This window comes from Bradyrhizobium sp. WBOS07, from assembly GCF_024585165.1.
Lineage (GTDB): Bacteria > Pseudomonadota > Alphaproteobacteria > Rhizobiales > Xanthobacteraceae > Bradyrhizobium > Bradyrhizobium japonicum_B.
Genome location: NZ_CP029008.1, coordinates 840741 through 954545, shown reverse-complemented (window position 1 = coordinate 954545; position 113805 = coordinate 840741). Strand labels below are relative to the sequence as shown.

At 65.3% G+C, this 113805-nt stretch carries 101 protein-coding genes, 1 tRNA gene and 1 pseudogene (2 of these 103 running past the window's edge); 56 read left to right on the top strand and 47 right to left on the bottom strand.

Features of this window, described 5'->3' with window-relative positions; all coding sequences use genetic code 11:
• Window positions 1-427: the 3' portion of a LuxR family transcriptional regulator gene (locus tag DCM79_RS04520; RefSeq protein ID WP_257178833.1), read on the top strand. The gene continues 197 nt to the left of window position 1, outside the view; the window shows 427 of its 624 coding nt (coding positions 198-624); its start codon lies beyond the left edge, outside the window; its stop codon occupies window positions 425-427.
• A gap of 45 nt (window positions 428-472) precedes the next feature.
• On the opposite strand, the gene DCM79_RS04515 is transcribed toward DCM79_RS04520, so the two are convergent.
• The 4 genes from DCM79_RS04515 to DCM79_RS04500 form a co-directional block, all read right to left on the bottom strand.
• Window positions 473-721, bottom strand: a complete 249-nt coding sequence (locus DCM79_RS04515) for a hypothetical protein (RefSeq protein WP_257178832.1) — start codon at window positions 719-721, stop codon at window positions 473-475.
• 100 nt (window positions 722-821) lie between these two features.
• Entirely contained in the window at window positions 822-1196 is a 375-nt protein-coding gene (locus tag DCM79_RS04510) for an Hpt domain-containing protein (RefSeq protein WP_257178831.1), read from the bottom strand.
• Window positions 1197-1348: 152 nt separating this feature from the next.
• Window positions 1349-2047: a Crp/Fnr family transcriptional regulator gene (locus tag DCM79_RS04505; RefSeq protein WP_257180693.1), complete on the bottom strand. Its 699-nt coding sequence runs from the start codon at window positions 2045-2047 to the stop codon at window positions 1349-1351.
• Between the two features lie 186 nt (window positions 2048-2233).
• Entirely contained in the window at window positions 2234-2944 is a 711-nt protein-coding gene (locus tag DCM79_RS04500; RefSeq protein ID WP_257178830.1) for a Crp/Fnr family transcriptional regulator, read from the bottom strand.
• Window positions 2945-3391: 447 nt separating this feature from the next.
• On the opposite strand from DCM79_RS04500, the gene DCM79_RS04495 reads away from it, so the two are divergent.
• The 6 genes and pseudogenes from DCM79_RS04495 (at window position 3392) to DCM79_RS04465 (ending at window position 8616) form a co-directional block, all read left to right on the top strand.
• A complete protein-coding gene (locus DCM79_RS04495) occupies window positions 3392-3853 on the top strand; it encodes a response regulator (RefSeq protein ID WP_257180692.1) in 462 nt (153 codons plus the stop codon).
• A gap of 441 nt (window positions 3854-4294) precedes the next feature.
• A pseudogene (locus tag DCM79_RS04490) lies at window positions 4295-6265 on the top strand (chemotaxis protein CheA); the annotation flags it as partial.
• Window positions 6266-6326: 61 nt separating this feature from the next.
• Window positions 6327-6713, top strand: coding sequence for a PleD family two-component system response regulator (locus DCM79_RS04480; RefSeq protein WP_028133211.1), 387 nt, complete (start codon window positions 6327-6329; stop codon window positions 6711-6713).
• A gap of 59 nt (window positions 6714-6772) precedes the next feature.
• Window positions 6773-7651, top strand: coding sequence for a protein-glutamate O-methyltransferase CheR (locus tag DCM79_RS04475; RefSeq protein ID WP_257178829.1), 879 nt, complete (start codon window positions 6773-6775; stop codon window positions 7649-7651).
• 2 nt (window positions 7652-7653) lie between these two features.
• Window positions 7654-7971: a hypothetical protein gene (locus DCM79_RS04470; RefSeq protein WP_027563592.1), complete on the top strand. Its 318-nt coding sequence runs from the start codon at window positions 7654-7656 to the stop codon at window positions 7969-7971.
• 141 nt (window positions 7972-8112) lie between these two features.
• Window positions 8113-8616, top strand: a complete 504-nt coding sequence (locus DCM79_RS04465) for a response regulator (RefSeq protein ID WP_126260585.1) — start codon at window positions 8113-8115, stop codon at window positions 8614-8616.
• 46 nt (window positions 8617-8662) lie between these two features.
• Here DCM79_RS04465 and DCM79_RS04460 read toward each other — a convergent pair whose 3' ends face one another.
• Window positions 8663-8953, bottom strand: coding sequence for a hypothetical protein (locus DCM79_RS04460; protein WP_257178828.1), 291 nt, complete (start codon window positions 8951-8953; stop codon window positions 8663-8665).
• A 149-nt stretch (window positions 8954-9102) separates the two neighbouring features.
• Between DCM79_RS04460 and DCM79_RS04455 the strand changes: the two genes are divergently transcribed.
• Window positions 9103-9738, top strand: a complete 636-nt coding sequence (locus DCM79_RS04455) for a response regulator transcription factor (protein WP_257178827.1) — start codon at window positions 9103-9105, stop codon at window positions 9736-9738.
• Window positions 9739-9920: 182 nt separating this feature from the next.
• On the opposite strand, the gene DCM79_RS04450 is transcribed toward DCM79_RS04455, so the two are convergent.
• Both DCM79_RS04450 and DCM79_RS04445 read right to left on the bottom strand, forming a co-directional pair.
• A complete protein-coding gene (locus tag DCM79_RS04450; RefSeq protein WP_257178826.1) occupies window positions 9921-13514 on the bottom strand; it encodes a PAS domain S-box protein in 3594 nt (1197 codons plus the stop codon).
• Window positions 13492-13911, bottom strand: a complete 420-nt coding sequence (locus DCM79_RS04445; RefSeq protein ID WP_257178825.1) for a response regulator — start codon at window positions 13909-13911, stop codon at window positions 13492-13494. The genes DCM79_RS04450 and DCM79_RS04445 overlap by 23 nt, the downstream gene beginning before the upstream one ends.
• Window positions 13912-14163: 252 nt before the next feature.
• On the opposite strand from DCM79_RS04445, the gene araD reads away from it, so the two are divergent.
• On the top strand, window positions 14164-15900 hold the full coding sequence (araD, locus tag DCM79_RS04440) for an L-arabinonate dehydratase (protein ID WP_257178824.1): 1737 nt from the start codon (window positions 14164-14166) through the stop codon (window positions 15898-15900).
• A 128-nt stretch (window positions 15901-16028) separates the two neighbouring features.
• A complete protein-coding gene (locus DCM79_RS04435; RefSeq protein ID WP_257178823.1) occupies window positions 16029-16748 on the top strand; it encodes a ribonuclease activity regulator RraA in 720 nt (239 codons plus the stop codon).
• Between the two features lie 161 nt (window positions 16749-16909).
• Here the strand turns inward: DCM79_RS04435 and DCM79_RS04430 are convergent, their stop codons facing one another.
• Window positions 16910-19015, bottom strand: coding sequence for a S9 family peptidase (locus DCM79_RS04430; protein ID WP_257178822.1), 2106 nt, complete (start codon window positions 19013-19015; stop codon window positions 16910-16912).
• Between the two features lie 364 nt (window positions 19016-19379).
• Here DCM79_RS04430 and DCM79_RS04425 point away from each other — a divergent pair, with 364 nt between their 5' ends.
• Together DCM79_RS04425 and DCM79_RS04420 are read left to right on the top strand one after the other, a co-directional pair.
• Complete coding sequence (locus tag DCM79_RS04425; RefSeq protein ID WP_306556721.1) at window positions 19380-20816, top strand: MBOAT family protein; 1437 nt, start codon at window positions 19380-19382, stop codon at window positions 20814-20816.
• Window positions 20816-21916 carry a hypothetical protein gene (locus DCM79_RS04420; protein WP_257178819.1) on the top strand — a complete coding sequence of 367 codons (1101 nt, stop codon included), beginning with the start codon at window positions 20816-20818 and terminating at the stop codon, window positions 21914-21916. The genes DCM79_RS04425 and DCM79_RS04420 overlap by 1 nt, the downstream gene beginning before the upstream one ends.
• A gap of 160 nt (window positions 21917-22076) precedes the next feature.
• On the opposite strand, the gene DCM79_RS04415 is transcribed toward DCM79_RS04420, so the two are convergent.
• The 3 genes from DCM79_RS04415 to DCM79_RS04405 all read right to left on the bottom strand — a co-directional run bounded on the left by DCM79_RS04415 (window position 22077) and on the right by DCM79_RS04405 (window position 26072).
• Entirely contained in the window at window positions 22077-23264 is a 1188-nt protein-coding gene (locus tag DCM79_RS04415) for an alanine--glyoxylate aminotransferase family protein (protein WP_257178818.1), read from the bottom strand.
• Between the two features lie 100 nt (window positions 23265-23364).
• A complete protein-coding gene (locus DCM79_RS04410) occupies window positions 23365-24084 on the bottom strand; it encodes a thermonuclease family protein (RefSeq protein WP_257178816.1) in 720 nt (239 codons plus the stop codon).
• A 260-nt stretch (window positions 24085-24344) separates the two neighbouring features.
• The gene (locus DCM79_RS04405) at window positions 24345-26072 is read right to left on the bottom strand and encodes a hypothetical protein (RefSeq protein WP_257178815.1); all 1728 of its coding nucleotides are present in this window, start codon (window positions 26070-26072) and stop codon (window positions 24345-24347) included.
• 432 nt (window positions 26073-26504) lie between these two features.
• Between DCM79_RS04405 and DCM79_RS04400 the strand changes: the two genes are divergently transcribed.
• Window positions 26505-27353 carry a caspase family protein gene (locus DCM79_RS04400; RefSeq protein ID WP_257178814.1) on the top strand — a complete coding sequence of 283 codons (849 nt, stop codon included), beginning with the start codon at window positions 26505-26507 and terminating at the stop codon, window positions 27351-27353.
• A 172-nt stretch (window positions 27354-27525) separates the two neighbouring features.
• Here the strand turns inward: DCM79_RS04400 and DCM79_RS04395 are convergent, their stop codons facing one another.
• The gene (locus DCM79_RS04395; RefSeq protein ID WP_257178813.1) at window positions 27526-28416 is read right to left on the bottom strand and encodes an efflux RND transporter periplasmic adaptor subunit; all 891 of its coding nucleotides are present in this window, start codon (window positions 28414-28416) and stop codon (window positions 27526-27528) included.
• A 287-nt stretch (window positions 28417-28703) separates the two neighbouring features.
• Here DCM79_RS04395 and DCM79_RS04390 point away from each other — a divergent pair, with 287 nt between their 5' ends.
• A complete protein-coding gene (locus DCM79_RS04390) occupies window positions 28704-29315 on the top strand; it encodes a PAS domain-containing protein (protein WP_257178812.1) in 612 nt (203 codons plus the stop codon).
• Between the two features lie 6 nt (window positions 29316-29321).
• Here the strand turns inward: DCM79_RS04390 and DCM79_RS04385 are convergent, their stop codons facing one another.
• Window positions 29322-29453: a hypothetical protein gene (locus DCM79_RS04385; protein ID WP_257180939.1), complete on the bottom strand. Its 132-nt coding sequence runs from the start codon at window positions 29451-29453 to the stop codon at window positions 29322-29324.
• A gap of 124 nt (window positions 29454-29577) precedes the next feature.
• Window positions 29578-30720, bottom strand: a complete 1143-nt coding sequence (locus DCM79_RS04380) for a lactonase family protein (RefSeq protein WP_257178811.1) — start codon at window positions 30718-30720, stop codon at window positions 29578-29580.
• A 237-nt stretch (window positions 30721-30957) separates the two neighbouring features.
• On the opposite strand from DCM79_RS04380, the gene DCM79_RS04375 reads away from it, so the two are divergent.
• The 6 genes from DCM79_RS04375 to DCM79_RS04350 all read left to right on the top strand — a co-directional run bounded on the left by DCM79_RS04375 (window position 30958) and on the right by DCM79_RS04350 (window position 35532).
• On the top strand, window positions 30958-31134 hold the full coding sequence (locus DCM79_RS04375; RefSeq protein WP_257178810.1) for a hypothetical protein: 177 nt from the start codon (window positions 30958-30960) through the stop codon (window positions 31132-31134).
• An 87-nt stretch (window positions 31135-31221) separates the two neighbouring features.
• Window positions 31222-31344, top strand: a complete 123-nt coding sequence (locus DCM79_RS04370) for a hypothetical protein (RefSeq protein WP_257178809.1) — start codon at window positions 31222-31224, stop codon at window positions 31342-31344.
• A 219-nt stretch (window positions 31345-31563) separates the two neighbouring features.
• Window positions 31564-32541, top strand: coding sequence for a phosphatase PAP2 family protein (locus tag DCM79_RS04365; protein ID WP_257178808.1), 978 nt, complete (start codon window positions 31564-31566; stop codon window positions 32539-32541).
• Window positions 32542-32601: 60 nt separating this feature from the next.
• Window positions 32602-32754, top strand: a complete 153-nt coding sequence (locus DCM79_RS04360) for a hypothetical protein (protein ID WP_257178807.1) — start codon at window positions 32602-32604, stop codon at window positions 32752-32754.
• Window positions 32755-32776: 22 nt separating this feature from the next.
• Entirely contained in the window at window positions 32777-33889 is a 1113-nt protein-coding gene (locus tag DCM79_RS04355) for a LysM peptidoglycan-binding domain-containing protein (RefSeq protein ID WP_257178806.1), read from the top strand.
• 314 nt (window positions 33890-34203) lie between these two features.
• Window positions 34204-35532, top strand: coding sequence for a Spy/CpxP family protein refolding chaperone (locus tag DCM79_RS04350; RefSeq protein WP_257180690.1), 1329 nt, complete (start codon window positions 34204-34206; stop codon window positions 35530-35532).
• Here DCM79_RS04350 and DCM79_RS04345 read toward each other — a convergent pair whose 3' ends face one another.
• Window positions 35533-36360, bottom strand: coding sequence for a hypothetical protein (locus DCM79_RS04345; protein WP_257178805.1), 828 nt, complete (start codon window positions 36358-36360; stop codon window positions 35533-35535).
• A gap of 273 nt (window positions 36361-36633) precedes the next feature.
• Between DCM79_RS04345 and DCM79_RS04340 the strand changes: the two genes are divergently transcribed.
• Complete coding sequence (locus tag DCM79_RS04340) at window positions 36634-36807, top strand: hypothetical protein (RefSeq protein ID WP_257178804.1); 174 nt, start codon at window positions 36634-36636, stop codon at window positions 36805-36807.
• 781 nt (window positions 36808-37588) lie between these two features.
• Here DCM79_RS04340 and DCM79_RS04335 read toward each other — a convergent pair.
• Both DCM79_RS04335 and DCM79_RS04330 read right to left on the bottom strand, forming a co-directional pair.
• Window positions 37589-40036, bottom strand: coding sequence for an adenylate/guanylate cyclase domain-containing protein (locus tag DCM79_RS04335; RefSeq protein ID WP_257178803.1), 2448 nt, complete (start codon window positions 40034-40036; stop codon window positions 37589-37591).
• 171 nt (window positions 40037-40207) lie between these two features.
• Entirely contained in the window at window positions 40208-42274 is a 2067-nt protein-coding gene (locus tag DCM79_RS04330) for an AsmA family protein (RefSeq protein WP_257178802.1), read from the bottom strand.
• Between the two features lie 236 nt (window positions 42275-42510).
• Here DCM79_RS04330 and DCM79_RS04325 point away from each other — a divergent pair, with 236 nt between their 5' ends.
• Window positions 42511-43185, top strand: a complete 675-nt coding sequence (locus tag DCM79_RS04325) for a Crp/Fnr family transcriptional regulator (protein ID WP_257178801.1) — start codon at window positions 42511-42513, stop codon at window positions 43183-43185.
• Window positions 43186-43194: 9 nt separating this feature from the next.
• Here the strand turns inward: DCM79_RS04325 and DCM79_RS04320 are convergent, their stop codons facing one another.
• The 6 genes from DCM79_RS04320 to DCM79_RS04300 form a co-directional block, all read right to left on the bottom strand.
• A complete protein-coding gene (locus DCM79_RS04320; protein ID WP_257178800.1) occupies window positions 43195-43428 on the bottom strand; it encodes a DUF4926 domain-containing protein in 234 nt (77 codons plus the stop codon).
• On the bottom strand, window positions 43425-43757 hold the full coding sequence (locus DCM79_RS31820; protein WP_373568121.1) for a DUF6883 domain-containing protein: 333 nt from the start codon (window positions 43755-43757) through the stop codon (window positions 43425-43427). Before DCM79_RS31820 ends, DCM79_RS04320 begins: the two co-directional genes overlap by 4 nt.
• 36 nt (window positions 43758-43793) lie before the next feature.
• On the bottom strand, window positions 43794-46943 hold the full coding sequence (locus DCM79_RS04315; protein WP_257178799.1) for an efflux RND transporter permease subunit: 3150 nt from the start codon (window positions 46941-46943) through the stop codon (window positions 43794-43796).
• Window positions 46943-47875, bottom strand: coding sequence for an efflux RND transporter periplasmic adaptor subunit (locus DCM79_RS04310; protein WP_257178797.1), 933 nt, complete (start codon window positions 47873-47875; stop codon window positions 46943-46945). Before DCM79_RS04310 ends, DCM79_RS04315 begins: the two co-directional genes overlap by 1 nt.
• A 158-nt stretch (window positions 47876-48033) precedes the next feature.
• Window positions 48034-48705: an OmpA family protein gene (locus tag DCM79_RS04305; RefSeq protein WP_257178796.1), complete on the bottom strand. Its 672-nt coding sequence runs from the start codon at window positions 48703-48705 to the stop codon at window positions 48034-48036.
• 142 nt (window positions 48706-48847) lie between these two features.
• Window positions 48848-50392, bottom strand: coding sequence for a caspase family protein (locus tag DCM79_RS04300; RefSeq protein ID WP_257178795.1), 1545 nt, complete (start codon window positions 50390-50392; stop codon window positions 48848-48850).
• 370 nt (window positions 50393-50762) lie between these two features.
• Here DCM79_RS04300 and DCM79_RS04295 point away from each other — a divergent pair, with 370 nt between their 5' ends.
• The gene (locus DCM79_RS04295) at window positions 50763-51569 is read left to right on the top strand and encodes an N-acyl homoserine lactonase family protein (protein ID WP_257178794.1); all 807 of its coding nucleotides are present in this window, start codon (window positions 50763-50765) and stop codon (window positions 51567-51569) included.
• Window positions 51570-51851: 282 nt separating this feature from the next.
• Here DCM79_RS04295 and DCM79_RS04290 read toward each other — a convergent pair whose 3' ends face one another.
• Window positions 51852-52076 carry a hypothetical protein gene (locus tag DCM79_RS04290; protein WP_257178793.1) on the bottom strand — a complete coding sequence of 75 codons (225 nt, stop codon included), beginning with the start codon at window positions 52074-52076 and terminating at the stop codon, window positions 51852-51854.
• Between the two features lie 315 nt (window positions 52077-52391).
• Between DCM79_RS04290 and DCM79_RS04285 the strand changes: the two genes are divergently transcribed.
• Window positions 52392-53120: an outer membrane protein gene (locus tag DCM79_RS04285; RefSeq protein ID WP_257178792.1), complete on the top strand. Its 729-nt coding sequence runs from the start codon at window positions 52392-52394 to the stop codon at window positions 53118-53120.
• A 263-nt stretch (window positions 53121-53383) separates the two neighbouring features.
• Here the strand turns inward: DCM79_RS04285 and DCM79_RS04280 are convergent, their stop codons facing one another.
• Window positions 53384-53926, bottom strand: a complete 543-nt coding sequence (locus tag DCM79_RS04280; protein WP_257178791.1) for a MarR family winged helix-turn-helix transcriptional regulator — start codon at window positions 53924-53926, stop codon at window positions 53384-53386.
• 109 nt (window positions 53927-54035) lie between these two features.
• Between DCM79_RS04280 and DCM79_RS04275 the strand changes: the two genes are divergently transcribed.
• The 5 genes from DCM79_RS04275 (at window position 54036) to fahA (ending at window position 59655) form a co-directional block, all read left to right on the top strand.
• A complete protein-coding gene (locus DCM79_RS04275) occupies window positions 54036-55667 on the top strand; it encodes an FAD-dependent oxidoreductase (protein WP_257178790.1) in 1632 nt (543 codons plus the stop codon).
• 20 nt (window positions 55668-55687) lie between these two features.
• A complete protein-coding gene (locus DCM79_RS04270; RefSeq protein ID WP_257178789.1) occupies window positions 55688-55912 on the top strand; it encodes a DUF2783 domain-containing protein in 225 nt (74 codons plus the stop codon).
• A 24-nt stretch (window positions 55913-55936) separates the two neighbouring features.
• Entirely contained in the window at window positions 55937-56893 is a 957-nt protein-coding gene (locus tag DCM79_RS04265; protein ID WP_257178788.1) for an MBL fold metallo-hydrolase, read from the top strand.
• 2 nt (window positions 56894-56895) lie between these two features.
• Window positions 56896-58242, top strand: a complete 1347-nt coding sequence (gene hmgA, locus DCM79_RS04260) for a homogentisate 1,2-dioxygenase (protein WP_257178787.1) — start codon at window positions 56896-56898, stop codon at window positions 58240-58242.
• 141 nt (window positions 58243-58383) lie between these two features.
• Window positions 58384-59655 (top strand): fumarylacetoacetase, encoded by a 1272-nt coding sequence (gene fahA / locus DCM79_RS04255; protein WP_257178786.1) that lies wholly within the window; start codon window positions 58384-58386, stop codon window positions 59653-59655.
• Between the two features lie 126 nt (window positions 59656-59781).
• On the opposite strand, the gene DCM79_RS04250 is transcribed toward fahA, so the two are convergent.
• The 5 genes from DCM79_RS04250 to DCM79_RS04230 all read right to left on the bottom strand — a co-directional run bounded on the left by DCM79_RS04250 (window position 59782) and on the right by DCM79_RS04230 (window position 65233).
• Window positions 59782-60093, bottom strand: coding sequence for a DUF1272 domain-containing protein (locus DCM79_RS04250; protein WP_257178785.1), 312 nt, complete (start codon window positions 60091-60093; stop codon window positions 59782-59784).
• Between the two features lie 84 nt (window positions 60094-60177).
• The gene (locus DCM79_RS04245) at window positions 60178-61293 is read right to left on the bottom strand and encodes a CaiB/BaiF CoA-transferase family protein (RefSeq protein WP_257178784.1); all 1116 of its coding nucleotides are present in this window, start codon (window positions 61291-61293) and stop codon (window positions 60178-60180) included.
• 210 nt (window positions 61294-61503) lie between these two features.
• Entirely contained in the window at window positions 61504-62304 is an 801-nt protein-coding gene (locus DCM79_RS04240; protein WP_257178783.1) for a xanthine dehydrogenase family protein subunit M, read from the bottom strand.
• Between the two features lie 15 nt (window positions 62305-62319).
• Window positions 62320-64662: a xanthine dehydrogenase family protein molybdopterin-binding subunit gene (locus tag DCM79_RS04235; protein WP_257178782.1), complete on the bottom strand. Its 2343-nt coding sequence runs from the start codon at window positions 64660-64662 to the stop codon at window positions 62320-62322.
• An 85-nt stretch (window positions 64663-64747) separates the two neighbouring features.
• Window positions 64748-65233 (bottom strand): (2Fe-2S)-binding protein, encoded by a 486-nt coding sequence (locus DCM79_RS04230; protein WP_028133164.1) that lies wholly within the window; start codon window positions 65231-65233, stop codon window positions 64748-64750.
• Window positions 65234-65741: 508 nt separating this feature from the next.
• Here DCM79_RS04230 and DCM79_RS04225 point away from each other — a divergent pair.
• From DCM79_RS04225 to DCM79_RS04205, 5 genes are all read left to right on the top strand, one after another.
• Window positions 65742-66191: a carbon monoxide dehydrogenase subunit G gene (locus tag DCM79_RS04225; protein ID WP_257178780.1), complete on the top strand. Its 450-nt coding sequence runs from the start codon at window positions 65742-65744 to the stop codon at window positions 66189-66191.
• Window positions 66192-66451: 260 nt separating this feature from the next.
• The gene (locus tag DCM79_RS04220; RefSeq protein ID WP_257178779.1) at window positions 66452-68167 is read left to right on the top strand and encodes a PQQ-dependent methanol/ethanol family dehydrogenase; all 1716 of its coding nucleotides are present in this window, start codon (window positions 66452-66454) and stop codon (window positions 68165-68167) included.
• A 140-nt stretch (window positions 68168-68307) separates the two neighbouring features.
• Window positions 68308-69498, top strand: a complete 1191-nt coding sequence (locus DCM79_RS04215; protein WP_257178778.1) for a c-type cytochrome — start codon at window positions 68308-68310, stop codon at window positions 69496-69498.
• A gap of 113 nt (window positions 69499-69611) precedes the next feature.
• Window positions 69612-70298, top strand: a complete 687-nt coding sequence (locus tag DCM79_RS04210; protein ID WP_135167195.1) for a response regulator transcription factor — start codon at window positions 69612-69614, stop codon at window positions 70296-70298.
• A 112-nt stretch (window positions 70299-70410) separates the two neighbouring features.
• A complete protein-coding gene (locus tag DCM79_RS04205; protein WP_257178777.1) occupies window positions 70411-71106 on the top strand; it encodes a response regulator transcription factor in 696 nt (231 codons plus the stop codon).
• Window positions 71107-71254: 148 nt separating this feature from the next.
• Here the strand turns inward: DCM79_RS04205 and DCM79_RS04200 are convergent, their stop codons facing one another.
• Together DCM79_RS04200 and DCM79_RS04195 are read right to left on the bottom strand one after the other, a co-directional pair.
• Window positions 71255-72613, bottom strand: a complete 1359-nt coding sequence (locus DCM79_RS04200) for a hybrid sensor histidine kinase/response regulator (RefSeq protein ID WP_257178776.1) — start codon at window positions 72611-72613, stop codon at window positions 71255-71257.
• Window positions 72610-73776 carry an FIST N-terminal domain-containing protein gene (locus DCM79_RS04195; protein WP_257178775.1) on the bottom strand — a complete coding sequence of 389 codons (1167 nt, stop codon included), beginning with the start codon at window positions 73774-73776 and terminating at the stop codon, window positions 72610-72612. The genes DCM79_RS04200 and DCM79_RS04195 overlap by 4 nt, the downstream gene beginning before the upstream one ends.
• A gap of 243 nt (window positions 73777-74019) precedes the next feature.
• Between DCM79_RS04195 and DCM79_RS04190 the strand changes: the two genes are divergently transcribed.
• Together DCM79_RS04190 and DCM79_RS04185 are read left to right on the top strand one after the other, a co-directional pair.
• The gene (locus DCM79_RS04190) at window positions 74020-76059 is read left to right on the top strand and encodes a methyl-accepting chemotaxis protein (protein ID WP_257178773.1); all 2040 of its coding nucleotides are present in this window, start codon (window positions 74020-74022) and stop codon (window positions 76057-76059) included.
• A gap of 411 nt (window positions 76060-76470) precedes the next feature.
• A complete protein-coding gene (locus DCM79_RS04185) occupies window positions 76471-78504 on the top strand; it encodes a methyl-accepting chemotaxis protein (RefSeq protein WP_257178772.1) in 2034 nt (677 codons plus the stop codon).
• Window positions 78505-78793: 289 nt separating this feature from the next.
• Here the strand turns inward: DCM79_RS04185 and DCM79_RS04180 are convergent, their stop codons facing one another.
• Window positions 78794-79180, bottom strand: coding sequence for a DUF3175 domain-containing protein (locus DCM79_RS04180; protein WP_257178771.1), 387 nt, complete (start codon window positions 79178-79180; stop codon window positions 78794-78796).
• Between the two features lie 178 nt (window positions 79181-79358).
• Here DCM79_RS04180 and DCM79_RS04175 point away from each other — a divergent pair, with 178 nt between their 5' ends.
• The 3 genes from DCM79_RS04175 to DCM79_RS04165 all read left to right on the top strand — a co-directional run bounded on the left by DCM79_RS04175 (window position 79359) and on the right by DCM79_RS04165 (window position 83359).
• A complete protein-coding gene (locus DCM79_RS04175; RefSeq protein WP_257180689.1) occupies window positions 79359-80843 on the top strand; it encodes an MFS transporter in 1485 nt (494 codons plus the stop codon).
• A 4-nt stretch (window positions 80844-80847) separates the two neighbouring features.
• The gene (otsB, locus tag DCM79_RS04170; protein WP_257178770.1) at window positions 80848-81666 is read left to right on the top strand and encodes a trehalose-phosphatase; all 819 of its coding nucleotides are present in this window, start codon (window positions 80848-80850) and stop codon (window positions 81664-81666) included.
• A 229-nt stretch (window positions 81667-81895) separates the two neighbouring features.
• Window positions 81896-83359 (top strand): trehalose-6-phosphate synthase, encoded by a 1464-nt coding sequence (locus DCM79_RS04165; RefSeq protein ID WP_257178769.1) that lies wholly within the window; start codon window positions 81896-81898, stop codon window positions 83357-83359.
• 50 nt (window positions 83360-83409) lie between these two features.
• Here DCM79_RS04165 and DCM79_RS04160 read toward each other — a convergent pair whose 3' ends face one another.
• The gene (locus DCM79_RS04160; protein ID WP_257178768.1) at window positions 83410-83751 is read right to left on the bottom strand and encodes a hypothetical protein; all 342 of its coding nucleotides are present in this window, start codon (window positions 83749-83751) and stop codon (window positions 83410-83412) included.
• 191 nt (window positions 83752-83942) lie between these two features.
• On the opposite strand from DCM79_RS04160, the gene DCM79_RS04155 reads away from it, so the two are divergent.
• From DCM79_RS04155 to recQ, 6 genes are all read left to right on the top strand, one after another.
• Window positions 83943-84032, top strand: a tRNA-Ser gene (locus tag DCM79_RS04155).
• Between the two features lie 172 nt (window positions 84033-84204).
• Window positions 84205-85761 (top strand): amidase family protein, encoded by a 1557-nt coding sequence (locus DCM79_RS04150; RefSeq protein ID WP_257178767.1) that lies wholly within the window; start codon window positions 84205-84207, stop codon window positions 85759-85761.
• Window positions 85762-86146: 385 nt separating this feature from the next.
• Entirely contained in the window at window positions 86147-87448 is a 1302-nt protein-coding gene (locus tag DCM79_RS04145; protein WP_257178766.1) for an O-acetylhomoserine aminocarboxypropyltransferase/cysteine synthase family protein, read from the top strand.
• Between the two features lie 12 nt (window positions 87449-87460).
• Window positions 87461-88459 (top strand): homoserine O-succinyltransferase, encoded by a 999-nt coding sequence (locus DCM79_RS04140; protein ID WP_257178765.1) that lies wholly within the window; start codon window positions 87461-87463, stop codon window positions 88457-88459.
• Window positions 88460-88565: 106 nt separating this feature from the next.
• Window positions 88566-89312 carry a polysaccharide deacetylase family protein gene (locus tag DCM79_RS04135; RefSeq protein ID WP_257182517.1) on the top strand — a complete coding sequence of 249 codons (747 nt, stop codon included), beginning with the start codon at window positions 88566-88568 and terminating at the stop codon, window positions 89310-89312.
• 286 nt (window positions 89313-89598) lie between these two features.
• Window positions 89599-91464: a DNA helicase RecQ gene (recQ, locus tag DCM79_RS04130; RefSeq protein WP_257178763.1), complete on the top strand. Its 1866-nt coding sequence runs from the start codon at window positions 89599-89601 to the stop codon at window positions 91462-91464.
• 204 nt (window positions 91465-91668) lie between these two features.
• Here recQ and DCM79_RS04125 read toward each other — a convergent pair whose 3' ends face one another.
• On the bottom strand, window positions 91669-92685 hold the full coding sequence (locus DCM79_RS04125) for a 1-aminocyclopropane-1-carboxylate deaminase (protein ID WP_257178762.1): 1017 nt from the start codon (window positions 92683-92685) through the stop codon (window positions 91669-91671).
• Window positions 92686-92843: 158 nt separating this feature from the next.
• On the opposite strand from DCM79_RS04125, the gene DCM79_RS04120 reads away from it, so the two are divergent.
• Together DCM79_RS04120 and DCM79_RS04115 are read left to right on the top strand one after the other, a co-directional pair.
• Window positions 92844-93308, top strand: a complete 465-nt coding sequence (locus DCM79_RS04120) for an Lrp/AsnC family transcriptional regulator (protein ID WP_257178761.1) — start codon at window positions 92844-92846, stop codon at window positions 93306-93308.
• Between the two features lie 65 nt (window positions 93309-93373).
• Window positions 93374-94537 carry a PLP-dependent cysteine synthase family protein gene (locus tag DCM79_RS04115; protein WP_257178760.1) on the top strand — a complete coding sequence of 388 codons (1164 nt, stop codon included), beginning with the start codon at window positions 93374-93376 and terminating at the stop codon, window positions 94535-94537.
• A gap of 81 nt (window positions 94538-94618) precedes the next feature.
• On the opposite strand, the gene DCM79_RS04110 is transcribed toward DCM79_RS04115, so the two are convergent.
• Window positions 94619-95491 (bottom strand): hypothetical protein, encoded by an 873-nt coding sequence (locus DCM79_RS04110; protein ID WP_257180688.1) that lies wholly within the window; start codon window positions 95489-95491, stop codon window positions 94619-94621.
• Between the two features lie 204 nt (window positions 95492-95695).
• On the opposite strand from DCM79_RS04110, the gene DCM79_RS04105 reads away from it, so the two are divergent.
• Window positions 95696-95941, top strand: coding sequence for a hypothetical protein (locus tag DCM79_RS04105; protein ID WP_257178759.1), 246 nt, complete (start codon window positions 95696-95698; stop codon window positions 95939-95941).
• Between the two features lies 1 nt (window position 95942).
• Here DCM79_RS04105 and DCM79_RS04100 read toward each other — a convergent pair whose 3' ends face one another.
• Window positions 95943-96878: an alpha/beta hydrolase gene (locus tag DCM79_RS04100; RefSeq protein ID WP_257178758.1), complete on the bottom strand. Its 936-nt coding sequence runs from the start codon at window positions 96876-96878 to the stop codon at window positions 95943-95945.
• 134 nt (window positions 96879-97012) lie between these two features.
• On the opposite strand from DCM79_RS04100, the gene DCM79_RS04095 reads away from it, so the two are divergent.
• Window positions 97013-97900: a branched-chain amino acid aminotransferase gene (locus DCM79_RS04095; protein ID WP_257178757.1), complete on the top strand. Its 888-nt coding sequence runs from the start codon at window positions 97013-97015 to the stop codon at window positions 97898-97900.
• A gap of 106 nt (window positions 97901-98006) precedes the next feature.
• Here the strand turns inward: DCM79_RS04095 and DCM79_RS04090 are convergent, their stop codons facing one another.
• Window positions 98007-98624: a trans-aconitate 2-methyltransferase gene (locus DCM79_RS04090; protein WP_257178756.1), complete on the bottom strand. Its 618-nt coding sequence runs from the start codon at window positions 98622-98624 to the stop codon at window positions 98007-98009.
• Between the two features lie 41 nt (window positions 98625-98665).
• Complete coding sequence (gene phaR, locus DCM79_RS04085) at window positions 98666-99256, bottom strand: polyhydroxyalkanoate synthesis repressor PhaR (protein ID WP_028139066.1); 591 nt, start codon at window positions 99254-99256, stop codon at window positions 98666-98668.
• A 318-nt stretch (window positions 99257-99574) separates the two neighbouring features.
• Between phaR and DCM79_RS04080 the strand changes: the two genes are divergently transcribed.
• The 3 genes from DCM79_RS04080 to DCM79_RS04070 all read left to right on the top strand — a co-directional run bounded on the left by DCM79_RS04080 (window position 99575) and on the right by DCM79_RS04070 (window position 102754).
• The gene (locus DCM79_RS04080) at window positions 99575-100753 is read left to right on the top strand and encodes an acetyl-CoA C-acetyltransferase (protein WP_257178755.1); all 1179 of its coding nucleotides are present in this window, start codon (window positions 99575-99577) and stop codon (window positions 100751-100753) included.
• Between the two features lie 264 nt (window positions 100754-101017).
• Window positions 101018-101743, top strand: a complete 726-nt coding sequence (gene phbB / locus DCM79_RS04075; protein ID WP_028139064.1) for an acetoacetyl-CoA reductase — start codon at window positions 101018-101020, stop codon at window positions 101741-101743.
• Window positions 101744-101884: 141 nt separating this feature from the next.
• Window positions 101885-102754, top strand: a complete 870-nt coding sequence (locus DCM79_RS04070; protein ID WP_257178753.1) for a DMT family transporter — start codon at window positions 101885-101887, stop codon at window positions 102752-102754.
• A gap of 77 nt (window positions 102755-102831) precedes the next feature.
• Here the strand turns inward: DCM79_RS04070 and DCM79_RS04065 are convergent, their stop codons facing one another.
• Together DCM79_RS04065 and gloB are read right to left on the bottom strand one after the other, a co-directional pair.
• The gene (locus tag DCM79_RS04065) at window positions 102832-103254 is read right to left on the bottom strand and encodes a cupin domain-containing protein (protein ID WP_257178752.1); all 423 of its coding nucleotides are present in this window, start codon (window positions 103252-103254) and stop codon (window positions 102832-102834) included.
• Window positions 103255-103276: 22 nt separating this feature from the next.
• Window positions 103277-104044, bottom strand: coding sequence for a hydroxyacylglutathione hydrolase (gene gloB / locus DCM79_RS04060; protein ID WP_257178751.1), 768 nt, complete (start codon window positions 104042-104044; stop codon window positions 103277-103279).
• Between the two features lie 108 nt (window positions 104045-104152).
• Between gloB and DCM79_RS04055 the strand changes: the two genes are divergently transcribed.
• Complete coding sequence (locus tag DCM79_RS04055; RefSeq protein WP_257178750.1) at window positions 104153-104896, top strand: class I SAM-dependent methyltransferase; 744 nt, start codon at window positions 104153-104155, stop codon at window positions 104894-104896.
• A gap of 55 nt (window positions 104897-104951) precedes the next feature.
• On the opposite strand, the gene DCM79_RS04050 is transcribed toward DCM79_RS04055, so the two are convergent.
• Both DCM79_RS04050 and prmC read right to left on the bottom strand, forming a co-directional pair.
• The gene (locus DCM79_RS04050) at window positions 104952-105734 is read right to left on the bottom strand and encodes a DUF4167 domain-containing protein (RefSeq protein ID WP_028139059.1); all 783 of its coding nucleotides are present in this window, start codon (window positions 105732-105734) and stop codon (window positions 104952-104954) included.
• A 462-nt stretch (window positions 105735-106196) separates the two neighbouring features.
• Window positions 106197-107093, bottom strand: coding sequence for a peptide chain release factor N(5)-glutamine methyltransferase (gene prmC / locus DCM79_RS04045; protein WP_257178749.1), 897 nt, complete (start codon window positions 107091-107093; stop codon window positions 106197-106199).
• Between the two features lie 90 nt (window positions 107094-107183).
• Here prmC and DCM79_RS04040 point away from each other — a divergent pair, with 90 nt between their 5' ends.
• Window positions 107184-107609 (top strand): HIT family protein, encoded by a 426-nt coding sequence (locus DCM79_RS04040; RefSeq protein WP_257178748.1) that lies wholly within the window; start codon window positions 107184-107186, stop codon window positions 107607-107609.
• A 29-nt stretch (window positions 107610-107638) separates the two neighbouring features.
• Here DCM79_RS04040 and DCM79_RS04035 read toward each other — a convergent pair whose 3' ends face one another.
• From DCM79_RS04035 to DCM79_RS04020, 4 genes are all read right to left on the bottom strand, one after another.
• Complete coding sequence (locus DCM79_RS04035) at window positions 107639-108337, bottom strand: ABC transporter ATP-binding protein (protein ID WP_257178747.1); 699 nt, start codon at window positions 108335-108337, stop codon at window positions 107639-107641.
• Window positions 108334-110181, bottom strand: coding sequence for a branched-chain amino acid ABC transporter ATP-binding protein/permease (locus tag DCM79_RS04030; RefSeq protein ID WP_257178746.1), 1848 nt, complete (start codon window positions 110179-110181; stop codon window positions 108334-108336). Before DCM79_RS04030 ends, DCM79_RS04035 begins: the two co-directional genes overlap by 4 nt.
• 12 nt (window positions 110182-110193) lie before the next feature.
• Window positions 110194-111069: a branched-chain amino acid ABC transporter permease gene (locus DCM79_RS04025; RefSeq protein ID WP_257178745.1), complete on the bottom strand. Its 876-nt coding sequence runs from the start codon at window positions 111067-111069 to the stop codon at window positions 110194-110196.
• A 100-nt stretch (window positions 111070-111169) separates the two neighbouring features.
• On the bottom strand, window positions 111170-112504 hold the full coding sequence (locus DCM79_RS04020) for a substrate-binding protein (protein WP_257178744.1): 1335 nt from the start codon (window positions 112502-112504) through the stop codon (window positions 111170-111172).
• A 456-nt stretch (window positions 112505-112960) separates the two neighbouring features.
• On the opposite strand from DCM79_RS04020, the gene DCM79_RS04015 reads away from it, so the two are divergent.
• Both DCM79_RS04015 and DCM79_RS04010 read left to right on the top strand, forming a co-directional pair.
• Complete coding sequence (locus DCM79_RS04015; RefSeq protein WP_257178743.1) at window positions 112961-113359, top strand: hypothetical protein; 399 nt, start codon at window positions 112961-112963, stop codon at window positions 113357-113359.
• A gap of 117 nt (window positions 113360-113476) precedes the next feature.
• Window positions 113477-113805, top strand: partial view of a MarR family winged helix-turn-helix transcriptional regulator gene (locus DCM79_RS04010; RefSeq protein ID WP_257178741.1) — the 5' portion only. It continues 142 nt past the right edge of the window; the window shows 329 of its 471 coding nt (coding positions 1-329); the start codon lies at window positions 113477-113479; the stop codon falls past the right edge of the window.

Genomic DNA, 113805 nt, shown 5'->3' with positions numbered 1-113805 from the left:
GCATCACAGCGATCAACTCGCGCCGGCGACCGGCGATCGAGCCTATTTGCAGCGGGTGGTCGAGAATGCGCTGGCACAGACCGAGCGCGTATGCGCCCTGGTCAAGCAGCTTGCCGGCCCCGACAAGGGGGGCCTGCCGGTCCCGTCCAGCGCCGCGGACACGGACACGAAGGCCCTGCGCGCACAGCAGAACCCGCGCGTGCCGAGCGCCGAGCTCCTCGGACTGTCGGGCCAGAAGCGCCTCACCAAGCGCGAGCGCGAGGTGCTGAGGCTGATCAGCGAAGGATATTCGAACAAGCAGGGTGCGCTTCGGATGCAGATCAGTCCGCGCACCTTCGAGAGCCATCGTGCCGAGGCGATGCGCAAGCTCGGTGCGCGCAACACCGCGGACCTGGTCCGCGCGGCCCTGCTGCATTCGATCGACTGAGGGGGCCGCCGGTGGCGGCCCGGGCTCGGCGAAATCCGGTCGCGCTCAGAAATAGTCTTCGGCGAAGGGGCGCGCGCGCGAGGCGGGGCGCAGCGGCTTGATCACTTCCTTCGGCCCGTTCGGAATGATCGTGATAGTCCAGCGGGGCGGCATGCTCGATTCCTGCTCCAGCACCGAACGCACGAACCCCGTCACCGTCGAGTCGCCAGCCTTCACCGTGGCCATCCGGCCGTTGAACTGTGCGATGCGGAAGCGGCGAACCTCTTTCTGGTCCGCAGTCTCAAAGGTGAACATGGACAACCCTCCTGGTTTGCCGCGACTATCGCCACCTATGATTAGCCATCTCTAAATATCCCAAGCCGTAGAAGTACGGCGGGAATGCACGCGCGGGTGGTCAGCGCGGCTCCTGCGCGCGCGCGGCGGCATAAGCCGCATCCATCAGGTCCAGGAGATCGCCGAATTCGACATCGCCGAGTCTCTCCGCGGTCTTCTCCAGCGTCAGCGCCAGCGCCGCCAGCCTGACGTAGCCGAACGTTCCGGCCGCGCTCTTGAGCGAATGCGCTTCGCGCGCGATCCTGCCATGGTGCTGGGCGAGCGCAAGCGTCCGGAATTGCTGCAGGCGCGCGGAGGTCTCGCTCCAGAACACCTCGCGCACCTCGCGGGCCCCGTCCTCGCCGATCTCGCGCACCAGCGCTTCGTATGCGCGCCCCTCGCGCGCAGGCTCGGCATCAAGCGCGTTATGCGCGGGCGCGACGGTGACGTCAAACATGGTCTTGCTGCCTTGATCACGGGTCGTTTGCCGCGCGGCACGTGCCGGCGCGAGCGGCCCCCGTGTCTACCGCACGCCGATTTCAGTTCCGGTAGCAGGACCTGAGGTGTTTGCAGGCCGGCATTAGCCGGCGGTTCACCATGCGGCCGCGGTCAGCGCGCGCCGAGCAGCCGGTCGTACTGCGCCTTCACGGTGGCGTAGCATTCGCAGGCCGTCTGGCGCAGGCCGTCCAGGTTGAGGATCTGGATGTGGCCGCGGCTGTAATGGATGAAATTGGCCTGCTGCAACGTGTTGGCCACCAGCGACACGCTGTTGCGACGCGCCCCGATCATCTGCGCCATGGCCTCCTGGGTCAGCAGCAGCCGGTAATCGGCGGACAGATCATGCGTGTGCAACAGGCAGCGCGCCAGCCGCGCCTCCACCGGATGGGCGGCGTTGCAGCCCGCGGTCTGCTGCACCTGGGCATAAACCGCCAGCCCGTGGCGCGTCAGCAGGGTGCGCAGGGTGCTGCTCTGGTCGGCGGCGATCCGCAGCCGGTCGAGATCCATCACCGACGCAAGGCCCGGCATCAGCACGATGGCGGTGTTCAACGCGCTCGCATCGCCCATGGTCGAGAGCGTCCCGAGCAAGCTGTCGCGGCCGATCATGGCGACTTGAACATGTTCGCCCCTGGCGAGATTCACCACCAGCGAGATGACGCCGCGGTGGGGAAAATAGGCGCGCTTCAGCGTCTCGCCGCTCTCGACCAGCACGGCGTCATGGGGCAGGTCGACTGTCCGCAGGTGCGGGCGGATCAACTCATAATCGTCTGGCGGAAGTGCGGACAGGAAACCGTTGGACGAGCGCACCATCGTTTCCAAAGCTGCCTCCCGTGTCCTGCCGATTGCACCGCGCGATGCCCAAAGTCACGTGCGGCGCCGCAGCTTCGATCATGTTCCCCTCGGGATATGTTGGCAATTGGGACAAGATGTCCGCCCCGGCGATCGTTCCTGGAGGCGAAGTTCATGCCGGTACACAATTGATGGGCCCAGCCGTCGTCACGGCACGGCTCCCACGAGGCGGAGATGGGAGACCTTCGCCATCGCATAGCACTCGCAAGACGTCGCTTGCAGCGCCCGCAGGTCGCGGATCTCGATGTGGCCCCGGCTGTAGTGGATGATGCCGGCGCGCTGGAGGTCATGCGCCACCAACGAGATGGCATTGCGCCGGACGCCGATCATCTGCGCCAGCGCCTCCTGGGTCAGCGGCAGGATTTCACCGGGGGAGAGGTCGCGGGCGCGCAAGAGCCAGCGCGCGAGCCGCGCCTCGACCGGGTGCAGCGTATTGCAGAGCAGCGACTGCTGCGCATGCGCGAGCAAGAACTGCTCGTGGCGCATGATCAGCTCGCGAAACGACGCGCTTGCGGCTGCGACGGCCCGGAAAGCTGCGATTTCCAGCACAGAAGCGGTCCCGGGAAACAGCACGGCCGCGTCCGACAGTGCGATGCCGTCGGCCAGCGCGGCGCCGCCGCCGACGACGCTGTCGCGGCCGAGCATCGCGATCTCGATCGTCTGACCGTCGGACAGGCCCACCGTGAGCGAGACCGAGCCGGCATGCGGGAAGTGGACATATCTCAGCGCGGCACCCGCTTCACCCAAGACAGACTTCCTGACCATTTCGATCGTCGCCAGATGCGGACGCAGCAGCTCGAAAGCCGGCGGGTCCAGCAATTGCAGCAGCTGATTGGGCGGAGTTCCGCTCGCGGTCATGCAAGTCAATCCGGCGGGGTTCGATGGAACAATTCCGCGGGCGTTCGTTGTTCAGTTGCGCGGCCAACACAAACTATTGTAAAGGTTGCATCGGCGTCCATATACCCGTTACAGGGCAGACAGGCCGTCCGATTTGCGGCCGAAATGAGAAGGGCGTCGATTCGCTGGTGAGCGATGGCGTCTCCTGCAAGGGCATGCAGGAAAAAGCGGTAAGGGGGGCCTCATGAGCCGGGAGCACTGCATCCGCGCCGCCATCGGGCGACTGATGACCTGCGCCCTCTCGTCCGCCGAACGCGTGACGATCGTCCAACATTGCTCTGGGTCCTGGCGCGCGATGGCCGCGCAGCTCGATTCCGTCGTCTCCGTTCTCCTCGGTCCGCCAACGACGTTTGCGGCCATTCCCTCTCTTGATCGAAAGCAAAGGAGAAAGGCGTGCCCCACGGTCCAATGATTGAAACGCCCAAGCCGGACGCTCACGAGAGGACCGAGGGTCGATACCATATTCTCGTCGTCGACGACGACCCGATGGTGTGCATGGCCATCGAGGTCTATCTTCAGCGCAACAACTTTCGAGTGACGATTGCCGATGGAGGTGAAGCCGGACTGCGCGCTCTCGAACATGGACAGGTCGACCTGATGATCGTCGATATCTTCATGCCGCACATGCGCGGGTTCGAATCGATCCGGCTCTTCCACGAGCGCGCGCCGGTCGTTCCGCTGATCGCGATGTCCGGCTACGCCTTCGCCGATCTGAATTCGCCTGCACCCGACTTCCTCCGGATGGCGCTGGAGCTCGGTGCCGCACGCTGTCTGCGCAAGCCATTCACGCCGCACGCGCTGCTCGCCGCCATCAACGATTGCCTGGCGGAGCATCGTCCCGACGACGGCATGGCCGCGCGATTGGGTTAGCGCGGCGCCGGCCGCCATGACAACGAGGTAATCGTTCGTTTACCTCAAACGCCGGATCTGCAGCGCGGGGCGACAACGCGAAACCGAGCCTGCGAGCGCATTGCCGCTCGCGCGCGGTCCGGTCCGACGTTCCGCACGCTGGCCCTATGGTCCTTCACGAGCAGGACTTTCGCGTGCGCTTCGCCCCGTCGTTGTCGTCGGTGCGTCACCGCATGCTTCCCGGCGCTGCGGCGCGCAGCCGGATTTGCCGAAAAGCGCTGCTGCGTTCCGCCGAACCCCAAACTTCTCATCAATATCCGTATTAGCACGGAGGATGAAATTAACGGGACTGTGAAAGGGGTTGTCTAACGATCCAAGAGGAGGGCTTCCGTCCGTGCCAAGGATGGCTCAGGCGTCGAAGTCCGGATTCAAGTCAGTGTTCAGGTCAGTAAGGCGTAGCTCATGGATGATCTGTTGCGGGAGTTTCTGACGGAGACCAGCGAGAGCCTGGACACCGTGGACAATCAATTGGTGAAGTTCGAGCAGGAGCCGAACAACGCCAAGATCCTGGATAACATCTTCCGCCTGGTCCACACCATCAAGGGCACTTGCGGCTTCCTCGGCCTGCCGCGGCTGGAAGCGCTGGCCCATGCCGGCGAGACCCTGATGGGCAAATTCCGTGACGGCATGCCGGTGACGGCCGAAGCCGTGACGGTGATCCTGTCCTCGATCGACCGCATCAAGGAGATCCTCGCAGGTCTCGAAGCCACCGAGGCCGAGCCCGAGGGCAACGACCGCGACCTCATCGACAAGCTGGAAGCCATGGTCGAGCAGGGCATGGCCGCCATGTCAGCGGGTGCAGTCGCTGCCGCTCCCGTCGCCGACGCCCCGCCGCTGGCGCCGGAAGCCCCGGTCGCCGCACCCGCCAAGGAGATGGCGACGGGCACGCTGATCGACCAGACCCTGGAGCGTCCGCTGCGTCCGGGCGAGGTTTCGCTCGACGAGCTCGAGCGCGCCTTCCGCGAGACCGCGATCGAAGCGCCGGTGCCCGCGCCGGTTGCCAAGCCCGAGGTGAAGGCCGAGGTGAAGGCCGAGGTTGCACCTGAAGCGCCGGCCGCCAAGGACGCAAAACCCGCCAAGGAGAAGGCCGCGCCGAAGAAGTCGATGGCCGACGAGGGCGCCGGCGAGGGCGCGTCCATCGCCAACCAGTCGATCCGCGTCAACGTGGATACGCTGGAGCACCTGATGACCATGGTCTCCGAGCTGGTCCTGACCCGCAACCAGCTCCTGGAGATCTCCCGCCGCAACGAGGACACCGAGTTCAAGGTGCCGTTGCAGCGCCTGTCCAACGTCACCGCCGAGCTGCAGGAAGGCGTCATGAAGACGCGCATGCAGCCGATCGGCAATGCCTGGCAGAAGCTGCCCCGCATCGTCCGCGATCTCTCATCCGAACTCGGCAAGCAGATCGAACTGGAGATGCACGGCGCCGACACCGAGCTCGACCGCCAGGTGCTCGACCTGATCAAGGACCCGCTCACCCACATGGTGCGCAACTCCGCCGATCATGGCCTGGAGACCCCCGCCGAGCGCCTCGCATCCGGCAAGGGCGAGCAGGGCACCATTCGCCTGTCCGCCTATCACGAGGGCGGCCACATCATCATCTGCATCGCCGACAACGGCCGCGGATTGAACACCGAGAAGATCAAGGCCAAGGCCATCTCTAGCGGTCTCGTCACCGAGGCCGAGCTCGAGAAGATGAGCGAGGCCCAGATCCACAAGTTCATCTTCGCGCCGGGCTTCTCCACCGCAGCCGCCATCACCTCGGTCTCCGGGCGCGGCGTCGGCATGGACGTGGTGCGCACCAATATCGACCAGATCGGCGGCACCATCGACATCAAGTCGGTGGCCGGCGAGGGAAGCTCGGTCACCATCAAGATCCCGCTGACGCTCGCCATCGTCTCCGCCTTGATCGTGGAAGCCGCCGGCGACCGCTTCGCCATCCCGCAGCTCTCGGTGGTCGAGCTGGTGCGGGCCCGCGCCAATTCCGAGCACCGCATCGAGCGCATCAAGGACACCGCGGTGCTGCGCCTGCGCAACAAGCTGCTGCCGCTGATCCACCTGAAGATGTCCTCGCGCGAGATCGCCGGCGTGCTCAATCTGCGCGGCCGCATCGTCACCGTGGTCGACATGCGCGCCCGTCTCGGCCTGCCGCAGCCCGAGGACGGCAAGGTGCCGATGGCGGTCGGCGTCGACCTGCGCGGCGAATCCTACGGCCTTCTGATCGACCAGATCGGCGAGGTGCTGCGCCTGCCCGAAGCCGGCATGGAAGAAAACCCCGTCAACCTCGATCCCCGCATGGCCAAGCTCGCCGGCGGCGTCCACCGCCTCGACGGACAGCTCATGGTCGTCCTCGACGTCGATCGCGTCCTCGAGCTCGAAACCAAAGCGCAGATGGCCGCGTGAGCCAACGAAACATCGGAGCCGGAGAACCGAAATGAAAACCTGCTTGGTGGTCGATGATTCCAGCGTGGTGCGGAAGATCGCGCGCCGGATCCTGGAGGGCCTGGAATTCGAAGTGACCGAGGCCGAGGACGGCTCGAAGGCACTCGAGATCTGCCAGCGGCAGCTGCCCGACGCGGTGCTGCTCGACTGGAACATGCCCGTGATGGACGGTTTCGAATTCATGGGCCACATGCGCCGCCTGCCCGGCGGCGACCAGCCCAAGGTGGTGTTCTGCACCACCGAGAACAATGTGGCTCATATCGCCCAGGCGCTCAGCGGCGGCGCCAACGAGTACATCATGAAGCCCTTCGACAAGGACATCATCGCCGACAAGTTTGCTGAAGTCGGCTTGCTCCCGGTCGGACAAGCCATGGCCTGAGCGAATCTGGCCCGCGCATCTGGTCAGAATGTTCCAGTACAGCTTCGAAGAGGCTACCAGTGACCCCGACCGAGTATGAGTACCTGCGTAAGTTCCTGAAGGACAATTCCGGTCTCGACCTGTCCGCAGACAAGCAATATCTGATCGAAAGCCGCCTGCTGCCTCTGGCCCGCAAGGCCGGTCTCTCCGGCATCGCCGAGCTCGTGCAGAAGCTGCAAGGCGGCTCGCGTCAGCTGATCACCGACGTGGTCGAAGCCATGACCACCAACGAGACCTTCTTCTTCCGCGACAAGGTCCCGTTCGATCATTTTCGCGACACCATCATGCCCGAGATCATCAAGGCGCGTGCCGGCAAGCGCAGCGTGCGGATCTGGTGCGCCGCCGGCTCGACCGGGCAGGAGCCCTATTCGCTGGCGATGTGCCTGAAGGAGATGGGCGCGGCCCTCACCGGCTGGCGCATCGAGATCATCGCGACCGATCTGTCGCAGGAGGTGCTGGAGAAGGCCAAGGCCGGAATCTACAGCCAGTTCGAGGTGCAGCGCGGCCTGCCGATCCAGATGCTGGTCAAATATTTCAAGCAGACCGGCGAGACCTGGCAGGTCAATCCCGAATTGCGGGCGATGATCCAGCATCGCCAGCTCAACCTGCTGCACGACTTCTCCCAGCTCGGCACGTTCGACATCATCTTCTGTCGCAACGTGCTGATCTATTTCGACCAGGACACCAAGATCAACATCTTCAACCGGCTGGCGCGCCAGATCGAGCCCGATGGCTTCCTGGTGCTGGGCGCGGCCGAGACCGTGGTCGGTCTGACCGATACGTTCCGCCCGATCGCGGACCGGCGCGGCCTCTACAAGCCGAACGATCCGCGTGCCGCGGCCGCCAAGCCGGTCCTCGCCGGCGCGTCGCCGCGCCTCGCGGTGATGGCAGGACGATAGACATGGCCGAGGATGGCAAGGGTACCGAACGCGTGACTTTCAGTCGCGGCTATGATGTCTGCATCATGGCCATCGACGGCACCTGGCGCCGCGACTGCAAGCTCAACGCGATCTCCGACACCGACGCCATTCTCACGGTGGAAGGCTCGATTCAGGGATTGAACCTGAAGGAGTTCTTCCTGCTGCTGTCGTCCACCGGCCTTGCCTATCGCCGCTGCGAGCTGGTCCGCGTCAACGGCGCCGAAATGGACATCCAGTTCCTGCGCGGCAAGAACAGGAAGAAGCGCGGCGCGGCCGGCGGCCATGACGCCGCGGCGTGATCCGCCCGCGTCCGTGACCGTCCTTTCCGATCTCTTGCTTCACACTTTCTGAAGATTTCGAAGCGAATTCGCGCCGGCAGTTTTACGTGGCCTCAGCGCGAACATTGTATCCGTTGACCGTCTCAATCTCAGGATACGGAAATGCCCAGAAGTCCTCTTTCGCCCATGACGTCAAACCTGCCCGACGGCGCCGAACGGCGTGCGCTTCAGCTTCTGGTGGTCGATGACGACGCCACGCAGCGCAGCCTGATCACCGTCGCCGCCAAGCAGGCCGGGCACGAAGTCACCGTGGCGCCGTCCGTGGCGAATGCGATCGAGAAGCTGCGCACCGCCCGCTTCGATTGCGTGACGCTGGATCTCGTGCTGGAGGATGGCGACGGCATCGACGTGCTGCGCGAGATGGCGGCGGCGAAGTTCGGCGGAGCCGTGATCGTCATCAGCGGCATGGACGGCAAGCGCCGCAGCGCCGCTCGCAGCTTCGCCCGGTCCGTCGGGATCGAGCTCCAGAGCCTGCCGAAGCCGCTCGACCTCGCGGCCCTGCGCATCAGCCTCGCCAATCTGGGCAAGATCGCCATGGGCCTTCCCGCGATCCACACCTGGGGCGGTGTCGCTACCGACGCGATCGTGGAACGGCACCGCGCTTAGGGCTCGCGGAGTTGCCATGCGGTCGGCGTTCAGCGCCGATCGCGCTCTATGTCGGGTTGCCGAATTCCGACAGCTGTCGCAGGGCTTGGCCGAGTTCAGCCCGGCAGGCGTTGAGGGCGGCGCTGGCCGTGGCATAACGGGGCGTCACGTCGTCGAGCACCACAATCTCGCTGGAACCCGAAACACCGCCGGCGTCTTCTTCCTCCATGGCCGCGTCGATCAGACGCATACTGAGGTCGATGCGCGCGATCAGAGAGCGAAGTTCGGCTGCAATCAGCTGACGGCTGTCGGTGTCAGCCATCGCGGCGAGCGGGGGTGTGCCAGCGTAATTTAGCATGGATATTCTCCGTCCCCCGCAATAAGGCACCTTGCCGCTACTTGTGCGTTAAGTCCATGTCCCGTACAAATACGGGTGGGCCGAATCCGCGCCGATTGCCATAACGGTTGGCGCGGACGCGAGTCCTTCATGCCAACCGGATGTGGCACATGGCCGAACAAAGCTCTCGCGGTGAAATCTTCGTGGTCGACGACGACCCTGCCGTTCGCGACACTCTGTCGATGGTGTTGAAGGCGGCGGGTTATGAGGTGATCTGTTTCGCGGACGGGGCAGCGCTGCTTTCCGTCGCGCGCAACCGCACGCCGGCTGCAATCCTGCTCGACGTGCACATTCCCGGAAAGTCGGGGCTCGACATTCTGAAGGAGCTGCAGGGCGAGGATTATCCGGCGCCGATCTTCATGATCTCCGGACAGGGCGACATCACGATGGCGGTGGGCGCGATCAAGAGCGGCGCGCTCGACTTCATCGAGAAGCCGTTCCGCGGCAGCGAGATCGTCGGCCGGCTCGATGAGGCGATCGGCGCCTATGCTCGCAGGCAGGCGGAGAACGCCTCGCCGAAATTCGGCTCGTTGCATTTCCCCGGACGCGAGCCGCTGACGCGCAGGGAGCGCGAGGTACTCGAGCAGTTTGCTTCCGGCGCGTCCAACAAGGAAGCCGGTCGCACGCTCGGCATCAGCCCGCGCACGATCGAGGATCACCGCGCCAACATCATGAAGAAGCTCGGCGCGCGCAACGCCGCCGATCTGATCCGCATCGTGATGACCGCGGCCCAGCGCGCGTCGTAGGCGTTGGTTCTCTTTCCTGCCCCGGACGCGGTGTATCATGACATGATGCGCCGCCGAGCCGGGGCCCATCTCTCCTGGCCGACGGTTTCGTAGCCCGGATGAAGCGCAAGCGTAATCCGGGATTTGCGCGCGCCGCACGACTTTCCCGGATTGCGCTGCGCTCCATCCGGGCTACGGAAGCCTCACCCGCTCAGAGCCTTGCGGATGATCCGCGCCAGATCCGATTTGCGATAGGGCTTGGCCAGCAGCATCACGCCGGAATCGAGCCGGCCGTGATGGATGATCGCGTTCTCGGTATAGCCCGAGGTGTAGACCACCTTGAGATCGGGCCGCGTCTTCATCAGCTCGTCGGCAAGCTGCCGTCCGTTCATCTTGCCGGGCATGATGACGTCGGTGAACAGAAGGTCGAACGGCTTTCCGGCGGCGACGATCGCGAGCGCCTCCGCGGCGTTCGCGGCCTGCAAGGTGACGTAGCCCAGCGAATGGAGCTGCGCCAGCACGTAGTCGCGCACCAGCCTGTCGTCCTCGACCACCAGGATCGTCTCGTGCCCGCCTTCGATGGCCGCCGGCGTCACGCCCTCGCCGGCCGCCGTCGGCGTCTTGCCGGGCGGCAGGTACATCTTGATCGTGGTGCCGTGGCTTTCCTCGCTGTAGATCTTGATGTGGCCCGCGGACTGCTTGATGAAGCCGTAGACCATCGACAGCCCGAGCCCGGTGCCCTTGCCCGGCCCCTTCGAGGTGAAGAAGGGATCGAACACCCTGGTCAGCAGGTTCGCGGGAATTCCGGTGCCGGTGTCGCTCACGGCGATCAACACGTAGTGCCCCGGCGACACGTCGTTTGCGTTGGCGTAGGCCTCGTCGAGATAGGCGGCGCCGGTCTCCAGGATCAGCTTGCCGCCGCCGGGCATGGCGTCGCGGGCATTGAGCGCGAGGTTGAGGATCGCGGTGGTGAGCTGGTTGGGATCGACGATCGCGACGCAGTTCTCGTCCTCGAACACGGATTCGATCTGGATCTGCTCGCCCAGCGTCGGCCGCAACAGCTTCGCGGTGTCGACCACCAGCGAGTTGATGTCGATCTCGCGCGGCTGGAGCGGCTGCTTGCGCGCGAAGGCGAGCAGGTGCTGGGTCAGGTCGGCGCCGCGCGCGGCCGCCTCGTCGATCATCTTCGTGATGGCCGCAAGCTCCGGCTCCTTCTCGACCGCCTCCGCGAGGATCTCGATCGTCCCCGTGATGACAGTGAGGATGTTGTTGAAATCGTGCGCCACGCCGCCGGTGAGCTGGCCGATCGCCTCCATCTTCTCGGCGTGACGGATGCGCTCCTCGGCGGCGATCTTGTCGGTGAGGTCGCGGTAGAAGATGTTGAACAGCAGGCCCTCGCGGCGCTTCAGCGCGGTGACGCTCAGCTCGGCCTTGAATTCCTTGCCGTCGCGGCGGCAGCACATCAACTCGCGGCGCCGGTTCAGCGTCCTGCCGCTCTCGCTCGCCAGGAACTGCGTCAGACCCGCCCTGACTCGCTCGCGCTGGCTCTCGGCGACGATGAGGTCGATCGTGCTCTTGCCGAGCACGTCCTCGCGGCGCCAGCCGAACAGCTGCTCGGCCTGCGAGTTCCAGTTCAGGATGCTGCCGGTCTCGTCGGTCTGGACGAAGGCGTCGAGCGAGGTCTCGATGATGTTGCGGGCGAGCCGCTCGCTCTCGCGCAGCGATTCCTGCGCGAGCCGCGCTTCCGTCATGTCGCGTCCCACGAAGAAGAAGCGATGCGCCTGCTCGGACCAGCTGCCGAGCCAGGACAGCCAGACCTCGTGTCCGCCCTTGTGGAAGCAGCGCGTGTCGTCGATCTTGGGACGCTCGCCGCGCCGCATCGCACGCATCTCGGTGCGGGATCGCTCCAGAAAGTCCGGATGAATGAAGTCGGCGCCGCTGCGGCCGATCATCTCCTCCGGCCGATAGCCGAGGATGGTCGCGCTGCTCGGACTGATCTGTGCGATATGGCCCCGCGCATCCATGATCATGATCAGGTCCTGCGAGGTGTCGAAGATCTGCCGGCGCTCCTCGAGCTGCTGCTGGAGCTGCCGCTCGGCCCGCCGCGCCTCGGTGAGGCTGTGCGCGGTCCCCGAGACGCCGATGATCTCGCCGGACGGACCTTTGATCGGCGACAGGCTGAGCGAGATTTCGACCGGCGTGCCGTCCTTGCGCAGGCGCACCGTCTCGAAGCGTTCGATCGGCTCGCCGCGCGCGATCCGCGCCAGATAGTCCTTGCCCTGCTCGCGGCGGTCCGCCGGCACGATGATCGACGTCGGCTTGCCGATCGCCTCGTCCGCCGAATAGCCGTACAGACGCTCGGCGGCCGGATTCCAGCCCGTGATGACGGCATCGAGCGTCTGCATCACGATCGCATCGTCGGAGGATTCGATCGCGGCGCTGAACAGGCGCTCGCGCGCCGCGTGATGGCTGCGCGCGGCCTCGGTGCGGCGATGCTCCTCGATCTCGCGTTCGAGCGCAGCGGTCTTAACCCGGGTTTCCTCGACCATCTGCGCGAAGGCCCGCGCCAGCACGCCCGTCTCGCCGCCAGCATCGACGGGAATGTCCGCCGGGCGCCCGCTGCCGATGGCCTGGACTGCTGCGGTCAAGCGGCCGATCGGACGCGTGAGCGAGCGCGCCAGCAGCACCGCCAGCACGGCCGCGGCGACGACGGCCAATATGCCGACCAGCAGGGACGTCTTCTGGATCGCTGCCGGTACGAGGCCGAACACGGGCGCGGGAATTGTCTCGATGACGGCGACCCATTCCTTGCCGGCAAGCAGCGCAGGGGCAATGGCCGCGCCGCTCGGCCGGCCCGACCCATCGGTCATGAGTCGCGTGGATACGTCCTGCGTGCCCGTCAGAGCCGCGAAGTAAGGGAAGTCCTTGCGCCAGTCGCCGGGACGGTCGCGCAATGTGCCCAATTCGCGCGCGCGATCGGGATGAACGAGATAGTCGCCGTGCGAATTCACGACGTAGATCTCTCCTCCCGAGGCCGCCGTCGCGCGGACCTGGTCGAGGGCCGGCCGCATGTCGATATTGGCGACGATGATGCCGAACGGCTTGCCGTCCGGTGCGAATAGCGGCGTCCCCACCCGGAGAGTCGGGATGTGAGGAGTCGTGGTGCCCCCTTGGCGGGTGGCGAGATCGACGGGTGACACATAGATCTCGCCAGACGGCAGCCGGATCGTTTGCTGAAAGTACGGTCGGTCGCTCTTGCTCTCCAGCTCGTTGTCCGGGGCGATCCGGGCGGTTCCGTTCGGTCCGGAGCGATCGACACGGACGAGTTCGCGCTGGTCGTTATCGATGCCGATGATCCGAAACTGCCCATAGATGGGTTTGGCCTCGATCTCGGCCGCGAGCCGCGTGGCGATACGCTCGCGCCAGGTTTGCTCCGAGACGCCGTCGGCAGGATCGGTGCCGCCGCCGGTGTGAGCGCGGATGAGGCCCTGGATGGCCGCCGCGGCGCGATAGCCGATCAGGTCGCCGCGCGCTCCGGAAACGTAGGATTCCAGATTGGCGGCCAGCAGGCGCGACTGGGCCTCGACCCGTTCCAGGACCCGCGGAATGACCGCTTGCGTGGTGTTGCGATAGCCCAGCCAGCCGACCGCGGCCACGGTGACCGCCACCAGCAGGATCATGGCGACGGCGAGCCGCGTGGCGAGTGTCATGGGAATGCTCGCGGGACTTCCCGGATGATCGCGGCCGATCCGGCCTGAAGCAGAGGAGGCCTCGTTATCGGCGGCCGGAGCTGACATCGGACCCCTCCGGCTCGCCCGCCTTCAGGCAGCCATCGACTGCGGCGAGCAGTGCGCCGGGCCGGAACGGCTTTTGCAGGCTTGCCACCGCGCCGAGCTTGGTCGCCATATTCAGGAAATCGGGTTCCGCATAGGCATCCGGCGCGGCCGAGCGGCCGGAAATGACGATGATGGGAATGGCCGGGGCCAACGCCCGGATGTGACGCATCGTCTCCAGCCCATCCATGCCAGGCATGAAGATGTCGAGGAACAGCAGATCGAACCGGCCGGCCTCGAACAGCGCCAGCGCCTTGCGGCCATCGCCGGCGAGGCTGACCTGATGACCGGCCCTCTCCAGGAGCAGCCGGATCGTGATCTGAACGGCCGGGTCGTCATCCACGATCAGGATGTTGGCCACGTCTAAATTCCTCCGCGCCGGACGGGACATTCCCATCGGCGCAAATCAAACCATTAAAGATGAAATTGTTGCGCGGATTCCGCCCGGCCTGCAAGCACTTCGCGCGATGACGCTCCCGGTCGGCGGCTGTTGCTTCGTATCGCAATATATGCACGTTTTCGTGCATAGCGGAAGGCTGGGCCTTGCGCATCCGACCACTTGCGAGGAGTGAACGGCGTGTGGGAAGAGCGGGCGAACTCGCAGAGGAAAAGAATGACCAAGAAGAAAACACCCGACCAGCTCCGTAGCGCGCGCTGGTTCGCGCCCGACGACCTGCGCTCGTTCGGCCACCGCTCCCGCGCCATGCAGATGGGATACGCGCCGGAGGAGTGGAAGGACCGCCCTGTTATCGCGATCCTCAATACCTGGTCGGACGCGCAGCCCTGCCACATGCATTTCAAGTCGCGGGTCGACGACGTCAAGCGCGGTATCCTGATGGCCGGCGGGCTGCCGCTGGAGCTGCCGGCGCTGTCGCTGTCGGAATCGCTGCTCAAGCCCACCACCATGCTCTACCGCAACCTGCTGGCGATGGATGCCGAGGAGCTGCTGCGCAGCCATCCCGTCGACGGCGTGGTGCTGATGGGCGGCTGCGACAAGACCACGCCGGCGCTGCTGCTGGGGGCCACCTCGATGAACATCCCGGCGATCTATCTGCCGGCGGGCCCGATGCTGCGCGGAACCTGGAAGGGCAAGACGCTCGGCTCCGGCTCGGACGGCTGGAAGTATTGGGACGAGCGCCGCGCCGGGAAAATCTCGGACAAGGATTGGCTCGACATCGAGGCCGGCATCGCCCGCAGCTACGGCACCTGCATGACCATGGGCACCGCCTCGACCATGACGGCGATTGCCGAGGCGATCGGCATGACCTTGCCCGGCGCCTCCTCGATCCCTGCTGCTGACGCCAACCATATCCGCATGGCCAGCGAATGCGGCCGCCGCATCGTCGAGATGGTGTGGGAGGACCTGACGCCGAAGACGATCCAGACCCGCAAGGCGTTCGAGAACGCGATCGCGGTCGCGATGGCGATGGGCTGCTCCACCAATGCCATCATCCATCTGATCGCCCAGGCCCGCCGCGCCGGCCAGGACATCGGCCTCGACGATTTCGAGATCGCAAGCCGCAAGGTGCCCGTCATCGCCAACGTGCGGCCGAGCGGCGACACCTACCTGATGGAGGACTTCTTCTATGCCGGCGGCCTGCCGGCGCTGATGGGCCAGATCAAGCCGCATCTGCATCTCGACTGCATCACGGTCACCGGCAAGACGCTGGGTGAGAACATCGAGGGCGCGGAGGTGCACAATGCCGACGTGATCCGCAGCGTCGACAATCCCATCTACAAGGAGGGCGCGCTCGCTGTGCTCAAGGGCAATCTCGCGCCCGACGGCTGCGTGATAAAACCCTCCGCCTGCGCGCCGCGCTTCCTCAAGCACACCGGCCCGGCGCTGGTGTTCGACGATTATCCGTCGATGAAGAAAGCGGTCGACGATCCCAATCTCGACGTTACCGAGGATCACATTCTCATCCTGCGCAATGCGGGACCGCAAGGCGGGCCGGGCATGCCGGAATGGGGCATGCTGCCGATCCCGACCAAGCTGGTGAAACAGGGCGTGCGCGACATGGTGCGCATCTCGGATGCGCGCATGAGCGGCACCAGCTATGGCGCCTGCATTCTGCACGTTTCGCCGGAATCCTATATCGGCGGCCCGCTCGCGCTGGTGCAGAACGGCGATCGCATCACGCTCGACGTCGCCGCGCGCACCATCAATCTCGACGTGAGCGAAGCCGAGCTCGAGAGGCGCCGCGCCGCCTGGAAGCAGCCCGAGCGCCGCTTCGAGCGCGGCTATGGCTGGATGTTCACAAAACACATCAAGCAGGCCAATGACGGCTGCGACTTCGATTTCCTCGAGACCGATTTCGGCGCGCCGATCGGCGAGCCGTCGATTTATTAGCAACCCGTCATTCCGGGGCGCCGCGAAGCGGCGAGCCCGGAATCCATACTCCCGATCGTGGTTATGGATTCCGGGCCTGCACCGCTATGCGGCGCATCCCGGAATGACGATCGGAGAGAGCGTACCAAATGACAAAACTCAGCGAAGCCACCCGCACAAAACTCAAATCCGTCTCTACCGCGACCGTCGCCACCGCCTTGTTCAAGCGCGGCCTGCGCATCCAGATGATCCAGGACGTCCATCCCGTCGGCCCCAACCAGCCGATCATGGTCGGCGAGGCCTTCACGCTGCGCTACATGCCGGCGCGCGAGGATCTCAACACCATCGACGTCTTCAGGGATCGCTCGCATCCGCAGCGCAAGGCGGTCGAGGATTGTCCGGCAGGCAGCGTGCTGGTGATGGACAGCCGCAAGGACGCGCGGGCGGCCTCGGCAGGCGCGATCCTGGTGACGCGCTTGATGAAGCGCGGCGTTGCCGGCGTCGTCACCGACGGCGGGTTTCGCGATTCCGCCGAGATCGCCAGGCTCGGCATCCCCGCCTATCACCATCGCCCGAGTGCGCCGACGAACTTGACGCTGCACCAGGCGATCGAGATCAACGTCCCCATCGGCTGCGGCGATGCCCCGGTGTTTCCCGGTGACGTCATCCTCGGCGATGCCGACGGCGTCATCGTCATCCCCGCGCATCTCGCCGACGAGATCGCGAACGAGACCTTCGAGATGACCGCGTTCGAGGATTTCGTCACCGAGGAGGTCGGCAAGGGCCGCGGCATCTTCGGCCTCTATCCCGCGACAGACCCGCAGACGCTCACCGACTTCGCGGAGTGGCGGAAGAAGAACGGGCGGTAATGCGGCCCGCGCAGAATAACTACGTCGAGGCGCAAGGGCGGAGACGGACAAAGCTGCCGTAGGGTGGGCAAAGCGAAGCGTGCCCACCTCGCTTTAGTTGTTGAGAGATGGTGGGCACGGCGCTAGGCGCCTTTGCCCACCCTACAAGGCTGCGGTGATGGCTACACCTCGGCCTCCGCCATCCCCGCCGCCCACAGCGCGAACGCATAGACGATCGCGACTTCGTCGAGCCGGTCGAATCGCCCCGACGCGCCGCCGTGGCCGGCGCCCATGTTGGTGCGGAGCAGAACCGGGCCGCCGCCGGTCATGGTGGCGCGCAGGCGCGCGATCCATTTGGCGGGCTCCCAATAGGTGACGCGCGGATCGGTCAGGCCGCCCATCGCCAGGATCGCCGGATAGTCCTTTGCGGCGACATTGTCGTAGGGCGAGTAGGACAGGATGGTGCGGAAATCCTCCTCGCTCTCGATCGGGTTGCCCCATTCCGGCCATTCCGGCGGCGTCAGCGGCAGCGTGTCGTCGAGCATGGTGTTGAGCACGTCGACGAACGGCACTTCGGCGACGATGCCGGCGAACAATTCGCCGGCGCGGTTGGCGACCGCGCCCATCAGCATGCCGCCCGCCGAGCCGCCATGGCCGACGATGCGCTTGGCGCTGGTGTATTTCGCATCGATCAGCGCACGGGCGCTGGCCGCGAAATCGTCAAAGCTGTTGGTCTTCTTCTCGCGCTTGCCGTCGAGGTACCAGCCCCAGCCCTTGTCGGCGCCGCCGCGGATATGGGCGATGGCATAGACGAAGCCGCGGTCGACCAGCGACAGGCGGTTGGCGTTGAACGAGGCCGGCATCGCCATGCCGTAGGAGCCGTAGCCGTAGAGCAGGAGCGGCGCCGTGCCGTCGAGCTTCAGCCCGCGGCGATGCAAGATCGAGACCGGCACCTCGGCGCCGTCATGCGCCTTCGCCATGATGCGCGTGGTGACGTAATCGGCCGCGTCGTGGCCGGACGGGATCTCCTGGCGCTTGCGCAAGACGCGCGTGCGCTTGACCATGTCGTAGTCGTACACCTCTGACGGCGTCGTCATCGACGAATAGGCAAAGCGCAGATTGGTCGTCTCGAACTCGTAGGAGCCCATCGTATCCAGCGAATAGGCGGCCTCGTCGAAGGCGATGGCGTGCTCCTCGCTCAAAGCGAGATCGCGGATCACGATCGACGGCAGCGCATTGGCGCGCTCCAGCCGCACCAGATGGCCGGCATAGAGATCGAGGTCGATGATGTAGATCCCGGGCCGATACGGGATCAGGTCGCGCCAGTTCTTGCGCTCGGGCGCGTGAAGCGGCGCGGTGACGATCTTGAAGTCGATGGCGTCATCGGCATTGGTGAGGATGAACAGCTCGTCGCCGCGGTCGGCCAGCGAATATTGCACGCCCTCCTCGCGCGCGGCGACCAGGCGCGGCGGCGCCTCGGGGTTCGCGAGATCGATCAGCCGTTGCTCGCTCGTTTCGTGGTCGCCGCCCGCGATCACGCAGAAACGGCCGCTGGTGCTCTCGTGCAGATGGGTGAACCAGCCGGCGTCCTGCTCCTCATAGACCAGAATGTCGTCGGCCTGCTTGGTGCCGAGCCTGTGGCGCCAGACCTGCATCGGCCGGTGATTGTCGTCGAGCCTCACGTAGAAGAAGCTTTTGCAGTCAGCGGTCCAGACCACGCCGCCGTCGGTCTCTTCAACAAGATCATCCAGATCGCTTCCGGTCGCCCAGTCGCGCACACGGATGGAGAAATATTCCGAGCCCTTGGTGTCCGCGCTCCAGGCCTGCAGCTTATGATCGTTCGAATGGCGGCTGCCGCCGAACTTGAAATAGGCGTGGTCCTTGGCGAGCGCGTCGCCGTCGAGCACGATCTCGCCGTCGCCGCCCTCGCGCGGCATGCGGCCGAACAGCTCGTGCTGCCCGCCCTCGCGAAACCGGCGGAAATAGGCGAACGGACCATCCGGCGACGGCACGCTGGAATCGTCCCCCTTGATCCGTCCGCGCATCTCGCGCACCAGCGTCTTCTGCAAGCCCGCGGTATGGCCGAGCAGGCTCTCGGTGTAGCCGTTCTCTTCAACCAGATAGTTGCGGATATCAGGGTCGAGCACCGCGGGATCGCGCAGCACCTCCTGCCATTTCGCGTCCTTCAACCAGGCATAGTCGTCGGTCACGGTGATCCCGTGCCGCGTGAAGGAATGCGGTCGGCGCGGCGCGACGGGGGGCTTCGAAGCTGCTTTGGCCTGGGTCACTCGGTCCTCGTTCAGATGCTATCCGCGGCGCGCCGCGTTCCCTTATATCGCCCCGATTCCACGAATTGCCAGCGCGTCTGCTAGAGCCGAATGGCTTTAGGTTGAGTGAATCGCCGCAGCCCGTTCACCTCTCCCGCTTGCGGGAGAGGTCGGCGCGAAGCGCCGGGTGAGGGTTCTCTCCTCTTGGGGAGTGTCCCGTTGCGGAGACACCCTCTCCCCAACCCTCTCCCGCAAGCGGGAGAGGGAGCGCACTTCCGTCCCGGGAGCCATCAAACCATATCCCACGACGCCATAGAGATCGCCGGGTTGTTGATCGGCCCCGTGTATGCTTTACGGACCCTATCCCCGCCGCCGGTCCAGCCTGATGCTGTTCAATTCCTACCCGTTCATCCTGCTGTTCCTGCCCCTCGTTCTGGCGGGCTATTTCTGGCTCGGGCGGCGCAGCAATCTCATGCCGGTGATCTGGCTGGCACTGGCCTCGCTCGCCTTCTACGCCATCGGCAGCTGGCAGTTCGTGGCGCTGCTGCTGCTGTCGATCGGCTTCAACTACGGCGTCGGCCATCTGCTGATCGTGTCGGAGCTCGACCCGTCGCGACGAAAGGCGGTGCTCGCGCTCGGCGTCGCCGGCGATCTCATCGTGCTCGGCATCTTCAAATATGCCGGTTTCGTCACCGAGAACGTCAACGCGCTGTTCGGCACGCATGTCGCGGTCCACATCCTGCTGCCGGTCGGCATCTCCTTCTACACGTTCACGCAGATCGCGTTCCTGGTCGATGCCTATCGCGGCCAGGTCGCGGCCTACGCGCTGCCGCATTACACGCTGTTCGTGACTTACTTCCCGCATCTGATCGCCGGGCCCATCCTCCACCACAAGGATATGATCCCGCAGTTCGAACGGGAGGAGACCAAGCGCCCGGACGGGCACCTCATGTTATGCGGAATCATCATCTTCGCGATCGGCCTGTTCAAGAAGACCTGTCTTGCCGACGGCATCCAGCCGCTGGTCGCGCTCGCCTTCGAGGCGCGCTCGCCGAGCTTCGACCAGGCCTGGCTGGGAGCGCTCGCCTACACGTTCCAGCTCTATTTCGACTTCTCCGGCTATTCCGACATGGCGATCGGGATCTCGCTGATGTTCGGCATCTTCCTGCCCGTGAACTTCAACTCGCCTTACAAGGCGACCAGCATCGTCGAGTTCTGGCGCCGCTGGCACATGACGCTGTCGCAATTTTTGCGCGACTATCTCTACATCCCGCTCGGCGGCAATCGCAGGGGACGCGTGTTGCGCTATGTCAACCTGATGATCACGATGCTGCTCGGCGGGCTCTGGCACGGCGCGGCCTGGACTTTTGTCATTTGGGGCGCGCTGCATGGGGCCTATCTCTGCATCAATCACGCCTTCAATGCGTTGGTGCCGCACGTTCCGCCGCTGCTTGCACGCCCAGCTCGCATCGCAGGCGCTGCGCTGACGTTCCTCGCTGTCGTGGTCGCCTGGGTGTTCTTCCGTGCCGCGGGTGTGGAATGGGCGCTGCGCGTGCTCCAGGCCATGGCCGATCCCTCGAATATCGTGTTCGGCCGCGAGGAGATCGCGGCGCTGGTGATGGTCGTCATCTACGCCGCGCTGGTGTGGCTGGCACCGAACACGCAAACGCTGATGGGATACGATCACGCGGGCCGCAGGGTCGGCGAAGCCTTGCGGGCAGGGCGGATGCGGCCGCTGGTCCTCTACGCGGCTTCGCTGGTGCTGGCGTTCGGGATCCTGGGCATCCAGAGCCACAGCGAATTCATCTATTTCCGGTTCTGATGCGCGGGGCTTTCACACATCTGGTGCATCTTCTGCTCGCGAGCCTCGTGTGCGTGCTGGGCGCCGCGCTGCTCACCTATGCCGTCGATCCCCTGCAGCTGTTCCGCCCTTCGCGTCTCGCTTTCTATTCCGACGACACCCGCGTGCAGAATGCCGGGCTGATCCGTAGCCAGTCGTTCGACACGGCCTTCATGGGCACTTCGCTCGCGATCCATTTCCGCCAGAGCGACATCGACCGCGCGCTCGGCGTGCATTCGCTCAAGCTGGCGATGACCGGCTCCAACTCGCGCCAGCAGGGTTTCGTGCTGGAGCAGGCGATCGGGCGCGGCGCCAGGCGCGTGATCTGGGCGATGGACGATTTCATCTTCATCGATGCCGCCGACATCGAATCCGATCCTTATCTCTCCGTCGATCTCTATCGAGGGTCGGCGAAAGGGATCGCGTCCTATCTGTTCAGTGCCGCGATGGCGAAGGAATCCCTGTTCGCGCTGCTGCGCTCGGTTCCGCCATTGCGGCCGCCGCTGACCCGGGCGGCGCCGTTCCTGCCCGTCAAATTCGCGCTGCCTGACGTGGACGACATCTACGCGCTGCCGCGGGATTTCGACGTCGCGCGCGAGTACAATGCGAAGAAGACGCTCGCGGCCTTCACCTACATCACCAATCCCACGCGCAGCCGTTTCCTCGGCGAAGGCTACGATGACGAGGTCATGGTCCGGCATTTCGAGCAGGATGCCCTCGGCCTGATCGCGCGTCACCCCGACGTCACTTTCGACGTCTACTTCCCGCCCTATTCGATCCTGCAATTCGTCGCGATGCGCGAGGCCTCGCCCGCCACGCTGAAGACCGTCACCGATCTCACCGCTGTCATCGCGCGGCGCCTGACGCAACTCCCCAATGTGCGTCTGCACGATTTCCGCGCGATCAAGGAGGTGACGCACGACCTCGACAATTACGGCGACGTCATCCACCATTCGCCGGTCGTGGACGCCATGGTGCTGAGATGGCTGGCGAACGGGACCTATCGCGTCGATGCGAAGGCGCCGCTGGCGTCACTGGAGCAGCTCAGGGCGCAGGTCGAGGCGTATCGCCTCGAGCGCTGATCTCCCTCTCCCCTTGTGGGAGAGGGTGGCTCGCCGCGTAGCGGCGAGACGGGTCAGGGGTATTTCTCCGCGAAACGTTCCAGCAGTTGAGTTCGCTGAGAGATACCCCTCATCCGGCGCTGCGCGCCACCTTCTCCCACAAGGGGAGAAGGAAGAAAACCTACGCCGCCACCTCGTCGCCGAGATACGACACCGCCGCCTCCATCCCGCCCTTGCCGTGCGGGATCTTCAGCGCGTTGAGGCCGACCTCGATCACGCCGAGCGTGCCGAGCAGCATCGGCGCATTCACGTGGCCCATATGGGCGATGCGGAACGCCTGGCCGGAGAGGTCGCCGATGCCGGTGCCGAGCACCACGCCGCACTTGTCCTTGCAATAGCGTTGCAGCACCGCGGGGTCATGGCCGTTGCTCATGGTCACCGTGGTCACGGTGTTGGAGCGCTCGCTCGCCTCGGCGACGTTGAAGCCGAGCACCTGGCCTTCCGCCCAGACGGCAACGGCGCGGCGCGCGGCTTCGCCGAGCAGGCTGTGGCGGCGGAAGGCGTTCTCGAGCCCTTCCTCGTGCAGCAGGTCGATCGCACGGCGCAAGGCGAACAACAGATGCACCGGCGCGGTGCCGGCATATTTGCGATAATTCTCGGTGCCCTCGCGCTCGCTCCAGCTCCAATAGGGCGTCGACATGTTGGCCTTCTTGTGCACCTCGAGCGCGCGTGCATTGGCGGCGACGAAGCCGAGGCCGGGCGGCGTCATCAGGCCCTTCTGCGAGCCGGACATCGCGACATCGATGCCCCATTTGTCCATCTCGAACGGCATGCAGCCGAGCGAGGCCACGGTGTCGACCATGTACAGCGCGGGATGGCCGCTCGCCTTGATCGCCTTGCCGATCGCCTCGATGTCGTTCTGCACGCCCGAGGCCGTGTCGACCTGGACCACGACGACGGCCTTGATGGTGTGCTCCCTGTCGCGGCGCAGGCGCTCCTCGACCTCGTGCGGCCGCACCGCGCGGCGCCAGTCGCCCTTGAGCACCTCGACCTCGGCGCCCATCAGCGCGGCGGCATTGCCCCAACCGATCGCAAAGCGCCCGCTCTCCAGAACCAGCACCTTGTCGCCGCGTGACAGCACGTTGCTGAGCGCCGCTTCCCAGGCGCCGTGACCGTTGGCGATGTAGATGTAGGACTTGCCCTTGGTCGCAAACAGCTTGGAGATGTCGCCGAGCAGGCTCTCGGTCAGGTCGAGCATCTCCTTGGAATAGATGTCGATCGCCGGACGGTGCATCGCCCGCAGCACCTCGTCGGGCATCGTGGTGGGCCCGGGGATGGCCAGAAACTCCCGGCCCGCGCGAACGGTCATTGCTGTCGGTCCTTGTTGCCAGAGAACAGGATGGTGGGTTGCTGAATTACATTTTACGCGCGGCCCGGGTTCGAGAAAAGCACGTAAAACGCAGGTCTGGTTATCGCTTGGTCTCGCGGCAGCCGGCGGCTTCGGCCTCCTCGACCGAGCAGAACCAGCGGGTGCCCTTGCTGATCTTCATCTTGATCTGGGTGTACCAGCGGCTGGTCGGCTGGTGGAAGATGCACTCGCCGGCGCTGTTGACGTTGCCCTTGATGGTGCAGTCCGGGGAGGGGGCGACCGGCCCCGAAGCCGAGGCGAGCAGCACCGCATGCGCCCCGTCGGGCGCCTTGGTGGCACCCAGTATCACGGTCTTCTTGTTGCGGACGCGCCAGTCCCAGGGCGCGATGAACGCGCCCTGCCACATCCCGGCCTTGGCCTCGCGCGCGGCCTTTTCGTCCGCTTCGTAATCATGGGACATGCGGGTGTAGGCCAGCGCCCAGCCGCTGCGCACCAGCCATTTCTGGATGTCCTCGCCGCCGACCTCGCAGCGCGCCACGGTGCGGCCGCGCCGGTCGATCGACCTCGTGTGGCAGGTCCAGGTCTTGCCGTCGGCATGCTTGGCGAGCTCGTCGCGCGCCGCGATCCCGCAGGTCCAGCGCTCGGTCCTGGTGTTGAGGCAGAGCTGGTCGATCGCAGGCGCGTCGATGCCGCCGAGCCGGATCCGCGTGTTGCCGATCACCACGGCATCGCCGGCGCGAACCTTCGCCGTGCCGGTGATGTCGGCGGCGTGCGCGAGCGAGGGGGCGAGGAAAGCCAGCGCAATCAATAATTTTCGCAACGTGCCGGTCCGCGTGTGATGAAAGTCTCGATAGAACGCGCAATTGTGGTCGGCTTTTGTCCGCTCGGCCAGCTTATGCTTCGCCGAGACGCTTTCAACTTCCCGTCATCGGATCTGATGCTCGTGTCCCGGACGCGGTGCGGCGTGTAACGCCGCTCCGCAGAGCCGGGACCCAGACAATCGCGGGTGCAGGTCTTGGTGATATGGGCCCCGGCTCAGCAGCGCATCACTGCGTGCTGCGCTGCGTCCGGGGCACGAGACTACCCCCGCGCCATCGCCCGCTTCGCCAACGCCAGCCCCATCAGCACGAAGGCCGACGTCACCTCCGGCCCGCCCACCAGGATCCGCGTCGGCGTCTTCATCTTGTTCCACTCATAGGCGCGGAACGGGCCGCGGCGGCCGCCTTCGCCGACGGCACCGACGATCACGTTCAGTGCCGGCGCGAAGTCGCGCGGGGCGGCGCCGAGATGGCCGAGCGCGATCAGCGCCAGCGCGGCGTCGAACGCGTTCATCTCCGCGGCCATCAGCTCGCTTTTGACGTAGGACAGCACGCGATGGCGGATGAAGTCGAAATCGCCGGCGGGATCGATCGCGGCCTGCGCCGCCGGCGGCAGCGCCAGGAAGGCCGCATAGCAGCGGCCGAAATAGGCGCTGTAGAGTTCCGGCAGGTAATAGATGTGGGAACGCGGATTGGCGAAGGCGCCACTCGCCGCCAGCCGCTTCTGGAAGCCGATGATGCGATGCACCGTGGCGAGCCGCGCCGGCGTCTCCAGGACTTTCCAGCGCGTCAGGTTGCGAAAGCTCACCTCGAGAATGTCGAGATTGAGCGTCGGATCGAGATCGTTGCCATAGGGCCGCTCGCCCGCGAGGTTGTCGATCCAGGTCGCGACCCCGCCCTCGTAATCGATGTTGTCGTTGAGCGGCACGGTCACGCGCGCTGCGTTGATTCCGGCGCGCACCTGGTAGCCGGAATAGAAGTCGAGCAGCGGCTGGTCGATGATCGGATCAAGACAGCCGGCCTGCGTCGCTGCCGAGATCGAGCACGCCGTGGTGTCGCAATCCGGCACGTAGATGCCGAAACCGAGATCCTGCTTGATCTGCGCGAAATAGCGCGAGAAGCGCGGATGCGGCGCCGGCGCCAGCGCGGTGACGACGTTGAAGCGCGCGCCGTCGATGCCCTCGACCTCCTCGCGGCTGATGTTGACGCAGAAATTCACCATGTCGGCGATGGCGCGTTCCGCCGCGATCTTGTCGGCCTGCGAGGCGAGGCCGCTCTCGCCGTAGCTCAGCAGCGCCTCGATGAAGAACGCATCGTAATAGGCCGAGCGGTGCCGGATCTGCACCGGCTCCCACATCGGCTCGGCGATTCCCCGCCAGGGCGGATTGACGACGGCCGCGGCCTTCGAGCGCGCGATGAAGACGCGGGCGAGGTTGAACAGCAGCGAGGAATTCTTGTAGCCGCGGGCATTGAGGCCGGTGAGCGCCATGATCAGCTCGCGGCCGCGGAAATCGGGATCGCCGATCAGGTTGAAGGCGGCATAGGTCGGCAGGAAGCCGTTCTTGCGGTAGGAGCCGAGCAGATGCTGCGCGCAGTCGCGGATCACGGCGTCGATCTGCGCTTGCGGCGGCGCGGCGCCGGTGAGCATTGCCGGCGGCGGCTTGGGATGGTCGAGCGCGATACTGTCGACGAGATCGGCGACCGGCTGGCCGACCGCCGCCCAGTCCGGCTCAGCCTCGTCGCGGGCGCGCGCCAGCGCCTCGCGCAGCGCCGTCAGCCTGGCCTCGTCGCGCAGCTCGGGCAGCCCGGCCCGCCGCAGCAGCACCCGCAGCGCGGGATTGCCGAGCGCGGTCTTGTAGAATTTGGCGAGATGCGGATCGCCGCCGGCCGGGCCCGAGAGGACGGGATCGCAGACGTCGTAAAGCGAGGGGCCGTCCTTCGGCGCCAGCAGCGCCCGGCAGGCGGCGCCGGCAAAATAATGAAAGCTCATGAAGTACTCGGTCGCGGGGACTTTGGCGGGGTTCGGCCAGGGGCCGGCCAGCGCGCTCCCAGCCGCGCGCCACCCCCTGCAAGTCGTTGAAAAGGCTACCCGGATTCGCAGGAAAAACAAATGTGATGAGAGTCACGGAAGAAGCCGGCACGAAGGCTGCATGATCGGACCCGGAAGGCTACGGGGAGAGCAGAAAATGCAGGCATTGAGGCAGTGGAATCATCAAGTATCTTCAGTGTCTTAGCTGAAATATTGAGCAATCTGTTGCCGGGCCCCCTATATCCGGTTAAAGGTTTGTTTGGTGCGGCGCCGCAAATTGCGCGCAATTCGGGGGCACATCCCCGGCCAATCCCTCAAACCTAAAGACGCTATCGCGCTACTCAAACAGTGTGCGCGCGCTTGGCTGGTCTTTGGCACAGGAAACGAACCGAGATGAATGTAAAGCAGCTCGACCTTTCCCGACGCACCATCGCGGTGGCCGCGGCCCTGATCGGCACGGTCTCGCTGGTGATCGGCGCCCATGCTGCTCTCAACATGCGTGCGATCGATGCCGCTAAGGCCGTCTCGACCGACCAGATCACCGGCTCGATCGGCCAATCCTCGCGCCTCGCGCTGGTCATCGGCAATGGACATTATCCCGACGCCAGCGCGCCGCTGACGCAGTCGATCAACGACGCCCGCGCGCTGTCCTCGTCCCTGCGCAAGGACGGCTTCGACGTCGACATGGTGGAAGATGCGACCCGGGACGACATGGTCCGCGCCGTGAACCGCCTCAAGTCCCGGATCAAGCGCGACAGCGTCGTCATGCTGTTCTTCGGCGGCTACGGCGTGCAGGCCGGCCGCGAGAGCTACATGCTGCCGGTCGACGCCGCGATCTGGAAGGAAAGCGACGTCCGCCGCCAGGGCGTCTCGATCGACGGCGTGCTCGAGATGATGAAGGAGCAGGGCGCCAAGGCCAAGCTCGTCGTCGTCGACGCCTCCCGCCGTAACCCTTACGAGCGCCGCTTCCGCTCCTACAGCCACGGTCTCGCGCCGATCAGCGCGTCCGACAACGCGCTGATCCTCTCCTCGGCCTCGCCCGGCAAGGTCGTCGACGACGGCAAGGGCGAGCACAGCGTGCTGGTCAGCGAGTTCCTTAGCAACCTCAATGCCAAGGGCAGCGCCGAAAGCGTCTTTAACAAGACCCGCCTCGCCATCTCCCGCGCCAGCGAAGGCGACCAGGTCCCGACCGTCTCCTCCTCGCTGCTCGAAGACGTCCGTTTCGGCGAAGCCGGCGGCTAGTTTTTTTAAGGGCTCGCGAGCTCTCGTAGGGTGGGCAAAGACGCGTAAGCGTCGTGCCCACCATTCTCTCCATCATCTCGACAGAAGACGCGGGCACGCTTCGCTTTGCCCACCCTGCGGCATGCGTGTGTGACGCACGTTTGCCTCTGCACCGCAATGACGGGCGTGGCTGCTACTTCGCCGCTTCCGCGGCCATCACCGGGCGGACCGGATCGCCTTCACGCAGCAGTGCGCCGGCGCGGGCGACGACGACATCGCCTTCGTTGAGGCCGTCGCGGATCTCGATATTGCCGCCCGACATCAAGCCGACCTCGACACGCTTGGTCTCGACGCGGTTGCGGCGGATCACCTGCACCACGGTGCCGGCGGAGGAATATTGCACTGATGTCAGCGGCACCGCAACGTTGCAGCTCTGCCCGGTCTTGATCAGCGCGCGCCCGCTCGCCTTCAGCAGCAGCCGCTTCTGCGATGAGATGCCGATATAGACCATGCCCTGCTGGATGTTGGGCTCGATGGTCGGGCCGATACGGCGCACCTTGCCGTCGATGTCGCCGCTGCCTGCGATCCGCACCGTCGCCGGCTGATTGACGGCGAGCTTGCGCACGTCGGAGGTCGCCACGAGGCCGACGAGATCGTATTCGCTGCGCGCCACGATCGTGAACAGCGCCTCGCCCTTGGCCGAGGCGAAATTTCCGATCTGGGCGGTCGATGTCGCGATCACGCCCGCCACGGGAGCGGTGACCTGCAGCGTGCCGCCCTCGGGCAGCGCCAGCCGCGCCAGCACCTGGCCGGCGGTGGTGGTGTCGCCGGCTTCCGCCAGCACGTCCGTGACCTTCAGGCCCGGACGCTCGGGCCGCACCGAGGTCTCCTCCCGCGCGATGATCGTGCCGGTGGCCTCGACGATGTCGGAGAAGCAGGATTTTGCGACTTTCAGCACCGTGACCGCCGGCCCCTTGGGCGCCTCGTCATCGGCGGCTCTGGCCGGACATGAACCAAGGGCAAGCACGCCGGCGACGGCTGCGGGACACAGGCTTCGAACAACGGCACGGGGCAAACGACGCATCGGAAATTCCACGGGTTCTATGGCTCCAATCGATAGCAGATGGCAGGGTCGCGGACTACGGCAGCGTTGTCTCCAAAAAGCAGGCCGTGCCGCCCGGGCCGTCGCAGCAAGTCCTTGATTAGTCGCAGGATTGGAGAACAGGTTCGCCTTTTTGCCGGGCGGGCGCGCGCTCGGCCCTACTTCCAAAGTGCGGCTATCACGGTCTTCTCACATGCGAGAGCCGCCTGTATGGGATTAGGATCAGGATGAGGCGGCATCGCCGCCGCACAGCTCATGGTTGAGGTGGAATGCAACGGTTCGTTTGCGAGCAGAATATCGCTCATTTCGAGCGGCTGCTCCATGAGGCGACCGATTCAACGGTCCAGAACACGGTGCGGGGGTTGCTGGCATCGGCCAAGCGCCAATTGGCGCTGCTGAGCTCGGCGGAGTCAGGCGCCGATGCGACGCCGCTTGAACAGCGGCGCCGGCAGCACGGTGACGCCGATACGATGCGGCGGCAATTCCAGCCCGAATTCGATGCCTCGCCGCATCCTTACATGCTGCTGGACCCGGGGCCGGGCCTGCTGATCGTCGACATCAACGATGCCTATGCCGCGGCGACCCTGACCGACCGGGCCGAAATCGTCGGCCGGTCGCTGTTCGAGATATTTCCTGACAATCCCGACGATCCGCTCGCCGATGGCGTCAGCAATCTCTACGGCAGCTTGAGGATCGTGGCCGAGACGGGGCAGGCGCACGCCATGGCGATCCAGCGCTACGACATCCGGAATCCCGGCGGCGTCTTCGTCGAGCGCCATTGGCAGCCGATCAACTCGCCGATCCACGACCCGGCGGGCCGTCTGCTCTACCTGCTGCACCACGTCGAGGACGTCACGGCGCAAGTCACGAGAGGGCGGTAACCGCCTTCAGCCGCGGCGCTCGCCCAGCGGCTTGCCGCTGGCCCGGTCGATCAGATGCAGCCGCGTGCAGGCCGGACAGGACACCGACTCATGCGTGCGGTCGGTCGGCTCGTTGCTGAGCCGATGCTGCACGTTCATGCCCGTCTGCGGGCATTTGAAGACAATGTGACGGTCCATGGCCGATGATATGACGGCAAGGCGCGCTCTCCGAAATTGCGGATGTTTACGTTACGGATGTTTACGTAGGCCGTGGGGCGCCCTCTCACGGCAGGGTCACGAACTCCACCCAGTTTGGCTTCTTGCCGGTGGAATAGGATTTCAGCTTGGCCAGCGCGCCGCTGCTCCGGTCGATCGCATAGACCGTCATGCTGTCGGAGAGCTCGCCGACCGCGGCGAGATAACGGCCGGAGGGATCGATCTGGAAGCCGCGCGGCTGCTTCTCGGTCGGCACGCTGCCGATCGTCGTCAGCCTGCCGCTGCTCGCGTCGATCTTGTAGGCGATGAGCGTGCTGGTGGTGCGCTCGGAGGCGTAGAGGAAGCGGCCGTCCGGCGTGATGTGGATGTCGGCGGCCCAGGGTTTCTTGTCAGGCTCTTTGCCGGAAAAACCCTCCGGCAGCGCGGTGGTGCGCTGGATCTCGTTCCAGGCGCCGCTCTCCGCCGCATAGGCGAACGCGGCGACGTCGCCGTTGAGCTCGTGGACGAGATAGACGAACTTGCCGTTGGGGTGGAATACGAAGTGCCGCGGTCCTGATTTGTCCGGCATCTTGTAGGCCGGCGGGTTGCCCGGCGTCAGCGTGCCGGTCGCGGCGTCGAACGCGAAGGCCAGCACCTGGTCGGAGCCGAGATTGGTCGCGAACACGAAGCGGTTGTCGGGCGAGGGCAGGAAGGCGTGCGCGTTCAGCCCGGTCGCGATCACCTGTTTCGGCTCGCCGGCGACGCCGCTTGCGTGCAATGGATTCAGCGCGACCTTGTTGCTGCCATAGGAGGCGCTGAACAGGAACTTGCCGCTGCGGTCGACGGCGATGTTGGCCATGCTGTCGGCGAGCGGCCCGCTGCCGACAGGGTTGAGCTGGCCCGTTCCAGGATCGATCGCGAAGCTCACGGCGACGTATGGCTGCGAGCGGACGCCGGCCAGCAGCACGCGGCGATCGGGCGTGATCGCAAGCGGTGTCGAGGAGCCGGGCTTGTCGACGCCCTTGAAGGCGGCCGTCTGCACCGCAATCATCTCGCCGCTCTCCGCCAGCTTGAACACGCTGATGTCGTTGCTGTCGGCGTTGCCGACATAAATGAACGTTTCGGCCATGCCGGGGCGGGCTCCAGAAAACAGGGTGAGGGACGCGAACAGAGTGACGGCAATCGCGGCGCGGAACGCCGTGGCTGCGCTGCCTCGGGGCAGTCTCGACATGGGCTCCTCCTGTGGCTGCGTCGCGGCCTTGTGCTCTTGCCCATGAGGATAGCGAGCGGCGCACCGCCGCACCAAATTCGAATGGGAATTGATCGATGCCGAAATCGTATCGGTAGCCGCGTGGACGTCCCCGGCATTCCGTCGTGCAACGCAAGGTGCGGCCATCCCATGCGATCGCGCGCAGCCAAAATGGCGGGCGCCATGCGAACCAAAGCCGCGCGAGCGCATTGAACCCGCATGCCCCGTGAAAACGATCTTGAAGGTAAGCCCGACATGGGCGGCAAGCATGGCGGCCAGGCCGGCCTCCCCAAGTCGCCGCCGCGCCCGAACCTGGGCGAGCGCGATGAGGACGTCGTGGCAAAGCGCCACAGCGGCCAAACCGATCGTGCCCCGCCGGCGACCAAGTCAAAATAGACCAAGTCAAAATAGCGCCGAGGATAGCGCCGACGGCCGTGTCGCGATCCTGATGCTGCGGACGGCGATCGAAATGGAGGCTGGCTCGTGTTTTGGATCTATTGGAACACTGCCTGGTCGCTGATCATCAGCGGCATCTGGGTCGCCACCATCGTCAGCCATCCCGACGCCGAGTTCGTCGAAATCACCGCGGCAAAACAGAAGCTCTGAGTCCGCGAGCTATCATCAAGCAGGATCCCGCATCTCCAGCGGTTTGACCCCATTTTTCGGACGGCGGCTCCGGTCGAGCACGGCCGGCTGAAGGCAATTGAAGGGTCCGGAGAACGACTCTCTTAATCTTCGTCCGATAAAGCTGGCCCATCTGGCGGGGGCATTGTCATACCTCATCCCGCCGGTCGTTCCTGTTGCCGCCCCGGACGATCGCCGCCCATGAGCCAGCCCATCGCCCCTGATCAGTCGAAGCACGCCGATCGCATCGCCTGGCTCGCGATCGGGTCCACGGCCGCTGTCGTGCTGATCGCGGCGATGCTGGGGCCGTTCCGGATCGAATGGATCTCGTTCTGGAAACCTGCCCTCGTCGGCGGCCTGCTCATATCGCTGAGCTGGTTCTACGCGACGGTCCGCAAGGACGCGGCTCTTGCCAGCGCGTTGATCGCGGCGGCCCAGCTCATTGCGTTCGCAGCCGTCGCCGCGCCCCTGTCCTATGTCGCGGCGAGCGCGGCATTGCCGCTGTGGGACAGCGAGTTCGCCGCGCTGGACCGGCGGCTCGGCTTCGACTGGATGTCGTGGCTCGATGCCATGAACGCCGCGCCGCTTCTGCATCGGACGCTGGCGCTCGCCTATGCGAGCTTTGCCGTGCAGGCGACCGCGATCGTCCTCGTCCTGGCCGCCGCGGGGCATGCCCTGCGGTTGCGCGTCTTCATGCTGAGCTTCGTACTGACGACGCTTCTGACCATCGGCGTGTCGACCTTGATGCCGGCGCAGGGCGTCTGGGGCTATCTGGATCTGTCGTCGGTCAACTCGCCGGCGATCGTGCCGGTCACGCGGGATCTGCCGCTGCCCGTGTTCTTTGGCTTGCGCGACGGAACCATCCGTCAGCTGGTCGCGGAGGGCGCCGACGGCATCATCAGCTTCCCGAGCCTGCATGCCGCACTCGGATTGCTGTTCCTGCTGGCGCTGTGGCCGGTGAGATATATCGGCGGCATCGCCGCCCTGCTCAACGTTGCGATGATCGCGGCGACGCCGGTGGATGGAAGCCATTATTTCTGCGACGTCATCGCTGGCCTGGCGATCGCGCTGTTGAGCTGGCTCGCCGTGCAACGCGCGCTCGCCCGCCTGGCGGATGAACGAATGCAGCCTGCCGGGCCTGTCGCAGCCGACGCCGTCTTCGCCCGCGTTCCGGAATGATCGCGTCCGCCAAAGCCTGATCCGGAAAAGTGAGTCGCTGGTGAAGCGGAAGCGCGTCGGGTGGGCAAAGGCGCGCTGTTCGCGCGCCTGGTTGCGCCGTCGGGCGAGGTGAAGGCGAGGTCGACGTCGTCGGTGACGGTAAAGCCGGGCGATCATCCCTTCGACCGGCTTGCTGCCGCGGCCAAATCGGCGCACCTTGCCGGCCTCGGTTGATTTGCCATCCAAGGTTTTTCCGATGATCACCGCATCCAAGGCCTTCATTGCTTTCTGCCTGCTCGCACTGGTCGGCACGGTGCTGGTGATCGGCCCGACCGAGCTGCGCCGCATGCTGCCGGACGGGGCCAAGACCGCAATCGCCGCCAAGCCGGAAGTTAAGCCGGAAGCCAAGCCGGAGACCAAGGTCGAACCCAAAGTCGAGGCCAAGGCCGAGTTCAAGGCCGAGCCGAAACCGGAACAGCCGAAACTGGATCAGGCCAAGCCGGATCAGCCAAAGCTGGCTGCCGTCGCGCCGCCCGCAGCTGAGCCAGCGCCGGCGGCGGTCCCGGTGCCGGCCCCCGAGCCGAAGCCGGCCCCGCTGGCCGAGATCCAAAAGCAGGTCGCGGCGCTGCCCGATCTCGCGCCGGTCAAGCCGCCGGCGGCGGCCGCCGATACCGGGCCCCGTTTCGACGTCGCCCGCGTCGACGATCACGGCGAGGCGGCGGTGATCGCGGGCCGGGCCGCGCCGGGAGCCAAGGTCGAGCTGCTGCGCGACGGCAAGCCGCTCGATACGGTGACCGCCGACGCCTCGGGCCAGTTCGTGATGACCCCGCCGCAGCTTCCCGCCGGCTCTTATGAATTGACGCTGCGGGCCAAGGCGCCGGATGGCACGGTCACGCAATCCGGCAAGACCATGCCGGTGACCATCGCCGAGGCGGCACCGCCGCCCGCGCGCCCGGCTCAGGTCGCGCGGCAAGAGACGAAGCCGGAGATCAAGCCGGAGCCGAAGCAGGCCGAGAAGGCCGATGACAAGTCGGACGTCGTGGCGGCCCTGCCGTCGGCCTCGCCGCGTCTGGCCTCAGCGCCCGACCGGCCAGCGCCCCGGCCGAAACCCCGGGCGATGGCGCGGGTGCCCGCCGCCACCACGACGGTGGCATCGGCCTCGCCGGCCGAGGTGCTTCACACGGTTCCGGCGGAGGCCGGCGCCAGCCGCGTGATCTCCCGCGGCGACAGCCTGTGGGCGCTCAGCCGGCTCGCCTACGGCGACGGCGCCCGCTACGCCGTCATCTTCAACGCCAACCGCGACAAGATCAGCAACCCCAATTTGATCTATCCCGGCCAGACTTTCGTGGTGCCGCAAAAGCCGGAGTGAGCGGGAGCTTTCCCGCGGCCATCCTTCGAGACGCCCGCCTTTGGCGGGCCCTCAGGATGAGGACTGAGTGTGTGGCGGCAAATTCGACGGTGGCTTAGCCTCATCCTGAGGAGCTTGCGCAGCAAGCGTCTCGAAGGACGAGGCGCGCGCGCAGGCCGCTGCCGAAGCGTCATTGTGCGGCCCGGCCATAGGTCGCCCGCGACGCTTTGCCCTGTGTCTCCCCGGAACAATTGGTTCCCTGGCGCGTCATGTCCCCTGTGACGCAGTGTGCGCGTGGCAGCTGGGAGGAGGCCGAGTTGGTCAGGTCGGCGGTCATGTCGGGACGCATGGGACTGGCGCTGACCGGCGCGACCCTCCTGATTGCGGCCGTGCTGCTGCCCGAGAGAGCCGAAGCGCAATTCGGAATCCGCGGCGGTCCGCTCGGCGTGGCGCGTTTCGCCGTCGGCCACATGCTCGGCATGTCGCGCCTGCGCCATTCCCGCATGGCGGTGCGGGGCAGCCGCTACCGCTCCGCGGCCTTGCGCTCGCAAGATCCGCGCGGCGCCGAGCGCGGCCAGCCTGCGAACCCTTATATGCTCCGCGCGGCGCTTACCGCGCAGGCCGCGCTTGCGGGCTGGCAGGGCGGCCGCCGCATGCAAGGCTGGTGGCGCCATCCCGACGGCAGCTATGGCTGGACCGGCCCGGTGTTCTGGCCGTTCGCGCACGACGACCTCACCAACGCCATCATCCTCGGCGATGCCACCAGCCTTTCGCTCTACGGCTATGGCGACGTCTATGCCGCGATCTTCGCGCCCTATGCGGCGACCGAGCTCGCGGCCTACACCGCCCCGCAAGGCCGCCGCGGCCGGCGCGTCCCCACCGCCGAGGCCCTGTGCGAGGCCAGCGACACCGGGGGCCTGCCGGTCGACCGCATCGCTGCGGCCGTCGCCCCCAACGAATTGCAGCGCACCGCGCTCGACGAGCTCGCCTCCGCCTGGAGCAATGCGCGCGACATCATTCGCGCCGCCTGCCCGGCGCAGGCGCCGACTGCTGCCGCCGAGCGCCTCGGCCTGATGCGCGAGCGCCTGGAGGCCATGATCGAGGCCATCGACGCCGTCGCGCCGCCGCTTGCGAAGTTCACGGATCTGCTCGACGACGAACAGAAGGCCCGGCTCAATGCGCTCGGGGGCGAGCGCCGCGCCGCGCTGGCCTCGATGCAACGCAAGGATTCGAACAAGGATTCGAACAAGGATTCGAGCAAGGAAGCGAGCAAGGATTCGAGCAGGGATGCGCCGGCGGCGGCCGCCTGCGATGCCGACAGCGATCCCCGCTACGATGAAAAGCTGCAGCGTCAATACGAGCAGCTGGTGCAGCAGCAATGGCCCGCGAACGACATCGCCGCCACGTTGCGCCTCGACGAGATCGCCCGCGCCCGCTTCGAGGTGCTGCAGGACACCGCCCTGCGCACCATGCAGACGCTCAGCGCCTGCCCGGCGGTGTCAGCCGCCACGCCCCAAGCCCGCCTCGCCGCCGCCAAGGCGCGGCTGGAAGCGATGCTTGCGGCCGTGAACGGCGTCACCGACGCGCTCGACGATTTCGAGGCGGATCTGAGCGACGAGCAGAAGGCGGGCTTCGAGGCGATCGGGCCGAAGCGGGGGGCGTGATCACCCGCACGCCCAGTCGAACTTCATGTCCCTGAAGTCGAGCTGCGCGTTGCCGCCGCCGAAATTGTAACCGCCGAAATATTCCTCGAACTCGATGTAGAACGGGCTCATCTCCGGCACCGCCTGGCACGGCCGCATGGTGCCGCCGAGATGATTGTGGGCGTGATCCTTGCTCCATTCGTGCAGGCGAAAATTGTCGCGGCTAGGGACGCCGCCCACATAGTAATAATACGGCTGATAGCCGGTCGGCGGATTGCTGCGGGTGTGCTCGTCCTGCGGTTCCTTGCCGGCGTTAGGGTCGTTTGCGCGCGGCGTCATGCCGATCGCGCGGGTCTCGCTGAGATCGGCGCGCGGCGGCGCCGCAAATAGCTTCCTGGCGTAGGGCGCTGCGGCCTCGAAGAAAGCGCTGGCGCCGCCGACATCGAGCCAGCGCGGCCGGTCGGCGGTCGCGAGCGCCAGCGGCTCCGGCGGCATCGCGAACGGGCCCTCGTATTCGGCTCGCGTCAGCAGCAGCGCGGCATATTCGTAGTCGAGAATGTCGGTCATGCGCGACAGCCGCGGATGCAAGGGGCGCGCCTTCATGGCTTCGCGGACTTCAGGATCATCGGGCGCGCCGCCGTCATTGTGGTCGGGCGCCGTGGCAAAGAACGACAGCGCGACGATATCCGCGCCATGCACGCGGTAATCCTCCGGCAGCTCCAGCGTGAAGCCGTGCATCAGCGGATATCCGGTGACGGGATCGAGCGGCCATTGCTCGCTTGCGATGCCCGGCGGCAGCCCAAACACCCAGCCCTGGTCGCGCGCGCGGTCGACCGGACGGTCCAGCATCTGCAGATCATACGCACGCGAAGGCAAGGCAAACGCCACAGACCGTCTCCCATCGAAATAGCCTCGCCGTTGAGGCGAGGGTTAGTCGCGCGGAACGGGGATGTGGTTCGGGGAAATCGAGAGACCCGCGGCGCGGCATGCCTCTGCTGCGCTATAACTCGTCCGGCAAGTGATTGCGGGGGCCGGAGCATCTGTTCGATGGAGCCAAGGCCATCCGTCTCCTCAGCACATTTGCGAGATGACGACAGCGCTGTGGTTTGAGAGGAGGCCGCGATGAAGGTGTTCAAATGGGATGACGATCTGGCTGGGGTTCTTCCCCAGGAGCTGATCGACGGACTTGCACTCAAAGACGGTGACGAAATCGAAATCGTCGCCAGGGATCGGAGTGCGACCACAGCCGAGATCAAGAACAAGGTTGACGGTCTGCGCGAAGATCCGCCGCGCTGACTTGTGAGTTCCGCCCCCCTCTCATAACCCCTTGATCCCGCTAGCCCCGTCTACTGTGCATGGGGTTGTTTTCGATACTTTTGAGAAGGCTCTCGTCGCTCCTCTTCGAATAATCAAAATTTCGCTTTACAAGAAAAACGACACACCCTATGATCCGCTTCAACTCATCCCATGGTAAGGGACGGATCGCGATCGTCAGGGTTCGTGGGGTGAGGAGCGGTGGACGCGGGCGGCGTCGGCGCCAGATGCGGTCGCAGGGCGGGGTAGTCCCCTGTGAGCGATCAGCGGGCGCGTGTACGACGACGTCGAACGCGTACGGCAAAATCGTGTGGTCGTGACGCCCGACATTCCGGCGTCAAGTCTTGCAGCGGTGCGCTGGTCCGACCGGACGGCGCATCCGATGAAAGCTGCAAGGCGACGGTGGCAACGGGAAATCGTCTCACCGGCGAGAGCGCGACATAAGCCGTTTCAACCATCGCGCAGGGAAGGCCGGGCATTCGGCCACACCTGTTTCTCCCCTGTGAGCGACTATCACGCACTCATGCACAGGGGTCTTGCGGGTGCCAGCCGGTGCCCGGCCTTCCCTGCGCCCTTCCATTTCGAAGGGCTCGACGAAGCAAAACCCGGGCGCATTCCGCCGCGGGATCGCGATAGGCTATCGGAATACAAAGGCCCGTAGCCCGGATGAAGCGAAGCGCAATCCGGGACCGCCGTCGCTTGTGCACGACCCGGATTTCGCTGCGCTCCATCCGGGCTACGGCACTAGAGGCAGTCGACGAAGCTACCCCCGCATCCGCAGCGCTGATGCATCCACCACGTTCTCCGCATCCTCGTTCCAGCTCAGGATCTCCATCGCCAGCACGGGATGGTTGAATCCCTTGAGCTGGAGATCGTCGAGGGCGCGGGCTTCGACGAAAGGTTCGACCATGCCGTAGACGCGGCGGCTGACCACGATCTGGTTGGGCTTGGCTTCGCCGCACAGGCGCGAGGCGAGGTTGGTGACGCTGCCGATCGCGGCATATTCCAGCCGCTGCTCGAAGCCGACCTGGCCAAGCGTGGCGTAGCCGAGCGCGATGCCGATGCCGAAGCCGAGGCTGTGCCCGCGGTTGCGCCAGCGCTCGGTGAGGGGGCCGATCGTGTCGCGCATCTCCACCGCCATCTTCACGGCGCGCTTGGTGTGGTCCTCGAACTGGATCGGCGCGTTGAACAGGATCATCACGCCGTCGCCGGCATATTTGTCGAGCGTGCCCTCGTATTTGAAGATCAGCCCGCCGAGCGCGGCGTGGTATTCGCGCAGCACGTTCATCGCCTCTTCCGGCTCGGTGGCTTCGGTGAACGCGGTGAAGCCGCGCAGGTCGCAGAACACCACCGTCACCTCGCGGCGCTGGCTGGTGAGCAGCCCTTCCGGGCTGTCGGAGGAGGCGATCAGCTGCGCCACCTGCGGCGCCAGGAAGCGCTCGAGCTTGCGGATGCGCTCGATCTCGCCGAGCTGGGTCTTGACGCGCTCCTCCAGCGACTTGTTCCAGTCCTTGAGCTGCTCGGTCTGTATCCGCAGCTTGTCGGCCTGGGCGCGAACGGTCGCGTTGGCGGCCTCGAGCTCGCGGCCCTTGTGGTCGACCTCGGTGAACAGGCGCGCATTGCGCATCGCCAGCACCGCCTGGTTGGCGAAGGTGCGCATCAGGCCGATCAGGCTGGGCGCGAACTCGCCGCCGGCGCGCCGCAGCACCACCAGCGAGCCGAGCGTGCCCTGCTGGTCGACCAGCGGCACCACCAGCACCGAGTGGAAGCCGGCCGCGAGCGCGGCCTCGCGCAGCGGCTGCTCGGCGGCGTGGTCGAGATCGGCCAGCGCGATCGGCTCGCCGCTTCTGGCGGCATCGCTCAGGATGTTGTCGCCTTCGTCGATGGTGACATGCGCGCCGTCGGCCGATCTGTCGATGCCGCCGGCCTCGACCAGGGTGAAGCGGCGCCGCTCGGCGTCGAAGCCGTAGATCAGCACGGCATCGGCATGGGTGATCTCGATCGCGCGCGCGGCGATGGTCGGCAGCACGGCGTCGAGATCGAGCGAGGCGGCGAGCGCGCGGCCGACCTCCTCCAGCACCTTCAGCTCGTTGATCGATTGCGCGAGATCGCGGGTGCGCTCCTCGACCTTGGTCTCCAGGTTCGAATAGGTCTCCTGGATCTGGTCGGCCATGCGGTTGAACTGGCTGGCGAGGTCCTCCAGCTCGTCCGAGGTGTGCACGTCGATGCGGTGGCTGAAATCGCCTTCGCCGAGCTTATGCGCGCCGTCGCGCAGCGCCGTGATCGGGATGATCATGCGGCGGGCGAGCAGCGTGCCGGCGAGGATCGCGACCATCAGGCCCATCCCGATCAAAAGCGCGATGCGCACCAGCTGGTCGCGGATCGGCATCAGGGCCTGCGTGGTCGGCTGCTCGAACAGCACGCTCCAGCCGAGCTTCGGCACGATGCTCGCGGCGCTCATCACCGCATGGCCGTTGAAGTCGGTGCCGGACGTCTCAGCGGCGTGGCCGGGCGCGATCGCCGCCGCGACTTGCGGCAGCTTCGACAGGTCCTTGCCGACCTCGGGCCCTTTCGACGACGTCGCCAGCACGCGGCCACGCGGATCGACCACATAGGCAAAGGCGGCCTTGCCGACCTGCGCATCGGACAGGAAGTCGGAGAGGAAGCCGAGATCGATCTCGGCCACGGTGACGCCGGCATTGAAGCCGGAATGCGCCACCGAGATCGACATCATGGGCGTGCCTTCGGCGAACCAGGCCGGCGCGTAGCTGACGCCGCGGGCGACGGTCTCGGTGAAGCGGATGTCGCGGGAGAGATCGGCGTTGCTGCCGATCGTGGTCGACTGGCGCGAGACCCGCAGCACCTCGCGGCCCTCGCCGTTGAGCTGGAACAGCTGGTTGACGACCGAAACCTGGTGCAGCAGCGAGGCGTAGTCGGCGCGGCGCTTCTCGAGCGTGTCCTGGCTCGCCCGCGTCACCCAGCTGATCTGGCGGTCGAGCTCCGAGATCGACTGCTCGATCCGCCGGGCGGCGCTTTGCGCCTTGTCCTCCAGGCCGTCGGTGAGCTGGGTCCTGGTGGCGCGGTAGGAGATCCAGGTCTCCATTGCGCCGTTGACCGCGAGGACGAACACGACGAGGCCGACGAGGGAGACGACGTACTTGGCGAACAGGCCCTCGCGCAGAAACCGTGTCTTGTCGTTCGCTCCTGCCATCCCGATCCTCTCGCGCCGCCATCGACGCCGGCGCCACGGGCCGCAAGGCCCTTGCGGGGTCGTTCTATCACAATTTGGGCCAAAGGACCGCGACGCGGCCCGGGGACGAGCCGGCGTGGTTACCCGCTGCGGACGCCGGGGCGGGTGGAAGGAGGGATGGTCGCAGCCCCATCAGCGGTTGAAGAGCTGCCGCAGCACGTCGTTCATTGGCTGACTGTCCTGCTGCGCGACCGGCGGGTCGTCCAGAGCAGGGGCTGCGGGCGAAGCCTGCGGCGCCGGCGTGGAGGGCGTGCCCGGCAAGCTGCGGCTGCGGCCGCTGCCTGGCGCGGCGCCGGTGCTGCTTCCCGCGCCACCGGACAACCCCTGCTGGATCAAATTGCCGAGCGCCTCGCCCAGCGGGCCGCCGAGCAGATTGTTCTGCCCGGGCTGCTGCGCCTGCGGATTGGCGTTGCCGGCCGCATTGCCGCCGCCCGGCGCATTGGCCCCGCCAAGACCGAGACCGCCCAGAATGTTGCCGAGCCCGGCGCCGTCAGGGCCGAACAGGCCCTTGCCCATCTCGCGCAGCTTGGCATAGGCGGCATCCGGATTGTCCAGCATGCCGGCCATGTCAGGGTAGATCCGCGGCTGCGACCAGGAGCCCTGGATCATCACGGGAATGCCGAAGCCGACCGGCTCATTGGTGCGGCCCTGGCCTTCGGTGGTCATCACCAGCTTCGGCTCCACCCGAAAGCCCATCATCTTGGTGTCGAGCGCGATGGTCCCGGCGCCGGTGACGCGCACCAGCGGCCCGATCAGATTGAGGTCGGTCGTCACCGCCTGCCCCTTGTCGATGCGGAACGAGGCGGAGAGCTGCGACAGGTCCGTGCTCTGCTCCTGGCTGGCGCTCGGGCTGTCCTGCCAGCCCGACAGCGTGCCCGACGTCAGCGAGCGGATCATCTGCGCGACGTTGATGCCGCGGATGGCGCCGTCCTGGAAATTGACGAAGGCGGTGCCCTGCATGTTCGCCATCAGGGCGCGCTGGCTGGTGCCGGCGCTGCGCAACGCGAGCTTGGCCTGCAGCTTGCCGTCGATGCGGTCGAACTCGGCAAGGCCCTGAAGCAGCGGCAGCGCGCGCACGCCGACGAGATCGGAATGCATGGCAAAGCTGGGCGCGCCCGTGGTCGCATCCAGGATCACCTCGCCCGAGACCTGGCCGCCATAGGCGCCGAGATTGGCGGTGCCGGCCTTCAACACGCCGCCGGCGAGCTTGCCATCGAGCGCCAGCGGCGCGATGCGCGCATCGCCGATCACGGCCTCGTTAGCGGAAATCCTCACCTGCGCATCGACATAATTGAGCCCGGAGACGTCGATCGGCGCATTGCTCCAGGGCTGCCCGGATGCACCCTGCGGCGATTTGGCCAGCGGAATCGCCAGCCGCTGGAAGTCGAGATCGACCTTTACCAACGGCTTGCTCGCGATGTCGACCGACGCCCAGCCATTGAACGCGCCGTCGCCGAGCCGGCCGTTGACGCCGTTGATCATCACGACGTCGCCGTTCATCCGCATCTCGGCGTGACCGGTGAGTTGCGACTTCAGCACATCAGGCATGTCGATGGCGAAATCCACCGGGATGGTCGGGCGGTCGGTGGACGATGCCGGCGCGGTCGCCTTGATGTCGAACTTGGTCGGGTGGTCGCCGACGCGCGCGGTGCCGGTGACGTCGACCTTGCGGTCGCGGCCGACGATCGCCTCGGCGTTGATGGCGCTGATGCGGCCCTCGACGCGATCGCGCAGGCGGGAGAAGGCGACTTCGCCGTCGGTGACCTTGACGCGGTCGATCGACGCGCCGTCGAGCTTGAGCGCGGGCGCCTTCGAGGAAGATCCGGCATTCGGCAGGCGCTCCCGCAGCAGCGGCTGGTAGAGCACGGGACGGGTGACGATGAGCTCGCCGATCTCGGGACGGCCCGACCACAGGCTGGAGAGCGACATCTCGGCCTGCACGCTGTCGACCGTCAGGCGCGTGATGCCGCTGCGATCCCTGGGGTCGGCAAGCGTGAGGTCGTTCAGGGTGACGTTCAGCGCCGGCCACAGGCTGATCTTCGTGGTGCCGCCGATCGACAGCCGGTAGCCGGTCGCATTCTCGACCCGCGAGGCGATCGTCGAGGTCAGGAAGCCCGATGGGATCCCGATCACCAGCAGGGTCGCGATCACGATGATGATTGCGGCCAAAGCCGCGCCGGCGAATTTCACTGCTCTCATGTCGACTTTCCAACGACGGACAGTCGGCGTCGAATCCCGCCGGCCACCCATCCTTCGCGCCTTGAGTTTATCCCCGGACGGGAAGCGGCTCCAAGCGCGTAAAAATAGTCAGGGGGTGCTGCAAAGTTATGTGACTTATGACACACTTCTCTGGCGCGGTTTTACGCGATCCTGATGGTGATGGTTTCAAGCACTTTGCCGAGACAACGCACCGGAACGTTCACAAGGACATTGAAATGAGCAAGCAGGCCGAATTTGCGGTCATTCTGAAGATGAACGCGATGTTCGCGGATCTCGGTGCAGACGAGCTCCAGCGGCTGTCCAACCTCTGCCACACCCAGCATCTGGGCAATGGCGAGGTGCTGTTCCAGAAGGGGGACCCCGGGGACGCGCTGTTCGGCGTGCGCCGTGGCCAGGTCCGGATCGAGACCGGCGCCGCCGACGGCAGCCGGCTGACGCTGAATTTCATGGGACCGGGCGACCTGTTCGGCGAGGTTGCGGTGCTGGACGGCCAGAATCGCACCGCGGATGCGACCGCGGGCGAGGTCAGCGAATTGTTCGTGCTGCGGCGCGAAGATTTTCTCAGCTTCCTCGAACGCGAGCCGAAGGTCGCGATCAAGATCATCGCGCTGCTGTGCCAGCGCATCCGCTGGCAGAGCGAGCGCATGGAGGAATCCATGCTGCAGCCGCTGCCGGTGCGGCTGGCGCGACGGCTCTGCGCGCTCGCCGCCGATTTCGGCTCCGAGGTGCACATCTCGCAGGAGCAGCTCGGCGTCTTCGTCGGCGCCGCCCGCGAAAGCGTCAACCGTCAGTTGCAGGCCTGGCGCAAGGAGGCGATTTTGGATCTCCAGCGCGGCCGCATTCTGCTCAGGAACATGACCAAGCTGACGGCGATCGCGCGCAACGAGTAGCAAAGTGGGCTAGGCCGCTTCCGGCACGTAGTGCAATGTCAGCAACTCGGCTCGCAGACACGGGGCGATGGCATAGGGTTGGCCATCGTCGTCACTGAATTCGACAAGCACCGTCTTGTCGTCGAGCTCTTCGACAATCGTGCCGACGTTTCCCCGCGCCAACCGGTGCTCGGGAAGGTTTTCCAGCAATGCGACGACGTCTAGGGCGCGCGGCGTCCCATCTTCGTTTGCTGCAGTCATCATAGCACCCAACAAGTGACAAATGTCGGTCGGTCGTCACCGGCTCGAATGATCCACGCCGTTCTTACCACGGCTTGCTTCGGATGTCGCCTAAGCAGAATATCCATACGCCAATGGCTACCCCAGCGGTCAGTGGCAATATGGGACGCAACGCCGGCAGGTGCAGCCCGAAGAAGGGCATCGCGAAGCCAGAGGGCATCTCCACGCTGAAGATCGAGCGCGTCCCGAAAAACTCTCGCTTTGTGTCGCCCGCGCGGATGCGATGGACTTAGGCAATAGTCTTCGATCTTCCGGATGTCGACTATAGCATGGGCGCCATTGGGCAAATGCATCGTCATGTAAGCCAGCTTGGCGGCTGCACCCGAACCCTACTCCGCCGCCGGATGCACGATGTTCCTCGGCGCTGGCCCAGCTTCCGCCGGCGTTGCCCCGTGATGGCCGTCCGTCTCGGCGTCGTCGCTATGCACGATCAGCCGCTTGGCGAAGCGCCAGATCAGCGCGCCGAAATCGTCCATCACCATGAACATCGCGGGCACGAACACCAGAGACAGGATGGTCGAGAAGATCAGGCCGCCGATCACCGCGAGCGCCATCGGCGAGCGGAACTCGCCGCCGGCACCGACCGCGAGCGCGCTCGGCATCATGCCTGCGGCCATCGCGATCGTGGTCATCACGATCGGCCGGGCGCGTTTCATGCCGGCGTCGATCATGGCCTCCTCGCGCGGCTTGCCGGCGTGAATGGCTTCGATCGCGAACTCCACCAGCATGATCGCGTTCTTGGTGACGATGCCCATCAGCATCAGGATGCCGATCCACACCGGCGTGGTGAGCTGCTTGCCGGTGAGGAGCAGCGCCGCGATGGCGCCGCCGATCGAGAGCGGCAGCGAGAACAGGATGGTGATCGGCTGCAGGAATGTGCCGAACAGCAGCACCAGCACGGCATAGACCATCATCAGGCCGGCCGTGATCGCGGTGGCGAAGCCCTCGGACAATTCGTTCAAGCTCTCGGCGTCGCCGGAGGGCGAGACCTTCACGCCCTTCGGCAGGGTCTTCATGACCGGCAGGTCGTAGATCTTCTTGGTGGCATCGCCGAGCGCGGCGGAGCCGACGAGGTCGGCGGCGACGGTGGCCTGGCGCTCGCGGTCGTAGCGGTTGATGCTGGTCGGACCCTGGTCGAGCTTGACGTCGGCGATGACCGAGAGCGGCACGCCGCCCTTCTCGCCGCGCTCGCCGAGCGGCACGCGCAACTGTTCGAGCGTCTTCAGATTGCCGCGCGCGGTGTCCTCGAGCTGCACCCGGATCGGTACCAGGCGATCGCCGACGTCGAATTTGGCGAGTGCGGGGCCGACGTCGCCGATGGTGGCCACACGGATGGTCTGCGACAGGCTTTCGGTGGACACGCCGAGCCGTGCGGCGAGATCGGCGCGCGGCTCGATGCGCAGCTCGGGACGCTCCAGCGAGGTCTCCGAGATCACATTGGCGATGGTGGGAATGCGTTTCATCTGCGTCGCGAGCTCGCTCGCGACGTTGTTGACGATGTTGGGGTCGACGCCGGTCACCACCAGCGAGATCGCGCGCAGGCCGTTCTCGTCCAGGAACCAGAAGCGGATGTCGGGAACGTTCTCCAGCTCCTGGCTGATCGAGAACTCGAGCTCACGCTGGGTGATGTCGCGGCTGCCCTTGGGCGTGTAGTTGATGATCAGGGCGGCGCGCCGCACTTCCTGCGTCCCCGGCGGAACACGCCCGCCGTCGACGAAGATGCTCTTGACCTCGGGCCGCTTGCGCAGGCGCGCGACGATGTCCTCGGTGACCTTCTCGGTGTAGGCGAGCTGGGTGCCCGGCGGCAGCTCGAGCGCCAGCAGCGAGCGGGCGCTGTCCTGCGCCGGCAGGAAGCCCTGCGGCAGCAGCGTGATGCTCCAGATCGAGGCGGCGAAGACGCCGAAGCCGATCAGCACCGTGATGAAATAGTGCTTCACCGACCACGCCACGATCCGGTGATAGGACCGCAGGATGCGCCCCGGCGGCGGCTCCTCGTGCTTGCCATGCTTGAGGAAGTAGGCTGCCAGCACCGGCGTGACGAAACGCGCGGCGAGCAGCGAGAAGAACACCTGCACCGAGACGGTGATGCCGAACTGCTTGAAGAACTGCCCGGCGATGCCCGACATGAAGCTTGCGGGTGCGAAGATCGCGATGATGGTCAGCGAGATCGCGATCACCGCGAGGCCGATCTCGTCGGCCGCCTCGAGCGCGGCACGATAGGGCGATTTGCCCATGTTCATGTGCCGGACGATGTTCTCGATCTCGACGATGGCGTCGTCGACCAGGATACCCGTCGACAGCGTGATGGCGAGGAAGCTGACGAGGTTGAGCGAGAAGCCGAGCAGGTCCATCGCCCAGAACGCCGGGAAGATCGACAGCGGCAACGAGATCGCGGCAATGATGGTGGCGCGCAGGTCGCGCAGGAACAGCAGCACGATGATGACGGCGAGGATGGCGCCCTCGAACAGGGTCGAGATCGCCGCGTGGTAATTGCCGTTGGTGTATTCGACCGAGGTGTCGATCACCTTGAGGTCGACGTCGGGATAGGCGGCCTTGAGCGCGTCGATGCGCTTCTGAACGGCCTCGGCCACCTTCACGTCGCTGGCGCCCTTGGAACGCTTGATGCCGAGCGCGACGATCGGCTCGCCGTTGAAGCGGGCGAAGGTGCGGCGATCGGCGATGGTGTCGGTGACGGTGCCGAGATCGTCGAGCCGGACCTCGCCGCCGCCGAACAGCGGAATCATGGTGCCGGCAAGGTCACCCAGCGTCTTGGCGCCCGCGAGCGTGCGGATCGCCTGGTCGTTCTTGCCGATCTCGGCGCGGCCGCCGGCAACGTCGACATTGGTGCCGCGCAGGCTCTGGCTGACATTGACGGCGGTCAGGCCCATGGCCTGCAGGCGGTCCGGGTCGAGCGAGACCAGGATCTCGCGCTCGACGCCGCCGATGCGTTCGACCTGGGCGACGCCGCGGACGCCCTGCAGCGCACGCTTGACCACGTCGTCGACGAAGTAGGAGAGCTGCTCCGGCGTCTTGCCGGGCGAGATCGCGGCATAGGTGACGATCGGCAGGCCGATGACGTCGACGCGCTGGATCAGCGGCTCGGTGACGTTCTGCGGCAGGTTGGAGCGCACCCGCGTCACGGCGTCCTTGACGTCGTTGAGGGCGCGGTCGGTGTTGGTCTCCAGCGCGAACTGAATCGTGGTGACCGACACGCCGTCGGTGATCGAGGAGGTGATGTGCCGCACGCCCTCGACGCCGGAGACGGCGTCTTCGACCGTCTTGGTGACCTGGGATTCGAGCTCGGCGGGTGCCGCGCCGAATTGCGAGACCACGACCGAGATCACGGGAATGTCGGCCGACGGCAGCCGCGTCACTGCGAGCTTGGTGAAGGAGACCCAGCCGAGGATCAGCAGGATGATCGAGAAGACGACCGACGGCAGCGGATTGCGGATCGACCATGCCGAGATATTGAGAGCCATCAGCGTACCCGCGTGCGATCGAGTTCATCGGCGAACATGGTCTTGATCTGGTCGCCGTCATGGAGCGAAGAGCCGGCATCGGCGACGACGATCTCGCCGACCTGGAGCCCTTCCAGGATTTCCGTGGCACTGTCGGACGACAGCCCGACCCGTACCTTGCGCGTCTCGATGGTGTTGCCACCCTTGACGACCTGAATGGTGAGATGGTCGATCGCTGTCTTGGGAATCGAGACGCCGCAGCTTCGCTTGGCGTCGATCGAGGCGCGCGCGAACACGCCGACCTTCAGGGAGGGATTGTTGGTGACGCTGATGCGGACGCGGCCGAGCTGCGTGGCGCGGTCGATCTCGGGCGCGACCAACCGGACCCGGCCGATCAGATCGGGCGCGTCGTCGCGGCTGATGCGCACGGTGGCACCGGAATTGAGCTTGGGCATGTGCACCGCCGGGACCTGAGCATCGAGCTCGATCTCGTTGTTGACGGCGATGCGGAACATCGGACCGGCCTGCGGCGAGGCCGGCGCGCCGACGATGGTGCGGACCTCGGTGACGAGGCCCGGCGCCGGCGCCTTCAGCGAAATCGGGCCTTGCGGGCCCGGCCGCTGCGGCTGGCCCGGGATCTGCGGCGGCGCAGTCAGGCGCGCCAGCTCCTGGTTGTCGGCGACGATTGCGCCCTCGGTGACCAGGAGGTCGGTGACCCTGGAGCCTTCCTGGTCGGCGATCACAACCGCCTCGCGGCGCGGCACGAAGAAGCCGGTGACACGCACCAGGTCGGAGAAGCAGGCATTGGTCGACTTCGTCACGATGACGAGCGCCTCGCTTTGCGTCTCCTTCGGCTCGGGGCGCTTGCGATGCTCGAACAGATAATAGCCGACGCCGAGTGCCGCGACGAACACCACGGTTCCGGCAGGCTTGAGGTATTCGGAGAGCTTCATCGCCGGATCATCCTGGCCTGGCACACGGCCGTCCGCGCGAGGCCCATCGAGAACGTTTCCCTGAAACGAAGCGGCGTCCCGCAAGGCTGCGGGACGCGCTCTGGAAGCGAGACTTTACACCACATCACGACCGGTCACTTCAAAGGATTGCGTCGTGCTTACTTCGATGCGGTGGTCTTGTTTTCCATATTGACGACCTGCACGCGGCGGTTGACCTCCGCCATCGGCTGGCTCGCATCCTTCAGCTTGCTCTTGCCGTAGCCGACGGTGACGAGATCGGTCGCGGAGATGCTGTACTTGTCGACGAGGTAGCGCTTGATCGCGTCCGCGCGACGCTCCGACAGGTCCTGATTGTAGGCTTCGCCGCCGGCGGCGTCGGTATGACCGGCAACCACGAAGGTGGAGCCTTTCAGGTCGGGACTGGTCAGCGCGCGACCGAGCGCCTGCACGGAAGGCATCGACTTGGCGCTGATATTGGCGGAGTTGTAGTCGAACGTGATTTCGAGATCGATGTTCGGCTTGTCCTTGGCGACCGACGCGATCTCCTCGCGCTCGGTCGACGACAGCGACCGCGTCGAGCGGCCGCGCACCGACTGGATCAGCTTGGTCTCCGCCGCGTTAGGCGCGGGATTGGCCGGCGGGGCGATCGAGAGGCCGCGGGTCAGAGGCTTCTTCGGCGCCGGTGCCAGCGCGCGGACGATGTCGTCCTCGGTGACGTTCTTGCTGTTGCCGTCATCGCCGGCGAATGCGGGCGCAGCCGGCAGCGACAGGGCGGCGCCAAGAGCGATGATGGACAGGATCGCGGTAAGTCCTTTTGCAGCCGATTTCATAGCCAGTCCCTCCTGTGCAGCCAGCTCGCGCTGTTCGAAATTCCTGCAATGAGCCCCCCGGGGGCGCCTGCGGCATCCGTTCGTTAGTCTTGCCTGGGCCCCCCAGGGTTCGAGGCGCCGCCGGCCTCGGCTCAAAAAAATACTAGCGCACTCCGTAGCTTGCAAATTCCTGAACGATGTTCGGATCCATCGCCTTGGCATTGGCGATATCGAGTGCCCCTTCCTGGGCGGAGCCGTTGCGCTGCTTGGCGAGGCCGCGTCCGTAGAGCGAGGAGGTCAGGCGCGGGTTGATCTTCAGGGCCGCATCGAAATCGGCGATGGCGTTCTTGACCGCGCCCGACTTGAGATTGACGAGCCCCCGGCTGTCCAGCGCATCGACGAAATTCGGCCGCAGCCGCAGCGCCTCGTTGCAATCCTTCAAGGCTCCCTGGAGGTCGCCGACCACGGTGCGGGTCCAGCAACGATTGTTCAGCGCCTCGACGTCCTTCGAGTTGATTCGAAGCGTATCGTCAAAATCCTTGATGGCGAGGTTGTAGGCGCCCTTGCTGGCGTAGACCTGGCCGCGTCGGTACAGCGCGTTCACGTCATCAGGATTGGCGGCAATCTTGGAGGTGAGACTCTTGATCGTGGGATCGTCGGCCAGGACCGCGGCACTCGGCCCGCTGCCCGCGCTCGGCGCGGGCGCCGGATCGATCGGCGTCACCGGCGGTGGCGGTGGCGGCGGGGGAAGGGCCGCCTCGACCTGCGGCTTCGGCGTGGGAGCCGGCGCGGGGGCGGGCGCAGGCGGAGAAGCAGGCGCGGGTGCTGCGGCAATGTTGTCGGCCGGCTTCGGCGGCGGAGGCGATGTCGGCGGCGCGGGCGGCGTCGGCGGCGGGTTGTTGACGGCGACCGGCGGCGGCGCGGGCGACGCGCCAGGTGTCGGACGCGATCCGCCGGCTCCCGGGCTGAACGAGAAATCTTCGGCCAATGAAGAGGATATCCACGGCACCTGCTCGCCGCGCGAAGCCCTTGTGACGCCCATCTTGGTGCGGTTCAGCGTCTCTTCGGCCATGAGGTCGGGGACGCGGATTTCCTTCAGGAGCTCCTGGACAAACAGGCTGTGATCGCCGCCGGCGTCGGAGACCACCGAGGCCAGCGCCGCCGAATACATCACCAGCGTGCCGTTCGGCGCGATGACCGGGGTCAGGCCGGCCGAGAAGCTGCGGAACCGGCGTTCGAACGGATTGCGCCGGGAGGCATCGATCAGTGCGATCTTGACGCCGGCGCCGCGGGTGTTGAGCTCGCCGAGGACGGTCTCGAGGCTGAAACCGTCGCGGCGCACGTCGGATTCTGTCCAGATCTGCGCATCGACCGGCAGCATGTAGCTCTGGCGCGCCGACTGGATGCCGAAGCCGCTGAAGAACACCAGCGCCACCGATCCCGGCTTGATCTTGCTGTAGAGCTTGTCGAAGGCGCGGCGCATGCCGTCGCCGGTCAGATTCTCGCCGATATCGACCGCAAAGCCGTCGCGCTTGAGCTCGTCGGCGACGTTGCGCGCGTCATTGATCGGTTCCCTCAGCGGAGCATCCGCGTCCGGATATTTGGCATTGCCGATGACCAGCGCAAAACGCTCACCGGCCGCAAGCGAGGGCGCAGTCGGGACGAGCGAGATGAGCAAGGACAGAAGAAAAAAGAAGCGAATTTTCATAATCAGCGCGGTCCAGCCAAAAAGGCGCCGTTCCCAGCTTGCGCCGCGGCGACCTTAACTTACGCTTCATTCATTATCAAACCGGGGGCGGGGGGCGTCAACCGCTTGGAGATTCGGCGTTATCGCGACGATTGACCGCAACGCCCGGCTGCGCCGCAAGGGGAATAAATAGGGTGTCATGGCTGTCCTCGTCGGGATCGGGCTCGATCCTATCGGCAGCATGGTAGGGCAAGCCCGCCGCCGAAAACGTGACGGGTCTCACATTGAAGGCCCGCCTCGGTCGCGCCGCGCGCGCGGTTTGACCTTTGCTGCGGACAATGGCTTGCTGCGCTGGATCGTCCCCTAAAACCCACTCAGAAAAGCAAGAACCATGGGAACCGCCTACGAGATCTACGCCCTGCGCTATGCGACGATGTCGCCGCGCACCCCCAGCATGAACTTCCTGGCGCCCGATCCGCATGACAGCGCGGCGCAGGATCTCGACTATTTCGTCTGGCTGGTCCGCGGCGGCGGCCGCGACATCCTGGTCGACACCGGCTTCAATGCCGAGGAGGCGAGCGCGCGCGCGCGCAAGCTGACGCTCAACCCGGTCGATGCGCTGGAGCGCTTCGGCGTCGCGGCATCAAGCATCCGCGACGTCATCGTGACGCATCTGCATTACGACCATGCCGGCAATCTCGACCGTTTCCCCAAGGCGCGCTTCCATCTGCAGGAGCGCGAGATGGCCTACGCGACCGGCCGCTGCATGTGCAACGGCCTGCTGCGCCATCCGTTCTCGGTCGAGCATGTCACGCAGATGGTGCGCCATGTCTATGGCGAGCGCGTCACGTTCCATTCGGGTGACGGCGAGGTCGCGCCTGGAATCACCGTGCATCGTGTCGGCGGCCATTCCGACGGCTTGCAGGTGGTCAAGGTCGAAACCGCGCGCGGCCCGGTGGTGCTGGCATCCGATGCCGCGCATTACTACGCCAATCTGCAGCGCAGAAGCCCGTTCCCGATCGTCTACAATGTCGGCGACATGGCGGTGGGCTGGGAGACGATCGAGCGCCTCGCCGGCCATCCTGATCGGTTCATTCCCGGTCACGATCCGATCGTGACGCAGATCTATCCGCGTGCCAGCGACAAGGTCGACGCCTTCGCGCTGCACCTGCCGCCGTCGCGGTCGTTTGCGAAATAGCGTGGCATCAGTGTCTCGCGCCCTCGCACGCGTCTCGAAGGATGAAGGCCGAGATGCAGCAGCCGGGCCTTCATGGTTCTCGCGGCGATGCGAAGCATCGACCGCGAGACGGCGCTTACGCACCCCCGCGATCGACTTGGGTTCATGCTCATAGATCCTGGATGCCGGCTTTCGAGGGGCGAACGGACACGCAGCCATACCCACGGGACGTCGCCTAGTGATCCGAAGTCGACCTGAGGCGCCCGGTGTTTAGTCGTGACTGCGCAACGAGTGCAAACAAAGTCACGAGAGTGGCGATTGGATAGCCGCAAGCACGCCATCGATGAAGGCTTGGCATTCAGCGTGTGTCTTAAAAGTCCCCTTGTACTTCCCAAATAGGAAGACGGTTCGACCCTGCCCCTTTCCGAAAAGGTACTGGCCGACGGGCCGGTCGCGCTCGTCTTTGAGCTCATGGCTGACAATGGTTTGCACGGTTTTGAGGTCCGTATCGGGTAGGTTGATCTTCAAGTCAGTCTCCAGCTTTTAAACTGTTTCAGCTTCTAAGCAGGCGAGATCAGTGACCGGGTGGGGCAGCAACCATGGATCAACGCGGCTAGTCGGGAAAGTCTGCGTTACGAAAGGCAGTCGAGGCGCGTGCAACACCGCGCACCTTCCCGGCGCTTAGAAGTTTCCCCGCGAGAGGATACAGATCGACCAATGCGCGGGGCCACTGCTCAAATTGCGGGCAGCTGTGGCTTGCGGGTGACATCCCTAGTGCGACTCATGGGCTATACTGCGTCATCATAATTGTTCGAATTCGATGCCTGTAAATTGGGGAAGACAATGAAGAAGCTCGTCATCGCAGCTGCCGCTCTCGTCCTCGGCACCGCCGGCGCGTCAGCCGCCGATCTCGCCGCCCGGCCCTACACGAAGGCGCCCGCGCCCGTCGCCGCCGTTTATAACTGGACCGGCTTCTACATCGGTGCGCAGGTCGGTTACGCCTGGGGAGACAACAGCACCCGTGAGTTCACCGACGCAACTGGCCTTCCCACCGGCTTCGTCCAGGGCTTCAATGCTGATGGCGTCGTTGGCGGTGGTCACATTGGCTACAATTGGCAGGCTAGCCAATTCGTATTCGGTCTCGAGGGCGACCTCGAAGCCGCCGACGTCAACGGTGGTTATCGCCTGGCAAACCTCAACGGCACCGATTTCCGGATCGATGCTCAGGCCTCTATCCGCGGTCGCCTCGGTGTAGCTTTCAACAATTCGCTGCTTTACGTGACCGGCGGTGTTGCCTGGGCAAATATGGACCACACCTACGTGCTCGCGAACACTCTGTTTGAGACCGTCTCCACCACCCGCACCGGCTGGACCGTCGGCGCCGGCTGGGAGTACGGTTTCACGCCCAACTGGTCGGCTCGTGTCGAGTATCGCTACACCGACTTCGGCAACTTCCGGAACAACTCGACCGTGGCGTTCCCCGCCTTCTCGTACGAGCATGATCCGGTGTTCCACACGGTGCGTGCGGGTGTCAGCTATCGCTTCGGCGGCCCGGTGGTCGCGAAGTACTGATCTGGCAAACCTAATCAACATCAGCAGCTCAAAGCCCCGGCCTCGTCCGGGGCTTTTTGTTGTCTGGTGGTGATAGCTCATCAGGAGGTCTCGCTTTTGCTTCGCGGCCTTCACACGCGCAGTCATCGGCGGGCCGGGAATGCCTCAATGCGCAGCGAAGCCAGTAGCGGAATCGGGACAGGCTGAAGCAGTGGCCACGTCAGCATTTGGCCCATCGCGGACGTGGGCGTGCTTCGTCGATGTCCGCTTTATGGGCACACGCGTTAATACGCCTGCTTGGCGTCGGCCTCTTCGCTGGTCTGGATCAGATCGAGGCTCTGCTCGATCTTGCTGAGCAGCATGGACAGCTGCTTGCGCTCCTGCGCCGAGAGACAGGCGAGGATTTCGTCTTCACGCCGCAGCAATTGCGGGAACAGCTGCTCGTAGAGGGCGCGGCCCTTCGCCGTCAGTCGCAGGCGGAATTCGCGGCGGTCGGCTTGGTTCTCGACGCGCTCGATCAGATCCTGGTGGAGCAGCGTGGTCACGGCGCGGCTGATGGTGGATTTGTGCGTGCGGGTGCATTGCGCGATGAACTGCGCGCTGCAGGCATCAACGCGGAACCCGAGCGTGGCGATCACGCGCCAGGCCGGGATATCGAGACCGTGGCGTTCCTGATATTCGACCGAGAGCGCGGCACTGACTTCGGCCGCGAGCCGGTTGAGCCGGAACGGCACGAACTTGAACAGGTCGAGCCGCGCCTCTCGCTGCACTGAGGCCTGATCGGCCTCGCGCGCCTTCAGTGCGGTGTCGCTGGATGTCCTCGCCAAGGGAGTGCTCCGAATTCCAGTTGACGGCCGGCCGGCTCCGGTCCAAAATAGTTGCACGTGAGACTATCTAGCAGATTGGTCCCCTTCTGACCAGAGCCGAGGTTCGTGTATGGCGCAGGCCAGGACATTTGAGGTCAAGGCGCATCCGGCGAAAGCCCAGTTCGGCTATCGCCGCCATCCCGATCAGGACCGCGCCAGCCAAAGCCCGGCCGAGCATCCGGTCGTGGTTGTCGGCGCCGGCCCGGTTGGGCTGTCGCTTGCGATCGATCTGGCCCAGCGCGGCCAGCGCGTCGTCCTGCTGGATGACGCCGACCGAATCGGCGAGGGCTCGCGCGCGATCTGCTTCTCGAAGCGGTCGCTGGAATATTGGGACCGGCTCGGCGTCGGCGACCGCATGGTCGCCAAGGGCGTGGTGTGGAGCGTCGGCCGCATCTTTCACGGGGAGTCCCAGCTCTACCAGTTCAACCTCCTGCCCGAAGACGGCCACAAGCGGCCGGCCTTCATCAACCTGCAGCAATATTACGCCGAGGCTTATCTGGTCGATCGCGTCAGCGAGCTTCCCGAGGTCGACCTGCGCTGGCGCAACAAGGTGACGGCGCTGGAGCAGCGCAACGACGGCGTGGCGCTGACGATCGAGACGCCGGAGGGCGCCTATCGCCTGCATGCGCTGTATGTGATCGCCTGCGACGGCGCGCGGTCCTCGCTGCGGCAGATGGTCGGCGCCGAGTTCGCGGGGCAGGTGTTCGAGGACCAGTTCCTGATCGCCGACGTCAAGATGACAGCGGAATTCCCGACCGAGCGCTGGTTCTGGTTCGATCCGCCGTTCCATGCCGGCCGCTCCGCGCTGCTGCACAAGCAGCCCGACGACGTCTGGCGCATCGATCTCCAGCTCAATCGCTACGCCGATCCCGTGGTCGAAAAGAAGCCCGAGAACGTGCGGCCGCGGATCACGCGCATGCTGGGCCACGACAAGTTCGAGTTCGAGTGGATCTCGCTCTACAAATTCCAGTGCCGGCGGATGGACCGCTTCATCCACGGCCGGGTGATCTTCGCCGGCGATTCCGCGCACCAGGTCTCGCCGTTCGGCGCGCGGGGCGCCAATTCCGGGCTCGAGGACGCGGAAAATCTCTCGTGGAAGCTCGACCGCGTGCTGCGCGGCACGTCGCCGGCGAGCCTGCTCGAAAGCTATCATGCCGAGCGCAGCATGGCGGCCGACGAGAACATCCGCCAATCGACCCGCTCCACCGACTTCATGGCGCCGAACTCGCATCAGGAAGCGCGGCTGCGCAAGGCCGTGCTGTCGCTCGCCAAGGAGACCGAGTTCGGCAAGCGCATGGTCAATGGCGGCCGGCTGTCGGTGCCGTGCAGCTACGACTCCCCGTTGTCGTCGCCGGATGCCGATGCCTGGCACGGCGGGCCGCCTCCCGGCTGCTCCATGCTCGATGCGCCGATCGCCGGGCAGGCCTACCTGACGGATGCATTCCGCAAGGGTGGAACGGACTTCACCCTGCTGTCGTTCAGCAATGGCGCCGCGATTGATCCGCCCGCCGGCGTCAAGGCGATCCGGATCGGCGGTCAGGGCGGGCTTGCCGATCCCTCCGGCCTCGTCGCCAAGCGCTATGATGCTGGGCCCGGCACGGCCTATCTGCTCAGGCCCGACGGCTACGTCACGGCGCGCTTCCGTCATCCCACACGCGAAGCCGTCGCTGCAGCGCTGTCGCGCGCTCAAGGTTTGAATTGACAGCTTGAATCGAGGTTTGCATGCCGCTCTCCACCGACTCCAATTTCGCGCGGCCTGACGATGCCTTTCGCGCCGTCGTCGAAGCGCATCGCGGGCTCACCGAGGAGCAGAGCGCCGATCTCGACGCGGCGCTGGTGCTGGTCCTCGCCAACCATATCGGCGACATCGACGTGCTGCGCGAGGCGATCGGGCTCGCCAAGCGCCGCATGATCGACGGCCAGCAGCAGCAACAACAGCAGCAATAACCTCAGGACTCAAAGGACGAATTGATGGCGAAGAACTTCGCATCCACCGGCGATCTCACCGAGAAGAAGATCACCTTCTCCGAGATCGGCACCGATCTCTATGCCTTTACCGCCGAGGGCGACCCGAACACCGCCGTCATCGTCGGCGACGACGGCTGCCTGGTGTTCGACGCGCAGGCGACGCCGGCGATGGCGAACAAGGTGATCGAGCGCGTGCGTGCCGTCACCGACAAGCCGATCAAATATGTCGTGCTGTCGCATTATCACGCCGTGCGGGTGCTGGGGGCCTCGGCCTACAAGGCGCAGGGCATCGTCGCCTCGCAGGAGACCTATCGGCTGATCGCCGAGCGCGGCAAGCAGGACTGGGATTCCGAATACGGCCGCTTCCCGCGTCTGTTCCAGGACGCGCAGAGCATCCCCGGCCTGACCTGGCCGACGCTGACCTTCGAGGGCGAGATGTCGATCTTTCTCGGCAAGCGCGAGGTGCGGCTGATGCAGCTCGGAGCCGGCCACACCTCGGGCGACATCGTCGCCTGGGTGCCGGATGCCGAGGTCATGTTCTCCGGCGACCTGATCGAATATCACTCGGCCTGCTATTGCGGCGATGCGCATTTGCGCGAATGGCCGATGACGCTGAACGAAATCCGGAACTTCAATCCCAAGGCCATCGCGCCGGGCCGCGGCGACGCGCTGAAGGGCACCGCCACGGTGCGCGAGGCCATCGCGATGACGCGCGATTTCGTCACCTCGCTCTACGGCGCCGCCGAGATCTCCGTCGCCAGGGGCCGCAGCTTGAAGGAATCGATGGCGGCGACGCGCGAGGTGATGGATCCGAAGTTCTCCAGCTTCGCCATCTACGAGCACTGCCTGCCGTTCAACGTGTCGCGCGCCTATGACGAGGCGTCGGGGATCGACGATCCCGTGATCTGGACCGACAAGCGCGACCAGGAGATGTGGGCCGCCCTGCAAGGAGGAGGATAGTCATGAACATCAACGCCTCGCCCGATCAGATCATCCGCAGCTCGGCGCAGGTGACGCCGGGCTACATGTCCGGCTTCGGCAACAGCTTTGAGACCGAGGCGCTGCCCGGCGCGCTGCCGATCGGACGCAACTCGCCGCAGCGCTGCGCCTACGGGCTCTATGCCGAGCAATTGTCCGGCTCGCCCTTCACCGCGCCGCGCGGCAGCAACGAGCGCTCCTGGCTCTACCGCATCCGCCCCTCGGTGAAGCATTCCGGACGGTTCGAGAAGGTCGATGCCGGGCTGTGGCGCTCGGCGCCGTGCCACGAATACGATTTGCCGATCGCGCAGCTGCGCTGGGATCCGACACCGCTGCCGAAGGAGGACGTCACCTTCGTGCAGGGCGTGCAGACCATGACAACCGCCGGCGATGTCAACACGCAGGCCGGCATGGCCGCGCATGTCTACCTCATCACCAAGTCGATGGTGGACCAGCATTTCTACAATGCCGACGGCGAGCTGATGTTCGTGCTGCAGCAGGGCAATCTTCGGCTCGTCACCGAGTTCGGCCGCATCGATGCCGAGCCCGGCGAGATCGTGGTGATCCCGCGCGGCGTCAAGTTCCGCGTCGAGATTCCGAACGGCCCGGCGCGCGGCTATCTCTGCGAGAATTACGGCGGTGCGTTGACGCTGCCGGAGCGCGGCCCGATCGGCGCCAATTGCCTCGCCAATGCGCGCGATTTCCTCACGCCGGTCGCGCATTACGAGGACAAGGACACGCCGACCGAGCTGTTCGTGAAATGGGGCGGTTCGCTGTTCAGGACGCAATTGCCGCATTCGCCGATCGACGTCGTCGCCTGGCACGGCAATTACGCGCCTTACAAATATGATCTGCGTACCTTCTCGCCGGTCGGCGCGATCGGCTTCGATCATCCCGATCCCTCGATCTTCACGGTGCTGACCTCGCCGTCGGAGACCGCGGGCACCGCGAACATCGACTTCGTGATCTTCCCTGAGCGCTGGATGGTGGCCGACAACACCTTCCGCCCGCCCTGGTACCACATGAACATCATGAGCGAGTTCATGGGCCTGATCTACGGCGTCTACGACGCCAAGCCGCAAGGCTTCGTCCCCGGTGGCATGAGCCTGCACAATTGCATGCTGCCGCACGGCCCCGACCGCGACGCCTTCGAGCACGCCAGCAATGGCGAATTGAAGCCGGTGAAGCTGACCGGCACCATGGCCTTCATGTTCGAGACCCGCTTCCCGCAGCGCGTCACCGCGCATGCGGCCAACGCGTCCACGCTGCAGGACGATTATGCGGATTGCTGGAAGGGCCTGGAGAAGAAGTTCGATCCGAGCAAGCCGTAGTTACTGCGTCATTCCGGGATGCGCCGAAGGCGCAGGCCCGGAATCCATAGCCACGATCGTGAGTATGGATTCCGGGCTCGCGCTCCGCGCGCCCCGGAATGACGGTGGAGAAACCGTCAGAAGATATCCGGCAGGAAACCCATGCCCCACCCCAACGACCCCAGCCTCCGCTCCTTCATCGAGGTCGATCCTTCGTCCGACTTCCCGATCCAGAACCTGCCCTACGGCGTGTTCTCGACCGCGGCCAATCCGACCCCGCGCGTCGGCGTCGCGATCGGCGATTACGTGCTCGATCTCTGGGTGCTCGAGCAGGATTCCCGGCTCGACGTCGGTCCGCTCGGCGTGTTCTCCGGGGCGTCGCTCAACCCCTTCATGGCGCTGGGGCCGAAGGTCTGGGCCAGGACGCGGGCACGGATCAGCGAGCTGTTGCGCCACGATCATCCGGAGCTGCGCGACAACGAGGAGCTGCGCAAGCAGGCGTTGGTGCCGATGGCCGATGCCAGGCTGCATCTGCCGTTCGCCGTCTCCGGCTACACAGATTTCTATTCCTCCAGGGAGCACGCCACCAATGTCGGGGTGATGTTCCGCGGCAAGGACAACGCCCTGCAACCGAACTGGCTGCATATGCCGATCGCCTATAACGGCCGCGCATCGACGGTCGTGGTCTCCGGCACCCAGGTGAAGCGCCCGCGCGGGCAGCTGAAACCGCCCAATGTGGAGGTGCCGAGCTTTGCGCCGTGCAAGCGGCTCGATTTCGAGCTGGAGATGGGCGTCGTGATCGGCCAGCCCTCGCCGATGGGCGGCATGCTTGGCGAGCAACAGGCGGAGGAGATGATCTTCGGCTTCGTGCTGCTCAACGACTGGAGCGCGCGCGACATCCAGCAATGGGAATATGTGCCGCTCGGCCCGTTCCTCGCCAAGGCCTTCGCGACCTCGATCAGCCCCTGGGTGGTGACGCGCGAGGCGCTGGAGCCGTTCCGGCTGAAGGGACCGGAGCAGGAGCCGGTGCCGCTCGATTATCTCAAGCAGAGCAAGCCGCAGAATTACGATGTCGAGCTCGACGTCGCCTTGCGCGCCGCCGGCGCCAACGCGCCCGCCAGCATCAGCCACACCAATTTCAAGTACATGTACTGGTCCTCGGTGCAGCAGCTGATGCACCACGCCTCCTCAGGCTGCGCCATGAATGTTGGCGATCTCCTCGGCAGCGGCACCATCTCCGGCCCGGAGAAGAACCAGCGCGGCAGCCTGCTCGAGATCAGCTGGAACGGCACCGAGCCGGTCGAGCTTCCCGGCGGCACCAAGCGCTCGTTCCTGGAGGACGGCGACAGCCTCATCATGCGCGGCTGGTGCCAGGGCAACGGCTACCGCGTCGGCTTCGGCGAGGTCGAGGGGACGATTCTGCCGGCGGAGTAGGCCGCGCGCGAGGTCTCGTAGGGTGGGCAAAGCCTCCGCTTCGCTCGAAGAGCGAAGTCGGATGCGTGCCCACGCTGTCTGTCACGTGGGCACGGCGCAAGAGCGCCTTTGCCCACCCTACGAGACCTATCGTCTCTCCGGCGGCACGTCCTTGATGCGCGCGCAATGCGCGGCGACGTCCTTGAGGCTGTATTTCAGATGCACCCGCTTGTCGGACGGCGCCTGCTTCGCGGTGCAGACGCCCGGCCGCCATTCCTGCGTCGGTCTGATCGGGCGCGGCGCAAAGCCGCCGCCACAATTCGGGCAGACGTTGGACAGCTTGGTCTCGACGCAGTCCGCGCAGAACGTGCATTCGTAGGAGCAGATCCGGGCGTCCGTCGCGGTTGGCGGCAGGTCGCGGTCGCAATATTCGCAATTCGGCCGAAGCTGGAGGGCCATGGCAAATCTCCGGGATCGACCGCGATCATCGCAGATCGCGCGGAGATCGCGAATGACGTAGTTCCCTCGATTTCCGCCGGACCCTCAGGAGCGTCCCGTCTTCCAGGCCGTCGTCACCGCGGCGATCTCCGCCGGCTCCGGCTCGCGCACCGCCGAGGGCGTGCGCGAGAAGCGCGGTGCGGGACCGGGCTGCTTCACGCCGTGGCGCTCGATGAACACGTTGCGGGCGACCATGTGCGGATGCCTTGTCGCCTCCGACATGGTCAGCACCGGCGCGAAGCAGATGTCGGTGCCTTCCATGATCTTGCACCAATCCTCGCGCGTCTTGCTCTTGAACACCGCCTTGAGCTTCTCCTTCAGCGCCGGCCACGCCTTGGGGTTCATCTGCGCGTCGAAATCGGCGTCGGTCAGGCCGGCATGCTGGCGCAGCAGCGCGTAGAATTGCGGCTCGATCGAGCCGATTGAGATGAAATGACCGCAGGCGCATTCATAGACGCCGTAGAAATGCGCGCCGCCGTCGAGGAAGTTCTGGTCGCGCCCCTCGGTCCAGCGCCCCATATTGGTCATGTCGAAGAAGAACGACATCAGCGAGGCCGCGCCGTCGCACATCGCGGCGTCGACGACCTGGCCCTTGCCTGATCTCTGCGCGTCCAGCAGCGCGGCGAGAACGCCGACGACGAGATAGAGCGCGCCGCCGCCGAAATCGCCGACCAGATTGAGCGGCGGCACCGGCGCTTCCTTCGTGCCGATGGCGGCGAGTGCGCCGGTGATCGAGATGTAATTGATGTCGTGGCCGGCAGCGTTGGCGAGCGGGCCTTCCTGGCCCCAGCCGGTCATGCGGCCATAAACCAGCTTGGGGTTGCGCGCGAGCACGACGTCCGGCCCAAGGCCGAGTCGCTCCATCACGCCGGGCCGAAAACCCTCGACCAGCGCATCGGCGCTCGCGAGCAGATCGAGCACTTGCGCGATCGCCGCCTTGTCCTTGAGGTCGAGCTCGATCACCTTGCGGCCGCGACCCGCCACCGACTTCATGTTCTTCTTCGCACCGACGCGGTCGAGCGTGACGACGTCGGCGCCCATGTCCGCCAGCATCATGCAGGCGAACGGGCCGGGCCCGATGCCGGCGAATTCGACGATGCGGAAGCCCGAGAGCGGGCCGGAGCTGTGAACGGTCGAGGTGGGGGCTGGTTTGTCGAGCACGTTGTTGTTTCCTCGGGTCGCGGGCGCATGCGCCTGATGCGGCAATCGCCTCTGACGTTTCTTCTGTTGAGCGAGTTAATCGGCCGATTAACTTTTCTCGCCTTCGCGCCAGCGAGGCAAGCGGTTTTCATGCCGCATGGTCAAAATAAAACGGCGCGCACCGAAGTGCGCGCCGCGGAAAATTTGTGTCGAGACGCTAAATCGAAACTGTCAGCGCGCAGCGGCCACCGCGCGTTGCGCCATCACCTTGATGAGATTGGCGCGATAATCCGCCGAGCCGTGGATGTCGGCCAGCAATCCGTTGGCCGAGATACTGACGCCGTCGACCGCCGACGGCGACCAGTTCGCCTTCAGCGCGGCTTCGATGGCGGGGACCCGCATCACGCCACTCTGCGAGGCGCCGGTCGCGGCGACGCGAACCTCGCCCGCCTTGGTCTGGGCCACGAACACCCCGGTCAGCGCGAAGCGCGAGGCCGGATGGCGCATCTTCTCGTAGCCTGCCTTCGCCGGCACCGGGAACGACACGGCAGTGATGAGCTCGCCGTCCTCCAGGGCCGTGGTGAACAGGCCCTTGAAGAAATCATCCGCCGCGATCGACCGCTTGTTGGTCTTGACGGTGGCACCGAGGGCCAGCAGCGCGGCCGGGAAGTCCGCGGCGGGATCGTTGTTGGCAATCGAGCCGCCGATCGTGCCGCGATAGCGTACGGCAGGGTCGCCCAGCACCGAGGTGAGATGGGCGATCGCAGGGATAGCCTTCTTCACGTCGGCATTCGTCATGATGTCGTAATAGGTCGTGGCGGCCTTGATGGTCAGCGTGTCGCCTGACAATTCGACGCCCTGCAGCTCCTTGATCTTGCCGAGGTCGATGACGTCGGAGGGGCTTGCGAGGCGCTGCTTCATCACAGGCAGCAGCGTTTGGCCGCCGGCAAGGAACTTCGCTTCGCTGCTCTTGCCGAACAGGCTGACGGCCTCGTCGACCGAGGAGGCGCGATGATAGGTGGTCTGGTACATCTTTGATGCTCCCTCTTAAGCCGCGTGGATCGTGCGCCAGACCCGGTCAGGGGTCGCGGGCATTTCCAGATTGTTCTTGCCGATCGCATCCGTGATCGCGTTGATCACGGCCGCTGACGCCCCGATCGCGCCGGCCTCACCGCAACCCTTGATGCCCAACGGATTGCCCGGGCATAGCGTCGTGGTGTGGGAGAGGTTGAAGGAGGGCACGTCGTCGGCGCGCGGCATGGCGTAGTCCATGAACGAAGCCGTGACCGGCTGGCCGTTGGCATCGTAGATCGCATGCTCGAGCAGGGCCTGTCCGATGCCTTGAACAAGGCCGCCATGGACCTGGCCCTCGACGATCATCGGGTTGATCAGCCGGCCGAAATCGTCGGCCGCGACGAAGTTGACGAAGGACGTCTTGCCGGTGCCGGGATCGACCTCGAGCTCGCAGATGTAGGTGCCGGCCGGGAAGGTGAAGTTGGTCGGGTCGTAGAAGGCGCTCTCCTTCAGGCCCGGCTCCATCCCGTCAGGCAGATTGTGCGCGGTGTAGGCCGCGAGCGCGACCATAGGCAGGGCGATCGCCTTGTCGGTGCCGGTCACCTTGAACTCGCCGTTCTCGATGACAATGTCGGCCTCGGAAGCTTCCAGCGCATGGGCCGCAATCTTCTTGGCCTTCGATTCCATCTTCTCCATCGCCTTCAGGATCGCGGTAAGGCCGACGGCGGCCGAGCGCGAGCCGTAGGTGCCCATGCCGAACTGCACCTTGTCGGTGTCGCCATGGACGATCGAGACCTGGCTGATGGGAACGCCGAGGCGCTCCGCGACGAGCTGGCAGAACGTGGTCTCGTGACCCTGGCCGTGGCTGTGCGACCCCGTGAGGATCTCGATGGTGCCGACCGGATTGACGCGCACCTCGGCCGATTCCCACAGGCCGACGCCGGCACCCAGGCTGCCGACCGCCTTCGACGGCGCGATGCCGCAGGCCTCGATGTAGCAGGACACGCCGATGCCGCGCAGCTTGCCGTCGGCTTTCGCCTTGGCCTTGCGGGCGGGGAAGCCGGCATAGTCGATCGCCTTCATCGCGGCATCCAGCGAGGCGTTGAAGTCGCCGGTGTCGTACGCCATGATCACGGGCGTCTGGTGCGGGAATTGGGTGATGAAGTTGGCTCGCCGCAGCTCGGCCGGATCGACCTTAAGCTGCCGCGCCGCCGTTTCCATCAAACGTTCGATCAGATAGCTCGCCTCGGGACGGCCTGCGCCACGATAGGCGTCGACCGGCGTGGTATTGGTGTAGACCCCGATCACCTCGGCATGGATCGCCGGGATGTTGTACTGGCCCGACAGCAGCGTCGCGTAGAGATAGGTCGGCACCGAGGACGAGAACAGCGACATGTAGGCGCCGAAATTGGCGTAGGTCTTCACCTTGAAGCCCAAAATCTTATTCTGGGCGTCGAACGCCATCTCGGCATGGGTGACATGATCGCGGCCATGCGCGTCGGTGAGGAAGGCTTCGGTGCGGTCACCGGTCCATTTCACGGGACGGCCGACCTTCTTGGAGGCCCACAGCGCCACCATCTCCTCGGGATAGATGAAGATCTTGGAGCCGAAACCGCCGCCGACATCGGGGGCGATCACGCGCAGCTTGTGCTCGGGTGCGATATTGTAGAACGCCGACAGCACGAGGCGGGCGACGTGCGGGTTCTGCGAGGTCGTGTAGAGCGTGAAATGCTCTTCCGCCGCGTCGTAATCGGCGATCGCCGCCCGCGGCTCCATGGCATTGGGGGCGAGGCGGTTGTTGGTGACGTCGAGCTTGACCACATTCGCGGCCTTGGCGAAGGCCGCATCGGTGGCGCCCTCGTCGCCGATCACCCAGTCATAGACCTGGTTGCCGGGCGCTTCGGGATGAAGCTGCGGCGCGCCAGATTTGATCGCGGCCTGGACGTCGGCGACCGCGGGAAGCTCTTCATAATCGACGACGACCGCTTCCGCGGCATCGCGCGCCAGATTCTTGCTTTCGGCGATCACGACCGCGACGGCCTGTCCGACGAAGCGCACCGTCTCCGGCGCCATCGCCGGCCATGCGCCCATCTTCATCGGGCTGCCGTCCTTGGAAGTGATGGCCCAGCCGCAGATCAAATTGCCGACCTTGTCGTCGACGATCTCTCGGCCCGTGAGCACCGCGACCACGCCCGGCATCTTCAGCGCGGCGGACGAATCGATCTTCTTCACCTTGGCGTGGGCGTGCGGGCTGCGGATGAAATGGGCATGGGTCATGCCCGTCAGCTTGATGTCGTCGACGTAGCGGCCCTTGCCGGTGATGAAACGCTTGTCTTCCTTGCGCACGACGCGCGCGCCGATACCTTCAACACCCATGTCTGGTCCTCCCGACCGGAATTTTTATGGCTGCGCTTTCCTTCGAAAGCAGCAGGCGGTGATTCTTCTTTCGAGGCGCGCCGCTTTACTCGGCCGCCTGCGAGACCTTCATGCGCCCGGCTGCATCCAGCACGGCCTTGACGATGTTGTGGTAGCCGGTACAGCGGCAGATATTGCCTTCCAGCTCGCTGCGGACGGTGGCTTCGTCGAGCTGACCACCATGGCGATGCACGATGTCGATCGCCGACATGATCATGCCCGGCGTGCAATAGCCGCATTGAAGACCATGATTGTCGCGGAAGGCCGCCTGCATCGGGTGCAGCTCGTCGCCCTTGGCGATGCCCTCGATGGTGGTGATGGTGGCGCCGTCGGCTTGGCCCGCCAGCATGGTGCAGGATTTCACCGCCTTGCCATCCATATGGACCACGCAGGCTCCGCACTGGCTGGTGTCGCAGCCGACATGGGTCCCGGTGAGGTTGAGGTGATCGCGCAGAAGTTGGACCAGCAGCGTGCGGTCCTCGACATCGACGGCAACGGCCTTGCCGTTCACCGTCAGTTTGACTGTAGACACTTGAAGTCCTCCCAAAGTGATTTTGATTGGTTCTAATTAGAAACAGCGCAACGGAACTTTGCAACTGGCATTTTGATGATCCGGCGTCACGGAGTGGTCATCGTCGCGGCGCGCGATTCGGTCATGACGCTTCAAGCCGTCGCCAACACGTGGCGCAGCCGCAAGGCAGGTCTGGAAAGTTTTGGCATCGCCTCCTCGGCGATATCGCAGCGTCGATGCCGCGTATCACCGCCGCTCGCGCGCGAGTTCAACCCTGTCGCACGTCGTTCTCCCCTCGCTGTCTTGTTCCTTGGCGTGAATAGGAGCACGTGCCCGCGGCTTTGTAATCGCGATCTTGGTAGTATGCGGCTGAAATCTAAGTAATTGATTTTGCTGGCGATATTTTCAGGTGACGGACATTGCGGCGCCGCGGCTCACACGGCGTCCGCTCGCCTCCTCCTTCCTGGCGATTGTTCGACGGCTTGTGCCGCCCTATCCGCGCTAACCAAGCACAACGGAGGGTGGAACGATGCAGATGAACGACAGCCAGCGCATCCCGGCGTCGAAAGCGAAGGTCTGGGCTGCGCTCAACGATCCCGAGATTCTGAGGCGCTGCATTCCCGGCTGCCAATCGCTCGAGATGGTATCACCCACTGAAATGACGGCGACGGTCGTGCTGAAGGTCGGCCCGGTGAAGGCGACGTTCAGCGGCAAGGTCACGCTGACCGATATCGATGCGCCCCACGGCTACCGCATCGTCGGCGAGGGCGCCGGCGGCGTCGCCGGCTTTGCCAAGGGCGGCGCGAAGGTCAGGCTCGCCGAAGAGACGCCGGACGTCACCATCCTGCATTACGAAGCCGACGCGCAGATCGGCGGCAAGCTCGCGCAGCTCGGCGCGCGGTTGATCGAGTCGACATCGCGAAAACTTGCCGCGAGCTTCTTCGACAACTTCGCCGCATTGGTAGCGCCGTCATCGTGACCGATGCGCGATTGCGGCGCGATGCCGCCTCGATCCGATCATGCGTTTCGAGCTGCAAAACAAGGGCAAGACGCGAGGCGCGACAATGAGATGAGCGGCGAAAGCCGCCACTGATTTGCACTACTACCTTCCGCCTATACTAAGCGCGAGAAGCCGATGCTGTAATTTCCAACGATGGTTCGCAGACCAACTGCGCATCGCGAGCGCAATGCGCTCCGGCGTCCAACGTGGCGTGCACAACAGCATCGTGGAGGGAATACATGACCTTTGGAACGAAGGGATTCTTGGCTGGCATCTCGATGATTGCGGTGCTGGTCGCCGTGAACTCAGGCGTTCGCGCCAACGACTCGGTGATCAAGGCGCAATCCGAGTCAAGCCAGTGGGCCGTTGCCGGCCACGACTACGCCAATACGCGCTACAGCCCGCTCAGGCAGATCAACACCGAGAACGCCGGCAAGCTGACGCTCGCTTATTCGTTCTCGCTGGCGTCGCTGCGCTCGAACGAATCCTCGCCGATCGTCATCGGCAACACGCTGTACGTGTCGAGCTCCTGGGGCCCGAAATACGTCTATGCGCTCGATGCCGCGACCGGGCAGCGCAAATGGACCTGGGAGCCCGAGATTCCCGAGGACGTGCTGCAATATGCCTGCTGCGACGTGAACAATCGCGGCGTCTCCTATGCGGACGGCAAGATCTTCGTCGGCCGTCTCGACGGCAAGCTGACGGCGCTCGATGCCGCCACCGGCAAGTCGCTGTGGACCACCAAGGTCGTCGATTACAAGCAGGGCTCGGTCATCACCTCGCCTCCGCTGGTCGTGCGCGACAAGGTCATCACCGGGTTCGGCGGCGGCGAATACGGCGTGCGCGGCTCGCTGCAGGCCTTCGACATCAACACCGGCAAGCAATTGTGGCAGACCTTCACGGTCCCGAGTCCGGACGAGCCGGGCGGCGACACCTGGAAGGGCGATTCCGCCCAGCATGGCGGCGGCGCGGCCTGGTTGGTCGGCTCCTACGATCCCAAGACCGACACCGTCTATTGGGGCACCAGCAATCCCGGTCCGTGGAACACCGGCGTCCGTTCGACCGGCGACGGCAATTTCGGCAAGCTGACCAACCTCTACACCGCTTCGACGCTCGCGCTCGATCCCAACACCGGCAAGATCAAGTGGCACATCCAGACCACGCCGGCCGACGCCTGGGACTATGACGGCGTCAACGAGGCCGTGCTCGCGGACCTGAAGATCGGCGGCAACAATGTTCCGGCGCTGATGAAGGCCGATCGCAACGGCTACTTCTTCGTCGCCAACCGCGAGACCGGCAAGGTGCTCTCGGCGGAGAAATACGTCTTCTCCAACTGGGCGACGAAGTGGGACGTCAACACCATGCGCGCGGTGGAAGACCCGGACAAGCGGCCGGGGCCGGGCCATCCCGCCAAGGACATCTGCCCGAACCTGATCGGCGGCAAGAACTGGCAGCCGATGTCCTTCAATCCGCAGACCGGGCTCGTCTACATTCCCTCGAACAACGTTTGCATGGACTGGTCGGTCTCCGACGTCTCCTACAAGCGCGGCGTGTTCTATCTCGGCGCCGAATTCCCGACCAAGGAAGGTCCCGGCGGCTTCCTCGGCGAGCTCGTGGCCTGGGATCCGGTGGCGCAGAAGAAGGTCTGGTCGATCAAGGAAGACCTGCCGTTCAACGGCGGCACGCTGACCACCGGCGGCGGCCTGGTGTTCGCCGGCAACCTTCACGGCGACTTCCGCGCCATCGATGCGAAGAGCGGCAAGGTGCTGTGGAGCAGAAATCTCGGCTCCGGCATCGGCGCGGGCCCGGTGACCTATGAGGTCGGAGGCAAGCAATACGTCGCCATCGTCGTCGGTCGCACGGCCTCGATACCTGCGTTCCTGGGCGATATTGGGAAGAAGATGACGGCCGCAGCTCCCGAGGGCGGTTCTCTCTTCGTGTTCTCCGTCCAGTGACGACTCGCGCGCGTATCCCGAAGGAGACGGGATACGCGCGCGCTTTCTCGACATCGCGCGGCGACGGCATCGGTCTGACCTTGGCTCAGACCCCACGCCGCAACGCCTGATCCACCCATTCCCAACTGCCGGAGACGAGGATGCGTCCGATCAATCCAGGGAACGGCAAGCGCCGACATCACAGTATCGCGGGATGGCTCGCATGGGCCGCAATCTCCGCGACGATTGCATCGGCCCCGGCCGTTCATGCCGACGAGACGAAGCCGTTCCGCCTGTGCGCCGATCCGACCAATCTGCCGTTCTCGAGCGATAATCCGGCGCAGCCGGGCTTCTATGTCGAAATCGGCCAGGCGCTGGCGCAGGCGCTCGGCCAACCGATCACGTACGACTGGTACAAATCCTATTTCGGCAAGCGGACCGTGCGGGTCACGCTGCTGGGCAGGCAATGCGACGCCATGATCGGCTTGCCGCGTTCCGAGGATTTCATGGGGCCGGCCGTGATCTTCTCCGACACCATCGCGAAGGAGGGCTATGCGCTGGTCGCCGCGAAAGGTCAGGCGATCGGCGGCGTGGACGACCTCAGAGGCAAGCGCGTCGCCGTCCAGTACGCCAGCACGCCGCAAAACCTGCTCGCGACGCGTGACGACATCCGGAAGGTGACCGTGCTGTCACCCGAGGAGGCCATGCAGGCGCTCGACCAGGGCCGGGCGGACGTCGCCTTCATCTGGGGGCCCGTCGCCGGCTGGCTGAACATGACCGTCTACAACGATCGCTATCAGATCCGGCTCACCGAAGGCGAAGGCCTGTCATGGGATGCCGCCATCGGCTTCGCGAAGGGATCGACCGAGCTCCGCGATCGCGTCGATGCGATCCTGCCGACGCTTCAGACGACAATCGCCGGTCTCGCGGTGAAATACGGCTTGCCGGCCGGGCAGCCGGTCCGCTTCGGCACGGCAGAGGCCGTGGCGGCGGGAACCACGACCGGAGCGGGGCCCGGCGCGGCCGTAGGACAGGTCGCAAATGTAGTGGCGACCGAGACCAAGGGCGATGCAGCAGCGCCGAATGCGGAGACTGCGCGTGCAGGCAAGGAGATCTTCAACGGAACCTGTGGGCATTGCCACGGCCCTGACGCCATCCAGAGCGAGCGGAAGATCGACCTGCGGTTGTTGCGTCACCGCTACGGCGACGACATGCGCGACACCTTCCTGAGGACCGTGCATGACGGGCGACCGGCCAAGGGCATGCCGGCGTGGAAGGAGGTCTTCACCGACAACCAGTTCGACAGCATCTATTCCTTCCTGCTGACGGTGCAGGTCGAATCGAACGACTGAACGGACGGGACGGGCAAGATGTGGTAGCATCCATGTTGCATCTCTCTGGCGTCGGACCGGCACGGGTGGGTGCGCTGCCGCCGCCGGGTGCGGCGGATCCTTTGGAAGGCGCCATGGCCAGCTTCCTGATCATCGACGATCATCCGCTGTTTCGCGAAGCTCTGGGCAACGCCGTGCGGCTGGCCTTGCCGGAGGCCCGCATCCTGGAGGCGATGTCGATCGAGGACGCGCTGGACATCCTGTCGGCCGAACAGGGGATCGACCTTGCGCTGCTCGATCTGTCGCTGCCGGATGCGACCGGCTTCTCCGGTTTCCTCCGCTTGCGCGAAACCTATCCGCGCCTGCCGGTCGCCATCGTATCGAGCGAGGAGGACCAGCACGTGGTCCGCGAAGCGCTGGCGCTCGGCGCGGCCGGCTACCTGCCGAAGTCGACGTCGAAGCGCGAGCTGGCCGCCTCGATCGAGGGCGTGCTCTCAGGATCGGTGTCGGTGCCGCGGGATTTCGTGGCGACGCCGCAGCGGCGCAAGGCCGAGACCAGCAAGGCCCTCGAGGTCAAGCTCCGCGAGCTCACGCCGCAGCAGATCCGGGTTCTGGACCTGCTGCGCCGCGGCTACCCGAACCGGCAGATCGCGCAGGAGCTGCAGCTCGCCGAATCCACGGTCAAGGCGCACATCACCGAGATCCTGCGCAAGCTCGGTCTGTTCAGCCGCAACAAGGCGATCATCGAGATCGGCAAGATGGACCTGCCCGACCCCAGGAACCGGCCCTATGCGCGGGCCGACCGCGGCAGGCCGCAATGATCGGCCTTGGATCGGTCTTGCCGTTGTTGACCTCGATCAAGCCGGCGCGCGCCGGCCGCTACAGTCTCGGACCAAGCTCGACATCCGGCAACGTTTTGAGGATGGCTGACGCGTGACCCGATTTCTGATTGTCGAAGACCATCCGTTGTTTCGCGAGGCGCTCGAAGGCGCGCTGCAAATGGTGGCGCCCGGAGCCGAGATCCTGCAGGCGACTTCGGTCGACGGAGCGCTGGAGCAGCTGTCCGCGGGTGCCGAGCTCGATCTCCTGCTGCTTGATCTGTCGATGCCGGGCACGACCGGCCTCTCAGGCATCGTTCGCATCCGCAAGGCCTTCCCGAAGGTCCCCGTCGTCATCGTGTCGGGACATCAGGATCCCAGAATCATCTCCGGCGCGCTGTCGCTGGGCGTCGCCGGTTACATCTTCAAATCCTGCTCCAAGCAGGAACTGGCCCAGTCGATCGGCGAGGCGCTGCAGGGTCTCGTCTGTCTTCCGGATGCCTATCGCGCATTGCGGCCGCAGCGGGCCCCAAGTCCGGCCCATGATCTGCTGAAGCGGCTGCATGACCTGACGCCGCAGCAATTGCGGGTCCTGGAAATGCTCAAGCGCGGTCTTCAGAACAAGCAGATCGCCTATGAGCTGAAGATTTCCGAGACCACCGTGAAGGTCCATGTCTCGGACATCCTGCGCAAGCTGAACGTCGTGAGCCGCACCAAGGCGATCGTCGAGATGTCCCGAATCGATTTCGCGACGCTGGCGAGCGACGGGAATCGGGCCAAGCACGATCGCGCACAGTCGGATCAGCAGTGATGCGGATTTCACCGGTCCCGTGTCGCAGGCCGGTGCCACTACCTCGGTGAGTGGACAAACAAGTCATGCCATTGGCGGCATGTAATTTATTACCGCTACTGTGCATGGGGTTGTTTTTCGATATTTGAGTGAGCGCGTCCGTGCGGCGCTAGCTCAGCAGGAACGATAACAGCGCGCGCATCTCGGCGGGCTTGACCGGCTTCTTCAAGACTTCGAGGCCGGAGAGGCTCGCTTGCTTGGCGGCCTTCTCGGAATAATCGGCGGTGATGATCATCGCGGGCACGTCGAGCTTCAGCTGCGCCCGGATGTCGGCGATCGCCGACAATCCGCTCTCGCCGTGATCGAGATGAAGATCGGCGATGACCGCGTCGGGCGCTCCGCCCAGCTCGCTGAGGCGCAGCAGCGCGTCCGCAGCCGAGGGCGTGGTCGCGACGTCGCATCCCCACCCTTCCAGCAGGGCGGCCATGGCCTCGGAGCCGGACGGATCGTTCTCGACCAGCAGGATCTTGGCGCCTTCGAGCCCGCCATATTGACGTTCGCTGAGCTTGGGCTCGTGCACCTCGTCGCTGACCTCGGCGAGATCGGCCGGCTCGAGCTCGAGGACGAACGTCGATCCCTTGCCGACCTGCGACGACAGCCGCACCTCGTGTCCGAGCACGGTTGCGAAGCGGCGAACGATGGAGAGACCGAGCCCGAAGCCGGCCTGGTCGGTCGCGCTGGCTTCGCCGCGCTGGAATTCGCGAAAGATGGCCTCCTGTTGCGTCTGCGCGATTCCCGGCCCGGTGTCGGAGACCTGGACGCAGATGCGGTCGCCCCGTCGCCTGCACCCCATCACGACGCCGCCGCTGCGGGTGTAGCGGATGGCATTGGCGAGCAGATTTTGCAGCACGCGCCGCAGCATCATCGCGTCCGACGACACCGCGACCGGCGCGCTGCGGATGCGCAAGGACAGGCCTTGCCGCGCAGCGAGCGGCGCGAATTCGTTGCGAAGCTGCTCGAACAGCGGCGCCAGCGCCAGCGGACGCACGTCGGGCCTGAGCGCGCCCGCATCGAGCTTGGCGATCTCCAGCAACGAGCGCAACAGATCCTCCAGCGTCACCAGCGAGCGGTCGACCTGATCGATCAGCAGGCCCGCGTCCTGCGCCTCCATCATCTCGGCCAGCGCCGACAGCGTCAGGCGCGCCGCGTTCAGCGGCTGCAGCAGATCGTGGGTGACCGAGATCAGGACGGACGATTTGAGCGAGCTGGCGGCCTCGGCCTGCTGCTTGGCGCGATACAGACCCTCATTGGCGCGTTCGATCGAATGCAGCGCCTCGCGCAACTGGTAGGTCCGGTCCCGGACCTGCCGGTCGAGCGCGATGGCGGTCTCGAACAGCGAGAAGGCGTTGAGCTGCTGGTCCATCGAGCGCTCGACGCGCGACATCAGCGCGGCATTGATCTTCTTCAGCTTCGCGGCTTCCCGCTGCAGCTGCTCGACCGCATCGGGGTCCTGCCACGGCCCGGTCACGCGGGACGCCTGCCGATGGCGACGCCGGTGAAGGTCTGGTTCACGTGCATCGAGCCGAACTGCTCGCCGTAGGTATGAAAGCCGACGACGCGATTCTGGCGGTAGAGCTCGGACATGTCGCGGGCGAGCTGGTGCTGCTCGGCGTCGAGCCGGCGCAGCAGGCATTCGAAACCGATATAGAGCGAGACCTCGCCGATCTGGTCGCGCGTCTCCGCGAAGGCCTCGCGCGTCGTGCCGACCAGGCTGCGCGACGTCGCCGCCGTCAGCACCATGCCTTCGTCGATGGCGCAGAAGAAGTGCAGCGAGCCGTCCGGTTCGACGCGCTGGATCGAGCGGGCGTAATAGGAGCCGCCGACCCGGACCAGAACGGGATGCGAAGCGAACGAGAACGGGTCGAGCTTTTCGTCCATGATCCCGACGACGCGGGAATATTCCTCGGCCGCGGGCTCGGCGTTCAGCTCCCTGACGGTTCGATTCTCGGTGTCGGCCTCGGTGACCACCATCTTCTGGGGCCGCGGTTCGAAATTGTCACACTTGAAGACCCGGAACGGCAGCGACGTGCTCAACAGGATCAGCAGGGCGGCATTGGTGTAGGCCTTGCCGTCGAAAAACACCCAGGTGCGCTCGAAGCGCATGCCGTCGCCCGCAGATCCCCCGACGATGGGAATGTCGTCGAGCGAGGCATAGATCGCGGACATCACGGCTTCTTCGCGGCGGCACAAGCCGTCGATCAGAACCAGGCCGAACGGATTTCCGCGTTCGCCCTGTGACGATTCCCGCAGCAATTCCTGCCGAAGCTCGGTGCCGATCCTGCGGCCGTCCTCAACGCGAAAACCGTCGAGATTGAGAATCGGCCGCACCACGGCCGAGAAGTCGGCGCGGCTGAAGGCGAGAGCAACGACGCTGTTCTCGTCCCAGCCGTCGGGCGCCAGCTCGCCCGCCGTGGTGCAACCGCAGACCTGGGTGCCGTCGAATTGCCGGCTGATCTCCGCGATGAATTGGTGCGGATCGTAGCATGGGGAGAGGAACAGCAGGATGAGCGCCAGCTCCTCGGATGGCAGCTGAGCGGCGAGGTCGGCAACGGCTTGCGCGACGCCCGCGGCCTTCGACTTCGCGACGGCAACGCCGGCCGCACCGCCAAACCGAAAGTCGGTTTGCCCCACTCCGTTTCTCCCTGAAGGACCCGCCCGGTCTGATGCCGAGTGCCTGACAAGTGCCCAAAGAGTATGGCCTTTTTCGTCTGGTCGCAACATTGCGGCCGAATCCGCGGAACGTGTGTCCGCGACCGGCGACCTTCGGGCGGGAATTTACCGCCCCTTGACGAATCTGCCCTAATTTTCATCCCGGGTCGGGCGGGGCTGCTCCCGGCCGTGCTGCACTTTGCAAGAACCGATCTGGGGGTGGGAATGTCCGGGCGTATCAATTCGCCGTCGAAGCGCACGCTATTTCCCACGCTCAGGTTCCGCGCCAAGATCATCCTGGGCTTTGCGGTGGTGCTCGCCATCTCCGCGGTCAGCCTCGGCTTCGCCTATTTCGGCTTCGAGCGCGTTTCTGAAGGCGTAGGATCCTACCGCAGCAGCGTCTCCGAGGCCGATCTCGCCCGCAATATCGATCGCGAGCTGCTCGGCTATCGTTCGGCGGCCCGCTATTTCGTGGTGACCGGCAAGGAGGACGACGCCAAGGCGGCGTTGGACGCCGAGGCCAGCCTTAAGGATGCGATCAATCAGGCCATCAAGAATGCCAAGAACCCGGCGCGGCTGGAGAGTCTCAACAAGCTCGCGAAGGAATTCTCCAACTTCTCGGCGACCTTCGCCAAGATCCTGCAAGCCAAGCGTGACAGCGCGCTCCTGGTCCAGAATCAGCTTCAGCGCAACGCCAACCTGCTGAAATACAAGCTCGACGACATCGGCAACAACGCCTCCGACTCCGAGGCGCAGGCGATCGAATTCGGCACCAAGCAGGTCAACGCCCAATTCCAGACCGCGAGTGCAGCCGCGAGCAACTTCATCCTCAACTCGGACCAGGCCGTCGGGGCAAGCGCGATGGCGCGGCTGAAGTTCGTCGAGAACTCGCTCGGCGCGGTCTATTCCATGGACGAAAAGGTTGTCGCCGGCCTGAAGGAGGCCAAGGCGCTTCTCGCCGCCTATCGCGACGCGCTGGAAAAGCTGATCGCGAAAGCCAAGCTGGTCGACGACCTCGTCACCGAGATGAGCGGCTCGGCCGGTGCGATCCTGCAAGGCGCAAGTGCCATGAAGGCGGACCTCGTCGCCGAACAGCAACGGCTCGACTCGGAGTCGGAAGCGACCATCGGGCGGACCGAGCGGCTGGTTCTAATCCTCGCCGTTGGCGGCACGCTGCTCGGCGCGTTTCTCGCCTTCGTGCTCGGTACCGGCATCTCGCGTCCGATGATCGCGATGTGCAAGGCGATGCGGGAGCTCGCCTCGGGTAATTTCGACGTCGTGCTGCCGGGCCTCGGCCGCAAGGACGAGATCGGCGAGATGGCCGGCGCGGTCGAGGAGTTCAAGGTTCAAGCCGTGGCCAAGGCCGAGCGCGACGCTGCCGCCAGCGAGGTCCAGAACCGGGAGCAGGCCGCAAGCCGCCGCGCCGAGTTGATCCGCTTCGCCGACGATTTCGAGAGCGCGGTCGGCGCCATCGTCTCCAACGTCTCGGCCTCGGCCGTGCAGCTGGAATCGGCGGCCTCCACGTTGACCCGCACCGCCGAAACCACCCAGAGCCTGTCGAGCCAGGTCGCCGGCGTCTCCGAGCAGGCCTCCTCCAACATGCAGTCGGTCGCCACCGCGACCGAGGAGCTGTCCGCCTCGGTCGAGGAGATCGGCCGCCAGGTCCGCGATTCCAGCCGCATTGCCGAGGCTGCCGTGGTCCAGGCCAAGGAGACCGACGGGCGCATCGGAAAGCTCTCGCATGCGGCCCAGCAGATCGGCGAAGTGGTCAAGCTGATCACGGCGATCGCCGAGCAGACCAATCTTCTGGCGCTCAACGCCACCATCGAGGCGGCGCGCGCCGGTGAAGCCGGGCGCGGCTTTGCCGTGGTCGCCAGTGAGGTGAAGTCGCTGGCGAGCCAGACCGCGAAGGCGACGGACGAGATCTCCTCGCACATCGCGGGCATGCAGGGCGCCACCGCCGAATCGGTTGCCGCGATCAAGGAGATCGGGGCGACCATCGGCCAGATCTCGTCGATCTCGACGTCGATCGCCAGCGCGGTCGAGCAGCAGGGCGCGGCGACGCAGGAGATCGCGCGCAGCGTCCAGACCGTGGCGCAGGGCACCCAGACCGCGGCCACCGATATCGGCCAGGTCAACCGCGGCGCCGCCGAGACCGGCTCGGCCTCGGAGGAGGTGCTGCACTCGGCCAAGACGCTGTCGTCCGAAAGCACCCGCCTGCGCGCCGAGCTCGACCGCTTCATGGGGAATATCAGGGCGGCGTAAGCTGCTCGGGTTCGTTGCGAGTTAGACGCTCCGCTATCGCTCCATCCTCCACTGTCGTCCCGGACAAGCGCGCCCTTAAGGCGCGCGTAGATCCGGGACCCATACTCCAAGAACGTGCTTGTGGAGGGAGCAGATAACTCCGAGTCTTCGCCAAATCACTCCCTGTGGTTATGGATCCCGGATCTTCGCTTCGCTCGTCCGGGACGACGGTGGAGGGTTTGCACGCCGGCCCTTCAATTGTAGCGGCGCGAGAAAGCCCGCCTTAACAAATTCCCTGCGTCACCTAACTGCCAGTTGTGGCGCCATAAATTTACCACAGCTTATCCTTTGCCGATTACCGTGCGTGCGAGTCAGGGAGCGGGCTGCTCTCGGGCTGCGCCTGGTTTTCCGCGAATGGAATGGGGTGGGGGAATGTCGGTCAAGTCGAAGTCGAACCAATCGAAGCTGCCAACTCTGCGGTTTCGCGCAAAAATCATCCTCGGCTTCGTGGCGGTGCTGGCCATCCTCGCCGTCAGCATGGCCTTCGCCTATTTCGGCTTCGAGCGGATTGCCGGCGCCGTGGCCTCCTATCGCACCAGCGTCTCGGAAGCCGACCTCGCGCGGACGGTCGATCGCGAACTGATCGCCTATCAAGGATTGGCCCGGGCCTACACCCTGACCGGGGCGGCGGACGACGAGACCGCAGCCAAGGCCGCCGAAGAAAATCTGAAGGGCGCCATCGCCAAGTCGGTCGCCGCCACGACCGGCGCCGCGCGCCGCGAGCAGGTCGGCAAGCTCGAGGCCGAATTCCAGCGATTCACGAAGGTGTTCGGAGAGATCATCACGCTGACGCGTGCCAACAACAAGATCGCGGCCGACGAGCTCAACAGCGTCGGCAACAAGATCCGGTTCAAGTTCGACGATCTCGCCGATACTGCCGCGCTGGCGGGGCTGGCCTCGGTCCAGACCACGGCCAAGGACATCACCTCGCAATATCTGGCGGTCTCCACCTCGGTCAGCGCCTTCGTCGCCAAGCCGGAGCCCAAGACCGCCGATGGCGTGATCGCCCGCGTCAAATTCCTGGAGACGCTGCTGGTCTCGATCTATGCCAACGACCAGAAGATCACCGACCGCGTGACCGAGATCGGCAATCTGCTGAAGCAGTACCGCAGCTCCTTCACCAAGCTGTCGGAGAACGTGAAGATCATCGTCAAGCTGAACGGCGAGATGACCAAGACCGCGGCGACCATCCTCAAGCTCTCGGACGAGCTGCGGTCGGAGCTGACTGCGGATCAGCAGCGCATCGAAGCGAGCGCCAATGCGACGATTGTGGATACCGAGCGGCTGATGATGATGTTGGCGCTCGGCGGCCTCGCCATCGGAGCCGTGCTCGCCCTGATGCTCGGCAACGGCATCTCGCGTCCGATGATCGCGATGTGCAAGGCGATGCGGGAGCTCGCCTCGGGCAATTTCGACGTCGTGCTGCCGGGCCTCGGCCGCAAGGATGAGATCGGCGAGATGGCCGGCGCGGTCGAGGAGTTCAAGGTTCAGGCTGTTGCAAAAGCCGAGCGCGATGCGGCCGCCAGCGAGGTCCAGAACCGGGAGCAGGCCGCAAGCCGCCGCGCCGAGCTGATCCGCTTCGCCGACGATTTCGAGAGCGCGGTCGGCGCCATCGTCTCCAACGTCTCGGCCTCGGCCGTGCAGCTGGAATCGGCGGCCTCCACCCTGACCCGCACCGCCGAGACCACCCAGAGCCTGTCGAGCCAGGTCGCCGGCGTCTCCGAGCAGGCCTCCTCCAACATGCAGTCGGTCGCCACCGCGACCGAGGAGCTGTCCGCCTCGGTCGAGGAGATCGGTCGCCAGGTCCGCGATTCCAGCCGCATCGCGGAGGCCGCCGTGGTCCAGGCCAAGGAAACCGACGGGCGCATCGGAAAGCTCTCGCATGCGGCCCAGCAGATCGGCGAAGTGGTCAAGCTGATCACGGCGATCGCCGAGCAGACCAATCTTCTGGCGCTCAACGCCACCATCGAGGCGGCGCGCGCCGGTGAAGCCGGGCGCGGCTTTGCCGTGGTCGCCAGTGAGGTGAAGTCGCTGGCGAGCCAGACCGCGAAGGCGACGGACGAGATCTCCTCGCACATCGCGGGCATGCAAGGCGCCACCGCCGAATCGGTTGCCGCGATCAAGGAGATCGGGGCGACCATCGGCCAGATCTCGTCGATCTCGACGTCGATCGCCAGCGCGGTCGAGCAGCAGGGCGCGGCGACGCAGGAGATCGCGCGCAGCGTCCAGACCGTGGCGCAGGGCACCCAGACCGCGGCCACCGATATCGGTCAGGTCAACCGCGGCGCCGCCGAGACCGGCTCGGCCTCGGAGGAGGTGCTGCACTCGGCCAAGACGCTGTCGTCCGAAAGCACCCGCCTGCGCGCCGAGCTCGACCGCTTCATGGGGAATATCAGGGCGGCGTAAGCTGCTCGGGTTCGTTGCGAGTTAGACGCTCCGCTATCGCTCCATCCTCCACTGTCGTCCCGGACAAGCTCGCCCTTAAGGCGCGCGCCGATCCGGGACCCATACTCCCAGGGAGAGTTTGGGTCGGACGGTGGTCATTCCGAGTCTTCGTCCAACCCTATCCTGTGATTATCGCGACGAGCGCAAAGCGCTCGCGCGGAGTTCCCGAATCGGCGTTCCGCTTCGCTCGCTTGTCCGGGACGACAGCGGAGCAAGGATCGCCATTTGCGCCTCTCTCGCCCTTCCTGCCTCACTCTCGCCCGAACGCCCGCTTCAGCTCGACCTTCGCCTTCTCCAGACGCGCGCGCTGTGTTTTCGGCAAGGTCTTGCCGGCACGGTTGATGTAGAAGGTCAGCATCGACAGCGCCGAACGATAGGCGCCGGTCTTGCGTCGTGAGCTGTGCTCGGCCGATTGCTTCAACGAGATCGCGATCTTCCTCGGGCTGGTCAGCTTGAACACGCCCTGCTTGAGATCAAGCGCGTCGCTCTCTTTCGTCACCCGTTGCGACCAGCGCTTCGGCGTCGCGCGTTTGGTGCTCTTGCGCGCAACCGCGCTGCGCCGCGTGCTCGTCTTCCGGCGGACGGACTTGCGTGGACCGCTGTTTCGAGAATGTGTCCTCTTTCTGACCTGAGCCATGCGTCAACTCCCTGCGGCTGCTTCGGAAACGAGCCGGCCCAGGAGCCGTTCCTGCAGGAACCCGACCTCGCCGCAGGCGTTGTCGCAGGGGCAGGCGGAATGCCGCACCCCGACGATCGGACCAACCCCGTTCACATCCTGACCGGGGCCGCAGCCATTGATCGAGCGCAACAGCCTGATGGAATTGCAGCAAAGCCCAGCGCTGAACTACGCACCGACGGTGTCGGCGGCCGTCACCGACCGCATCGTCGAGACCAGTATTCCGGCACGGCTCGACGCGCTGCCGTGGAGCGGCTTTCACACCCGCGTGGTGCTCGCGCTCGGCATCACCTGGATCCTTGACGGGCTCGAGGTGACATTGGCGGGCGCGCTCTCCGGCGCACTGAAACAGAGTCCGTCGCTGCAATTCTCCAACCTCGATCTCGGCATCGCCAATTCCGCCTATCTCGCCGGTGCCGTGCTCGGCGCGCTCGGCTTCGGCTGGCTCACCGACCGCATCGGCCGGAAAAAACTGTTCTTCATCACGCTCGCGCTCTACCTTTCGGCCACGGCCGCGACCGCTCTGTCATGGGATGTCGCGAGCTACGCATTGTTCCGGTTCCTCACCGGTGCCGGCATCGGCGGCGAATATACCGCGATCAACTCGACCATCCAGGAGCTGGTGCCGGCGCGCTATCGCGGTTGGACCGATCTCGTCATCAACGGCAGTTTCTGGATCGGCGCCGCGATGGGCGCGGTCGCGGCCATCGTGCTGCTCGACCCCGCCGTGATCACGCCTGATCTCGGCTGGCGGTTCGCTTATCTGATCGGCGCCGGCCTCGGTCTCGTCGTGCTGCTGATGCGCATGTGGATTCCGGAAAGTCCGCGCTGGCTGATGATCCATGGCCGTCCCGACCAGGCTCATGCGATCGTCGACGAGATCGAACGCTCCGTGATCGGGCATGATCAGGATATCAACGAGGCGCGCTTCCCCAAGATCCGGCTGAAGATGCGTGATCACACGCCGATCCGCGAGGTCGTGCACACGCTGTTCTCGGCGTATCGCCAGCGCGCGGTGGTGGGCCTCGTGCTGATGAGCGCGCAGGCGTTCTTCTACAATGCCATCTTCTTCACCTTCGCGCTGGTGCTGACCGATTTCTACGGCATCAGGGCCGATCACGTCGGCTGGTACCTGCTGCCCTTTGCCGCCGGCAATTTCCTCGGGCCCCTGCTGCTCGGCCGGCTGTTCGATACGCTGGGACGCCGCACCATGATCATGTTCACCTATGGCATGTCGGGCCTGCTGCTGGCGCTGTCGGGCTATCTGTTCTCGATCGGCGTGCTCAGTGCGCAGGGACAGACCGTCGCCTGGATGGTGATCTTCTTCTTTGCCTCACCGGCCGCCAGCGCCGCCTATCTCACCGTCAGCGAGACCTTTCCGCTCGAAGTTCGCGCGCTGGCGATCGCGGTGTTCTACGCCGTCGGCACCGGCATCGGCGGCGTGATCGGGCCGGCGCTGTTCGGCGCGCTGATCGACACGGGATCACGCACCAGCGTGTTCGCCGGCTATTTGCTGGGGGCAGTCCTGATGCTCGCGGCCGCGATCGTGGCGTGGCGCTATGCCGTCTCGGCGGAGCGCAAATCGCTCGAACAAATCGCGCGGCCGCTCGCCTTTATGGAGTAGACTGATGAAATCGGAACTTGCAGAAATGGCGATGGACCAGCAGCCCACAATATTCGACGACGAGGCGCCCGAGACGGTGCCGGTGCCGCATGCGCTGGTGCCGCATCTCGACGAGACCGCAATTCTGCTCGACATCGACGGGACCCTGCTCGACCTGATGCCGACGCCGCGCGAGGTATGGGTACCGCCGGGCCTGTCGGAGACGCTGAACCGGTTGACCGAGCGCACGTCCGGCGCGCTGGCGCTGGTTAGCGGCCGCTCGCTCAACGACATCGACCTGATCTTCGCGCCCGAGGTATTTCGCGCCGTCGCCGGCCACGGCGCCGAGATGCGGCTGTCGGTGGACAATGAGGTCGATGCCGTGCATGCGCCGCCGCTGGACAAGGAGCTGAAGCGGCGGCTCGCGGCCATTGCCAAGCTCAGCCCGGGCATTCTGCTCGAGGACAAGGGCTATTCGCTCGCTCTGCATTACCGCCTCGCGCCGCATGCGGAGAAGGCGATCTACGAAGCCGTCTCGGTGATCCGCGCCGATCTGCCCAACGCGCCAATCGAGGTGCTGCCCGGCAAGTTCGTGTGTGAGATCAAGCATTCCGGATTCACCAAGGCGACCGGCGTGCGCGAACTGATGAAGCGGGAGCCGTTCAGGGGACGGCGTCCGATCTTCATCGGCGACGACGTCACCGATGAAACCGTATTCGCAATCATGCCCGACATGAACGGGCTTGCCTTCTCGGTCGGGCGCCGCGCCATGGGCGTGAACGGCCATTTCGACACGCCGAACGACGTGCGGGCCTTCCTCGCGCGCCTGCTCGATCCAAGGTGAAATCAAGGCAGCGCCCCGTCGCAGACATAATGCCGGTCGGAACGGTGTATTGGACGCCGCGATATCTGCTGCAGCCGCTGTCCTTGCAACGAAATCTTCGGGTTCCGCAAGCGAAACCAGTTCCAACGCGCAGGCCCGATTTTGGTTTCAATTGGTTGAAACGATGATCAGGAACCATATTGATGAACGGCAGTTAAACGTGGTGGAATGAAACAGGAGGGGACGACCTGTGAACTTAGTCGTCGTTTCAAATCGCGTCGCCCGCGGCAAGCCTAATGAGCCCATGACGGGCGGCCTCGCGGCGGCGCTGCTGCCGGTTGTGGAACATTCGGGCGCGATCTGGGTGGGGTCGTCGGGCCGGGTACGGGACGGCCATCAGAAGGAACCATTCGCTGAGATCGAGGCGCTCGGCGCAGGTGCCATCGCGACCCTGGATCTGCCGGCGGCGCACTACGGCGGCTATTATGAGGGCTTTGCCAATTCGGCGCTGTGGCCGGCGCTGCATTCGCGCAGCGACCTCATTCGCGTCTCGCGCGAAGATTATGTCAGCTATCGCGAGGTCAACGCCTTCATGGCGCGCGCGCTGATGCGCTTCCGAAAAACAAAAACCGCGTTCTGGGTGCAGGACTATCATTTCCTCGCGCTCGGCGCCGAGCTGCGCGACCTCGGCGTCGACGACCCGATCGGCTTCTTCCTGCATACGCCCTGGCCCGTCGCCGCGGTGATGCAAGGCGTGCCCAACCATCGCGAACTGATCACGGCGATGCTGGCCTACGATCTGCTCGGCTTCCAGACCGAGGAGGATCGCCAGAATTTCCTTGGTTATGTCGGCGGCGAGCTCGGCCTTGCCGTCGAGGATGGCGTTGCGATCTCGCAGCATGGCCGCACGCGCTGTGAAGTGTTTCCGATCGGCATCGACGCGGAGAAGTTCGCGGCCTATGCCGCCAAGTCGGCCTCGCATCCGGACGTGTCGCGGCTGCGGCGCAGCCTCAACGGCGAGCGGCTCGCGATCGGCGTCGACCGCCTCGACTATTCGAAGGGCCTCGTCAACCGCATCAGCGCGTTCGACCGGCTCTGGACCGAGCAGCCGCAATTTGCGCGCAGCATCTCGCTGCTGCAGATCGCCAATCCCTCGCGCGGTGCGATCGAGGCCTACGGCAATCTCCAGAACGAAGTGGCGCGCCTCGTCACCGACGTCAACGGCCGCCACGGCGAGGTCGACTGGACGCCGATCCGCTATTTGAACAAGGGCTTCAGCCAGGCCGTGCTCGCGGGTCTCTACCGGACAGCGCAGGTCGGCGTGGTGACGCCACTGCATGACGGCATGAACCTGGTCGCCAAGGAATATGTCGCAGCCCAGAACCCGGCCGATCCCGGCGTGCTGGTGCTGTCGAAGTTCGCCGGCGCCGCCAACGAGCTCGAGACCGCCTTGCTGGTCAATCCGCACGACATCGACGGCATGGCGCGCGCGATCGCGGTCGCAGCCGCAATGCCGCTGACCGAGCGCAAGATGCGCTGGGACGCGATGATGAAGAAGCTGCGCGGCCACACCATCCAGCAATGGTCGGCCGACTTCGTCGCCGAGCTCGAGAAGTGCCGGACCGAGAAGGTCGCCGTCGCCCCGCTCGCGACGCAACCGCCGCAAGCGCTGCGCTGGCTGAAATCGGCGATCTCAGGCGTGCGGCTGATTTAGGGATCCGGCGTCGTGCCCGGAGACGCGCCCGGGCGGGACGGTGGAATGCCTCAATGGCAATACGAGACCCCCTCCAGGATCGCGCACTGCCGCTTGTTGGGCGCATTGGGATCGTCCATCGGCACCATGCCCTTGCCCTGGCCGACGAACACGCCGGTGCCGACATGCACCGAGCTCTTGTTGCCGATGATCACCGTGGGATGCGGCGCCGAGCTCGAGCGCGTCCCGTCCGGCCAGATGATGGCATTGCCCGACAGCATCCCGCGCCGGCCGTCGTCGCAGCTGACGTCGACGCCTTGACGTGTGCAGACCTGGGCCGCGGCGGACGCCGCGAGGGCGGAGCCAAGGGCCGAAATCAGGCCAAGGGCGACAATGGTCTTGCGGATGGTCATGGCTCCCCCGGTCGTGCTCGGCATCCTCACCTGAATCGTCGCGGCAAACCCGTCAAGGGTTCAACCTGCAGGCCGACCGGAGCCGCGGCGCCGAATTTTACCATGTGAATACAACGGCTTGCGGAAAATTCGCCGGTTTTCCTCGCGATCCCTTGCAAAATCGTCGGCGCCCCTTCAAGAGAGGGCGCTCCGGAGAGATGGCCGAGTGGCTTAAGGCGCACGCTTGGAAAGCGTGTGTGCGGGAAACCGTACCGTGGGTTCGAATCCCACTCTCTCCGCCATTGGCTATACGCCACCACGTCCTCTTGCCGGTCCCGTCCGGTTTGCAGCACGAGCGCGAGCCAGCCGTCTCCCATGTCGATGTTGATCCCGAGGTGAGCGATGCAGAATCGCACCTGTACAGGGATCGGAGCCGTCCCTAACCTCCGCCGCGCAATTTTTGGGAGATATGGCGTGGCGAAGAAGACGGCGACCAGGACCAAGACTGCAGGGAAGAAGGCGCGAGCCGCGACGAAGACCGCGGCCCGCAAGGGAGCTGCCGCGAAGCCGGCCGCAAAGGCCGCCGCCGGCAAACCGGCCAGGCCGCGGCGCCCGTCTGGGCCGGTCTGGCAATGGTCGGCGGTGGCGACTGCCGCCGCGATCCGCTCCGGCGCGATCTCCGCGGTCGAGACCGTCGAGGCTCATCTCGAACGGATGCGCGCGGTCAATCCGAAGCTGAATGCCGTCGTCGTCGATCTCTCGGAGGAGGCGCTGAAGGCTGCGCATGCCGCAGACAAGCAGCGCGCCAAGGGTGCTGCGCTCGGCCTGCTGCACGGGGTACCCATCACGATCAAGGAAAACGTCGATTACGAGGGACGGCCGAACTTCAACGGTGTGCCCGCCAACAAGGGCCTGATCGCGCCGTCGGATGCGCCCGTGGTCCGCAACTTGAAGAAGGCGGGCGCGATCGTCATCGGGCTCACCAACACGCCGGAATTCTCCTTTCGCGGCTTCACCGACAATCCCCTGCACGGGCTGACGCTCAATCCCTGGGACCCTGATATCACCTGCGGCGGCTCCTCGGGCGGTGCGGGTTCGGCGGTGGCGGCCGGCATCGGCACCATCGCCCATGGCAACGACATCGGCGGCTCGCTGCGCTGGCCTGCGCATTGCAACGGCGTTGCCACCATCAAGCCGACGCAAGGGCGCATCCCCGCGTTCAACGCCAGCGCTACGGCCGAGCGGCCGATGCTGGCGCATCTGATGTCGGCGCAGGGGCCGCTCGCCCGCCACGTCGCCGACGTGCGTCTCGCGCTGGAGGCGATGAGCCAGCGCGATCCGCGCGATCCCTGGTGGGTGCCGGCGCCGCTGGTCGGCGTGACGCCGAAGCGGCCGATCAAGGTCGCGCTGGCCAAGATACCGGACGACATGGACGTCGATCCGTCCGTCGCGGCGGCGCTACGCCAGGCCGCGGACCATCTCGAACGGTCCGGCTACCGCGTCAGCGAGGTCGAGGTGCCCGACATCGACGGCGTCTGGCAGACCTGGTGCGACATCATCACCAACGAGACCGTGGTGATGCAGGAAGCCGGCATGCTGAAGGTGACCTCGGAGGACTTTCACAAGGCCTGGGGCGGCATGAAGGCCAAGGCCAATGTGCTCGATCTCAAGGGCTGGATGCAGGCGACCGCCGCGCGCAACGGCCACATCCGCGCCTGGCAATTGTTCTTCGAGGACTATCCGGTCGTGCTGGCGCCGACCACGGTGAAGCCGACGCCGGGCCCGCGCGAGGACGCGGTCAGCGCCGAGCGCGTGCGCGAGATCTTCTGGGGCGAGATCCGCTTCATCTCCGCGATCAACGTGCTGGGCCTGCCCGGCGCCGTGGTGCCGGTGGCCCTCCACGACGGCAAGCCGATCGGCGTGCAGCTCATTGCCGGTCGCTATCGCGAGGATCTTGCGCTCGATGCCGCGGCCGCGATCGAGAAGCGCGCCGGCGTGCTTGCTCATCGCTTGTGGGAGCGGATGGGGTAGGGCCCGCGAGTGATCGCAGCGTTGACAGTGATCCTCGCCGTCACGGGGAGAGGAATGGTCGCATTTGCACCTGCACGAGAGGTCGTCATGGCCGGGACAAGCCCGGCCATGACGATGTGGAGATTATCGTGCCCAAAAAACGCGCGCGGTTCATGTGCGCTGGCCTTGCCTTGCGCGAGAGGAAACGATGCAAACCGTCGTCGTTTGATTAATGCAAATTAACCCGGATTCCGGCCAGTTCGCCAATAACGGTTAGGGTTACTTCCTCGATCTCTAAGCGAATTATTGTCCGCTTTACCACCCGCCTCTAACAGAGGAACGGCGGACAACGCACATGCCTCATACAGGCTAATAAGTGCGGACCGCTCCACGCGGAGGTGGCATAATGCGAAACGAGACGATCGCTATTCACGCCGGTTATGAGCCCGAAGCGACCACGCATGCGGTCGCCGTGCCGATCTACCAGACCGCGGCCTACGCTTTCGACAGCGCCGACCACGGCGCGGCGCTCTTCAACCTCGAGACCGAGGGCTTTCGCTACAGCCGCATCGCCAATCCGACCAGCGCGGTGCTGGAGAAGCGCATCGCTCAGCTCGAAGGCGGCGTCGGCGCGCTCGCGGTCGCGACCGGCCAGGCGGCGCTGCATTTCGCCTTCGTCAACGTCGCCGACCACGGCGGCAACATCGTTTCCGTGCCGCAGCTTTACGGCACCACGCATACTTTGCTCTCGCACATTCTGCCGCGGCAGGGCATCACCGGCCGCTTCGCCGAGAGCGACAGGCCGGAGGCGATCGAGAAGCTGATCGACGAGAACACCCGTGCGGTGTTCGCCGAGACCATCGGCAATCCCGCCGGCAATGTCTGCGACATCGAGGCGCTGGCCAAGGTCGCGCATGCGCATGGCGTGCCGCTGATCGTCGACAACACCGTCGCCACGCCCATCCTGCTCAAGCCGTTCGACTACGGCGCGGACATCGCTGTGCACTCGCTGACCAAGTTCCTGGGCGGTCACGGCACCACGCTCGGCGGCGCCATCGTCGATTCCGGCAACTTCCCCTGGGCCAAGCATGCCGAACGTTTCCCGGCCTACAACAAGCCCGATGCCTCCTATCACGGCCTGGTCTATGCCGAGCGTTTCGGCCGCACCGCTTACATCGAGCGGGCGCGCAGCGTCTATCAGCGCACCATGGGCTCCGTGCTGTCGCCTTTCAACGCCTTCCTGCTGCTGCAGGGCATCGAGACCGTGGCGCTGCGCATGGAGCGTCATGTCGAGAACGCCCGCAAGGTCGCCGAATTCCTCCACAAGGATTCGCGCGTCGCCTGGGTCAATTACAGCGGCTTTGCCGACAGCCCCTATTATCCGCTGGTGCAGAAATATCTCGATGGCAACGCCTCCTCGCTGTTCACCTTCGGCATCAAGGGCGGCATGGAGGCCGGCAAGACCTTCTATGATGCGCTGAAGCTAATCACGCGCCTCGTCAATATCGGCGATGCCAAGTCGCTGGCCTGCCATCCGGCCTCGACCACGCACCGCCAGATGTCGGCGGAGCAGCAGCGCCTTGCCGGGGTGCTGCCGGAGACCATCCGGCTCTCGATCGGCATCGAGCACGTCTCTGATATCATCGAGGACATCGACCAGGCGCTGGACAAGGCCTGCCGGTCGGCGCGCCTCGAGGCCGCGGAGTAGGCGGACGCGCCCATGACGATCCTGATCGACAGGGATCAAGTCATCTCGGGCCCGGCATTGGTGCCGACCGAGTCCGATCTCGCGCACGATCGCGGCGCCGAGCTCACGATCGGTCTCGTCAACAACATGCCGGATCCGGCGCTGAAGGCGACCGAGCGGCAGTTCATGAAGCTGCTCCAGGCCGCCGCCGGCCCGCACCGCATCCGCTTCCACTGCTTCTCGCTTCCGAGCGTGAAGCGGTCGCCGGAAGCGAGGTGGCACGTCGAGAGCGAGTATTCCGACCTTTCGGACCTCAAGCGCCAGAAATTCGACGGCTTGATCGTGACCGGCGCGGAGCCCGTCGCGCCCGAGCTCGACCAGGAGCCGTACTGGCGCGACCTCACCGAGCTGATCGACTGGGCCAAGGCCAACACGCGCTCGACGATCTGGTCGTGCCTTGCCGCGCACGCGGCGGTGCTGCACCTCGACGGCATCGCGCGGCGGCGGCTGCCGGCCAAATGCCACGGCATCTTCGACTGCGAATTGGTGAGGCGCGATCCGTTGACGCGTACCGCGCCGGCGCCGCTGAAGGTCTCGCATTCGCGCCTGAACGAGATCGTGGAGAGCGACCTGGTGCAGGCCGGCTATCAGGTGCTGACGCGCTCGGCTGAGGCCGGCGTCGACGTTTTTGTTCGCCAATATGCCAGCCGCTTCGTGTTCTTCCAGGGGCATCCGGAATACGATGCGCTATCGCTCCAGCGCGAATATCTGCGCGACATCGGCCGCTATCTGGCGCGGGAGCGCGAGATCTATCCGCGCCTGCCCATGAGCTATTTTGACGCAGCGACGGAGGAGAAGCTCGCCCGCTTCCAGAAGAAGGCGGCGCACCAGCGCCATCCGGCGCTCACCAACGAGCTGCCAGGGCTGCATCTGCGCGCCGATATCGGTGCCGGCAGCGCGGCGGCGGTGCTTTTTCGCAATTGGTTGCGGTATCTCAGCGTGGAAGCCAGTGGGCCGGTCCCCGCGGCCTAGCCAATGGATATTGGGTCCGCGTTAGGATTACCCGAGCGTTAGGCTTGCCTCAACCGGCGCGCGAATGTTTCAGTGCGGAAATAAGCACATCACGGGAAACGCAGTCGTGTGGTCGGCACTCCAGGGACGCGTGAGCAATCGGCTGGCCCGGCATTTCCGTGCCGCGCCGCACCGGCTGCCTGCGTCCCATACGCCGATCGTGAGCTTCACCTTCGACGATGCTCCCGACAGCGCCGCAGGCGAGGGCGCCGCGCTTCTCGAGAAGCACGGCGGCCGGGGCACGTTCTATCTCGCCGGCAGCCTGATCGGTCAGCCGTCGGACCACTGGCACGGCATGTCGGACGACGCGATCGTCCGGCTTCATCGCGCCGGTCACGAGATTGCCTGCCATACCTTCTCGCACAAGAGCTCGGCCGATCTCGACGAGGTCGCCATGGCACGCGAGATCGAGCGGAACCGCGCGTATTTTCGCGCGATCGATTCCTCGATCACGCTGGAGAATTTCGCCTATCCCTACGGACTTGCCTCGGTCTGGCGCAAGCCGCAGCTCGCCAGGGCCTTCCGTTCGGCTCGTGGCATCCTTCCCGGCGTCAACAGCGGCGTCATCGACCTGCAGTTCCTGCGCGCCTCGCCCTTGGTCGATTGCGAGACCGATCGAGCGGGCATCGATCGCTATTTCGACGAAGCGGTCGCGCGCGGCGGGTGGCTCATCTTCTATGGTCACGACGTTGCGAGCGCGCCGAGCCCCTATGGCTGCACGCCGGACCTGCTGCGTCACGCGCTGGAAGCCGCCGGAAGGCGCAACATGCCGATCGTGACGGTCGCAGAGGCGTTGCGGCGAATCGGGGCGTAGCCCGTCACCTCTTCCCGTTTGCAGCAGGGCAATTCAATTTTGAACAATCAGCTGAGGTCGTCATGCCCGGGCTTGTCCCGGCCATCCACGTTCTCAATGCGGCGTGGAAAGGCGTGGATGGCCGGGACGAGCCCGGCCATGACGCTGTGGGTACTGGCTGCGCTCCAGCCTCACACCTTATACAGCCGTGCCGTAGGCTCGTAGAGGCGCAAACGCTCTTGCCACGTCCGCGCCAGCATGCGACTGGCGTTGTGACGAATCACACGGCCTGTTTTCCTGAACGCTCATGTCCGTTCCCTCCACCGTCCCGCTGCCTGCGCCTGCCAACGGCCGCGACGCGCTGTCGGTGCTGCATTCGGTGTTCGGCCTGCCGGGTTTTCGCGGCGCCCAGGGCGAGATCATCCGGCATGTCACTGAAGGCGGCAATTGCCTGGTGCTGATGCCGACCGGCGGCGGCAAGTCGCTGTGCTATCAACTTCCCTCGCTGCTGCGCGAAGGCTGCGGCATCGTGGTGTCGCCGTTGATCGCGTTGATGCGCGATCAGGTCGCCGGACTGATCGAGGCCGGCGTCAACGCGGCCGCGCTGAACTCGTCGCTGACACCGCAGGAGGCCTCCGATATCGAGCGCCGCCTGCTCGCGGGCGATCTCGATCTGCTCTATGTCGCCCCGGAACGCCTGGTCACGCCGCGCTGCCTGTCGCTGCTGGCGCAAGCGAAGGTGGCACTGTTCGCGATCGACGAGGCGCATTGCGTCTCGCAATGGGGCCATGACTTCCGCCCCGAATATGTCGGCCTCTCCATCATCGCCGAGCGCTTTCCCGACGTGCCGCGCATCGCGCTGACCGCGACCGCGGACGAGCTGACGCGCAAGGAGATCGTCGCGCGGCTTCAGCTCGCGGATGCGCCGCAATTCGTATCGAGCTTCGACCGGCCCAACATCCGCTACGAGATCGTCGACAAGCGCAACGCGGTGTCGCAGCTGAAGGAGTTCATCCGGGAGCGGCATGCGGGCGATGCCGGCGTGGTCTATTGCCTGTCGCGCAACCGCGTCGAGGAGGTCGCCGCCGCGCTTCAGGACGCAGGCATCGCGGCGCTGCCCTACCATGCCGGGCTCGACGGGGCGTTGCGCTCGCGCAACCAGGACCGCTTTCTCAATGAGGACGGCATCGTCATCGTTGCGACCGTGGCGTTCGGCATGGGCATCGACAAGCCCGACGTGCGCTTCGTCGCCCATCTCGACCTGCCCAAGAGCATCGAGGCCTATTACCAGGAGACGGGCCGCGCCGGCCGCGACGGCAAGCCGTCGGCGGCCTGGATGACCTATGGGCTCTCGGACATCGTGCAGCAGCGCCGCATGATCGACGAGTCCAGCGCCTCCGACGAATTCAAGCGTGTCTCGATCGGCAAGCTCGATGCGCTGGTCGGCCTCGCCGAAACGCCGCACTGCCGGCGCCGGCGGCTGCTCGCCTATTTCGGCGAGATCGTGATGAGCGAGCATTGCGGCAATTGCGACAATTGCCTGACGCCGCCGAAGATGCGCGACGGCAAGGTGCTGGCGCAGAAGCTGCTGTCCTGCGTCTATCGCACCGGCCAGCGTTTTGGCGCGATGCACCTGATCGACGTGCTGGTCGGGCGCCTGACCGAGAAGGTGACGCAATTCGGCCACGACAAATTGTCGGTGTTCGGCATCGGGCGCGAGCTCAACGAAAAGCAGTGGCGCACCGTGCTGCGGCAGCTGGTGGCGATGGGCCATTTGCTCAGCGACAGCGAGGCGTTCGGCGCGCTGAAGCTGACCGAGACCGCGCGCGGCGTGCTGCGCGGCGAGACGGAAGTGTGGCTGCGCGAGGAGGCGCCCGGCACGCGCATTCGCGCGAGCCGCGGCAAGTCCCGCCGCGGCGACCTTGCGCCCGCCGCCGACGCCGCGCAGTGCGATGTCGATCCCGAGCTGCGCGCGCGGCTGCGCTCGTGGCGTTCGGAGGTCGCGCGCGAGCGCGGCGTGCCGGCCTATGTGGTGCTGCACGATGCCACCATCGACGGCATCGTCCGGGCCTGGCCGACGACTCGCGACGAGCTCCGCAATATCCCCGGCATCGGCGACAAGAAGCTCGAGCATTACGGTGACGAGCTGCTGCAGATCGTCAGGACGCGGTAGCAATCCAAAACCCCCGCCGTCATCCCGGACAAGCGAAGCGCAGATCCGGGATCCATAACCACAGGCCGGTGTGGTGACGGCAGGCCGGCCACCACGAGCCGTCGCAAAACGACTGCTGCGGCGTATGGGTCCCGGATCGGCGCGCGCTCAGGGCGCGCTTGTCCGGGACGACAGCTGTGTAGAAGGCGAGAGCTACGCCCTCACTCACCCATTCCTGAACGCGTAGGCGTAGCCGTTCAGCGCGGGGGCGCCGCCGAGATGGGCGTAGAGGATCTTCGCGCCCTTCTCGAAATAGCCCTTCTTCGCGAGGTCAATCAGGCCCTGCATCGACTTGCCCTCGTAGACGGGGTCGGTGATCATGCCTTCGAGACGCGCGCTGAGGCGGATCGCCTCCTTGGTCTCTTCCGAGGGCACGCCATAGGCGGGATAGGCGTAGTCTTCGATCAGGACGACGTCGTCGGCAACGAGCTGCTTGCCCAGCTCGACGAGCCCGGCGGTGTTCTGCGCGATCTCGAGCACCTGCGCTTTGGTCTGCGCCGGCGTGAACGAGGCGTCGATCCCGATCACCTTGCGAGCGCGGCCATCGGCGGCGAAGCCGACCAGCATGCCGGCATGGGTCGAGCCGGTCACCGTGCAGACGATGATATAGTCGAACTTGAAGCCGAGCGCGGCTTCCTGCTTGCGCACTTCCTCGGCGAAGCCGACATAGCCGAGCCCGCCGTATTTGTGCACGGAGGCGCCGGCGGGAATGGCGTAAGGCTTGCCGCCCGCGGCCTTCACTTCCTCGATCGCCTGCTCCCAGCTCTTGCGGATGCCGATGTCGAAGCCCTCGTCGACCAGGCGCACGTCGGCGCCCATGATGCGCGAGAGCATGATGTTGCCGACGCGGTCATAGACGGCGTCCTCGTGCGGCACCCAGGCTTCCTGCACCAGGCGGCACTTCATGCCGATCTTGGCCGCGACCGCCGCGATCATGCGGGTGTGGTTCGACTGCACGCCGCCGATCGAGACCAGGGTGTCGGCGTTGGAGGCGATCGCATCAGGGATGATGTATTCGAGCTTGCGCAGCTTGTTGCCGCCATAGGCGAGGCCGGAATTGCAGTCCTCGCGCTTGGCATAGATCTCGACATTGCCGCCGAGGTGCTTGGACAGCCGCTCCAGCTTCTCGATGGGCGTCGGGCCGAAGGTCAGGGGATAGCGCGGAAATTTGTCGAGCTTCATGGGTCATCCCGATTGGCGTTGATGGCGGCAGCTGCCTAGCATCGCACGAGCGAAATGTGCTCCCGAATGTTGCGCGCATACTGCGCTTTTGCTTACACTATCGGCCCAATAGGCAAATAATTCTTCCATAACTCTGTCAGTGAGTGAAAGCTTCTTTCATGTCAGCCCGTCTGGACCGTATTGACCTTAAGATCTTGAGATTATTGCAAAATAATGGGCGGCTCAGTAACGCCGAGCTGGCCGAGACGGTCGCGATCAGCCCCGCCACCTGCCACCGCCGGACCCAGCGCCTGTTCGAGGACGGGTTCATCGCGGCCGTCCGCGCCATGGTCGCTCCCAAGAAAGTGGCGAAGGGCACGCTGGTGATGGTCGGCGTCGTGCTCGACCGCTCCACGCCGGAGAGCTTCGCCAGCTTCGAGCAGGCGATCGCCAGGTTGAAATTCGTGCTCGATTGCCACCTCGTCGCCGGCGACTTCGACTATTTCCTGAAGATCCGCGTCGGCGACATGGAGGATTTCAACCGCATCCACGGCGAGCAACTGATCGCACTGCCCGGCGTGCGCCAGACCCGCACCTTCTTCGTGATGAAGGAGGTCGTGGACAACGCGCCGCTGGAATTTTGAGCGCGTACGCGAAGCGCCTCGTGCTAGATGGACGTCAGTTTTCGAGGAATCGCCTGGTCATGCCGATGGACCCACTTCCCTTCCGCAACGCGGCCGGGCCTGCCTATCGGCGCGGCTGGGTCGACGAGGCCGTCGCCGCGATCGAGGCCGACCAGTGCCGCACCGCCGATACGCATCTGATCCGGCTGATCGTGCCGGCGCTATCGGGCATCGATATCTATCTGAAGGACGAGTCCACCCATCCGACCGGCAGCCTGAAGCATCGCCTGGCGCGATCGCTATTTCTCTACGCGCTCTGCAACGGTCACATCCGTGAAGGCACACCTGTGGTCGAGGCCTCGTCGGGATCGACTGCGGTGTCGGAGGCCTATTTCGCAGAGATGATTGGGGTCCCCTTCTACGCCGTGATGCCGCGCACGACCTCGGCGGAGAAGATCGCCGCGATCGAGCACTATGGCGGCCATTGCCACCTGATCGACGATGGCCGTGCGCTCTATGCGGAAGCCGTCGCGCTCGCCTCGCGCCTGAACGGTCACTACATGGACCAGTTCACCTTCGCCGAGCGTGCCACCGACTGGCGCGGCAACAACAACATCGCCGAGTCGATCTTTACGCAATTGCAGGGCGAGCGGCGCCCGCTGCCCGACTGGATCGTGATGGGCGCGGGCACCGGTGGCACCTCGGCCACGATCGGGCGCTATTTGCGCTATCGGCAATATCCGACACGTCTGTGCGTTGCCGATGTCGAGCATTCCGCTTTCTTCGACTGCTTCCGCTCGCAGGACCGCTCTCATGTCTGCGATCGTCCGTCGCTGATCGAGGGCGTCGGCCGGCCGCGTTGCGAGCCCTCCTTCGTGCCCGAAGTGGTCGACCGCATGATGAAGATTCCGGACGCGGCCACGATCGCGGCGATGAACGTGTTGTCGCGCCGGCTGCGCCGTCCGGTGGGCGGCTCCACCGGCACCAATTTCCTGGCGCTGTGCCGGCTGGCCTCAGAGATGCGCCAGGCCAACATCGTGGGGTCGCTGGTGACGTTGATCTGCGATTCCGGCGAGCGCTACCGGCAAACCTATTACGAGCCCGAATGGCTGAAGGCGCGCGGGCTCGATCCGGCTCCGTTCGAGGCGGCGCTGTCGTCGTTCCTTGCGACCGGTGAGCCGCTGAAGCTCGCCGTCGATGACGTCGCAAATCCCAAGGGCGCGTCCGACGCTTCGGTGCCGCCGCAATAGCTGCGTCCTTCGATCAATCCGCTGCCTTGCTTGCAGGCGATCTGCGCGCTCGTCACGCGTTTGCGGATGCGATCGGCGCCGTCAGTTGCGGATCGCGTAGAGCGGCGTTCGCAGGGTCAGCTGGTAAGACGGCTTCGGGGTCCAGGCGATCTGTGCGGTGATGCCGAACAGGCGATTGTCGTTGTCGTCCATGCGATCAAGGTCGAGCCGCAGGATCGGCTGCATGAAGGATTCCGCAAGCGCCCGGCCCGCCAGCTGCGCGCCGCCGAACGACTGCATGCCAAGGCGTCCGGTGAATTTCCAGTTGCTCGGCCATTGGTAATAGCCGCCGGCATAGAGGATCGTGTTCGGCCGGATGCTGGCGAATGGGCTGGCGATGGTGGTGTAGGTATGCTGCACGCCGGTCAGCCAGCCCCGCGTCTCGTCCTCGTCGAGCGCGTAGTCGAATTCCAGGATGTTGTTCAGCGAATTCGTCATGCCGTGATCGTTCGGCACAGATTGCGTCAAGGTCGATTGCAGCGTGATGGTCGGAATTGCGCCGCCATCCTGCCGGTAGAGGTCGGCCTGCACGCCGATGTTCCAGCTCGTGATGTCGAACCTCGACCAGCCGTCGCCAATGTCGGTCGTCGAGCCTGACACGCCGCCATAAAGCGAGACGCGGTCGTCGACGTCGACGGTGAGCGGCAGGTCGACGGCAATCGATTTCGCGGCCGGCAGACCGTTCGGCAACGTTGCGCCTCTGCGCACCGCCAGGGCTTGCAGCGCGGCCGATAGCGAGCTGGTGCCGAAACCGAGTCCGAGCGTCCCTGCCGGAACCGACGCATAGCTCGTGCGCAGATCGAGATAGAGGTTCGGGACGGCAGGTTGCGCTGCTGCATCCTCTTCATCTTCGGCGGAGTAGGCGGCGCTGACCGAAATCGTCAGGCAGGCCAGTCCCATCGCGGCAGCGCGCAAACTCGGACGATACGATGGGCGGTGAGGAGACACGAGACAATCCGACGCGCGGGCGAAATCGCGCGCTAGATGGAACGTGATCGCTGTCGCGGTCAAGCGCCATCCGCGAGCCATGGACTGCATCGACGGGCGCGGCTACCTTGGCGTGACTGCACCGACCCGCTCGCCGGCCGGAGCAGGCCGGAACAATGGAGGACGACAGCCATGACCACGTCACGCCGCATCCTGCTCGCCGGAATGGCAGGGCTCGCCGTCGCTCCGGCCGCCGTGGCCGCGGTACCCGCGCCGGCGCGCGATGACACGACGGTTGCCGAAGAACGCTTTGCGCGCATGATCGCCGCAGCGCATGCGCCCGACGTCACCTGCGGCCGCCAGGCGGAGCGTTATGCGGACGCGCATTGGCCTGACTATGTCATGGCGGCCAGGGCCGTGCTCGGCGCGCGGGTGTGATCTACCTCTCTACCGCTCGCCGCACCTGCTCGCCGATCTGCGACAGCACGAGCTGTGCCTGCGGCAGGATCGCGCCCATGGCGTGGAAATTGTGAACCATGCCGTCGTGGCAGACATGCTCGACGGCGACGCCTGCGGCGAGCAGCTTGCGGGCATAGGCATTGCCCTCATCGCGCATCGGGTCGTACTCGGCGGTGTGGATGATCGCGGTCGGCAGGCCTGTGAGCCGTGTGGCGCGCAGCGGAGACACGCGGGGATCGGCCGTGTCGACGCCCTCAGGCAGATAGTCGGAAAGATCGGCCTCGATCGTGACGCGGTCGATCAGATGGCCCTCGGCAAAGGCCTCGCGTGACGGCGAGGTTTCCTCGAAATCCAGCACCGGGCAGATCAGGCATTGTGCGGCGATGGCAAGGCCCGCGGTCTGTGCCGCCTCCTGGCACACGATCGCGGCGAGCGTTGCACCGGCGGAATCGCCGCCGACCACCAGGCGGTCCGCGTCGATGCCGAGCGATGCGGCCTCGCGCGCGACCCATTCGGTGGCGGCAATGGCATCGTCGACGGCGGCAGGAAACCTATGCTCCGGCGCGAGCCGGTAATTGACGGAAATAAGACGGCAGCCGGTGGCATGCGCCAGCGCCGCCGCGATGCGGTCATGCGTGGCAATGCCGCCGGCGACGAGGCCGCCGCCGTGAAAGAACACGAAGCCCGGTGCAACCTCGTCGGCATTTGCAGGCGTGTAGAGGCGATAAAGCAGATCGCCGTCGCGGCCGGGCAGCACGCCGTCGCGCGTCGTCACATCGGGCGCATCCGCGCGCGCGAACTGCATCAGCTTGGCCAGCGATTGCCGCCGCGCCTCCACGCTCGGCCGGCTTTTCGCCTGCGGCGCGGCCGCGGCCATCATGGTCAACAAGCGCTTTGCGAGCGGATCGAGCGGCATGGCAATCTCCGTATCATTGCCCGCATTATAGCCTGTTTGGCGCGTTTTACCCGCCAGGAGAGAGTGCTGGCCCGACAGCAAATCGTTTAGGAATTGGGACAATAGTGCCCTTATATTTCCAAGGGGAGGCCGTCATGGCCGAGATCAAGAAGCCGATCGAATATTCGCCGAGCTGGACCTTCTTCGAGGGCAAATGGCATGACGGCAACGTGCCGATCATGGGCCCTCGCACGCACGCGGCCTGGCTCGGCTCGGTGGTATTCGATGGTGCGCGCGCGTTCGAGGGCGTCGCGCCCGATCTCGACCGTCACCTCGCGCGCGCCAATCAATCTGCGATCAGTTTCGGCCTGAAGCCGGTGGTCGATACCGACACCTGGCTCGGGCTTGCGCGCGAGGGCATTGCGCGCTTTGCGGCCAATGCCGAGCTCTACGTCCGTCCAATGTATTGGGCGCAGAACGGTTCGGGCGGCGGCGTGCTGTTCGACCCGGAGACCACCAATTGGTGCCTGTGCATCTACGAGGCGCCGATGCCAAAGCCGGTCGGCAACGCCGTCACCCTGTCGCCGTTCCGCCGCCCGACCGCCGAATGCGCGCCGGTCGAGGCGAAGGCGGCCTGCCTCTATCCGAACAATTCGCGTGCGCTGGCGGAAGCCGCCTCGCGCGGCTTTCAGAACGCGCTGATGCTGGACATGCTCGGCAACGTCGCCGAGTTCGGCAATTCCAACGTGTTCATGGCCAAGGACGGCGTGGTCTATACGCCGGCTCCCAACGGCACGTTCCTCAACGGCATCACGCGCCAGCGCGTTATCGGGCTGCTTCGCGGCGACGGCGTCAATGTGGTCGAGAAGACGTTGCGCTATGCCGATTTCCTCGCGGCCGACGAAATCTTCTCCACCGGCAATTTCGCCAAGGTCGCTCCGGTGATGCGCATCGACGAGCGCGAGCTGAAGCCGGGTCCGCTCTACGCCAGGGCGCGAAAGCTCTATTGGGACTTTGCGCATGCGGTAAAGCTGGCGGCTTGAACCCGCAATTTCCCCTCGACATGCCCGGGCTTGTCCCGGGCATCCACGTTCTTCTGAGGACGCCGTGGTGCGTGGATGGCCGGGACAAGCCCGGCCATGACGGGAGCTATCTGCGCTTCCGAAACCGGCTGAACTGAAACGCCTGCGTCGAATCCCACGGCGTCTGGTGCATCTCGCTGCGGGTCTCGATCAGCTCGAACTCCGGCCCGAGCTCGGCTTTGAGGCTGGCGCTGTCATGGCGCTGCACCGGCAGGCCGCTGCATTTCTCCGGACCATCGGGCGCAAAGGTCGCGATGATGACGTGGCCGCCCGGCGCAACCGCCGACCGCAATCGCTCGACGTAAGCCGCCCTGTCGCGCGGGTCGGTCAGGAAGTGGAACGCGGCGCGGTCGTGCCAGACCTCGTAGGTCTTTGCCGGCTGCCAACTGGTGGCATCGGCAACGATCCAGTCGACCATCGAAGCGGCAGCGCCGATGCGCTTCTTCGCCGTGTCAAGCGCATGTGCGGAAAGATCCAGCACAGCGACGTCGCGATATCCGTCAGCCAACAGCGCATCGACCAGACGCGAAGCGCCGCCGCCGATATCGATGATGGCCGATCCGCGATCGGGATTGCTCGCTCGGATCATCGCGAGCGAGGTCGATGGGCTATCCTGAAACCAGCTGACCTCGTCCTCGCCCTTGGTGGCGTAGACGCTGTCCCAATGGGAGCTTCGGTCGGACATTCTGTATTCTCCGGCTCAATCGGGTGCCGGGACGAAGGAAGCTACTCCTCCTTCTTCGACATCCGCTCCAGGCGCTCCTGCATTTCCTTCATCTGCTGGCGCAAATCGTCGATGTTGCTGTCCTTCGGCGCTTCGGCATTCGCTTCGGACTCCGCCTCGGCGGCGGTCGCCGGGCGCGGCGGGACGAAGGGCTTGAACATCGAGAAGGTCTGCTGGAACAGCTCCATGTTGCGACGAACTTGTTCTTCCAAGGGAGCAAAAGGAGTGCCGGACAGCGTGTTGGCGATCTGCTTGCGGAACTTCTCTTGCTCCTGGGTCAGGGTCGCGATCGACTGCTCCAGATATTTCGGCACCACCATCTGCATGCTGTCGCCGTAGAAGCGGATCAGCTGGCGCAGGAAGGTGGTCGGGAGCAGGTTCTGGCCGGCCTTGTTCTCCTGCTCGAAGATGATCTGGGCGAGCACCGAGCGGGTGATGTCGTCGCCGGTCTTGGCGTCATAGACCAGGAAATCCTCGCCTTCCTTGACCATCGCGGCGAGGTCTTCCAGCGTCACGTAGGTGCTGGTCCCGGTGTTATAGAGCCGGCGGTTCGCGTATTTCTTGATGGTGGTGGGTTGGTCTGATTTCGCCATGGGCTCTCACTTGCAAGGACGCGGAGAACGGGAACCCGGCGGGCCATGCCGCAGGGCGGGAAGAGTACGCAACGCAACAAAATAAGCATTTTCAAAGGGGTCACGCTACCGTTTTGTGCGGCACGGTTAATCGCAGAGCAAAATCTTGCTTGCGAAAGCGCCAAGAACGCTATTTTGAATGCGCTGCGGCATGAATTCGGTCGCCGGCCGATTGACATGCCTCAACGACGTTAACAGGATGGCTCACGACACTGGCGAGCGGTTTCGTAGAGCCCCGCCTGCCCCCATTCAAAGAACCACAAGCCTCAGGAGATGCCCATGTCAGACGATGTCGTCATCGTCAGCGCCGCCCGCACCCCGGTCGGTAGCTTCAACGGAGCGTTCGCGACCCTTCCCGCCCACGATCTCGGCGCCATCGCCATCAAGGCGGCATTGGAGCGCGGTGGCATCGAGCCCGGCCGGGTCTCGGAGGTCATCATGGGGCAGATCCTGACCGCAGCCCAGGGCCAGAACCCGGCCCGTCAGGCCTCGATCGGCGCTGGCATCCCGGTGGAGAGCCCGGCCTGGGGCGTCAACCAGCTTTGCGGCTCGGGCCTGCGCACGGTTGCGCTCGGCTACCAGGCGCTGCTCAACGGCGATTCCGAGATCGTGGTTGCCGGCGGCCAGGAATCCATGAGCATGGCCCCGCACGCCCAGTATCTGCGCGGCGGCGTCAAGATGGGCCCCGTCGAGTTCGTCGACACGATGATCAAGGACGGTCTGTGGGATGCCTTCAACGGCTACCACATGGGCAACACCGCCGAGAACGTCGCGCGGCAATGGCAGATCACCCGCGTCCAGCAGGACGAGTTCGCGGTGGCCTCGCAGCAGAAGGCCGAGGCGGCGCAGAAGGCCGGCAAGTTCAACGACGAGATCGTTCCCGTCACCATCAAGACCCGCAAGGGCGACGTCGTCGTCAGCGCCGACGAATATCCGCGTCACGGCGCAACGCTCGACGCGATGGCCAAGCTCCGTCCCGCCTTCGAGAAGGATGGCACGGTCACCGCGGGCTCTGCATCCGGCATCAATGACGGCGCTGCCGCCGTGGTGCTGATGACCGCCAAGCAGGCGGCCAAGGAAGGCAAGAAGCCGCTGGCGCGAATCGTCTCCTGGGCGCAGGCCGGCGTCGATCCCAAGATCATGGGCTCGGGCCCGATCCCGGCTTCACGCGCCGCGCTGAAGAAGGCGGGCTGGAATGTCGGCGATCTCGATCTGATCGAGGCCAACGAAGCCTTCGCGGCCCAGGCCTGTGCCGTCAACAAGGACCTCGGCTGGGACACCTCCAAGGTCAACGTCAATGGCGGCGCGATCGCGATCGGCCATCCGGTCGGTGCGTCCGGTGCGCGCGTGCTGGTGACGCTGCTGCACGAAATGCAGAAGCGCGATTCGAAGAAGGGCCTCGCCACGCTGTGCATCGGCGGCGGCATGGGTATCGCGATGTGCATCGCGCGCGACTGACGATGGCTGACGTGCAGCTTGCGCGCAGTTTGCGGGTGCGCTGCACACCTCAGTGAGTGCGTTGCACGCGACTAAAAAGGCAGCGGCTGCAAATCAAATATTCTTCGCAATCGCGCAGGCCTCGACTAAATACAAACGCCCGGCTCGACGCCGGGCGTTTTGTTCTTGATGTCCGTCAAACCAACCGCATAATCCAACGTTAAAAAACGATCACGTCAGAAACGTCCGAGAGTCCAAGGAAGAGTCCAAGGGAAGGAATACGACATGGCACGTGTTGCATTGGTCACGGGGGGTACGCGGGGCATCGGTGCTGCGATCAGCAAGGCGCTGAAGGCGGCCGGCTACAAGGTCGCGGCGAGCTATGCCGGCAACGACGCGGCGGCGGAGAAGTTCAAGGCCGAGACCGGCATTGCCGTCTACAAATGGGACGTCAGCAGCTTCGAGGCCTGCGCCGAAGGCGTGAAGAAGGTCGAGGCCGATCTCGGCCCGGTCGAGGTGCTCGTCAACAATGCCGGCATCACCCGCGACACCGCCTTCCACAAGATGACGCTCGAGCAGTGGAACGCCGTCATCAACACCAATCTCGGCTCGCTGTTCAACATGACGCGCCAGGTCATCGAGGGCATGCGCGCGCGCAAGTTCGGCCGCATCATCTCGATCTCGTCGATCAACGGACAGAAGGGGCAGTTCGGCCAGGTCAATTATTCCGCGGCCAAGGCCGGCGACATCGGCTTCACCAAGGCCTTGGCGCTGGAGAACGCCAAGGGCGGCATCACCGTGAATGCGATCTGCCCCGGCTACATCAACACCGAAATGGTGCAGGCGGTGCCGAAGGACGTTCTGGAGAAGAACGTGATCCCGCAGATCCCGACCAACAGGCTCGGCGAGCCCGAGGAGATCGCGCGCGCGGTCGTGTTCCTCGCCGCCGACGAGTCCGGTTTCATCACGGGATCGACGCTGACGGTCAACGGCGGCCAGTACATGGTGTGATGCGATCGCATCACGCCGGCTGATATTTCTCGCATCGTCATGCCCGGGCTTGTCCCGGGCATCCACGGCCTTACAACAGCCGTCGCCACGAAGAACGTGGATAGCCGGGACAAGCCCGGCCATGACGGAAACATTGGGCCGATGACTCCCCGCACTGCCACGCTGATCGGATTGACCGCGATCCTGATGTGGTCGCTGCTCTCGGTGATGACCGTGGCGACCGGAAAGATTCCGGCGTTCCAGCTCGCCGCAATGACCTTTGCGATCGGCGGCCTGGTCGGCCTGCTCACCTGGATCGGCCGTGGCGACGCCGCGAAGAGCCTGCGTCAGCCGCTGGTCGTCTGGGTCGTCGGCGTCGGCGGCCTGTTCGGCTATCACGCGCTGTATTTCCTCGCGCTCCGCTTCGCGCCGCCGGCCGAGGCCGGCCTCCTGAACTACATGTGGCCGCTTCTGATCGTGCTGTTCTCGTCGTTCCTGCCGGGTGAGCGGCTCGCTTTGCATCACATCGTCGGCGCCGTGCTCGGCCTCGTCGGCACCGTGCTGCTGTTCGCCGGCAACACGAGCGGGTTTGCGCCGGGAGCGGTGCCGGGACTCATCGCGGCCTTTATCGCGGCATTCGTCTGGGCGGCCTATTCGGTGCTGTCGCGCCGTTTGAAGGCGGTGCCGACCGATGCGGTCGCCGGCTTCTGCCTGGCCACAGCCTTGCTGGCCGCGCTGATGCATGGCCTGCTTGAGACCACGGTGTGGCCGGAGACGGGCTTGCAATGGCTCTCCGTGATCGCGCTCGGCATCGGTCCCGTCGGCGCCGCCTTCTACGCCTGGGACATCGGCATGAAACGCGGCGACATCCGCGTGCTCGGCGCCGCCTCCTACGCGACCCCGCTGCTCTCGACCGGCTTCCTCATCGCCGCCGGCTTCGCCAAGGCCAGCGCCAACATCGCGATTGCCGCGATCCTGATTGCCGGCGGTGGCCTGATCGCGGCCAAGGACATGGTGCTGAGGAAGCGATGATTGTCATTCCGGGGCGCGCGAAGCGCGAACCCGGAATCCATCGATCCGCGTCATTGGTGCCGAAGTGGATTTCGGGACTACGGCTCCCAGCCCTTTGGAGCGAGCTCGAAGCCTGCGAACTCGAATGCGGGCGCGACAGTGCAGCCGACCAGGGTCCATTCGCCTGATGTTTCCGCCATCTGCCAGGCATGCGCCGGCACGATCGCCTGCGGCCGCTCGCCGCCGGCGAGGTCGGTGCCGAGCCGCACCTCGTGCTGGGAGCAGCCGTCATAGGCAACGCGCAGCATCAAGGGGCTGCCGGCATAATAATGCCAGGTCTCGACCGCATCGACGCGATGCCAGTGCGAGCGCTCGCCGCGGGCGAGCAGGAAATAGATCAGGGTCGAGCGCGAGCGGCCGTTGGCGTCGGTGGCCTTGTCGCGAAACGTCTCGCGATAATGGCCGCCCTCGGGATGCGGTCGCAGTTCAAGGCGCGCGATGATCTCGGCTGCGGTCGGCATCGAACCCCGTCAGACTTGCTTTTCAGGATTTATTCTTGCGCTCGCGCAGCTCGCCGAACACTGCGGCGGCATCCGCGCCCTTCATGTGCAGCCTGGCGGCGACCTGTGGCTCGTCGGCGCGCAGGAAGACGTTGGCGCGTTTCTCCTCGCCCAGCAGCGTCGGAATGGTCGGCTTGTTCTCGGCCCGCAGCTTCGCCACTTCCGCCGCGCGCGCCTGCAGCGCCGCATTGTCGGGCTCGACGGTCAATGCGAACTTGACGTTGGAGGCCGTGTATTCGTGGCCGCAATAGAGCTTGAAGTCGTCGGGCAGGGCGCGCAGCTTGAGAAGCGAATCCCACATCATCGGATAGGTGCCCTCGAACACGCGGCCGCAACCGATCGAGAACAGCGTGTCGGCGGCGAAGACCGTCTTCTCGGTGTCGAACACGTAGGAGACGTGGTCGAGCGTGTGGCCGGGCGTCTCCAGGACGCGCGCCAGCAGATTGCCGATCTTGACCACGTCGGCATTGGCCACACGCAGGTCGACGTTCGCGATCTCAGTCCCCTTGTCGTGCGGCGCGACGACGCGGCAATTGTACTTGGCCTTGAGCTCAGCGACGCCGCCGACATGATCGCCGTGATGATGGGTGATCAGGATGTCGGTGAGCTGCCAGCCCTCGCGGTCCAATGCCTTCAGGATGGGGCCGGCCTCCGGCGCGTCGATCGACGCCGTCGCCTTGGTCTCCACATCGTGGATCAGATAACCGAAATTGTCGTTTAAACAGGTGAAAATACGAATTTCGGCGGCCATGTCATCTCCATCGGGCTCAGCCCCGCCAGACAAATATGGCGTTAACGTTGCGCAGGCAATGCAATATTCCGCGCGCAGGCGCAGCCCTGCGCATGTTACATTGCGGTCATGACCATCGACGTCGTCGACCTCCGCGAGTTCTATTCCCGCCGCCTCGGGATCGTGGCGCGACAAATGATCAATCGCGGCATCAGGGAGCGCTGGCCGGGCGCGGAGGGCCAGCGCGTGCTCGGCCTCGGCTATCCCACGCCCTATCTGGGGTTGTTCCGCGAGGACGCCGAGCGCTGCATCGCCTTCATGCCCGCGGCCCAGGGCGTGCTGAAATGGCCGACGGGACGGCCAGCGCTGGCCTCGCTGGTCGACGAATTCTCGCTGCCGCTTGCCGACGCCGCCGTCGACCGCATCCTGCTGGTTCACGCGCTGGAGATGTCGGACGATCCGGCCGCGCTGCTGCGCGAGGTGTGGCGCGTGCTGTCGCCCTCAGGCCGCGTGATCGCCGTGATCCCGAACCGGCGCGGGGTGTGGACCCGCACGGACAGCACGCCGTTCGGCCACGGCCGGCCCTATTCGCGCTCGCAGATCACCGATCTGTTGCGCCAGACCTGGTTCACGCCGACCGCGTGGGGCGAGGCGCTGTTCATGCCGCCCTATGCCGGCGGCTGGGTGCTGAGATCGGCACAGATGTGGGAGCGCGCCGGTGCGGCGCTGTCGCTGCCCTTTGCCGGCGTGCACATCGTCGAGGCCACCAAGCAGGTCTACCGCGCGATCCCCGCCAAGCGCGAGCGGGCGCGGCTGATTCCCTCGCTCGCCAAGCCGGTGCTGGTGCCGTCCTCGACGGTGACGCGTAGCTGAAAAATCGTCCCGGCGCGAGGCCGGGACGAGTTCGGATCAGAACAGCAGAAAGAGCTTACTCGCCGGGCGCGAGATCGTCGCTCGAGGCGGCTGGCGCTGCCTCGCGCTCGGGGCGCGGGCCATGGGGCCGGCGCCGACGGCGCGGAAACCGTTCGCCACCGCCGCCACCCTCGAAGCCGGGCTGGCCACCATTTGCGCCGACATTCACCTGCGGCTGCGGGCCAGTGATGAAGGACGGCAGGCGATCGACACCGCCGGCATCGGCGATGACGGGCTGCGGCTGGTTCGCCGGCAGCGGCTGCGGCTGATATTGCGGCTGCGGGCGATGATCGCGCTCGCGGTGCTCGCGCGGCTGGTGGTCGCGCTGATAGGGCTGCTGCTGGTTGTCGCGTGGCTGATGATCACGCTGGTGATGTTCGCGCTGACCGTCGCGGTCGCGTGCGAAAGGCTGCTGCGGCGGCTGCGGGACGAAGCCCGGCTCCTGGCCGAAATTCGAGAAATTCTCGCCGTCGTCTTCATCGTCGCCGCTGGGGCTGCTGATGGGCTCGTCACCGCGCGGCTGCTGGTTCTGGCGGAATTGCTCCTGCGCCGCCGCGATCAGACGGAAATAATGCTCGGCATGCTGGTAGTAGTTCTCCGCCGCAACGGGGTCTCCGGAGGAGCGGGCGTCGCGCGCAAGCTGCAGGTACTTTTCGGCGATGTGCGAGGCCGTGCCGCGGATCTTGATGTCGGGTCCGTTGGACTCGTAGACCCGGGTCATCGGGTTCTGGCTGCGCCGATTGTTGTTGTTATTGTTGTTGCGGTTGCGCATCCGCTGCTTGTTCTGACCGTTTCTCATGTCCTGCCTTTAATTCCAGCCCTAAAGGTTGCACGCATTACTGATTGCTAGGAGTGACCTGGTGACAGCGGTTCACGTCGCACGCGCGCACCGCGCGCAAGAGCGGATCCAACCCTGCCGATGTTCGTCGACCGTCGCGTTCAACAAGGACGCGTTCCCCACCCGCCAGCATTGATCGCCAGCGAATCCATTCATTTTGCCTGCCGAAACAAGCCCAGCGGTGTTGCGTAAGTCTTCAAGCGCAATATCAGGCTTTCGTTCACGTTGCGGTCGGAGAGCAGCGCAGCTCCACTGGCTATCGCGCTTCACAGGACCTGCGGCTTGGAACCTATAATCAGTAAAGCTCTCGCCCGAGAGCCCGGCTTTCACCCGCAAGTCTACGGGGCCGGCACCGATGTGTTGATCGGAACGTAGTCGTTCCCAAGGGATATTCCAAGAGCTTTTTGCAAGCCAATCCGGCTTTTATGGGGGCATTTTTCGGGCCGAAACGGCCCGCGGAATGCCCGCCAGGTCGGCCTTGGGTGGCCTGTCCATCGTTAACCCCGCTGCCGCCATCAAGGTTTCAATATTTCCCGCCTGGCCCCGGCCGGCCTCGACGATCAGCACCCCGCCGGGAGCGAGGCGCTCGCTCGCCTGCGGGATCAAGGCACGGTAGGCGTCGTATCCGTCGTTGCCGCCGTCGAGCGCCAGATGAGGATCGTGCTCGCGCACCTCGACGCTCAAGGTCGGAATTTCGGCCGAGGGGATATAGGGCGGGTTCGACACGATGAGGTCGAACGGGCCGCGGAGCGCTGCCGCGTAGGAGCAGGCGACGAAAGCGGCGCGGCCGCCGAGGCCGAGAGCGACGGCATTGTCGCGCGCCGTGCCGAGCGCGGTCAGGCTGATATCGGTGCCGATGCCGAACGCATCGGGAATCTCGTGCAACAACGCGAGCAGGATCGCGCCCGATCCGGTGCCGATGTCGGCGATGCGCGGCGGTCGTCCCGATACTGTAAGCTCCCGAAAAATCTCGAGCGCCAGCTCGACGACAGTCTCGGTGTCCGGACGGGGCACCAGCGTTGCCTCGGACAGCCGGAACGGCATACCCCAGAACTCCCGCCTGCCGACAATGCGGGCAACCGGCTCATGCGCCAGCCGGCGCAACGCATATTGCTCCAGTCGCAGGGTCTCCTCGGACGTCAGCCATCGCGCTGCCTGCGTCACCAAGCCGGTCAGATCAAGCTGCAGAGCCGCCCCGACCAGCAGGCGCGCATCGAGGGCAGGCTCCTCGATGCCGGCCGATCGCAGCCGCGCGGTGAGGGCGCGACGCGCACTCTCTATGCTGTGTACGGGATCGAAGCCTGTCGCCAATGGAACCATCCTGCCCGCATCGTGGATAGATCGGCGGGCTTGCTTGCGTCAATTGAAAGGAGCGCGTTTGATCGCGCCTCGCAAGCGTGGAGGAGACCCATGACGGCCTATGACGATCAGAATGTCTTCGCGAAAATCCTGCGCGGCGAGATTCCCTGCTTCGAGGTTTTCAGGGACGATCGCAGCTTCGCGTTCCTCGACATTATGCCGCGCTCGCCGGGGCATACGCTGGTCATTCCCCGCGCGCCGGCGCGCGGCATCCTCGACATCGCCGATGACGACCTCGCCGCGGTCGCGAGAACTGCCAAGCGGATCTCGATTGCGGCGATGAAGGCCTTCGACGCTGAGGGCATCATCCTGCAGCAGTTCAGCGAACCCGCCAGCGGGCAGGTGGTCCTTCACCTGCACATCCACGTCATGCCGGTCCGGTCCGGTGTCGAGCTGTTGCCGGCGCAGACGCGGAAAGAGGACATGGCCGTGCTCGCCGATCATGCCAGACGGATGATTGCGGCGCTTGCCGGCTAGGACGTGATCCGGCAAAGCGTGCGGCAGTCCTAAACGCCGAGATAGCGCTGCAGCAGTTCCGGCTGGGCCTTCAGCTCCAGCGCCGGCCCCTCGTGCACGATGTGGCCGTTGTTGATGATGTAGATCCGGTTCGCCAGCGCCAGCGTCGCCGCCAAGTTCTGCTCCACCAGCACTATGGTCTGGCCGGCGGCCGCCAGCTCGCGGCAGGCCTTGACGAGATCGTGGACGATGACGGGCGCCAGGCCCTCGAACGGCTCGTCCAGCAATACGATCTTGGGATCGCGCACCAGCGCCCGCGCGATCGCCAGCATCTGCTGCTCACCGCCGGACAGCTCGGTGCCGCGGTTGTTGCGACGTTCCTTCAGCCGGGGAAACATCTCGTAAATGCGCCCCAGCGGCCATCGCTTCGGCGCCGTGATCCCCGCCAGGGCGATGTTCTCCTCCACCGACAGGCTGCCGAAGATGCGGCGCTCTTCGTGCACGAGCTGCATGCCCGCCCGCGCGATTTTGTGGCTCCTGCGTCCGGCAATGTCGATGCCGTCGAACTTGACGCTGCCGCGGCGCGGCGTCACGACGCCCATCAGGCTTTTCAGCGTGGTGCTCTTGCCGGCGCCGTTGCGGCCGAGCAGCGCCACCACCTCGTGACGCTCGACCCGCATGGCGACGTCGAACAGGATATGGGAATCCCCGTAATAGCTGTTCAGGCCGTTGACCTCGATCAGGCTCATGCGGCGATCTCTCCGTGAACGCCGCCGAGATAGGCTTCCTGCACCGCGGCGTTGGTCTTGATTTCCTCAGGGCTCCCGGAGACCAGCACGCGGCCTTCCTGGAGCACGGTGACGCGCTCCACCAGCTCGAACAGGGAATCCATGTCGTGGTCGATGATGATCATGGTGCGGCCGCGAGCGATCGACTTGAGCAGCTTGACGGTTTCGACCCGCTCGCGCGGGCTCATGCCGGCGAGCGGTTCGTCGAGCAGCAGCAGGCGCGGCGAGGTCGCGAGCGCAAGCCCGATCTCCAGCCTGCGCTTCTCGCCATAGGCGAGCTCGGACACGGGCGTGTCGGCGCGGCGGGTCAGATTGACCAGCGCCAGCGTGTGCTCCACCTGCTCGTCCAGGCCTTTGACGCTCGAGAGCTTGCGGAACAGATCGAGGCGGAATTTTCCGCGCAGATCGGCGAGCGCGGCGATCGTCAGGTTCTGGCGGACGGTGAGCCCGGTGAAGAGCTGGTTGACCTGATAGCTCTTGGTGAGCCCGAGTTGGCATACCTCGGTGACCTTCAGCCCGGTGATGTCGCGGCCTTCGAACACGATCTGGCCCGAAGTCGGCGCGATCTCGCAGGTCAGCATCTTGAAGAAGGTCGACTTGCCGGCGCCGTTGGGGCCGATGATGCCGCGCAGCTCGCCCTGGTTGACGCTGAAATCGATGTCGCTGTTGGCGACGAGGCCGCCATAGCGCTTGGTGAGGCCGGTAGCTTTGAGGATCGGTCCGGAATAGGCGGGGTGCTCGACCTCCTTGGCCAGCATCGGCGATGGCGGAGGTTGCTGTCTCGCCTCGGCCTCTGCCGCGACTGCTTCACCCTCGGCTTCCGCTCGCTTGCGCCTGCCGGATGCGAGGCGGTAGAGATCGGCAATCCCACCGATGATGCCGCCGCGCAGGAAGCAGACCAGCAGCACGAACACGACACCGAGCACCAGCTTCCAGGCGGCGCCTAAGCCGAGCGCGGATTGAAGGAAGTCCTGAAGGAACAGCCAGACTGTTGCGCCGACCAGCGGCCCGAACAGCGTGCCTCTGCCGCCAATGGCAGTCTGCATCACCAACTGGCCGGAGGTCTCGAAGGTGAAGGCGTCGGGCGGCATGAAGGCCTGGAGCACGCCGAGCAGGCCGCCGGCGAACCCCGCATAGGCGGCAGCGATCACGAAGGCGGTCAGCTTGTAGCCGTGGATGTTGTGGCCGACTGCCGTGGCGCGCAGCGGATTGTCCCGGATCGCGCTGAAAATGGCGCCGACTGGCGAGCGGACGATCCTGAGCGCGATGATGACGCCGACGAGGTAGCACAGCGCGATGAATTGATAGAGCGACCAGCCATTGGTGAAGTGAATGGTGGTGAAGCCGAGATTGAAGCTCGGCGTCGGCACGCCGGGCAGGCCGTTTTCGCCGCCGGTGAAATCCGAGAGCGGATTGAACTCGACGAAGAAGAAGACCTGCGCGATCGCCACCGTGATCATGGCGAAATAGATGCCGGTGCGGCGCAGCGCGATCAGGCCGACCAGGTAGCCGGTCGCGGCGGCCGCGACCATGCCGATGATCAGTGCACCCAGCACGTTGCCGAAACCCGCGCGGGTCAGGAGATAGGCCGCGACGAAGCCGCCGGTGCCATAGAACGCGGACTGGCCGAACGACAACAGGCCGGTGAACCCGAACAGGATGTCGAAGCCGAGGCCAAACAGGCCCCAGACCAGGATCCGATTCACGGTGTTGGGCGCGAAGCCGAGATGAGGCAGCACGAAGGGCGCTGCGATCAATCCGATCGCGGTCAGGGTCTCGATCAGGAAAGGGCGTTGCTTGAGCATTTCTGGAATCGCTTATTCGCGGCCCTGGACGCCGAGCAGGCCATGCGGTCGCACCACGAGCACGAGCGTCATGACCGCAAACAGCATCACATAGGCATAGCCGGGGTTGAACATGGAGGTGACGCTGATGATCTCGCCGGCGATCAGGCCGCCGAGGATCGCGCCGGGGAAGGAGCCGACGCCGCCGATCACCACCACCACGAAGGTCTGCACCAGGATGTCGTCGCCGATGCCGGGTGTCAGCGACACCACGGGAGCGTTGACGATGCCGGCAAAGCCGGCGGCCATCGCACCGATGCCGAACACCACCATGAAGACGCGGTAGACGTTGATGCCGAGCGAATCGACCATCACGGAATCTTCGATGCCGGCGCGCACGATCATGCCGAGTCGGGTCCGGTAGAGCACCAGGAACAGGGCTCCGAGCGCGACCGCGACGATGCCGACCACGGCGAGGCGGTAGGTGGGATAGAACATGAAGCCGAGATTGGTGATGCCCTGGAACAGCGCCGGCGGCGGCACAATCTGCGATTGGCTCGAGAACATCAGGCGCACCAGCTCGACGAAGCAGATGCCGAGCCCGAAGGTCACGAGCAGCTGATCCTCGTGTGGCCGGTGATAGAAATGGCGGATGATGAGGCGCTCCATTGCGACGCCGAGCAGCATCACGAACAGCGAGCCGGCGATCACGGCGATAATGAACGATTCCGTGTACTGGTAGGCGACCAAGCCGGCATAGCCGCCGATCATGAACATAGCGCCATGCGCGAGGTTGAGCACGCCGAGGGTGCCGTAGATGATGGTCAGGCCGGAGCTGATCAGCGCGAGCAGCGCTCCGAGCGCGAGCCCGTTGAAGAGCTGCGAAACGAGGTTGGGCCAACTAATCATGCAATGATCACGGTTGCGGCACGCTTACGCGGCGTACCAGAAACAAGGCGACGCCGTAGGAGCCGGAAGCGGCCTACGGCGTCAGGGGCACTGGCGGGGCTCAGCTATAGTCGCCGAGATGGCAGCCGAACGCGTCCGGCTTCTGCATCAAGCCTTCACCCGGCACGATCTCGACGACGTCGTACCAGTCTTCCTTGCCCTTCATGTCCTTTTGCTGCTTGCCCTTGACGATGATCACGGGGCGGACGCACTGGTGGTCTTCGGGGCGGTAGTGCACGTCGCCGACGAGCGAGGGGATCGTCTCGCCCTTCTCATAGGCCTTGATCACGTCGGGCGGGTTGAAGCTGCCGGCCTGCTCGCACATGCGAGCCCAGTGCGCGAAGCTGACATAGGCGTTCTCCGCGCCCCATTCCGGCTTGTAGCCGTACTTCTTCTCGAACGCCTCGTTGAACATCTTGGCCAGCGGGAACTTGTTCTCGAGCGTCCACCAATAGTCCGTGGCGGCATAGACGCCCTGCATCAGGCCGCCGGTCTCGCGCGCGATGAACGGCACCTGATACGGGACCACCAGCTTCATCTTGTCGAGCACGCCGAACTGCTTCGCCTGCTTGGTCGACAGCACCGCGTCGTGGCCCCAGTTGACGTTGATCAGCACGTCGGCGCCGGAATTCGCGACGTTCAGAAGATAAGAGGAATAGTCGGGCGCGCCGAGGGGCGCGACTTGGTTGGTCACGGTGGTCCAGCCGGCGGTCGCGAGGAAGTCCTGCATCGACTTGGTGACGGTGTGGCCGTAGGTGTAGTCAGGCGTGAGATACGCAGCTTTCTTGCCCTTGCCGAATTCCTTAACCATGACGGGGCCGATCGCGGCCGCGGCGGTTTGGCCGAAGAAGTTCTGGCGGAAGCCGTAGCGGACGCAGTCCTTGCCCGTGGTGTCGTTCGAGCCGGAGATGCCGCACACGAAAATCACCTTCTCGCGCTGAGCCAGCTTGTTGAGCGCGACCGCGACCGCGCTCGAGGTGCCGCCGGTGATCATGATTGCCTTGTTCTCGCTGATGAAGCGCTGCTGAGCCTGCACCGCCTCGTTCGGCTTGGCTGCGGAATCCGCAACGCCGAACTTGAGCTCCTTGCCGAGCACGCCCTTCGTCGTCTTCGGCGAGATCTTCTTGATCAGCTCGTGACCTTCGTTGATGTGCTCGATCGCGAGTTGATAGCCCTTGAGCTCGTCTTCCCCCTGCACGGCATAGGTGCCGGTGCGCGGCACCGAGATGCCGATGAAAGCGGTGGAACCCGAGACGCCCACGGGATAGGAGCCGATCGCCGGCTTGTCCTCGGCAAAGGCCGGCAACGCCGGCAGCACGGAGCCGCCGATGAGGCCTGCCGTGGTCTGGAGCAGGCCGCGGCGCGAGAGGCCGCGGCGGATGAGATCGTCAGTCATGATGGTTTCCTCCGATATCGTTCTTGTTGGCATGCTAAACACGACGCAACCGACGGCAGCTGGCCGCGAAGGCCCGCCCGCGCCGGGTACGTCACGTCCGCGTGTAAGCTCTTGTGCGTAGACAGGGCTCGTAGAGACATTCTGTCAATTTCGCCTTTGGTCGAACGATCGAAATTATCGCGTGAAAACATATCGGAGAACGATATATATTAGTCTTTGTGAGTACGAGGCTGACGGTTTCGGCGGAGGAAAATGGCGCGGCAAACACCAGTGGCGGGTTCCCGGAAGCAACAAGCATGGCCGCTAGCGGCGAAGCGACAGGCAACCGAGGAAAGCAATCATCACGTGGGACCGCAACTTGACGATGCCTCCCACAGTGCGGAGCCTCGGAATCGTCCCGTCGGCCGGCACGGGCTCGTCGCTGGCGTCGTGCATTCGAAGCGCGAGCCGGGCCCGATGCAGAAGCTCAGCGTGCGTGCCCAGAACGTGCTGAAGGAGCTCGCGGTCGAACTCACCGGCGAGCAGCCGCCGAAGGGGGCTTGGTCGCCCTCTCGCAAATTGCTGCGCGCTCTGACGGCCGAGCGGCTCGCGACCGCTCGCAATTGCGGTCCTCACACCATGCGGGAGATCGTCGACTGGGCGCAGGGGTGTGGCGTGACCATCAGCCCGGTCATCCCGGCTGGCGGCTCGCTGGCGCAGATGTGGGGCGAGCTGATCGCCAATGCGTCGGCCCGCAGCCTGACCAGCGCCGAGATCGTCGGCGCGCTGCAGCGCTCGATCCGGCGGAAGAGCGTGCGCATCCCGCTCGCATTTCAGGACATCCTGGTGAAGAGCCTGTTGTCCGACCTCGAATAGGAGGCCGCAACAGCCCCGGATATTTGTGCATCCGCGGCGCCGGTCGGTTGGTTCCGCCCATCCTTCCTTGCTAATCTCGGCAGCGTGCTTCGCCGGCGTGCTGAGGTCGAAGGCAGGATGGCTGAATCGAAACGAAAGACTGGACAGACGGCGCGGGCGACACTCGCAAAGGGCGGCGCGATGCGCGAGGCCGACTACACCGCGCTTGCGCAATTCCGCTACCAGTTGCGAACCTTCCTCGCGTTCAGCGAAGCCGCGGCCCAGAACGCCGGTTTGACGCCGCAGCAGCACCAGGCGCTGCTGGCGATCAAGGGACTGGCCGGCCCCGACGGCGCCAGCGTCGGCGACCTCGCCGGCTTCCTCCTGATCCGGCACCATACGGCAGTGGAGCTGGTGGATCGCATGGCGAAGCTCAAGCTGATTAGCCGGGAAGCCGATCCCGAGGA

What these genes read in the sequence shown, in the direction of transcription:
- DCM79_RS04515 (WP_257178832.1), bottom strand. Translation starts at nt 721, where the DNA reads ATGTTCACCTTTGAGACTGCGGACCAGAAAGAGGTTCGCCGCTTCCGC.
- DCM79_RS04510 (WP_257178831.1), bottom strand. Translation starts at nt 1,196, where the DNA reads ATGTTTGACGTCACCGTCGCGCCCGCGCATAACGCGCTTGATGCCGAG.
- DCM79_RS04505 (WP_257180693.1), bottom strand. Translation starts at nt 2,047, where the DNA reads ATGGTGCGCTCGTCCAACGGTTTCCTGTCCGCACTTCCGCCAGACGAT.
- DCM79_RS04500 (WP_257178830.1), bottom strand. Translation starts at nt 2,944, where the DNA reads ATGACCGCGAGCGGAACTCCGCCCAATCAGCTGCTGCAATTGCTGGAC.
- DCM79_RS04495 (WP_257180692.1), top strand. Translation starts at nt 3,392, where the DNA reads ATGATTGAAACGCCCAAGCCGGACGCTCACGAGAGGACCGAGGGTCGA.
- DCM79_RS04480 (WP_028133211.1), top strand. Translation starts at nt 6,327, where the DNA reads ATGAAAACCTGCTTGGTGGTCGATGATTCCAGCGTGGTGCGGAAGATC.
- DCM79_RS04470 (WP_027563592.1), top strand. Translation starts at nt 7,654, where the DNA reads ATGGCCGAGGATGGCAAGGGTACCGAACGCGTGACTTTCAGTCGCGGC.
- DCM79_RS04465 (WP_126260585.1), top strand. Translation starts at nt 8,113, where the DNA reads ATGCCCAGAAGTCCTCTTTCGCCCATGACGTCAAACCTGCCCGACGGC.
- DCM79_RS04460 (WP_257178828.1), bottom strand. Translation starts at nt 8,953, where the DNA reads ATGCTAAATTACGCTGGCACACCCCCGCTCGCCGCGATGGCTGACACC.
- DCM79_RS04455 (WP_257178827.1), top strand. Translation starts at nt 9,103, where the DNA reads ATGGCCGAACAAAGCTCTCGCGGTGAAATCTTCGTGGTCGACGACGAC.
- DCM79_RS04450 (WP_257178826.1), bottom strand. Translation starts at nt 13,514, where the DNA reads ATGTCAGCTCCGGCCGCCGATAACGAGGCCTCCTCTGCTTCAGGCCGG.
- araD (WP_257178824.1), top strand. Translation starts at nt 14,164, where the DNA reads ATGACCAAGAAGAAAACACCCGACCAGCTCCGTAGCGCGCGCTGGTTC.
- DCM79_RS04435 (WP_257178823.1), top strand. Translation starts at nt 16,029, where the DNA reads ATGACAAAACTCAGCGAAGCCACCCGCACAAAACTCAAATCCGTCTCT.
- DCM79_RS04425 (WP_306556721.1), top strand. Translation starts at nt 19,380, where the DNA reads ATGCTGTTCAATTCCTACCCGTTCATCCTGCTGTTCCTGCCCCTCGTT.
- DCM79_RS04420 (WP_257178819.1), top strand. Translation starts at nt 20,816, where the DNA reads ATGCGCGGGGCTTTCACACATCTGGTGCATCTTCTGCTCGCGAGCCTC.
- DCM79_RS04415 (WP_257178818.1), bottom strand. Translation starts at nt 23,264, where the DNA reads ATGACCGTTCGCGCGGGCCGGGAGTTTCTGGCCATCCCCGGGCCCACC.
- DCM79_RS04405 (WP_257178815.1), bottom strand. Translation starts at nt 26,072, where the DNA reads ATGAGCTTTCATTATTTTGCCGGCGCCGCCTGCCGGGCGCTGCTGGCG.
- DCM79_RS04400 (WP_257178814.1), top strand. Translation starts at nt 26,505, where the DNA reads ATGAATGTAAAGCAGCTCGACCTTTCCCGACGCACCATCGCGGTGGCC.
- DCM79_RS04395 (WP_257178813.1), bottom strand. Translation starts at nt 28,416, where the DNA reads ATGCGTCGTTTGCCCCGTGCCGTTGTTCGAAGCCTGTGTCCCGCAGCC.
- DCM79_RS04390 (WP_257178812.1), top strand. Translation starts at nt 28,704, where the DNA reads ATGCAACGGTTCGTTTGCGAGCAGAATATCGCTCATTTCGAGCGGCTG.
- DCM79_RS04385 (WP_257180939.1), bottom strand. Translation starts at nt 29,453, where the DNA reads ATGAACGTGCAGCATCGGCTCAGCAACGAGCCGACCGACCGCACGCAT.
- DCM79_RS04380 (WP_257178811.1), bottom strand. Translation starts at nt 30,720, where the DNA reads ATGTCGAGACTGCCCCGAGGCAGCGCAGCCACGGCGTTCCGCGCCGCG.
- DCM79_RS04375 (WP_257178810.1), top strand. Translation starts at nt 30,958, where the DNA reads ATGCCCCGTGAAAACGATCTTGAAGGTAAGCCCGACATGGGCGGCAAG.
- DCM79_RS04365 (WP_257178808.1), top strand. Translation starts at nt 31,564, where the DNA reads ATGAGCCAGCCCATCGCCCCTGATCAGTCGAAGCACGCCGATCGCATC.
- DCM79_RS04355 (WP_257178806.1), top strand. Translation starts at nt 32,777, where the DNA reads ATGATCACCGCATCCAAGGCCTTCATTGCTTTCTGCCTGCTCGCACTG.
- DCM79_RS04350 (WP_257180690.1), top strand. Translation starts at nt 34,204, where the DNA reads ATGTCGGGACGCATGGGACTGGCGCTGACCGGCGCGACCCTCCTGATT.
- DCM79_RS04345 (WP_257178805.1), bottom strand. Translation starts at nt 36,360, where the DNA reads ATGCTGGACCGTCCGGTCGACCGCGCGCGCGACCAGGGCTGGGTGTTT.
- DCM79_RS04340 (WP_257178804.1), top strand. Translation starts at nt 36,634, where the DNA reads ATGAAGGTGTTCAAATGGGATGACGATCTGGCTGGGGTTCTTCCCCAG.
- DCM79_RS04335 (WP_257178803.1), bottom strand. Translation starts at nt 40,036, where the DNA reads ATGGCAGGAGCGAACGACAAGACACGGTTTCTGCGCGAGGGCCTGTTC.
- DCM79_RS04330 (WP_257178802.1), bottom strand. Translation starts at nt 42,274, where the DNA reads ATGAGAGCAGTGAAATTCGCCGGCGCGGCTTTGGCCGCAATCATCATC.
- DCM79_RS04325 (WP_257178801.1), top strand. Translation starts at nt 42,511, where the DNA reads ATGAGCAAGCAGGCCGAATTTGCGGTCATTCTGAAGATGAACGCGATG.
- DCM79_RS04320 (WP_257178800.1), bottom strand. Translation starts at nt 43,428, where the DNA reads ATGATGACTGCAGCAAACGAAGATGGGACGCCGCGCGCCCTAGACGTC.
- DCM79_RS31820 (WP_373568121.1), bottom strand. Translation starts at nt 43,757, where the DNA reads ATGCATTTGCCCAATGGCGCCCATGCTATAGTCGACATCCGGAAGATC.
- DCM79_RS04315 (WP_257178799.1), bottom strand. Translation starts at nt 46,943, where the DNA reads ATGGCTCTCAATATCTCGGCATGGTCGATCCGCAATCCGCTGCCGTCG.
- DCM79_RS04310 (WP_257178797.1), bottom strand. Translation starts at nt 47,875, where the DNA reads ATGAAGCTCTCCGAATACCTCAAGCCTGCCGGAACCGTGGTGTTCGTC.
- DCM79_RS04305 (WP_257178796.1), bottom strand. Translation starts at nt 48,705, where the DNA reads ATGAAATCGGCTGCAAAAGGACTTACCGCGATCCTGTCCATCATCGCT.
- DCM79_RS04300 (WP_257178795.1), bottom strand. Translation starts at nt 50,392, where the DNA reads ATGAAAATTCGCTTCTTTTTTCTTCTGTCCTTGCTCATCTCGCTCGTC.
- DCM79_RS04295 (WP_257178794.1), top strand. Translation starts at nt 50,763, where the DNA reads ATGGGAACCGCCTACGAGATCTACGCCCTGCGCTATGCGACGATGTCG.
- DCM79_RS04285 (WP_257178792.1), top strand. Translation starts at nt 52,392, where the DNA reads ATGAAGAAGCTCGTCATCGCAGCTGCCGCTCTCGTCCTCGGCACCGCC.
- DCM79_RS04275 (WP_257178790.1), top strand. Translation starts at nt 54,036, where the DNA reads ATGGCGCAGGCCAGGACATTTGAGGTCAAGGCGCATCCGGCGAAAGCC.
- DCM79_RS04270 (WP_257178789.1), top strand. Translation starts at nt 55,688, where the DNA reads ATGCCGCTCTCCACCGACTCCAATTTCGCGCGGCCTGACGATGCCTTT.
- DCM79_RS04265 (WP_257178788.1), top strand. Translation starts at nt 55,937, where the DNA reads ATGGCGAAGAACTTCGCATCCACCGGCGATCTCACCGAGAAGAAGATC.
- hmgA (WP_257178787.1), top strand. Translation starts at nt 56,896, where the DNA reads ATGAACATCAACGCCTCGCCCGATCAGATCATCCGCAGCTCGGCGCAG.
- fahA (WP_257178786.1), top strand. Translation starts at nt 58,384, where the DNA reads ATGCCCCACCCCAACGACCCCAGCCTCCGCTCCTTCATCGAGGTCGAT.
- DCM79_RS04250 (WP_257178785.1), bottom strand. Translation starts at nt 60,093, where the DNA reads ATGGCCCTCCAGCTTCGGCCGAATTGCGAATATTGCGACCGCGACCTG.
- DCM79_RS04240 (WP_257178783.1), bottom strand. Translation starts at nt 62,304, where the DNA reads ATGTACCAGACCACCTATCATCGCGCCTCCTCGGTCGACGAGGCCGTC.
- DCM79_RS04235 (WP_257178782.1), bottom strand. Translation starts at nt 64,662, where the DNA reads ATGGGTGTTGAAGGTATCGGCGCGCGCGTCGTGCGCAAGGAAGACAAG.
- DCM79_RS04225 (WP_257178780.1), top strand. Translation starts at nt 65,742, where the DNA reads ATGCAGATGAACGACAGCCAGCGCATCCCGGCGTCGAAAGCGAAGGTC.
- DCM79_RS04220 (WP_257178779.1), top strand. Translation starts at nt 66,452, where the DNA reads ATGACCTTTGGAACGAAGGGATTCTTGGCTGGCATCTCGATGATTGCG.
- DCM79_RS04215 (WP_257178778.1), top strand. Translation starts at nt 68,308, where the DNA reads ATGCGTCCGATCAATCCAGGGAACGGCAAGCGCCGACATCACAGTATC.
- DCM79_RS04210 (WP_135167195.1), top strand. Translation starts at nt 69,612, where the DNA reads ATGGCCAGCTTCCTGATCATCGACGATCATCCGCTGTTTCGCGAAGCT.
- DCM79_RS04190 (WP_257178773.1), top strand. Translation starts at nt 74,020, where the DNA reads ATGTCCGGGCGTATCAATTCGCCGTCGAAGCGCACGCTATTTCCCACG.
- DCM79_RS04185 (WP_257178772.1), top strand. Translation starts at nt 76,471, where the DNA reads ATGTCGGTCAAGTCGAAGTCGAACCAATCGAAGCTGCCAACTCTGCGG.
- DCM79_RS04180 (WP_257178771.1), bottom strand. Translation starts at nt 79,180, where the DNA reads ATGGCTCAGGTCAGAAAGAGGACACATTCTCGAAACAGCGGTCCACGC.
- DCM79_RS04175 (WP_257180689.1), top strand. Translation starts at nt 79,359, where the DNA reads ATGGAATTGCAGCAAAGCCCAGCGCTGAACTACGCACCGACGGTGTCG.
- otsB (WP_257178770.1), top strand. Translation starts at nt 80,848, where the DNA reads ATGAAATCGGAACTTGCAGAAATGGCGATGGACCAGCAGCCCACAATA.
- DCM79_RS04160 (WP_257178768.1), bottom strand. Translation starts at nt 83,751, where the DNA reads ATGACCATCCGCAAGACCATTGTCGCCCTTGGCCTGATTTCGGCCCTT.
- DCM79_RS04145 (WP_257178766.1), top strand. Translation starts at nt 86,147, where the DNA reads ATGCGAAACGAGACGATCGCTATTCACGCCGGTTATGAGCCCGAAGCG.
- DCM79_RS04140 (WP_257178765.1), top strand. Translation starts at nt 87,461, where the DNA reads ATGACGATCCTGATCGACAGGGATCAAGTCATCTCGGGCCCGGCATTG.
- recQ (WP_257178763.1), top strand. Translation starts at nt 89,599, where the DNA reads ATGTCCGTTCCCTCCACCGTCCCGCTGCCTGCGCCTGCCAACGGCCGC.
- DCM79_RS04125 (WP_257178762.1), bottom strand. Translation starts at nt 92,685, where the DNA reads ATGAAGCTCGACAAATTTCCGCGCTATCCCCTGACCTTCGGCCCGACG.
- DCM79_RS04120 (WP_257178761.1), top strand. Translation starts at nt 92,844, where the DNA reads ATGTCAGCCCGTCTGGACCGTATTGACCTTAAGATCTTGAGATTATTG.
- DCM79_RS04115 (WP_257178760.1), top strand. Translation starts at nt 93,374, where the DNA reads ATGGACCCACTTCCCTTCCGCAACGCGGCCGGGCCTGCCTATCGGCGC.
- DCM79_RS04105 (WP_257178759.1), top strand. Translation starts at nt 95,696, where the DNA reads ATGACCACGTCACGCCGCATCCTGCTCGCCGGAATGGCAGGGCTCGCC.
- DCM79_RS04100 (WP_257178758.1), bottom strand. Translation starts at nt 96,878, where the DNA reads ATGCCGCTCGATCCGCTCGCAAAGCGCTTGTTGACCATGATGGCCGCG.
- DCM79_RS04095 (WP_257178757.1), top strand. Translation starts at nt 97,013, where the DNA reads ATGGCCGAGATCAAGAAGCCGATCGAATATTCGCCGAGCTGGACCTTC.
- DCM79_RS04090 (WP_257178756.1), bottom strand. Translation starts at nt 98,624, where the DNA reads ATGTCCGACCGAAGCTCCCATTGGGACAGCGTCTACGCCACCAAGGGC.
- phaR (WP_028139066.1), bottom strand. Translation starts at nt 99,256, where the DNA reads ATGGCGAAATCAGACCAACCCACCACCATCAAGAAATACGCGAACCGC.
- DCM79_RS04080 (WP_257178755.1), top strand. Translation starts at nt 99,575, where the DNA reads ATGTCAGACGATGTCGTCATCGTCAGCGCCGCCCGCACCCCGGTCGGT.
- phbB (WP_028139064.1), top strand. Translation starts at nt 101,018, where the DNA reads ATGGCACGTGTTGCATTGGTCACGGGGGGTACGCGGGGCATCGGTGCT.
- DCM79_RS04070 (WP_257178753.1), top strand. Translation starts at nt 101,885, where the DNA reads ATGACTCCCCGCACTGCCACGCTGATCGGATTGACCGCGATCCTGATG.
- DCM79_RS04065 (WP_257178752.1), bottom strand. Translation starts at nt 103,254, where the DNA reads ATGCCGACCGCAGCCGAGATCATCGCGCGCCTTGAACTGCGACCGCAT.
- gloB (WP_257178751.1), bottom strand. Translation starts at nt 104,044, where the DNA reads ATGGCCGCCGAAATTCGTATTTTCACCTGTTTAAACGACAATTTCGGT.
- DCM79_RS04055 (WP_257178750.1), top strand. Translation starts at nt 104,153, where the DNA reads ATGACCATCGACGTCGTCGACCTCCGCGAGTTCTATTCCCGCCGCCTC.
- DCM79_RS04050 (WP_028139059.1), bottom strand. Translation starts at nt 105,734, where the DNA reads ATGAGAAACGGTCAGAACAAGCAGCGGATGCGCAACCGCAACAACAAT.
- prmC (WP_257178749.1), bottom strand. Translation starts at nt 107,093, where the DNA reads ATGGTTCCATTGGCGACAGGCTTCGATCCCGTACACAGCATAGAGAGT.
- DCM79_RS04040 (WP_257178748.1), top strand. Translation starts at nt 107,184, where the DNA reads ATGACGGCCTATGACGATCAGAATGTCTTCGCGAAAATCCTGCGCGGC.
- DCM79_RS04035 (WP_257178747.1), bottom strand. Translation starts at nt 108,337, where the DNA reads ATGAGCCTGATCGAGGTCAACGGCCTGAACAGCTATTACGGGGATTCC.
- DCM79_RS04030 (WP_257178746.1), bottom strand. Translation starts at nt 110,181, where the DNA reads ATGCTCAAGCAACGCCCTTTCCTGATCGAGACCCTGACCGCGATCGGA.
- DCM79_RS04025 (WP_257178745.1), bottom strand. Translation starts at nt 111,069, where the DNA reads ATGATTAGTTGGCCCAACCTCGTTTCGCAGCTCTTCAACGGGCTCGCG.
- DCM79_RS04020 (WP_257178744.1), bottom strand. Translation starts at nt 112,504, where the DNA reads ATGACTGACGATCTCATCCGCCGCGGCCTCTCGCGCCGCGGCCTGCTC.
- DCM79_RS04015 (WP_257178743.1), top strand. Translation starts at nt 112,961, where the DNA reads ATGCAGAAGCTCAGCGTGCGTGCCCAGAACGTGCTGAAGGAGCTCGCG.